Source organism: Streptomyces sp. NPDC107454, assembly GCF_055582885.1.
The window spans coordinates 455813-568741 of the sequence record NZ_JBVJPA010000005.1; the positions used below are offsets into that span (position 1 = coordinate 455813).

Genomic DNA, 112929 nt, shown 5'->3' on the forward strand with positions numbered 1-112929 from the left:
CCACCCAGCCCCGGCTGCTCCTGCTCGACGAGCCGCTCGCCGCGCTGGACGCCCGCACCCGCCTCGATGTGCGCTCCCAACTCCGGCGCCACCTCAGCGACTTCGAGGCCGTCGCCATACTCGTGACGCACGACCCGCTGGACGCGATGGTGCTCGCCGACCGGCTGGTCGTCGTCGAACACGGCCAGGTGGTCCAGGAGGGGACACCGTCGGACATCGCCCGCCACCCGCGCACGGACTACATCGCCCAGCTCGTCGGCCTCAACCTCTACCGGGGCGCGGCCGAGGGCCACACCGTACGGCTCGACACGGGTCCGGCGATCACCACGACCGAGGACCTGGCCGGTCCCGTCTTCGTGGCGTTCCCGCCCAGTGCCGTCACGCTGTACCGCGACCGTCCGACCGGCTCCAGCGCGCGCAACCTGTGGCGGTGCGAGGTCGCGGGCCTGGAGACGCACGGCGACCAGATCCGCGCGGACCTCACCGGAGAGCTCGCGCTCGCCGCGGACCTGACGACGGTCGCCGCGGCCGAGCTCGACCTGCACACCGGGGCGCCGGTCTGGGCGACGGTGAAGGCCACCCAGACGCACGCGTATCCGGCCTGAGGAGGGGGAGGGGTCACTCCTCCTTGGGTGCGGCGTCCGCGCGGACCATCACGCAGTCGAACTCGACGACCCGGCCGGTGCTCTCCTCGCGCGTCACCGGGTACATCCCCGAGATCTCGAACCCGCTGCCCTCGTACGTGGCGATCGACTCGCTCATCCGGGGGCTGCCCTCGTAGAGCCGCAGGGCCGCGACCTCCGACTGCATGCCCACGAAGTCCGCGATCCGCTCACCGGCCCCCGCGAACACCTCCAGGTCGTAGCCCTGGGTGTCCATCTTCAGATACGGCCGGGGGTCGGCGATGCCGTCGAGCGCCTTCTCCAGCATCCCGTCGAGGCGCCGGATCTCGATCTCCTCGGTGTTGGTCTTCGCGAACCGGAGGTAGCGGTCCTTGCCGTAGTCGCTGGGCGGGAGAAGGGAGTTCATGGTGTTCCAGCCCACGTGGATGGACTGGGCGGAGTCCTCCCGGCCGAGCCCGACGTTGTACACCCACCAGTCGTCGTCCTTCTTCGCGGCGCGCTCCAGCTTCTCGAAGGCGTCCTTGGTGGGTTCGAAGGAGACGATCCGGCCGGTGTAGCCGAGCTTGCGCAGCCGCCGCCCGTACTGGCCGGAGTTGGCGCCCACGTCGAAGACACAGTTGACCTGGTACTTCTCCAGCAGGGCCGTAACGTGCTGGGTGCACAGATACTCGGCGGCGGCCAGCTGGAAACGGCGTTCGTCGGCCGCCGAGGCCGTCTCGTCGACGAGCAGCCGCCCACCGGACTCGCCGAAGGAGACACTGCCCCAGACGTCACCCGGCGCCGAGGGCTCCCGGGCGACCACCCACATGTCCGCCTTCGCCTCCGCGCCCACCGGTGTGACCACGTACTGTCCGCTGCCGCGGGTGATCAGATCGGCGGCGCGCCCCAAGGGGACACGGGTACGTTTGCCGCGCCGGTAGACCACCGCCGCACCCGAACCGAGATCAAGAACCCGCACCCCGATCCGGGGCAGCAGACCGAGCATTCTTCTGTAAAGGGTCGGCATCTCCACACCCTTTCAGACTCCTGTGGGACGCGGGAGTGGTCGGAGAACTTTCGAGCGGAAGGACGGAAAGTGAACACGAGCACAACCGATCCGGAGAAACCGGCGACGGCCGCCGCACTGGGCATGCTGAGGCATCCCGAGGGCGGCTGGTTCGTGGAGACGTGGAGGGCGGCGCGGGACTTCCACCCCGACGGCTACCCGGGTCCCCGGGCCGCCGCCACCGCCATCTACTTCCTGCTGTCCCCCGGGGAGACCAGCGCCTGGCACACGGTCCGCTCCGACGAACTGTGGCTGTGGCACCGCGGCGGCCCCCTCGACCTGCTCCTCGGCGGCGACGGCGAAGCCCCGGACGCGGAGCCGGCGGTCCTGCGTCTGGGCCCCGCCCTGGAAAGCGGCGAGCGCCCGCAGATCCTGGTCCCCGGCCACGTCTGGCAGTCCGCCCGCCCGGCCGGCGACCAGGAAGTCCTGGTCAGCTGTGTGGTGGCCCCCGGCTTCGACTACGCGGACTTCCGCCTCCTCGGCAACGGGCCGTGAACCACCGGCGACTCTGCCGTGAACCACCAGCAACTCTGTACATCCTTAGCGGCTTTGTGACCTCCGCCCCTGGTTGCCGATCGCCGGGGGCGGGCATCACCCGAGGGCAGGACCGGCCGCGCACTGTTTCGCGCGGGTCCCGGCCGGCGGGGGTCCGGTCGCCGGGAACCGGTTGTCCTGGGAGGGGAAGTGAGGTTGTCATGCGTGCGCAGCAGCGCGCCGTCCGACTGACCGCCCGCGTGGAGTACACACTGCCGCGCGCGGCCGTTTCGGCAGGCAGGGCCCGCAGGTTGACCTCGGCGTTCCTGACCCGTCCGCGTCCGCGGACGGCGGCGCCGACCGCCGACCAGGTCGACGACGCCACCCTCATCGCTTCGGAGCTCGTCGCCAACGCCGTCCGGCACGGCCGTACGGGCTGCCGGCTGCGGTTGCAGCTGGGACAGGGCGGCGAAGTGACCGTCGAGGTCCATGACGACAGCCCCGGCCGCCCCCGGGTCGGCCTGGTGGACACCGACGCCGAAAGCGGCCGCGGCCTCGCGATGGTCCAGCAGCTCGCCCACCGCTTCGAGGTCGTCAACACGGGCGTCGGCGGAAAGACCGTCCGGGCGATCCTGGCGGTGTAGCCCCGCCCGCCTCACCCGGGAGAGTGACCCGGGGCGAACCGTCCAGCGGAGTCGACCGGTGGAGAGCCCGCCCGCAGGTAGAGACAAGCATGCGCTTCTCTCCTCACGAGCCTCACGTGCCGCAACCGCCGCGCGCGCCGGGCAAGCCGCGCGCGCCACGCGAGCCGCGCAAGAAGTTCCGGGTGGCGGCAGTCGCGACGGCGCTGGCGGGCGCCCTGACCGCCCTCCTGCTGCTCTCCGGCAACAAGGGCGCGGCCCCGCACGCGGTCTCGGTGGACGAGGCCGAGCGCATGGCACTGGCCCGGTTCCGCGCGTACGAGGCGAGTCCTGCGGAGGTGATGGTGCGGCTGCCCGCGGCGGAGCCGGAGGACGGGACGATCACGGTGCGTGCGGTGGTCGACCACCATGTGCACCGGGCCGTGGGCGCGTACGAGATCGTCGACGACACCCGGACCGTGCAGGGCCTGCTCGCCTGGGACCTGGAGGACATCGCCGTGGCCCGGCCGCCGACCGCCGCGCCCGGCGCCGAACCCGGCCGGACGACGGCCGGGCCCCCCGCCCCGGACATCGTGACGAGCGCCGCGCAGGCCGTCCGCAGGGCCGGCACCCTCAAGCGCGAGGAGTGGACCCGCCGCCCCTACTCCACGGCGCCTCTGGACCGAGCCCTGCGTCTGGTGGTGTCCGTGGCCGCGGACCGGCCCGACAACGCGGCGCTCCTCGCCCGTTCGGGTCCGCTGTGGCTGCGCGACGAACGCCTGGACGGCCACGGTTACGGCGTCTTCTCCGGCCCGAGCACCGGCCCGAGCACCTCCGCGAGCCCCGTCGACGACTCGGCTCTCACCTACTGGATCGACACCGCCGGCGATCTCCGCCGCGTCACGGAGCGGATGTCGCCGGGCCACTACGCGACGGTGGACTTCGTGGCGACGAGGGTGCGGACGGGCGTCCCCGGCGCCCCGTGGACGAAGGGCTGAGGAGACCTTCATCGACTGCGCCGCTCCGGCCGGTCCGGAAAAAGGCCCGGGGTTGCTGGGCCGAACGGGGTGTTACGCGGTCTCGGCCCAGCTGGGGACGGTGGAGCGGGCCGGAGTGACGGCCGGACGGCAGACGAAACCCAGACGGGTGAGGGCGCGGGCGACCTCGACCTCGGTGAAGTCGCGGCGGTCCTGCTTGGTGATGACCTCCCCGACCTGCTTGACGGGGTAGGTGTGCGGGCCGATGACCACGGACGCGCTGGTGACGGGTTCGGGCTCGCGGCCCGCCATCGAGTGCTCGACCTCACTCTTGATGAGGTCGAAGGGGAAACGGGCGATCACACAACGCATGGTGTCTCCGCGGGATGAAGTTTCACGGCGCCGGAAGGTGGGCACGGCGGACCGGAAAGTGGGCACAGCGGCCAGAAAATTCGCCGGAAATTCAATCCGGAACGACCGGGAACGGCGGGGGCTGAACCGGGGCCGAACCGGACGGGAGAAAAAAAGCAGGTGGCCGGGGCCCGCACCTCATGGTGCAGGTCCCGGCCACCTGTAAGCGTCGGCCGACTCAGAAGTCAGGCGTCAGCGGGTCCCGGACTAGGCGGGGACGATGTTCTCCGCCTGCGGGCCCTTCTGGCCCTGCGTGACGTCGAAGGTCACCTTCTGGCCTTCCTGGAGCTCACGGAAGCCCTGGGTGGCGATGTTCGAGTAGTGGGCGAAGACGTCGGCGCCGCCGCCGTCCTGCTCGATGAAGCCGAAGCCCTTTTCCGCGTTGAACCACTTCACGGTGCCAGTAGCCATGTCAAATCTCCTTCGGGGCAAAGCTCGAGGACCCACACTGTGCGGGTCCGCGTCGCCGCAATGATTGCCCCATCCGGAAAAACTTCCGGATAATTCAGAAGCGACCGACCGGTACGGACCGGAAAGTACGCTCCAAGACTTTGGGAACCACAACTGCAACTGATATCGACACTAGCACGTGCGGCTCCCGGAGGGCGGCGCACTATCTCACCCCACCCCGGGGAATAAAAAAACCGCCCGGACGGCGGCCCATTTTCTACCACGGTCATGACAGATATGCGCCCGCAGAGCCTCGCCGGGGCGGTCCTGTGGGCGGGGGCGGTGCGGGCAGGGGCGGGGTGATCGGCCGGGCCGCTCACCCGGACGGACCGGTACGGCTGGTGAGCCGCGGGGCACGGTGGTGGCGTGGGAGGGACAGTCGCGCGTCCGCCCCCTGGAGGCCCCCGCCATGAAGGTTCCGAACGGTCCGACCGCTCCGAACGGTCCGTACCGTCTCCTCGCCCGCGCCCTGACCGCGGGCGTCCTGGTGTCGGCGTCCGCGTGTTCGTTGCCCGGCGTCGTGAGCCCCGCGGACGCGCCGCCCATCGTGCCGCCCGCCACCTCCACGGCCCCCTCCCTCACCGACGCCCAGGCCTCGGCCGCGCTGATCACCCAGGGCGAGCTGGGCGGTCGCTGGTCCGCGACGCAGGGCGGGGCGACGTGGCGGGACGGGCTCCTCAAGACCAGGACGGACGCGCCGGACTGTCAGCGACTGCTCGACGGTCTGTACGCCGAGGATCTGCTGGGCGAGCCGACGGGGGCCCGGGCCGTCGTGGGCCTCGACGAGAGCGGGAACGCCGCGCAACTGCGCTACCAGGTCGCCGCGTACGCCGCTCCTTCGGAGGTGGACGCCAAGCTGGCCTGGTTGCGGACGCTGCCCTCGAAGTGCGGGCAGTTCACGTCCACGGACGTGCGGGGTGGGCGGCTCAACGTGACGGTCGTGCCGGCGGTGTTGCCCGGGGTGGGCGATGCGCGGGAGGGGCTGCGGCTGACGATGAGCGGGGCGTCGGCCGCCGACGCGGCTGACGGTTCCGGGGCGGCGCCGATGCTGACGCTGGACTTCGCCGCCGTGCGGGTCGGGGACCGGGCGGTCTCCCTCACCAACGGCGGGCTCGGCGGGGCGGCACAGGACTCCACGCAGCAGGCCGTCCAAGTCGGTACGCAACGACTTCAGGACGTTCTGGCGGGCCGGCCGCCCACCACGGCGCCGGCCACGCCCACCGTCGCGCCGGCCGACCCCACCACCGCGCCGGGCCGCCCCCTCACCGGCAGGCCCACCGAACCCCGCACCGAGAGCCCCGCTGACACCGACAGCACCACGACCGACACGGCCGACACCACCGACACCACCGACAACGCCCAGGAGGGCTGACCCCGGGTCCCGGCACCAGGACGGGGCTCCGCCCCGATCCCCGGCCCACCCGAAGCGCCCTGCCCGCAGGCCCGTGCGGGCTGGGCGCGCAGTTCCCCGCGCCCCTTGAGGCGCGGCCCCGCCCCGAACACCCCGCCCACCCGAAGCGCCCTGCCCGCAGGCCCGTGCGGGCTGGGCGCGCAGTTCCCCGCGCCCCTGATCCCTGGCCGGCGCTGAGGGTTCTGGATCGTTCGGTGTTTGAGGGCGGGCGCGGGGGTGGTCAGGTCAGTTGGTCGACCGCGTCCTTCGCCTCCTTGAGGCCCGCGCCCGTGGCCTCGCGGTACGCCTTGATCGCCTGGATCTTCCTGCCGTCGCGGGCGAGCGCGGCGATCTGTTCGAGCTCCGGGTCGGCCTCCGCCAGGCCCAGGTGGTCGAGGATCCGGTCGAGCTTCTTCTCGACGCGGGCGATTCTGCGGTCGTTGCGGCTCAGTCTGCTTTCCAGGCCCGCGTAGGCCGCGAAGACGATCATGGCGAGGACGAAGAAGCCGAGTGTTCCCATGGAGTCAGATCCTAGGGAAGCGCGTCCCCCGGACTCCCGCTCGGGGCAACAACGGGCACCTACCCGGCCGGTACCGCCATCATGGAAGGCGTTGCGGTCACTGACGGCGTGGGCGTGGCGGCGGTCCGAGCGGGATCGGTCGCGGCGCCGCCGCCGGTGCCGCCCGGCAGGACCGCGCCCTCGGTCGCCGACGGCGGCAGGTCCACCGCCGGGGTCGGGGAGGCCGCGCCCCTTATCTCGATCACCGCGCCCAGCGCCAACTTCTCGTACAGCCACTGCGCGTCCGTGCTGCGCAGGCCGATCCAGCCGGTCGTGACGTCGTAGTTCCCGGGGGCCTTCTCGTCGTTGATGAGGGCTGCGACGAAGTTCTTCGTCCCGTCGGCGGCACGCAGATCGATCACCCAGGCCACTTTCTCCACGTACTTGCCCGAGAACGCACCCAGCGCCCTGGCGCTGTCCTTCGCGACGACCGTCATCCGTCCGGCGGCCGTGGGGTAGCGGACGGAACCGGAGGAGATCGGCAGCTCGCGGCCCGCGACCGTCAGCACGCGCCGCGAGAGGTCGACGGTGGCGACGGGCGCGTCCGGGGAGGGGCTGCTGGGCGGGGCGGTGGGACTCGCGGCCGGGGAGGGGCGATCCTCGCGGCCGCCGCCGGTCAGGTTCAGGGCCAGGACCAGGGCCAGGCTCGCGGCGGCGCAGGCACCGGCGACGGTCACGGCGGTCCATCGAAAACGCCGGCGCCTGCGGCGTACGGCCCGCAGCCGGATCTCGGCGCCGGACACCGACGGGGGAGTCTCGGCGTCCTGGGCCAACTCTCGCAGGCCGGAGGCGAGTTCATCGGACACGGTCGTCCTCCCTCTTCCCCTCGTCCGTCGGATTCAGCGAGCGCGCGGAGCCCGGCGAGTCCGGGGAGCCCACGGAACCCGCGGACGGCTTCCTCCTGTCCGCGCTCTTCTTGCCCCCGTCGACGGTCTCCCACTCGTCCGCCGTCGCCAGCGTCTGCGCCAGCGCCGCCCGGCCCCGGGACAGCCGGGCCTTCACCGTGCCCACGGGGGCACCGGTTTCGGAGGCTACCTGCTCGACACTGAGGTCGCACAGATGGTGCAGGACCAGCGCCCTCCGCTGCGCCTCGGGCAGCGTGCGCAACGCGTCGACCAGCGCGGTGCGCTCGGGGTCGGGGCCCGGCGTGTGCTCGGGCGGCGGGGTGCGGCGGACGAGTTCCAGCCAGCGGCGCGCGCGGCGCCAGCGGCTCACCGCGAGCCGCATCGCCACGGTCCGTATCCACGCCTCCGGCGCCCCTTCGGCGAGGAAATCCCTCCGCCGGTCCCAGGCGCGGACGAACGCCTCCTGGACGACGTCCTGCGCCTCGCCGTGGTCCCCGGTGAACGCGTACAGCTGGCCGGTCAGCCGGGGGAACGCGGCGGCGTAGAACGCGTCGAACTCTTCCTCGGTCATGCCCCCCGTCTCTTCCCCGGTCGTGCCCCCGCCGAAGACTTCGGAATTTCAACTGCCCCGTGCAACCCGGCGGTCCGTGCCGTGCGTACAGGTCTCGTACGCCGCACATCGAAACACACCGCAGGGGGATCAGGATGACCAGGAGAGCCAGGAGCCGTCGTATCGCGGCCGGCTGGACGGCGGCCGCCCTGTGCGCGCTCGCGCTCGCCGGCTGCTCGAAGGGGGCGGTGACGGGGGGCGCGGGCACCGAGGTGGACACGGCGGCCAAGCCGGACACGACGGCCGGTCGGAAGCCGGCCACCCGGCCCGTCGAGACCGCACCCCTCGCGAAGCTGACCGGCGCGCACATCAACATCGCCGACGGGCAGACCGTGGGCGTCGGCATGCCGATATCCGTGACCTTCGACCACGCGATACCGGTCGGTGAACGGGCCGAGGTGGAGCGGCAGTTGAAGGTCGACGCCGACGTCGAGGGCTCCTGGAGCTGGGTGAAGGACCGCGATCTGCCGGAGGGGCAGCGGGTGGACTTCCGGCCGCGCGCGTACTGGAGCCCTGGCACCAAGGTCACGGTAAGGGCGGGCTCGGGCATCACCCGGCGCTTCACCGTGGGCCGTTCGCTCGTCGCCACGGTCGATGTGCGCACGCACCTGATGAGAGTCGTCAAGGACGGGCAGACCCGGAACGTGCCCATCACCGCGGGCGCCCCGGGCATGGACACCTGGAACGGCACGATGGTCGTCTCCGACAAGGCGGCCAAGGTCTTCATGAACTCGCGGACCGTCGGCTACGGCGACGCCTACGCGGGCTATTACTACTACGCCGTCCACCTCACCACCTCCGGGACCTACCTCCACCAGAACCCGAAGGCCAATACGTACGCCGGGCACCAGAACGTCACCCACGGGTGCGTCGGACTCGCGACGGACGGCACCGCCAAGAAGTTCTACGACGAGGTCATCCCCGGCGACGTCATCACCGTCGTCGGCTCCAAGGACACGGTGGCCGTGGGCAACGGCTACGGCGACTGGAACGCGGACTGGGCCCAGTGGCGGGCCGGCAGCGCGCTGAAGTGAGCGTGCGGGCGGGGGAGCCGGGTGTTCAGGTCCCGGCTCCCCCGCCCGCCCGCACCCCCCACGTACCCGACTCCGAGGGACCGCAGGCCGTGCCCCACACCTCCTCCCCCGCCTCCTCCGACGCCGCGCCTGCCGGGAACGGCGAGTTCGCCCCGTACGCCACCGCGGCCTGGCCGCGTCTGGTCCGCACCGCGCACCTGCTCACCGGCGACCTTCACGAAGCCGAGGATCTCGTGCGGACCACACTCGCCCGGGTGCGTGCCCGCTGGCGGCGCATCCCGCGCGACGACGTCGACTTCTACGTACGGCGCCGACTGGTCAGAACCCACCTCGGCCGGACGCGGAGGAGACGCGCCGCCCGTCTGCTGACGCCGCTCCTGCCCGAGCGGGCGCGCCGGGCCCTACCGGATCCCGCGAGGGCCGCCGGCCGGCGGGACGCGTTCGGCCGGGCGCTGGCCGCGCTGCCCGCGCGGCGGCGGGTCGTGGTGGTGCTGCGCCACTGGGAGGGCCTCGGCGAGGCCGAGATCGCGCAGCTGCTCGGCTGCTCGGCCGGCACGGTCAGGGCGCATGCCCGGCGCGCTCTCGCGGCCCTGCGCGCCCGTCCCGCCCTCGCCGCCCGCCTCGCCGCCCCCTCCGCCGCCCCGTCCCCCGCTCGCCGACACCCCGTCTCCGGAGCCCGCTCATGAAACGTCACCGCAAGTTCCCGCGTCCCTCGGCCGAGTCCGGGCGGCTGCGCGAGGTGTTCGCCGAAGCCGCCTACGACGTCACCCCCTCGGCCGTGCCGCTGGCCGCCATCGAGCGCGCGGGCCGACGGCGCGGACGGCGTCGTACGGCCGCGGTGGCGGGGTCCGCGTGCGCGCTGCTCGTGGTCCCGCTGGCCGTGGTCGCCCTGCGCGCGGCCGTGAACCCGGGGTCGGGCGACGAGCGGGGGACGGCCCCCTCCGCCACGCCCATGGCCACGGTGCGGGTGGTGACCGCCGGCGAACGGGTCGAGGTCGCGCACGGCATCAAGATCTGGCTCACCGAGGACGGCGCGCACTGGTCCTCGGCCGCCGGCTCCGGGCCGCTGTTCAGCAGCGTGAAGGACGGCGCCGACAAGCCCGGCGTCACCGTCCAGCAAGAGGGTGCGGGGGACTGGGGGTACTTCCTCTCCGGTGTCTACCGCGGCGGGCGCGAGGCGGCGCGGGTCGAGATCGAGACCACCGCGGGCCGGGTAGCGGGCACGGCCCTCACCCTCGCGGGCGGACCGCACTGGGGAGTCTGGTACGCGATGGTGAGCACGCCGAAGCCGGTCGCGCCCGGCAGGCCCGTCGATGTGACCAGGAGAGTCACGGTGTACGACGCGGCGGGCGGGGTGACAGCGAGCACGGGGGCCGGCCGGTGAACGCCGCGGACGTGGACACGGGCACGGACGGCGTCGGCACCGGCGTCGCCGTGGCGGCCGATGACCAGGGCAGGGGCAGGGGCGGGGGCCCCGGCCGCGGGCCCGGCGGCGGACGCCACGGCGCCGGTGGGCGAGGCCGTCTCGTCGCGGGCCTGCGACGCAGGCTCGTCAAGCGGCGGATCCGTATCCGTCGCACCCGCGGGCGCCGGCTGCGCCGCGCGATCGTCGTGCTGCTCACGCTCCTCGCGAACCTCGTCGGCGCGGCCGTGGTGGCGTACCACCTGACGAAGATCCCCGAGCCGCATCCGGAGACGGCCATGCAGAGCACGGTCTTCGTCGACGACCACGGCGACTACCTGGGCCGGCGCGGCCCCGTGGACCGGCAGGAGATCCCGCTCTCGCAGGTCCCCCGCTATGTGCAGGAGGCGGTGATCGCGGCGGAGAACCGGTCCTTCCGCACGGACACCGGGATCTCCCCGAAGGCGATCGCCCGGGCCGCCTGGTCGACGGTGAGCGGCGGCGGCCGGCAGGGCGGCTCCACGATCACCCAGCAGTACGTGAAGAACGCCCTGCTCAGCCCCCAGCAGTCGCTGTCCCGCAAGGCGCGCGAGGCCTTGATCTCGATCAAGCTGGACCGCACCCGTTCGAAGGACGAGATCCTTCAGGGCTACCTCAACACGGTGTACTTCGGCCGGGGCGCGGCCGGCATCCAGTCCGCCGCCAGGAACTACTTCGGCGTCGACGCCAAGGACCTCACGGTGAGCCAGGGCGCGGCGCTCGCGTCTGTCATCAACATTCCGTCGTACTACGAGAAGGCCGGCTCCGATCCGAAGGTGACGGCCAAACTGGTGGACCGCTGGGAGTGGGTGCTGGACGCGATGGCGCACAGCGGCGCGATCACGTCCGCGCAGCGGGCCGCGTCCCGTTTCCCGGCCTTCCGTTTCTATCCGCCGGGCGACACGGACGGCCAGCGCCAGTACCTCATCGACGCGGCCGCCTCGGAGGCCGCCGACCGGCTCGGCATCACCGAGGACCAGCTCGCCCGCGGTGGCTACACGGTCCGTACGACCTTCGACCTGACGGCGCAGGACGCGACGGCGGAGCTGGCGGCCGACGGCACCGACAAGAAGACCGGAGAGAAGACCGGGGAGAAGACGGCCGAGGAGAAGGCGGCCGAGGCGAAGGCGGGCGGAAAGAAGCAGGCCGAGGTGAAAACGACCGGTGACGTCCGGGTCCACACGGCCGTGGTCGCGCTGGTCCCCGGCGACGGCGCGGTCCGCGTGCTGTACGGCGGCGCGGACTACGCCAGTCAGCCCTTCAACGACGCGCGGGACGGAGCGGTGGAGGCGGGCACCGCGCTCCAGCCGTTCTCCGGCATGAAGCTGCTCGCCCCCCTCACGGACCTCACCCGCACCGCGGCGCCGACCCCGCTCCGGCTCGCCTCCGCGTACGCCACCGCGGCGGCGCACGGCGTATACGCCACGCCGTACACGGTCGCGAAGATCACCCGCGCGGGCCGCACCCTCTACGAGGCCCGCCCCCGCACCCGTACGGCCATGACACGCGCCGACGCGGGAATGGTCACCAAGCTCCTGTACGGCCGCCCGGACGCTTCTTCGGCCACCCAGACCGGTGCCGCGGGTCTGCGCACGCTCTGGCAGACGACCTACGACGAACGCCTCACCCTCACCGTCGCCCTCTTCGCGGAACACCCGGCCAAGGGCAAGAAGGCGGCCCTGCCCGCACCCCTCCCGTACACGGCGGGGAACCGTTCACTGTCCGTCTCCGCGGGCGTCTGGTCCAAGATCGTCGGCACCGCCGAAGGCCACGATCCGGCTGCGGAACCAATTCCGGGGCTTCCAACCGGCCAAACAAAGCCCATACTGGCTACACGATGACGAAACCCTCCGCGCCCCGGCGCCACCTGCCCACCAGCCCCTTCGCCGCCCCGGTCGTCCCCGTGGCCAAGGAATTCAGCCTCGGAGACCGGGTCACCCACGACCAGTTCGGCCTGGGCACGATCATCGGTGTCGAAGAGGGCATCGCCATGCTCGTCGACTTCGGCTCCCGCCAGGCCCGCATCCTCAGCCCCTACACCCGGATGGACCGGCTCTGACGCACGTCACGAGCCCACACCTCGCGACCGCGCACCTCACGAACGGCCCACTCCACTAGCCGCTCGCCGCTCGTCGGCAGAGGCTGGACGTATGACCGTCCCGGCGCGTGATGACCTTCCCTTCGACGATCTCACGGACTTCGAGAACGCCGATCGGGGGTTCATCGCGGCGTTGGACCCGCCCGTGATCACCGATGCCGAGGCACAGATCGTCTACGACGGGAACGCGTACGCGTTCCTGGACGGGGACTGCCCCGACACCGCGCACCCCAGCCTGTGGCGCCAGTCACAGCTGTGCGCACGCCACGGCCTGTACGAGGTCACCGAGGGCGTGTACCAGGTGCGCGGACTCGATCTCTCGAACATGACCCTCGTCGAGGGCAGGCACGGCGTGATCGTGATCGACCCGCTGATCTCGGCGGAGTGCGCCGCTGCCGCGCTGGGGCTCTACCACGAGCACCGGGGTTCACGGCCCGTGACCGGGCTCGTCTACACCCATTCCCATGTCGACCACTTCGGCGGCGCCCGCGGAGTGGTGGCGCACGGCAGCGAGAGCGGGCTGCCCGTCCTCGCGCCCGACGGATTCCTCAAGCACGCGGTCAGCGAGAACGTCTTCGCGGGCAACGCGATGCTGCGCCGGTCGGCGTTCATGTACGGCTCCCGGCTGCCGAGGGCCCCGCGCGGCCAGATCGGTACCGGGCTCGGCACCACCATCTCCACCGGCACCGTCACGCTCATCGCCCCGAACGTGGACATCACCCGGACGGGGCAGGAGGAGACCGTCGACGGAGTGCGGTTCATCTTCCAGCTCACGCCCGGGACCGAGGCGCCCGCCGAGATGAACTTCCTGCTCCCCGAGCAGCGCGCCCTGTGCGTGGCCGAGAACGCCAGCCACACCCTGCACAACGTGCTCACCCTGCGTGGGGCCCCGGTCCGCGACGCGCACGTGTGGGCCCGCTACCTCGACGAGACGATCGACGTGTTCGGTGACACCTACGACGTGGCGTTCGCCTCCCACCACTGGCCGATCTGGGGCCGGGCGAACGTCGTCAGGTTCCTCGGCGAACAACGGGACCTCTACGCCTACCTGCACGATCAGACCCTCCGCATGCTCAACCGGGGCATGACCGGCACCGAGATCGCCGAGGAACTGCTGCTGCCGCCCGCCCTGGAGAGAGCCTGGCACGCCCGCGGCTACTACGGCTCGGTCAGCCACAACGTCAAGGCCGTCTACCAGCGGTACATGGGCTGGTACGACGGCAACCCCGCCCACCTCTGGGAGCATCCGCCGATCGAACTCGGGCGGCGGTACGTGGAGTTGGCGGGCGGACAGGCGGAGACCCTGGTCAAGGCGCGGGCGTACATCGACTCCGGCGACCTGCGGTTCGCCGCCACCCTCCTCAACCACCTGGTGTTCTCCGACCCGTCGAACAACGCGGCCAAGGACACCCTCGCGGGCGTCTACGAACGGCTCGGGTTCGGCGCGGAGAACGGGCCCTGGCGCAACGCCTACCTCACGGCCGCCCTGGAACTGCGCGCGGGCACCGCCGACATCCCCGTCGACACCACGAGCCCCGAACTGACGTCCGCGCTGACCGTGAGCATGCTCCTCGACTCGCTCGCCGTCCGTATCGAGGGCCCCCGTGCCTGGAACGAACACCTCACCCTCGACCTCGTCGTCATCGACGAGCAGCGCCGCCACCGCGTGAACCTCCACAACGGCGCCCTCACCCACCGCGCCATGCCGGTCCATCACACCCCGAAGCCCCACGCGGACCTGACCCTGACCCTCACCCGCCCGGAACTGCTCGGGGTCGTGTCGGGCCGGGGCCTCGCGGGCATCGAGTCGGACGGCGACACCACCGTGCTGACCCGGCTGCTGTCGTACGTCTCCGAGCCGGACAAGGCGTTCCCGATCGTGACGCCGTGAAGCCCCCGGGAGGGCCTGCCGGGGAAAAACCGTTCGACAGGTCCGGCTCCCCCCGATGAGGATCCGCGCTGTGACAGACAACGCTGCAAGAGACAACGCCGAGCGGGCCGCCCGCGTCCTGCCCGCCGGCCCGAAGGCAGTGCGATTCGTCGAGGTGACGAGCGCGGCCATGACCGCCCTGCTGGACTCCGACCTCGAGCGGGCCGGTGCCGAGGTGGAGGCCGAACTCACCGAGTACTTCCTCAGCGACAGCGCGCGCTGGCTCTGGCGCTACCGGCTGAACCAGCTGGCCGCGCGCCCCGAGTGTGCGGGATGGCTGTCCAAGGTCGTGATCGCCGAACCGGAGGGTACGGTCGTCGGCTACGCCGGGTTCCACGGGCCGCCGGACGAGACGGGCATGGTGGAGATCGGCTACTCCGTGGACCCCGCCCACCGCCGCCAGGGCTACGCCCGGGCGATCCTGGCCGCGTTGATGCGCCGGGCCGCCACCGACGCCCGGGTCCGGACCCTGCGCGTGACGATCAGCCCCGAGAACGCCGCGTCCCTGGCCACGATCGCCGGGTTCGGCTTCACGGAGGTCGGCGAACAGTGGGACGAGGAGGACGGCCTCGAAACCATCTTCGAGATCCCCGCCTCCGAGATATCCGCCTCCTAGACACCGCTCAGGGTGCGCGCGCCCCCGCCGCTCGTAGGAGTTCTCCGGCTTCCGCACCCCCGCTGCCCCTACCCGTCCCATCCCAGGGGGCTGCGCCCCCAGCCCCCACCGGCCCGCGGCCGAGGGACCACCGAACTGTGCCGGCGGGTCCGTTACAGCGGGGGCTGGGCCGGGGCCGGGCCCAGGGTGGTGGTGCCGGGGGCCGTGCGGTGGCCGAGGCCCGTGCGGTAGGCGTCGAGGGCCGCTTCCACCCGGCCCGTGCGGCGCAACAGGTCCCCGAGGAGGCGGCACAGGTCCGCGAGATCCCCCGCCGCCCCCGCCCGCTCCAGAAGACTCAGCGCCCGCACGTAGTGCTCCTCGGCGGACTCCGTGTCCCGGGCGTCCTCGGCGATGATGCCGAGCAGGCGGTGCGCGCCGGCCGAGTGCACGGCGCCGCGCTCGGGACTGAGGTCACCGAGCACCTCGTGGAGGAGGATGGCGGCCTCGGCCGACTTCCCCCGCCGGTGCAGTACGTCCGCGAGCTCCACATTGACCTGGCTCGTGTACAGCGCGGCGCGCTTCGCGGAGAGCATCACCTGCGCCTCCCGCAACTCGCCCTCCGCCCGCTCCAGTTCACCGTTCTGGGCGTACAAGTAGCCGCGCATCCAGTGACAGTTGGCGAGCTCGGTACGGATCTGGAGCTGCCGGTAGAGCTCGGAGGCCTTGGCGAGGGAGGCGTCCGCCTCGGCGACCCGGCCCTCGGCGATCATCGTGCGGGCGACGGAGCGGTGCATCCGGGCGACGAGGGCCGGATCGCCCACCTGGGGCGCCAGGGCGAGCGCGAACTCCGCCGCCTGTGCGGCCCGCGCGTGGGCGCCCATGTCCATGTACGGGGCGATGACACCCGTGTAGAGAAGCAGCAGCGCGTCCGGGTCGTGCATTCCCGTGCGGTTGAGCTCGTCGAGGGTGGACTCGAACAGATAGCAGGCGTAGCGGAGTTCACCGGCGAGGTAGTGGGACACGGCCCGGCCGCGCAGGGCGGGCACCCGGTTGGGGAGGGGCGCGTCGCCGAGGCGCTGTTCCGAGGCCTCGAAACGTTCCCGCGCGGTCTCCAGGTTCCCGGTCTCCAGGGCGCATTCGCCGAGCCCGAGCAGCGCCGCGGCCTGCTCGGTGACAAGCCCGTGCGCGTCCGCCTCCGCGAGGAGCGCGTCGTACTGCTCCGCCGCGACCTCCGCCTCGCCGGTGGCGAGCGTGCGCTGGGCGTCGGTGAGCCGCAGCCGCAGATCGGTGGCGAGATGGGCGGGGCGCCCGGTCGCGAGCTCCTCGTACGCCACCCCGAGCCGCTCGGCGATGTGCCGCAGCGCGGGCTCGGAGGCCCGCACCCGCCCGGCCTCCAGAGTGGAGATGTACGCGGGCGTGTAAGCCGGTTCCGCCAACTGTTTCTGCGTCAGCCCGCGTTCCGTACGCAACTGCTGAACCCTGCGCCCGATGACCTCCGGGCCGTCACGCTCCGCCATGGATTAAGCATGCCATTAACCCGACTTACACTCGGCCAAGTTTTGACTATTGTCCAACTCCCCTTGCGCCCCTTGCCCTTTGATGCTTCGAACCCCTACGTTAAGCGGCGGATTAAGCCTGCTTAATACGCCGCTGTTGTTGCGAGGTCGCCATGCTCCGACGTATTTCCGCGCGCTACTTCAGAGGATTCGGTGCGGCCGTCGTCGCCGTCGCCGCCCTGGTCCTGGCAGCGAACGCCGGCCCCGCCCGGGCGGCCGAAGCCACCACCCCGCACCTCCAGCACGTCACGGGCCACGCGCAGGCCCTTCGCTAGACCGGCCGCCGACGGGAACTCCCCCGTCCCGTCGGCGGCCTCTACGCTGGGCCCGTGATCTCGCCTGCCGCACGCATCGCACTGGACCTCACCGCCGACCTCCCGGTTCCCGATCTGGAGGACTTCTACCGCGACCTGCACCGGCACCCGGAGCTGTCGATGCGGGAACACCGGACGGCCGCCGCGCTCGCCGACCGGCTGCGCACGTCCGGGTTCGACACGGTCACCGGCGTCGGCGGCACCGGAGTCGTCGGCGTCCTGCACAACGGGCCCGGGCCGACCGTCCTGCTGCGCGCCGACATGGACGCGCTGCCGGTGCAGGAGGAGACCGGACTGCCGTACGCCTCCCGGGTGCCCGGCGTGATGCACGCCTGCGGGCACGATCTGCACGTCACCTGGCTGGCGGGCGCGGCCCGGGCGCTCGCCGCCGGACGCGACACCTGGTCCGGCACGCTCCTCGTGCTCGGGCAGCCCGCCGAGGAGACCGGCGAGGGCGCGTCGGGGATGGTCACCGACGGGCTGTACGAGAGGTTCCCGCGGCCGGACGTCCTGCTCGCCCAGCACGCGGCTCCCGGTCCCGCCGGGCTCTACGCCCACTCGCCCGGCCTGATCATGTCCGCCTCCACGGACGTGGACATCGTCGTGCACGGGCGGGGCGGGCACGGTTCGCGTCCGGAGTCGACCGTCGATCCGGTCGTCACCGCCGCGTACCTCGTGACCCGGCTGCAGACCGTCGTCAGCCGGGAGATCGCGGCGCGCGAGTCGGCCGTACTGACCGTGGGGCGGATCGAGGCGGGCACCCGGCACAACATCATCCCCGCCGAGGCCCGGATCGCCCTCAACATCCGTACGCAGTCGGACGAGGTCCGTGAGCGGATGATCGCGGCGATCCGGCGGATCGCGGCGGGCGAGTGCCTGGCCGCCGGCTGCCCGCGCGAGCCCGACGTCGTCGTCGGCAACAGCTTCCCGGTCACCGTCAACGACCCGGAGACCGACCGCCGGGTCGCGGCCGTGCACGGCGAGGTCTTCGGCGCCGGGACCATCCTCGACCCGGGCCCGGCGATGGGCAGCGAGGACTTCCCCCGGCTCGCGGAGGGGAAGATCCCGTACTCCTACTGGTTCGTGACCAGCACCCCGGCGAAGGTGTGGGACGCGGCCCCGGGGGACGACCTCATGGAGAAGTTCGCTGCCGTGCCCAGCAATCACAGCCCGCAGTTCGCGCCCGACCTGGCGACGCTGGCTCCGGGAGTGCGGACGCTGGTGTCGGCGGCGCTCGCGTATCTCGTCAGCCCGGAGGAGCCTTCCTGACAAGGGGGTGCGGGGGCGCTGGACGGCGTGCCGGAGCGCGGGGAGCAGGATCGTCCGGGCGTACTTGGGGCGCCCGTGGTCGTCGCGCGGCATGCGGTCGGCGCTCTCGCCGGAGGGTGAGGCCGACGGGAAGACCGCTTCGTATCAACTCCCGTGCTTTGTCGGCCTGTTGGGACGACCCGGCCAGCGCCAGGTCCTGGCCGCCGAACACCGCATCGCTGTCGCTCGCCCTTTCGCTCACCGTCATGGCACCGGAGTTGACGCCGGGGGAGGCTCTCGACAGGGGCGGAACGGCATGCCCACGCATTCCAGGGACCCCTGCGCCTCCTGTTGTCAGTGGCATGACTTAACCTTTGCCCACTCGCCACATACGGCTCACAGGTTCCGCACGGATCGCAGGTCATACACGGCTGGCGGTCCTGCCCGGCCAGGACATCACCCGACCCGTATCCGTGGCGCCCACACTTCGTTCCGGGGGGTTCGAATCAGCGTGCGTATGCGCACTCTTCCCGCCGCCACAGCGCTGGCGGTCCTCTTCAGCTCCGCGGTGCTCGCCGCCGCACCGGTGGCGTCCGCCGACACCACCAGGCCCATCGCGGTCTCGGACGCGGACGACACGGTCGTCGACGGCGTCCATCAGCGGCTCTACTTCAGCGACCGCTACCAGAACCGGATCGTCGTCACCGACAACACCGGCAAGGTCGTCACCACGCTCACCGGCCTGCCCCAGGTCCGGGACCTCGAACTGAGCCCGGACTCCGGCACGCTGTACGCGGCGGTCCAGGGGGCCGACAAGATCGTCGCCTTCGACACGGCGACGCTCACCCAGACCGCCGAGTACCCCACCGGCGAGAAGACCATCCCCTCCCGGCTCGCCTACGCCGACGGCAAGCTGTGGTTCGGCTACGGCGACCAGTGGGAGTCCGGGCTCGGCGAGGTCGACCTGACCACCGGGACGCCCACGGTGACCCTCGACCTGGCGGCCGGCCACGACTTCTCCAGCCCGCCCGAGCTCTACGCCGACCCCGACAACCCGGGCACGCTGCTCGCGCTCGACGCACACATCAGCTCCGCGCCGATCGTCGTCTACGACATCTCCTCCGGCACCCCGGTGATCCGCGTCTCCGCCGAGAAGGGCGGCTTCTACCGCGACGCGGCGCTCACCCCGGACGGCCAGAACGTCGTCGTGGCCGGGCCCGGGACCCGGGCGCTCACCGAGTACCGGCTCTCCGACCTGGAGCAGGTACGTACCTACCCCGTGCGCGACGAACCGGAGACGGTCAGCGTCGCTCCGGACGGCACGGTCGCGGCGACCGTCCTCGACACCGACAACCTCGGCGACACGTACGTCTTCAGCGGCGGCTCCGACAAGCCCGCCAGCGTCCGCAACCTGTCGTCCAGCTGGATGCCGTGGTTCGGGCACTCGATGAACTGGTCGGCCGACGGCGGGAAGCTGTTCGTGCTGACCGGGTCCAACGAGTCCACCGAGTTCCACGCCGTCGACGAGCCCCGCAAGTACGCCGGCACCCTGACGGTCGACGCGCCCGCCACCGCCACCCGGGCCAAGTCCCTCACCGTCAGCGGCAAGCTCACCTCCGGTCTGGCGCTGCCCGCCGGGACCCCGCTGACCGTCACACGCACCGACATGGAGTCGCCGGGCGGCAAGTCGCTCGGCACCAAGACCCTCGGCTCCGGCGGGACGTTCTCCTTCAAGGACACCCCGCCGGCCGGCGGCAAGGTGAAGTACACGGTGAAGTACGCGGGCGACGCCACCCACACCGCGGCGTCCGCCTCGGACACGGTGGAGGTCTCGCGCGCCACCCCGACGCTGACCCTGAACAACGATCGCAAGGTGTACGCGTACGGCACCGACGTGAAGTTCACGGCGCACCTGGGGTCGACGTACAAGAACCGCACGGTCGAGATCTGGTCCGACCCGTTCGGCGCCGACAAGCCCAACAAGCTGGTGAAGTCCGGCAAGGTGAACTCCTCGGGCAACCTCACCGTGACGCTCGACCTCACGCGCGACGCGAAGGTCACCGCGAAGTTCGCGGGCGACTCGCGCTACAGGTCGAAGTCCGTGAGCAGCACGGTCGGCGCCAAGGTGAAGGTGTCCACGGCGATCAGCGGCCAGTACAAGAAGAAGTCGGTGTACGGCCACACGTACTACTACTTCCACAAGTCCAGGAACCCGCAGTTCACCACGACGATGACGGCGTATCCGAACCGTCAGCAGCGGCTGGAGATGGAGCTCTACTACCAGGGCACCTGGTACGACGCGGGCACCAAGTACTTCAAGCTGAGCTCCACCGGCGTGTCCAGGGTGCAGCTCGGCGGCACCCATGAGACGGGCTACCGGATGCGCGTGCGCTCCTCGTACTACAACGGCACGTCGGGCGACAACGTGAACTCGACGACGCACGGCGACTGGAAGTACTTCATCTTCACCAGCTGATCCACCAGTTGATTCATCGGCTGAGCCGAGACCTCGGCGCCGTGCCCCGGAAGGCGGCGCCGAGTGTCACACCCGCGCCTGGAGCCTGCTGAGGTGCCGCTGTACGTGGTCGAGGGCGCCCCGTCGACGTCCTGGCACCCGCAGCCTCAACTCGGCCAGCGCGGAGCCGAGTTCGACGGCGCGTGCGAAGTCGCCGATCTGTCCCCACTGGTGGTGGGCCCGGTCCACCGCCGACTCGACGGCCGGGGCGTCCGCGGGCTGGCCCGCGTCCAGCCGGTGTCCGGCGATCGCCAGCCAGGTGCGGCAGCTGCCGACCGGGTCGCCCGCGAGCATCGCCAGGTCCGCGCGGACCTCCGCCCAGTGCAGGGCCTGTTCGGAGGCGACGCCCCAGGTGCGGGCCGCCTCCTGCTCCCAGCGCGCGGCCAGTGCCGCGGCCTCGTCGTGCCGGCCCGCCTGCGCGGCGGCGGTGATCGCGGCGTGCGGGTCCGGGACCACGGGTATCCGCGCGGGAGCCGCCAGCACGATCCCCGGCGGCCCGCTCTCGGCCTCGATCCGGGCCAGCGACTGCTGGTGCAGCAGCGGGAGTTCGGGCCGCCGGCCGCTGCGCAGGATCGTGGCGAGGGCCTTCATGTACGCCGGTGACGCCACCGTGCGCCGGGGCGGCGGCGGGGCGACGCGCCCGTACAGGCCGACCCCCGTGCCCGCGGTGAGGGGGCTCGTCGCGAGGTACTCCCAGGTCTCCGCGTCGGCGTGCAGGTCGACCAGGAGCTCGGTGGTGCCCGGCGCGCGCAGCCGGAGCTCCTCGGTGATCCAGTGCCAGGGGAAGGCCGTGTAGCGGACGGTCGAGGGGGTGGTGCGGGCCAGCGCGAGGTGCGGCAGGCGCTGGCGGCGGTCCAGTTGGAGCTGTCCCGTCACGAACATCGTCAGCGGGCCGGGAGCCGTGGCGGCCGCGCGCAGCCGGGTCAGCACGGCCTGCGGCTCCAAGGGGTCGGCCAGTTCCACCACGTTCGCGGTGTCCGTGCCGGACAGCACCGCGGGGGACACCGCCGCGAGCACGGGGAGCACGGACGCCGCGTCCACCAGACACCCCTTGCCCACCGGTGAGGCCGCGAGGAGCAGCACGGTTCCGGGCATGGTTCCTTCCCTCCCCATCGATCACGTACGCCAGCACCGTAGCCGCTGCGCCTGCGAAGGGGGGACGGCAGCCGGGCAAACGCCCGCCTATGGCTGGGTTGTGCCCCCGCCCCTGCCCTCCGGGACCACGTTCGGTGACACCACCGGCCTGGGGTCCTCCTGTCGTCGTACCGCGAAGATCGTGGTGTCGTCGGCCAGCCGCCCGCCGCAGTGCCGCAGTGTGCCGTCGCGGACGAGTTCGACGAGGTGCTGCGGCTCGACGGTGCGCGGGTCCTCGGTCAGGGCGATCGTCACCCGGTCGAGGAGCGGGAAGAACGCTCCGTCGGCGTCGCGGGCCTCGGTCACCCCGTCCGTGACGAGGAGCAGGGTCTCGCCGGGGACCAGTACGGCGGTCAGGACGAGCGGCTGGTCGGAGGTCAGCTCGGCGAGACCCAGCGGGAGTCCGTGGCCCGGCGGCAGGGTGCGTACGCCGTCGGGCGCGACCACGAGGGGCGGCTCGTGGCCGAAGTTGACGAACTCGACGGTGTCCCGGGTGTCGTCGGGGAATCCCACCAGGACGGCGGTGGCGAAGCGGTCACCGTCGTCGCGGCCGACCGCCGTGCGGTAGCCGACGTGCCGCACCATCCGCACCTCCAGACGGTCGGCGATCGTCCGCAGGAGGGGTTCGTGGTACGCCGCCTCGCGGAACGTGCCGAGCAGCGCGGACGCCGACTCCACCGCGCCCAGCCCCTTGCCCTGCACGTCGCCGAGGAGCAGCCGGGTGCCGCAGGGGCCCGGCTGGATGTCGTAGAAGTCCCCGCCGACCCTGGCCTCGCTGTCGGCGGTGAGGTACACGGCCGCGTGGTCGAGGCCGCCCCAGCCCGGCGGCAACGGGCGCAGCACCGCCCGCCGGGTGGTCTCGGCGACGTCCATCATGTGCAGCATGCGCCGCTCGCCGCGCACCCGGACCGCACAGGCCAGGACCGCGAGGACGCCGCCCACGCAGACGAGGATGAAGTCGGGCAGGCCGTTCTGGTACTGGTGCTCCCAGGACGCGTCCACCTCGACGTAGGTGACGACCGCCAGGCAGGCGAAGACCGCCGTGGTCCACACCCCGCAGATCGCCGCCGCGATGCCGGGGACGAGGACGATCCAGGAGATGATCCGGAACTCGCCGGAGGTGTTCCAGTCGGCCAGTCCGATGGCGATGAGCAGGAGCAGCGGCGGCACCCAGGCGACGTTGTGGCGGCGCAGCCGCAGCATCTTCTGCCGCTGGACGGAGTCGTATCGCTGCTCCGGGGGCACCGGGCCGAGCAGCGGCGACAGGTCTCGGATGCGTCGCAGGGCGCCCACGTCGCCGTACCATCCGTTCCTCGTCAGTACGCCACCGACATCCGGGCGCGCGGGTGGGCGGGCGTCTCCAGCTCGTCGACGAGGGCGATGGCGTAGTCCTCGGCGCTGATCCTGCTGTTGCCGTGATCGTCGGTGAGCAGCCGGTCACCGCCCAGGCGGAAGGCGCCGGTGCGGGCGCCGGGGGCGATGTCGGCGGCGGGCGAGATGTACGTCCAGTCGAGGTCGTCGACCGTGCGGTAGAAGTCGAGGGCGTCGCGGTGGGCGAGCGCCTCCGGCAGCACGGCCTCCGGGAAGCCGGGCTGGTCCGCGACCTGCTGTCCGGGCGCGACCTCCAGACTGCCCGCTCCGCCCACGATCACCAGCCGCCGCACCCCGGCCGCCCGGACGGCCTCCACCAGCGCCGTGTTCAATGCCAGAAACGGCCCCCGGGGATCCGTCCCGTCTCTCGGCGGCACGCAGGCCGAGACCACCACGTCCGCGCCCGCCACCAGCTCGGTCACCTTCGCCGTGTCCGATGCGTCCGCGGCGGTCGCCGTGACCCCGGGGACCGGTGACTGCCCGGAGCGGCTCACCGCCAGGACCTGGTGCCCGCGCGCCGATGCCTCCGTTGCGATACGGCTGCCGATCATTCCCGTGGCGCCGAAAAGTACGACCTTCATGGAGTTCAGCGAAACACGCGGCCAAAAGCCCCGCATCCCGACTTGCCAGCCACCCGGCCGGGGTGTGACCTGGAAGGCGGGGCGAGGAGAGAGGAGTGCTCCCATGACTCACGTGGCACCGGTCTCGAAGGCGTCAGGGGCACGACACGGAGCGGTGACAGGGCGTACGGCGGGAACGGCGGGCATCGCGGGTTCGACCTGGGCGGCGCGGACGCACCGCGCACCCGATGTCTTCGACGCGCGCACCCACGCCGTCGCGAAGTGGGCGGTGCCCGTCGCCGGCGGGCTGCTCTACGGGTACTGGGCGGCGGCCAACGTGCGTGACGCCGGATCGATCACGGGCTGGAACGTCCTGTTCGGGTTCGTGTGCGCGATCGCGTTCGCGGCCGCCTACATCGGCGTGCGCATGCTGGCGCCGGTGCTGAGGCGTGAACTGCACGCGCTGGTGTGGACCGCGTTCGCGGGCATCGCGTTCGGGTTCCTCTTCAGCACGACCGGTGAGTCCGTGCTGCGCTCCACGTTCATGGGGCTGGGGGCCTCGGTCATCGTGTTCGCGGCGAGCTTCTACCACTACTACACGCACGAGGACGCGGCGGGCCATCCGGTGAACTGACGCGGCGGCACGCCGAAGCGACGCCGCGGATGGCATGGTGCACGAGGCCCCGGCAGGCTGCCGGGGCCTCGTGCACCTCCCTCACTCACCTACCCCCTGGGACCAAGTCCCAGGAGTCTGGGGAAGAGCCGCTACAACCAGGTAACACCCGTTCGGGTGAGCTCTCCACCGGAGCGGCTTGTCGTTTGCACCCATATGGAGTCACACCGCTCGCGCTCTCCGCCCACGCGGCCTTGCCTGGTGAGGTGTCCCCTCGTGTGCGCAGCACCCTGTCGGCGGTCCTGATCGCCCTCGCCTGCCTGTTCACGCCGCTCGGCGCGCTGTCGACCTGGGCGGCGTACGGGATCGGCGACGACGAGCGCTACGCGGCCGCGATGGAGCCGCTCGCCGCCGACACGGACGTACGGGAGGCGATCGCCGCGGCCGTCACGACCGGGATCCTGCGCGAAGTCCATGTGCGGGCACCGCTCCAGGGGCCGGTGAACCACTTCGTACGGGACGCGGTGCGCTCGTTCACGCTGACACCGGCGTTCCACACGGCGTGGCAGGCGGCGAACCGGGCCGCGCACGAGGCGGTGATGCGGGCGCTGCGCAGTGACCGGGAGGAGGCCGTGACGATCGATCTCGCCCCGGTCGCCGAACAGGTCAGGAGCCAACTCGCCGACGCGCACGTGCCGTTGTCGAACCGTATCCACGTCGAGCACACCGAGATCACGGTGTTGCCCTCGGAGGATCTGGCCGAGCTCCGGAAGGGGTTCCACGTGCTTGAAGTCGCCGGATTCTGGCTGCCCGTCTCGGCGGCCGTCCTCGCCGTGACGGGCATCCTCGTCGCGGTGTGCCGCAGACAGGCGGTGCTGGCCACCGGGCTCGGCACGGCGCTGGGCGCCGCGCTGCTCGGCGTCGCGGTCGCCGTCGGCCGCCGGCTCACCCTCGCCGACCTGCCGCCCGATGTGTCCCCCACGGCGGTGGGCGCGGTCTACGACGCCCTCACCGACACCCTGCGCCTGGTCTCCTGGGCGCTGCTCGTCCTCGGCCTCACGGTGGCGCTGACCGCCCTGCTCACGGCCGCGTACGCGCGACGTCGGCGAGCGTCCCAAGAGCCCGGGCCAGCTCCGGCGGAGCCACCGACGCAAGTCCGAGCCTGACGGCGTCCGAAGCGCCCGCCGCGGCGGCCGGGGCGGCGGCGAAGGCCGAGCCCGGGGTCACCGCGATCCCGCGCGCCGCTGCCGCCGCCGTGAACGTGTCCGCCCGCCACGGCGCGGGCAGCTCCCACCAGACCTGGTACGCCCGCGGATCGGCCCGCACACGGAACCCGGCGAGGTGCTCGGCGACCAGCCCCTGCCGCAGCTCCGCGTCCGCCCGCTTGGCGGTGACCAGCCGGTCGACCGTGCCGTCCACCAGCCAGCGCACCGCGGCCTCCAGCGCGAACCGTCCCGCGCCCCAGGCACCGGAGCGCAGCGCCGCCGCCACGTCCTCGACCCGGTCCTCGGGCGCGACGAGGAAGCCGACGGTGAGGCCGGGCGCGACCCGCTTGGAGAGGCCGTCGACGAGGTAGGTGCGCTCGGGGGCGTGGGCGGCGAGCGGGTCCCGGCCGATGTGGAGGAAGGACCAGATGCGGTCCTCGACGAGCGGGAGGTCCAGGTCGCGTGCGGTGTCGGCCAGTTGCCGGCGGCGCGCGTCCCCCATCGTCACGCCGGTCGGATTGTGCAGGGTGGGCTGCACGTACACGGCGGACAGGGGCGCCGAGCGGTGGGCCGCGGTGACCGCCTCGGGCCGCAGCCCTTCGTCGTCCATGGCCAGCGGGACCAGGGTGACGCCGAGCCGCGTCGCGATCTCCTTGACCAGGGGGTACGTCAGCGCCTCGACGCCGACCCGGCCGCCCGGCCGGACGAGGGAGGCGAACGCGGCGGCGATGGCCTGACGGGCGTTGCCCGCGAAGGCCAGCCGGGACGGGGCCGGTCGCCAGCCCGGGGTGGCGAGGAGGGCGGCGACGGCCTCGCGGGCGGCGGGCGTACCGGTGGCGGGAGCGGTGCGCAGGGACTCGGTGAGGACGTCGGGGCGCAGCAGCGGGGCGAGGGCGGGCGTGAGCAGCTCCGACTGGCCCGGCACGGACGGGTAGTTGAGCTCCAGATTGACGAGTGGGGCCCGGGATTCGGGGGACGGCTCGGCGAGGGCGCGTCCCGAGGGGACCGGGGCGGCCCGGACGAAGGTGCCGCGCCCGACCTCGCCGACCACCAGTCCGCGCCGCACCAGTTCGGCGTAGACGCGTCCGGCCGTCGATCCGGCGATCCCGCACCGCCTGGCGAACGCCCGCTGCGGGGGCAGTCGTTCGCCGGGGCCGAGCCGTCCGGCGGCGATGTCGTCGGCGAGCCGGTCGGCGATGCGCCGATAGTCGTCCACCACGGGAGGTCCCCCTGTTCGCGTTCCGGATCGCGGCACCGGGTCGCACCGCCTGGATTGCACTGCCTCGACTGCACTGCCTCGACTGCACTGCCCGGAGCGCATCACCTGGATTGCACCGAGGGCAAAGATCCTATTGCACCGAGCAGTTGGCCGGACCTAGGGTCGTGACCATGGCACCCTTCCTCGCATACGAGGACAAAGGGGGCGCAGCCGATGCCACGGCGCTCCCTCTCGTCCTGATCCACGGCCACCCCTTCGACCACACGATGTGGACCCCCCAGATCGCCGCGTTCTCGTCGCGACGGCGAGTGATCGCCCCGGACCTGCGCGGCTACGGCGCGTCTCCCGTGGTCCCCGGCGTCACGCCCCTCGCCACCTTCGCCGAGGACATCGCGGCGCTGCTCGACCACCTCGGGGTGGACCGGTTCATCCTCGCCGGACTCTCCATGGGCGGCCAGATCGCGATGGAGTGCTACCGGCTGTTCCCGGAACGGATCCGGGGGCTGGTGCTGGCCGACACGTTCCCGTCGGCCGAGACCCCGGACGGCAGGAAGGCCCGCGCCGCGATGGCGGACCGCCTGCTGCACGAGGGCATGGCCGGCTACGCCGACGAGGTGCTGTACAAGATGGTCGCGCCGTACGCGGACGCCGAGGTCGCCGCGCACGTGCACCGCATGATGACCGCCACGCCGCCCGAGGGCGCGGCGGCGGCCCTGCGGGGACGGGCCGAGCGCCCCGACTACCGCGACCTGCTGACCCGCGTCGCCGTCCCGGCCCTCGTCGTCGTGGGCGCCGACGACGAGTACACCCCGGTCCCGGACGCGGAGGCGATGCACGCGGCGCTGCCGCACTCGACGCTCAGCGTGATCGCCTCGGCGGCCCATCTGCCGAACCTGGAGCGACCGGAGGAGTTCAACGGGGCGCTGGCGGACTTCCTGGACGGACTCGACGCCTGAGCAGACGCCCCGCCCGTCGGTGAGGGAGGATTCGGGCACCCCACGCGAACGAGCGGAAGGCAGGCCCGGATTTGGAGACTGCGGTGACTGCCCGGGCGGGTTCCGAGGACCGGGCGACGCGCTCCGGGGGCCGACCGGCGGCCTGGGCGGCCGGGCTGCTGCTGGCCGGGGTGAGCGTGGTGGTCGGATGCCGGGCCGCCGACAGCGACGGCATCACCCCCGTGCCCCAACTGCTCGCCTTCCTGCCCTGGCTCCTCGCGCCCACCGGCCTCGGACTCCTGCTCTCCCTGTTCGCCCGCCGGCGGACCGGCATGGTGTGGGGTGTGCTGGTGCTGGGCGCGCTCGCCTGGTACATCGAGCCCTACGGCAGGACCAGCGAGCCGACCGGGAGTCCGGTCGCCGAACTGCGGGTGATGACATCGAACGTGCAGTTCGGAAAGGGTGCCCACGCGCTCGTCGCCGCCGTCCGACGGCACCGGCCCGACATCGTGTTCGTGGAGGAGTGCGAGTACACGTGCTCCGCCACGCTCAAGAAGGCCTTCCAGGGCCAGGGGGGCGCCTATCCGTACCGCGTGTCCGTCGAGGGCGCCGGATCCGACGGCTCCGTGATCATCAGCCGGTTCCCGCTCGCGACGGCGGACGGCGTACGCGGGACGATGGGGATGCCGGGGGCCGTGGCCGACGTACAGGGGCACGCCGTACGGCTCCAGCTCGCGCACCCCATGCCGCCGCTGCCGGGGCAGGTCGGCCTGTGGCGGCACGAGCTCGGCGAGCTGCGCGACTACGCCGCCGGGGGCAAGGACAGCCCCACCATCCTCGCCGGGGACTTCAACGCCTCCCAGGACCACGCCGCGTTCCGCCGCATCCTCGACACCGGACTGCGCGACAGCGCCCGCCTGGCCGGCTCCCCGCGCACCCCCAGCTGGCCCGAGCGCACCGCCCCCACCCTCGGCGCCCAGATCGACCACGTCCTCGTCTCCCCGGACTTCTCCGCGAACGCGGCCACCTTCCTCGACATCGCCGGCAGCGACCATCGCGCGCTCGTCGTCGATATCACCCTTCACCAGCACAAATGAGCCCCGGGACCGGTGGGGCGATGCGGTCATAATGGGTCCATGCCCCGCCAGTTGCCCCGTGTTCTCACCCCTCCCGACTGGCTGGTCAGGAACCTCCGACCGCAGCAGGCCCCCATGCCCTGGGCCGCCGCCGCGCGCGCCGCGATCGCACTGGCCCTGCCGCTGGCGATCGGCCTCGCGGCGGGCGAACCCGCGTACGGCGCCCTCGCCTCCATGGGCGCCCTGTCCGGCGTCATCGGCGACACCGCGGACGCCTACCGCATGCGCATCTTCAACATCGCGGTCCCCCAGCTCTTCGGCGCGATCGGCGTCACCATCGGCTCGCTCGTCTTCGGGCACGGCTGGATCGCCGTCGGCGCGGTCACCGGCGTCGCGCTCGTCTCCGGGATGATCTCGACGATCGGCGCCGTGGCCTCCGTGTCCAGCCTGCTGCTCCTGCTCAACTGCTCCATCGGCGCCGGACTTCCGCTGCCGGGATCCTGGTGGCTCGCACCCGTGCTGATGTCCGGCGGCGGCCTCCTCGTACTGGCCCTGGCCCTGCTCGCCTGGCCGCTGCGCTCGGGCATCCCCGAACGGGCCGCCGTCGCCCACACCTACCGGACCGTCGCCGACCTGCTCGCCGCGACCGGCACCGAGCGGTACGCCGACATCCGCTTCGCCGTCACCCAGTCCCTCAACCAGTCCTACGACCTCGCCCTCGCCCGGCGCGCCTTCCACCACGGCCGCAACCCCGAACTCGCCCGGCTGCTCGCCCAGCTCAACGCCATCACGCCCGTCATCGAAGCCGCCCCGGCCGCCCACCAGTTCAACGAACCGCTGGCCCCCGAGCTCCCGGACGCCCTGCGTCACCTCGCCGACGCCGTCGAGACCGGCTACACCGGACCCATAGCGCTCGGCCTCCCGGTCCCCACCAACGAGACCGCGCGCGCCATCGACCACGCCCTGCGGCACACCGCCGACGTCGTCAGCGACCGGCCCGCCGGCAAGACGTCCCTCCGCAACGTCGACGACCGCCTCGGCAGTCCCTCCCCCAAGCTCTCGGCCCCGCTCGATCAGGGGGGACCACCGCCCCTGCGCGTCCGCGCGGCCCGCGCCTCCCGCAACGTCCTGCTGTCCGCCGCCTCCTGGCGCTACGGCCTGCGCCTCGCCCTGTGCATCGGCCTCGCCCAGGCCCTGGTCTCCCTCGTCACGGTGCCACGCTCGTACTGGGTCGCCCTCACCATCACCTTCGTCATGAAGCCCGACTTCGGATCGGTCTTCTCCCGGGCACTGCTGCGTGCGCTCGGCACGGTGGCCGGACTCGTCGTCGCGGCCGTCGTCCTCGCCCTGGTGCCGCTCGGCTGGTGGGACGTGCCGGTCATGTTCGTCCTCGGCCCGCTCATCCCGGCCCTCGGCCGACGCGGCTACGGCTACCAGACCGCCGCCGTCACCCCGGTGATCCTCCTCCTCTCCGACGTCCTCAACCATCTGGGCACCGCCCTGCTCGTACCACGCCTGGCCGACTCCCTCATCGGCTGCGCGATCGCCCTCGTCGCCGGCTATCTGCTGTGGCCGGAGAGCTGGCACACCCGGGTCGGCGACCGCCTCGCGGACGCGGTCGCGGACACCGCCCGCTATGTGGAGTACGCCTTCGGGGCGGACGTCGACCCCGCCGCCCGCGCCCGGATGCGCCGCCGCCTCTACCGCGACCTGTCCGCCATCCGCACGGAGTTCCAGCGCGCCCTGACCGAACCGCCGCCCAACGGCCGGCGCGCCGCCGCCTGGCTGCCGCTCGTCGTCGCGGTCGAGCGGATCGTGGACGCGACCACGGCCGCCGGGGTACGGATCCGGCACGGCGCCCAGCGCCCCTCCCCGGCCGAGATCTCCCACGTCGCCCTGCAACTGCGGGAGTTGTCGGACGGCCTTCGCGAGACCGACACCCTCGTCGCGGTCCGTACGAATCTCACGGGGCCGGCCGGCAGTGTGCTGGAGCCGCTGCGCCAGGAGGTCGCGGCGGCCCGCGCCATCGCCTCACCGCACTGACCGGTCCCCGCACAGGGGGTGCGGGCCGCCCGTGCAGGGGACGGCCCGCACCTGTGGGGGGTGGGGACTGGCTGTTACGGGTTCGGCCGGCTAGCGGGCGTTGGTCTTGCCCAGGGCCTTGTCCAGCGCCTGCGCGAGACCGTTGGCCCAGAGCTGGTTGACGCGCGAGCGCTCGGTCGCGTTGGGGATCGCGTTGGTGCAGGACGGGCCGGGGCCGCCGCCCGACATCAGCTCGCTGCACGGACCGGAGTAGTGGTCGGGCAGACCGAGCACATGGCCGGTCTCGTGCGCCGTGATGCGGATCGGGTCGTACTGCTCGCTCTGCGCGTAGTCGAGGAAGACGTACCCGCTGCCGTGGCCGTCCGTGGAGGCATAGGAGCCACGCGAGTCGTTGCCCTCGCGGTAGGTGAAGTCGGCGCTCGACGCCGAACCCGACTGAAGCTTGACGTTCGAGACCGCGCTGTTCCATATCTGGGTGCTGCGGGCTATCTCCGCGCTGAAGGACGGCGCGCGGGAGGCGTTGTAGACCACCGTGACGGCCGCGGCGCTGCTCGGGTTCGCGGCGCGCTTCTCGGCGACGGATCTGATGACCGCCTGGAAGAACGCCTGGTTCGCCGTGGCCTCCGCGGCCGATCCGGAGTAACCGGCATACGGGGCCGACGCGGAGACGGGAGCGGGGGCCGGGGCCGCCGTCGCCGGGACCACGCCGAACGTGGCGGCCGTGAGGCCCAACCCGACCGCGGCCGAGAGCATGGGCAGGGAGAGTCGCATGATGACTCCTTGTGTGGGGGGTGAAGTCGTCATCGGTGAGTGTCGATGCCTGTGCGTCCGCTGTGATGATGGCAATCGGCGATAGGGCAGCCCTATCGGGGCGAGCTGCCCGCACCGTCCCGGTGCGTCCAACTAGCCTGCCTTGCAAGGGGTTTGTGCGTCTGGTGCAACCCACGCCCGCGACTTAGGCTCCGACGGCATGGAGCTTGAGGTCCGGCATCTCCGCGCGCTGTGCGCCATCGCCGACACCGGCAGCCTGCACCGCGCCGCGCGCCTGCTCGGCGTTGCCCAGCCCTCGCTGAGCACCCAGCTGCGGCGGATCGAACAGGAGCTGGGCGGGGAGCTGTTCACCCGTGAACGTACCGGCTGCCGTCCCACCCCGCTCGGCCGGGTCGTGCTCGGGCGGGCACGCCCGCTGGTGGCCGAAATGCGGTCCCTGGTCGCGGAGGCCCGCGCCGCCGCCGCGGACGACCCCCAACTGCGCATCGGCTCCACCGCGAGCCGTGCCCTCGCGGGCTGGCTGCGCCGACTGCGCGAACGCCGCCATGAACCGGTCCTCCAGATGGACGTGTCCGCGAACGCCCTGCTCAACCTGGTCACCGAGGGCCGGCTCGACGTGGCGTTCGTGCACGAGGTCGAGGGCTGCCCGCTGCGCATCCCCAGCGGGCTGCGGCTGCGTGTCCTGGTCGAGCGCGAGCCCCAGTTCGTGTCCCTGCCGAACGACCACCCGGCCGCCGCACACTCCGTCGTACGCCTCTCCGACCTGGCCGAGGACCGCTGGATGATCGACCCGACGGTCGACGGCGAGTGGGACGCGGTGCACCGGATGCTGCGCTCGGCCGGGCTCAACCCCCGCGTCCTGCACGGCGATTACCACACGACGGCGTCCCTGGTGGCGACCGGTGAGGTCATCACGGTCTGCCAGCCGACCCGCCAGTCCGGCCCCGAGACGGTCGTCCGCAGACTGTACGGCGACCCCCTCGGCGTACGCCTGCTGCTCGCGGCCCGCACCGAGGCCGAGCTGGACGGCGTCTATCCGGACCTGGCGGAGGCGTACCGGGAGACGGCACAGCAGTCCCCGGCATACCGGGAGTGGCTGGAACGCAGCGGTGTGGACAACCCCGTCCCAGCCCTCCCCTAAGGCCCGTCAAGACCCGTACGCGGCTTTCGCGACGACTCCCGCGACGACCTCCCGCGGCCTCAGACCCCGATGTCGCAGCCGTCCGTGCGCCACACCGAGACGACCGCCGGGCGCACGATCTTCCCGGGTCCGTCGGGCCAGTTGCTCGCCGGCTTCTCCACCGACGCGCCGTCGATCTCGCCCGGGTGCTGGACCGCGACGAGCACCCGCCGGTCCTGGATGATCGGCCCGCAGGTCTCCGCGCCGGTCGGCACGGTCAGGAACTGCTTCAGCTCACCGCGCCGCTCGCCCTTCGTCGCCACGCCCAGCAGGCCGTCGTGCGAGCCGAGCTGGTTGCCGTCCGTGGAGATCCACAGGTTGCCGTGCGGGTCGAAGGCCACGTTGTCCGGGCAGGAGATCGGGCTGACCTTGTCCTTCGGGAAGCCCGCGAAGTAGGTGGCGGGGTCGGCCGGGTCGCCGGCGACGAGGAACAGCGACCAGCCGAAGGTGGTCGCCTCCGCGCGGCCCCGGCGCTCGGTGAGCTCCAGGATGTGCCCGTGCTTGTTGGCGTTGCGCGGATTGGCCTCGTCGGCGCCCGCGGACCCGGCCTTTCCACGGTTGGTGTTGTTGGTCAGAACGACATAGACCTTGCCGGTGTGCGGGGAGGGCTGGATGTCCTCGGGCCGGTCCATCTTGGTGGCGCCGACCTTGTCACCGGCGAGCCGCGTGAAGACGAGGACCTCCTCGGCCGTCATCCCGTCCACGTGCGAGACGGCTCCGCGGGCGGTCGCGGTGGCCAGCGGAATCCACTCACCGCTGCCGTCGAACTCCCCGTCCGCCGGAAGCTTCCCGCTCCCGTCGATGTCGGCGGCGGGGGAGTCGCCGGTCAGCCGGGCCACGTAGAGCGTCCCCTCGTCGAGGAGGGAGAGGTTGTGCTCCCGGACGGAGCGCGAGGAACCGTGCCGCATCCGCTTGCTGCCGACGAACTTGTAGAAGTAGTCGAAACGCTCGTCGTCGCCGGTGTAGACGACGGGCCGCCCGTCGTCCGTCAGCCGCACGGTCGCGGCCTCGTGCTTGAAGCGGCCCAGCGCGGTGTGCTTGCGGGGCGTGGAGGAAGGGTCGTACGGGTCGAACTCGACGACGTATCCGAAGCGGTGCGACTCGTTGGGCTCCTGCGCCACGTCGAACCGCTTGTCGAACCGCTCCCACTTGCGCTCGGTCGCGCCCGTGCCGAGCCCGTACCGCTTGTCGGTGTCACGGCTCGCGCCCGCAAAGTACTGGTTGAAGTTCTCCTCGCCGTGCAGCGTGGTGCCCCAGGGGGTGGTGCCGCCGGAGCAGTTGTTGAGCGTGCCGAGCACCTTGCGGCCGGTCGGGTCCGCGGAGGTCTTGAGCAGGTCGGACCCGGCGGCGGGGCCGGTGAGCCGGAACTCGGTGGTGGCGGTGACCCGACGGTTGAGCGCGTGCCGGGTGACGGCGGTGAGCCTGCCGGTCCTGCGGTCCTCCTCGACCACGACGGCGGACAGACCGTGGGCGGCCCACGCCACCTCGACCTGCTCACGGGTGGGGTTCGCGGGGTCGTACCCGCGGAACATCAGCACCTCGTCGGTGTACTCGTGGTTCGCCACGAGCAGCTGCCGTCCGCGCTCACCGGGCAGCGGGAGGAGAGCGAGGAAGTCGTTGTTGTAACCGAACTGGCCGGCCTGGGCCTTGGCGGTCTGGTGCTCCGGGTCGAAGGCGGGAGCGCCGCGCAGGATGGGCTCACCCCAACGGATGACGACATTCTGGCCATACCCACCGGGGACGGTGACGGCGTCGGCGGTGTTCGGCGGGACGGGGCTGAACCGGAGCCCGCGCGCGGCCTTGTCGGCCGTGTGTCCGGTACGGGCCGCGGCACTCCCTTCCACTCCCTGCGCGGCCTGCGCGGCCTGCGCGTCCTGGGCACCGGTGCCGACGACCGCCGCACCCGTCGCCGTGGCGACCGTGACGACGGCCGCGGCCCGCATCATCGAACGGCGGCCGATCGCACCGGCGATGACATCACCGACGTACGCGTTGTCGCTGGTGTTGGGCACCTCGTGGAAGCAGGCGTCCCCACAGCGGAACCGACAGGTCAGGGCGGATCGCCCACCGGGATGCGAACCGGGCGTTCCGATCAACGGCAGCAGTCTGCGCACTTTACTCTCCCCTTGCGAACCCTTGGTGTGAGCGTGACGCTAGGGGGGTGCGGGTGCAAGCACCCTGCGGCCGGGTGAACAGAGCGTGAACCTCCCGCTCTCGCAGGGGTCTTGATAACGCTCTTGACACCGCTACCTGTCGGTACCCGACCCTGCCCAAGATCGCCGGAGACGGCCGCTAACCTTACGTGTCCGTCCTGGCCAGGGATTGACGGCTTCAACTCATGCGAAGGGTTGCGCACATGGGCATTCTCACTCTCCTGCGGAACGCGTTCGGCCGCTCACGCAAGGGGCGTGACGCCGACGCGGAGACCTCGCCGACGGAGGCTACGGCCCCCACGGTCCCGGCCCCGGCCACCGAGCCGGAGCCCACGCCGGCTCCCGCTCAGGAGGCCGAGCCGAAGATCCCCGCACCTTCGTCGGAGCCGTCCGTGGTGGACGAGCTGGTGTCGGCGGCCTTCGACAACGTCACGGTCCCCAAGCCGGCGGCGCCGGTACTGGAGGAGAAGACGACGGAGGAGACGGAGGAGGAGAAGGAGCCGACTGCGACTGCTGCTTCCACTTCTACTTCTACTTCGGCTTCCGCTTCCGCTTCCGCTTCGATTCCGGCTCCGGCTCCGGATCCCGAGCCGGTGATCGCCGCCGAGCCCGAGCCCGAGGCCGAGGTCGCGGCGGAGCCCGAGGCCGAGCCGGTGGCCGAGGTCGAGGCCGAGGCCGAGGTTCCGGCCGAGCCTGAGGTTCCGGCCGAGCCTGAGGTCGCGGCCGAGCCTGAGGTCGCGGCCGAGGCCGAGGTTCTGGTCGAGCCTGAGGTCGCGGCGGAGCCCGAGGCCGAGCCTGAGGCCGAGGTCGAGGTTCCGGCCGAGCCTGAGGCCGAGGCGGAGCCCGAGGTCGAGGCCGAGGTTCTGGTCGAGCCTGAGGTCGAGGTCGAGGTTCTGGTCGAGCCTGAGGTCGAGGTCGAGGTTCTGGTCGAGCCTGAGGTCGAGGTCGAGGCGCCCGCGTCCGAGCCGGAGCCCGTGGTCGAATCGGAGCCGGTCGCCGAAACCCCCGAGGTGTCCGCCCCGGAGCCCGAGCCCGTGGCCGAGGAGCTCTCCGAGTCCGAGCCGGAACCCGTCGCCGAAGAAGCCCCCGCGCCCGCCGCCGAGGAGACCCCGGAACCGGTCGCCGCCGAGGCCTCCGAGCCCGTGGCCGAAGAGGCTCCCGCGCCCGCCGCGGAGGAGACCTCGGAGCCGGTCGCCGAGGAAACCCCCGCCCCGGTCACCGCTGAGATCACCCCCGCCGAACCGGTCGCGGTACCGACCACGGAAGCGGTCACCGAACCGACTGCGGAACCGGTCGCGGAACCGGTCTCCGAACCGGTCGCGGCCTCGGTGGACGAGCCGACGTCCGACTCCGTGGACGTGCCGACGGCCGACCCCGTGGACGAGCCGGCGCACGACTCGGCGAACGAGCCGGTCGCCGCCGACGGCGATCAGCCCCCGGCGGGGCCACCCGCAGTCGACGACGAGAGTGTCACGGGTGGTGCGGGCGGGGAAGACGACGTGGCCGAAGGCGAAGCCGAGGCCGGGACGACCGGCACCCCGGCCACCCCCCTCACCCACGTGAAGACCCACGCCCCCGACCTCGCCACCGCCTACCAGGAAGCAGGAACGGCCCTCGCGAAGAGGGACCTCACCGGCACCCGGGCCAAGGTCTACCTCGTCCTCGACCGCTCCGCGTCCATGCGCCCGTACTACAAGGACGGCTCCGCCCAGGCCCTCGGCGAGCAGGCCCTCGCCCTCGCCGCCCACCTCGACCCCGAGGCCAAGGTCCAGGTCGTCTTCTTCTCCACCGAACTGGACGGCACCGGCGAGCTCACCCTCTCCGAGCACGAGAACAAGATCGACGACCTCCACGCCGGCCTCGGCCGCATGGGCCGTACGAGCTACCACATCGCGGTGGAAGAAGTCGTCACGCACCACCAGAAGTCCGGCACCACCGACCCGGCCCTGGTGATCTTCCAGACGGACGGCGCCCCGGACGCCAAGACCCCCGCCACCCAGTCCCTCACGGACGCGGCGAAGGACCACCCCACCGTGTTCTTCTCGTTCGTCGCGTTCGGTGAGCACGACAACAAGGCCTTCGACTACCTCCGCAAGCTGAAGACCGACAACACGGCCTTCTTCCACGCGGGCCCGACCCCGCGCGAGCTGACCGACGCGGAGGTCTATGAGGGCGTGCTGGAGAACTGGCGCCCGTAGCACCCATAGGCCCAGCAAGAACAACCGGAGGCCGCCCGTTTCCCACCCCTTGAAAAGGGAAACGGGCGGCCCACCCATGTCGGCTACGATTTCAAGGTTCGCAAGACGACCGACGGTACGACCAGCACCGGCGATCGTCACCCCACGTAACGACACGTAACGACTTGGGAGCAGCCGCGATGGCTCGACACCTCATCACCAGCGCCCTTCCGTACATCAACGGGATCAAGCACCTGGGCAACATGGTGGGGTCCATGCTCCCGGCGGACGTGTACTCCCGGTACCTCCGCCAGCGCGGCCACGACGTCCTCTACATCTGCGCGACGGACGAGCACGGCACCCCGGCCGAGCTGGCGGCCAAGGAGCAGGGTCTGCCGGTCGACGAGTTCTGCGCACAGGCGCACGACGCGCAGAAGGCGGTGTACGACGGCTTCGAGCTGGCCTTCGACTACTTCGGCCGCAGCTCCAGCCCGCGGAACCGCGAGATCACCCAGCACTTCGCGCGCCGCCTGAACGAGAACGGCTTCATCGAGGAGCGCGCGATCCGCCAGGTGTACTCCCCGACGGACGGCCGCTTCCTCCCGGACCGCTATGTGGAGGGCACCTGCCCCCACTGCGGCTACGACAAGGCCCGCGGCGACCAGTGCGAGAACTGCACGCGCGTCCTCGACCCCACGGACCTGATCAACCCGCGTTCGGCGATCTCCGGCTCGACGGACCTGGAGGTCCGCGAGACCAAGCACCTCTTCCTCCTCCAGTCGAAGCTCCAGAGCGAGGTCTCGGAGTGGGTGGCGCGTCACGAGCACGAGTGGCCGCAGCTCGCCTCCTCCATCGCCCGCAAGTGGCTGACGGAGGGCCTGCACGACCGGGCGATCACCCGTGACCTGGACTGGGGCGTCCCGGTCCCGGCCGACACCTGGCCGGAGCTGGCGGCGGAGGGCAAGGTCTTCTACGTCTGGTTCGACGCGCCGATCGAGTACATCGGGGCGACGAAGGAGTGGGCGGACCAGGATCCGGAGAACCGCGACTGGAAGTCCTGGTGGTACGAGGCGGACTCCGGCGAGAACCCGGTCCGCTACACGGAGTTCATGGCGAAGGACAACGTCCCCTTCCACACCGTCATGTTCCCGGCCACCGAGCTGGGCGTGCGCGAACCGTGGAAGAAGGTCGACTACGTCAAGGCCTTCAACTGGCTGACGTACTACGGCGGGAAGTTCTCCACGTCCCAGAAGCGTGGCGTCTTCACCGACCACGCGCTGGACATCCTGCCCGCGGACTACTGGCGTTACTTCCTGATCGCCAACGCCCCCGAGTCGGACGACTCGTCCTTCACCTGGGAGCACTTCACCGCCACGGTGAACAAGGACCTGGCCGACACCCTCGGCAACTTCGTCAACCGCGTCCTGTCCTTCTCCAAGAAGCGCTTCGGCGAGGAGGTCCCGGCGGGCACCGAGGCGGGCGAGGCGGAGGCGAAGCTCGGCGAGGAGATCGCGGGCCTGCTGGCCGAGTACGAGACCCAGATGGAGGCCCTCCAGTTCCGCAAGGCCGCGGCGGCGCTGCGCGCCCTGTGGTCGGCGGGCAACTCCTACCTGGAGGAGAAGGCCCCCTGGCTGGAGATCAAGACCGACCCCGACGGCGCGGCCCTGACCCTGCGCACGGCGATGAACCTGATCCACCTCTACTCGGTGGTCTCGGAGCCCTTCATCCCCGCGTCCTCCCGCGCGATGCGCTCGGCGTTCGCGCTGACGGACGACACGGCGGCGTGGGTTTCGGCGGACGAGGCGAGGTCCCTGTCCTCCGTCCCCGCGGGCACCCCCTTCACGGTTCCCCCGGTCCTGTTCGCCAAGATCACGGACGAGGACCTGGAGTCGTACAAGGAGCGCTTCGGCGGCGCACCGGAGTAGTGACGGCGTAGAGCGGGGCCCGGCACCGAAAAGGTGCCGGGCCCCGCTCTTTCCCCGCCCGCCGCACCCCTGTCCCCTCCCCCTTCGTATCCCCCTTCGTATCCCCCTCCGTCTCACTCCTCGGCCGGAAACCGACCCCGCTGGTGACATGCTCTTGACCACCCGTATGGTTTCGCCATGGCAGTCCCTCCGGTCGTCCCGATCGCCTACGAGCCGAAGTCCCGCACCGAGAGCATCGGTCGCTACGCGGACGGCCAGTTCCTGGCGTCGATCACCTATGCCTTCCCCGAGGGCTACCGTCCCGACGATGGCTGGGAACAGCACAAACGCCTCTACACGGTGTTGCACACCTTCGACGCCGAGGGCCGCTACCGCGACTCGGAGATCTGGTGCGCGGGCACCTGGGCCGAACAGCAACTGGCGCCGGACGGACCGGACTCGGTGCTCTCCCGGGCCAGGGCCCATCTGGCGAAACTCCTGCGGAGCCTGCCTCGCCGCTCCTACACGGACATCGCGGTCCGTCCCTTCCAACGCACCGTCGACGGCGTCCTGTTCGGCCTGGTGATCAGGGAGGACGAGGAGGAGGCCTGGGCCGAGCTCTACCCGGACCGTCTCGCGTTCGCCGAGCCGTGGGACGGCCAGTACGACACCTGAGCCGCGCGGCAGCGTCCGAGGACCGGGCGCCCGGAGCCTTCCGGCCCCGGGCGCCCTTGCCGTCCCCTACGAGGTCAGGACCGCACCGGTGGTGGTGGCCAGCTCGGTCGGCAGGTTCTTCGCGGAGGACTGGATCCCGGCGTTCAGGGTCGGCGTCCAGTTCACCGTCGTCTTCAGCTTCTTCGAGTTCGCGGCGTTGTAGGCGGCGACGAGGTCGGTCGAGGTGCCGTTGACGAGGTTGCCGCCGCCCGCGATCGAGCCGGTGCCGTCGCCACTGAGCAGCTTGGAGATCTTCCCGCCCGTCGGGACCTTCCAGTAGTTGTCCTCGGCGACGACCTGGGCCTTGGCGCGGGAGTTGATGCTGTAGAGGGGCGCGTACCCGTTGACGGTCGTGGTGTCGAAGTAGTTGTTGTAGATGTGCACCTGCCCGATCCGGGTCAGAGGAGCCCGCTGGACGATCCCCTTCCACACGTTGTGGTGGATGGAGACGCGCAGCTTGCCGACGCTGTCGGTGTCGCTGCTGCCGATCAGCATGGTCTTGTCGTGGTTGGTGAACTGGTTGCGCTCGACGGTCACCAGGTCCGAGCCCTTGGTGATGTCGAGGTCACCGTCGTGGATCTGGTACTCGCGGCCGTAGTACTTCGGGTTGGCGCTGTCGAAGTGCGACGCGTCGGTGAAAGTGTTGTGGTCGGCCCACACGTGCGTCGCCCCGCGCAGGGTGACGGCGTCGTACTGGGAGTTCCAGTTACCGCTGTCGCCGTCGGTCGGGTCCCACTGCGGGAAGCAGTCCTCGGTGGCGGAGAAGGTCAGATTGCGGATGATGACGTTGTCGACGCTCTGCACCTGCAGACTGCCACCGGTGATCCCGGCCTTGGTGCCCGGCACACCCACGACGGTGGTGTTGGCGGGCACCTTGAAGACGATGTTCTTCGCCTGCTTCTGCTGCGCGGCGTCGCGGGCCTTCTCCTGCGTGCCGGAGGGCAGCTTGGAGCGGCCGTAGGTGGCGGGGTCGTAGGCCTTCAGATAGGCGGCCAGTGAATATCCCGTACCGGCGGAGTAGTCGGCGCAGGTCAGCTTCTTGCCCGAGTCGTCGGTGTTGGCGTCGATGACACCCTTGACCTGAATGATCTTCGGGGTGGAATGGGAGCTGCTGCCCAGTGCCTTCACGAGCTGGGCGCGGGTGCTGACGGTGTAGACGTGCGAGGAGTCGGCCTGCGAGCCGCCGGTCGTCCCGGTTCCGGATGCCGCCCAGCCGTCCTTGGCGGGCAGCACCTGGTGCGCGAGGTCGACCGTACCCGCGTTCGCATTCATCACGAACGCGACGGCGCCGAGGCCCGCGGCCGTGACGGCGGCGGCGGAGACGATGACGGCGCGACGCTTGCGGAGGGACCTGCGGTGCGAGGGGGATGCCACGGATGAGTCCTTACGTGGTGGTGGAGCACGTGTCGTAGTGCGCGAAGCCCCGCTGAACGACGCTTCTGACTCATCAGTGGCCGCGGAAATCGGAAAGGTTGCCGGTCTTTTCTCAACTCGCCGGGCAATGCGAACCGACCGCGGCGGCGTAAACGTTTCGTCGACCCCCGAAAGAGTGATCCTGTCCTGTCGGCCGAACGCTCGACCCAAGCCCCCCGAGGGGGAGCACTATCTGCTCGCCATCGAGGCCCAGACCAAACGGGACCCGGACAAGGCGACGAACTGGGCGTACTACGTCGCCTATCTGCGCGCGACGTACGACCTGCCGGTACTGCTCGTGGCCGTGTGCCGGGACCGCCCCACCGCGGACTGGGCGGCCGGACCCTTCGAGTGCGGCGTGGGCCCATGGACGACACAGGCCACGCGCCCGTTCGTACTCGGTCCCCAGACCGTTCCGGAGATCACGGACCCGTCGGCCGCGGCCCGGCGGCCGGGGCTCGCGGTGCTCTCGGCCATCGTTCACAGCGACAGCAGGAGAAGCGCCGCCATACTGAACGCGGTGGCCGACGGATGGCGGTCGTTCGACAACGACACTCTGGCGTACTGGTTCGAGACAATGGAGATCGCCCTGGCGAACACCCCGGCCAGGGCAAAGTGGAGGGAGCTGCACATGCCGGTCGGCAGTTACTACCCGGGCCAGGGAACCCTCATCGAGGAGAAGTACCTGGAGGGCGAGGCCAAAGGCGAGGCCAAGGGCGAGGCCAAGGACCGAGCCACGCTGATTCTGCGCGTGCTGGACAAGCATGGTGTCGACGTCCCCGAGGACATCCGGGAACGCGTCACCTCGTGCACCGACCTCGACACCCTCATGCTCTGGTTCGACCGGTCCCTGACCGCCACCACGGCCGAGGACCTGTTCGTCGAGAACGAAGACGGTCAGGCTGAAGGCAACCAGAACGAGACCTCCGCCTGACCTTCAGAAGCGTCCGCCGAAGTCCCCCAGGCCTCCCAGCCCGCCAGGCCCGCTCGTCGGGCCGCCCCCGTGCGGGCGGCGGAGGCCGTCGAGGAGGGCGTCGGCCAGGATCACCCCGCCGGCTCCGGCCGCGCCGGCGACCAGGGCCGTCTTCCACCAGGGGGCGCTGTACCAACCGCCCGGCATCTGCCGGCCGCTCACGACCCCGCCAGGGTAGTAGTACGGCGTCGCGTCACCGGGGCGGGGCGAGGCCGCGTAGGTCCGGCCGTCGATCGTGACGCGGCCGTCCCGGGCGGTGATCGCGCCCGTGCCCAGGTCGGGCAGGGCGGGGCCGGGGTCGAGGCCCAGCGAGGTGCGGGCGGCGCGGATGTAGTGCAGGCCCTCCAGGGCCGTCTGCGAGGCCATCGCGTACTGCGCGCCGGAGCGAGCCGTGACCAGCTGCCCCTGCGCGGCCCGGTGGCGCTCGGCGGCGTCGGTCAGCGCCTGCGCCGCCGTCACGTTGCCCCGCGCGTCGAGCGTGGACAGGCTCCCGCCGAGCCGCTCCACCCACCGGTGGGCCTCCGCCTCCGCGTCCAGGTCGGACACCGCGCCGAACGGCTGCGACAGCCGCCGCTGGTAGGCGACCGCGGCCACCGCTCCGACGATCAGCAGCACTGCGACCAGCACGACTCCCATGGCTTCCTCCGGCGCTTGCGGTGTTCCGGTACGGCGCGAGGTGACCTCACCCGCCTCCGCCCATCACACGCCCAGCCACTGTGCACCCGCGCCGAACCGCCTGTGCGTCGACGGTGAACCTCCCCGGACGCGGTCCCGGCCCCATCGGCGCGCACCGCGTTCCCTAGCCTGAGCCCGTGATGACCACCTCGTCGATCCTCGGACAGTTCGACCTCTGCGCGGGCAAGGCGGCGTTCCCCGATCTCGACAACGGCTACTACTACCCGGTCGACGCGCGGATCCATCTGTTCGGCGACACCACCCGCTGGGCCATGGTCGCCGAACTGCTGGGCTACAACCCGCGCGGCGGCAACCTCATCGACGTCATGCACCGCTTTGGCAACTGCCTGACGCGCAGCGAGCCCGGGCTCGGCGAGTTCCTGGACCGAGTGGACAACATGGAGGAGATCGATCCCAACGGCGCGGAGGTCTACGTCGGAGGGGTTCCCGTGGTCGTCCGCGGAACGGCACTCACCGTCGACGCCGCCGCGGGCACCCCGCTGGTGGACGTGTTCCGCCTGCTCGCCGAGAGGAACAAGGCGCTTCTCCTGGCCGACGAGACGGAACTGCGGGCCGACCTCCCCGCCGACCTGCCCGTACTGCTGCGGCTCGACACATGGCACCAGCCGGAAGACCTCTGGAACGCCGTGCCCAGTACGCACGAGACCTTCCGGCTGATCGCAGAGGTGCTGAGCTCCTCGGATCCGGCCCGATACCGCCCAACCCTCCCACCCAACACCCACTGGACCCACTGGCCCGACGCCGGAACGCTCTAGGGCTCGCAAGCCCGCGCAGCGGAAGCCGTACGACCCGAAAGGGCCCGGAACCAGTGGAGTTCCGGGCCCGGGTCGAGCGAGCCGGTGGGTCAGCTCGCCGAGGGCGACGCCGACGTGCTCGGCTGCGTGTCCGTGCTGTCGTGCGTCTCGTCCGGGGCCACGCCCATCGTCAGGTGCGCGCGGACTCCCTTCGCGATGTTCTTCTTGTCGTACTTGAGGTACAGAAGGCCGCCCGTGTGGCCGTTCTGGGGGTAGATCGTGTCCTCGGTGAGCGTGGTGCGCGTGGTGGTGTTGGTGGAGTACGGGGAGACCTTCGCCGACGCCAGCACCGACTTCTCGTCGAAGAAGAACTGGCCCGTGTGGCAGGTGTGCCCGCCCTCGTAGCCCGCGTCGGTCCAGGTGCCGTCCACGTGCACTTTCGTGTGGATGTGGACGGCGCGGCCCTGGTACCAGCCCGGGAAGATCGTCTTGAAGGTCACATAACCGCGCTTGTCCGTCTTCCAGGTGCCCCGGAGATAGCGCTCGTCGTCGGTCGGCTCCGAGTGGCCGCCACCCGTACCGCCGGAGGGCCCGCCGGACGGGGGCTCACCCGTGGGCGTGCCCGAGGGGGCGTCGGTCGGGGCGCCGGAGGGCGGGGTGCCGCCGCCACCGCCACCGCCGCTGCCCATCGCCTCGTAGCCGGAGTAGACACCCAGAGCGGTGCAGTGCCAGATGTCGACCGCCGCGTTCTTCACGGGCTTACAGGTGTCAGCGTCGATCACTTTGAGTTCGAGGGTCATCGGAATGCCCTCCTTGCCCTCGGTGATGTTCTGACGGATCTTGTCCGCGTCGATGTAGTAAGGGCCCTCAGTGGTCTCCGAGGTGAGGGTGTAGCACGTCTCCGACGCCGTGGCGGAGGCAGAGGCAGAGGCAGAGGCGTCCGTCGTCTCGCCCGCGAACGCGTTCACGGCGAGTCCGCCGCCCACGCCCACGGCCGCGACAGCCGCGCCACCTGCGACGACGACTTTACGTCGCGTCATGTCCCGCTTGTGCGCCGGTGCTTGTTTCTCAGTCATGTGCAGGGACGCTAGGGACCCCGCCTGTCAGCAACATGGGTGCGGACTGTGGTTTTGCGTGGACACGCAAAAGTGGCCCGGAACCGGCGGCGGTTCCGGGCCACTGAGGCAGGGAGGGGTACCTGGAAATGCCCCTGCGAGGACTACTTCGGCTGGGGCTTGCGCACCGAGAGGTGCAGCTCCCGCAGACGGGTCTCGTCCAGCTCCGTCGGCGCGCCCATCATCAGGTCCTGCGCGTTGCCGTTGAGCGGGAACGCGATCGTCTCGCGGATGTTCGGCTCGTCCGCGAGGAGCATGACGATGCGGTCGACGCCCGGGGCGATCCCGCCGTGCGGCGGGGCGCCGAAGCGGAAGGCGCGCAGCATGCCGGCGAACTGCTCCTCGACGGTGTCACGGTCGTAGCCCGCGATCTCGAAGGCCTTGAGCATGATCTCGGGCTCGTGGTTGCGGATCGCGCCGGAGGACAGCTCGACGCCGTTGCAGACGATGTCGTACTGCCAGCCCAGGATGTCCAGCGGGTCCTGGGACTCCAGGGCCTCCAGGCCGCCCTGGGGCATCGAGAACGGGTTGTGCGAGAAGTCGATCTTCCCGGTGTCCTCGTCCTTCTCGTACATCGGGAAGTCGACGATCCAGCAGAACCGGAAGACGTTCTCCTCGAAGTTGCCCGAGCGCTTCGCGGCCTCGACCCGCACCGCGCCCATGATCTTCGAGACCTCGTCGAACTCGCCCGCGCCGAAGAACACCGCGTGACCGGGGGCCAGGGAGAGGCGCTTGGTCAGCTCGGCGACGTTGTCCTCGGTGAGGAACTTGGCGATCGGGCCCGTCAGCGAGCCGTCCTCACCCACGCGGACCCAGGCCAGGCCCTTCGCGCCCTGCTCGACCGCGTAGTCGCCGAGGCCGTCGAAGAACTTCCGGGTCTGACCGGCGACGTCCGGCACCGGCAGGGCGCGTACGTGCTTGCCGGCGAAGGCCTTGAACTCCGAGCCCTCGAAGATGTCGGTGATGTCGACCAGTTCCAGCTGGGCGCGCAGGTCCGGCTTGTCGGAGCCGTACTTCAGCATCGCCTCGCGGAACGGGATGCGCGGGAAGGGGGAGGTGACATGACGGCCACCGCCGAAATCCTCGAACAGCTCCGTCATCAGCTTCTCGATGGGCTGGAAGACGTCCTCCTGCTCGACGAAGGACATCTCCACGTCGAGCTGGTAGAACTCGCCCGGCGAGCGGTCCGCGCGCGCGTCCTCGTCGCGGAAGCAGGGCGCGATCTGGAAGTAGCGGTCGAAGCCGGAAATCATCAGCAGCTGCTTGAACTGCTGCGGCGCCTGCGGCAGGGCGTAGAACTTGCCCGGGTTCAGACGGGAGGGGACCACGAAGTCGCGCGCGCCCTCGGGGGAGGTGGCGCTGAGGATCGGGGTCGCCATCTCGTTGAAGCCCAGCGCCGTCATCTTGTGACGGATCGCGGAGATCACTGCCGTACGCAGCAGGATGTTGCGGTGCATGCGCTCGCGGCGCAGGTCGAGGAAGCGGTACTCCAGGCGCCGCTCCTCGTTGACGCCGTCCTCGGCGTTGATCGTGAACGGCAGCGGGGCGGCGGCGCCGAGCAGCTCGACCTCGCTCACCTCGACCTCGATCTCGCCGGTGGGCAGGTCCGGGTTGACGTTCTCGGCGCCACGCGAGACGACCTTGCCGTCGACGCGGACCGTCGACTCCTTGGAGACCTTGTCGAGGGCCTCGTAGGCGGGCGTACCGGGGCGGGCGACGAGCTGCGTGATGCCGTAGTGATCGCGCAGATCGATGAAGAGGATGCCGCCCAGGTCTCGGCGATTGTGCAGCCAGCCGCTCAGCCGGACGTCGCTGCCGACGTCAGAGGCGCGGAGCTCGCCGCAGGTGTGGGACCTGTACCGATGCATCGTCGTTCATCCAGTCTTCGCGGATCGGAGTCTGTTTCACATGAGCTTGGGTCTGTTTCACGTGAAACTTCCGGGCCGACGCCCGGATCCCCCAAGGGTACCGGCCGCCCAAAGATCACCGCCCCGAATACTCTCGGTGGCACCTTCCGATCACCTCTTCATAGAGTGGGTCAATGCGCACTGGTGAGCCCCTGCCCGCCGTGGGGGACGTACTGGCCGCCCTTGCGACCGGCGTGTGGCGCTGGGACAACGCACACGGGCAGGTCACCATCGACGCCGAGGCCGCCCGGCTCCTAGGGTTGCCCGCGGCAAGGACGACGGTCACCGAGGTGGCCGTGCGCTCCCGGTTCCACCCGGCCGACTGGAACGAGGTCGTCAGCGTCGTACAGCTCGCCGTCGCCGAGGACACGCTCGCCGAGGTCCGGCTGCGGATCATGGACGAGCACGGGCGGGTGATCCGTACCGTGCGCAGCCGCTCCAGGCCGAGCGTCGACCCCGAGACCGGGGAGTTCGTGCTGTTCGGCACCCTCCAGGAGGTCACCGAGACCTCGGGGGCCATCGCCGCGCGCACCCCGCTCACCGGTGACTGGCGCCGCTCTCGCGAGGCGTTCCTGCTGGACGCGGGGCGGGCGCTGGCCGAGGCGCGGTCCACGGCCGAGGTACTGCGGGTCGCGGCGGGCCTGTCGATGCCAGGGTTCACACCGGACGGGCTGGCCGTCTTCGGCGTGGACGGGGACCGGCTCACCGTCGTCGGCCACCACGGGCAGAAGCCGGGAGACGAGGGCCCCTTCACCCATATGTCCCTGGCCACCGACTACCCGGCCGCCGAGGTGGTCCGCACGGGTCGCGCCGTCTATCTCTCCTCCCCCAAGGACTACAAGGAGCGCTATCCGGTCTCCTGGCCGCTCGCCGAACACTTCGGGCGGGAGTCCTGGGCCTTTCTGCCGCTGACCGTCGCCGGGCGCACGATGGGCGCGTGGATGGCGGCCTTCACCTATCCCGTCAGCTTCACGCCCGACGAGCGTTCCGTGCTGACGACCGTGGCCCGGATGCTCGCGCAGGCCCTCTCCCGGGCCGTGGCCGCCGAGACGGAGCGGGAGCTCACCGACGGCCTGCAGCGCTCGATGATGCCCACCCTCGGCCCGCAGATGCCGGGCATGGGAGTGGCCGCACGCTATGTCCCCACCGGCGGCGGCCTCCAGGTCGGCGGCGACTGGTACGACGTGATCCCGCTGCCGAGCGGCCGCTTCGCCCTGGTCATCGGGGACGTCCAGGGCCACGACGTGCGCGCCGCCGGGCTGATGGGCCAGCTCCGTATCGCCCTGCGCGCGTACGCCTCCGAGGGCCACCGGCCCGACGCGGTCCTCTCCCGGGCCTCACGGTTTCTGTGCGGGATCACGGACTCGGTGACGTACGGCTCCACCGGCGAGAGCGGCGGCAACACCTCGGACCCGCGCTTCGCGACCTGCCTGTACGTCGAGGTGGACCCGGCGACCGGCATCCTGGACTTCGCCCGTGCGGGGCACCCGGACCCCGCGATACGCATGGCGGACGGGACGGTGCTGATACGGCCCACGGCGGGCGGACTGCCGCTCGGCATCGACCCGGACGCCGACTACCCCACGACCCGGCTCGCCCTCGAACCCGGCGAGACCATGCTGCTGTGCACCGACGGGCTGATCGAGACCGGCGGCCACGACCTCGACACCGGGTGGCGGCGTATCCGCCACATCCTGGAGTCCCACGACGGCGGCATGGAGGAGCTCGCCGACGCGCTGGTCCAGGGTGTGCACGGGCCCTCCTCGCACCACACCCCGGGGCCGCTGGCCGACCGGCGCGAGGACGACATAGCCGTGCTGCTGCTGAGCCGGCAGGGCAACGGGGACGGCGACACGGTCGAGGCCCCGCTCTCACCCTCGGTGCGACGCACGGCGCTGACCGTGGCGCAGGCCGAGCCCGAGCGGATCTCGGGGGCCCGCCAGCAGCTGCGCGAGATGCTGCACGACTGGGCCTCCGACGACCAGCGCGACTCGGCGGTCCTCCTCGTCTCCGAGATGCTCACCAACGTCCTCGTCCACACCGACACCGACGCGCTGCTCGTCGCCGAGGTGACCGGTGGTGCGGACGACCGCCGGATGCGGGTCGAGGTCACCGACGCCAGCGACGACCTGCCGCACCGCCGGCACCCTGGCGAACTGGCGTCCTCCGGACGCGGGCTGATGCTCGTGGAATTCCTCGCCGACGCCTGGGGCGTCGACCCCCGGGGCGAGGGCAAGAGCATCTGGTTCGAGTTCTACGAGGTGTCTGGTGGAGACGGGGAGGCTGGTGGAGACGGGGAGGCCGGTGGGGGCGGAGGGGCCGGTGGGGGCGGGGAGGCCGACTCGTAGTGGGTCCGTAGCTCCGCGAGGACCCCGAACCCGGCGGCCGTCAGCGGTACGGCGAGCAGCATGCCCAGGATGCCTGCGACGGACGCGCCCGCCGTGATCGTCAGCATGACCACCGCCGGGTGCATCTGCACGGTCCGGCTCTGGATCATCGGCTGCAGCACATGCCCTTCGAGGACCTGCACGGCGAGCACGACCCCGAGCGCCCACAGCGCGATCACGAACCCCCGGTCGGCGAGCGCGACCAGCACGGCCACCGCGCCGGAGAGGAACGCGCCGAGGTAGGGGATGAACGCCCCCACGAAGACCAGCGCACCGAGCCCGGCCGCGCCCGGGACGCGCAGGATCAGCAGGCCGATCGTGATGCACAGGGCGTCGATCAGGGCGATCACCGTGGTCCCGCGCATGAAGCCTTGGACGGCGCCGAAGGCGCGGCGGGCCATGGCCTCCACCGTGTCCGCGGTGCCGCGCGGCGCCAGCGAGCGCAGCAGCCCGGCGGTGCGGTGGGAGTCGCGGAGGAAGAAGAAGACGAGCAGCAGGGCCAGTACGGCCATGGCGATGGACTCGCCCACCACGCTCACGCCGCTGATGACGTTGGACGCGGCCGTTCCGCCGAACTTGGTCAGCAGTTCCTTGGCGTTGGCGGCGAGGTCGTCGAGCGAGGTGCCCGCCGCACCGAAGTGCTGGGCGACGGACCGCGCGGCCAGCCTGAGGGAGGCGATGATCTGGTCCCCGGTGTCGATGAGCGCGGCGACCACGATGTAGACGGCGCCGCCGACGACCACGACCACCGCGACACAGGTGAGCCCCGCGGCGAGCGACCGGTTGACCCCGACGTGCACCAGCCGCCGGTACATCGGCCCGAGCAGCGCGGTGCCGAGGAGCGCGAGCAGCACGGGCACGATCGCCGTACGGAACTCCCCGCACAGCCGGATCCCGACCCACGCCACACCGGCGACGAGCAGGATCACGGCGCACCAGGCGGCCAGCCGCCGGGCGCCCTCGGGGAGTAGCTGCACGCTTCCACCCGACCACGCGAGAGCCGGGCCGTCCCGCCGGGACGGCCCGGCCGGGTGACACGGCGTCAGCGCGAGAGGCCCGCCCGACGGGCGAAAGGCCCCGTCCGGGGTGGGGACGGGGCCTTTCGTGGTCGGGCGGAGGAAGGCCGGAAGGGGCCCGGGAAGGGATTACATCCCGCCCTCGGACATTCCGTGCACCGCCGGAACGGTGCCCAGACGGCCCTTCTGGAAGTCCTCGAAGGCCTGCTGCAGCTCCTCGCGGGTGTTCATCACGAAGGGGCCGTAGTGGGCCATGGGCTCGCGGATCGGCTGTCCGCCGAGCAGGACGACCTCGAGGTCCGGCGTGTTCGCGTCCTGCTTCTCGTCCGCGCGGACGGTCAGCGAGCCGCCCGCGCCGAAGACGGCGGTCTGGCCGGTGTGGACCGGCCGACGGCCCGTACCGACGCTGCCGCGTCCGGCGAGGACGTACGCGAGACCGTTGAAGTCCTCGCGCCACGGGAGGGTCATCTCGGCGCCGGGCGCCAGGGTCGCGTGGACCATGGTGATCGGCGTGTGCGTGACGCCCGGACCCTGGTGGCCGTCGAGCTCACCGGCGATGACGCGCAGCAGCGCGCCGCCGTCGGGGGTGCTCAGCAGCTGGACCGAGCCGCCGCGGATGTCCTGGTACCGCGGGGCCATCATCTTGTCCTTGGCCGGGAGGTTCACCCACAGCTGGAGGCCGTGGAAGAGGCCGCCGGACATGACGAGCGACTCCGGCGGGGCCTCGATGTGCAGGAGGCCGGCGCCCGCCGTCATCCACTGGGTGTCGCCGTTGGTGATGGTGCCGCCACCACCGTTGGAGTCCTGGTGGTCGAAGATGCCGTCGATGATGTACGTCACGGTCTCGAAGCCGCGGTGGGGGTGCCAGGGGGTGCCCTTGGGCTCGCCCGGCGCGTACTCCACCTCGCCCATCTGGTCCATCATGATGAACGGGTCGAGGTGGCGGTAGTTGATCCCGGCGAACGCACGGCGAACGGGGAAACCCTCGCCCTCGAAGCCGCTGGGCGCGGTCGTCACGGTGAGCACGGGACGGTCCACGGCGTCGGCCGGCGCGACCACACGGGGCAGGGTCAGCGGGTTCTCGACGGTCACTGCAGGCATGTCGGTACCTCCTTGTGCTTCGAGTTTAGTTGATTGTTGAACTTTCTGCCACCCACAACGACGGACGCCCGGAGGGCATTCCCTCCGGGCGTCCGGACTGTCGTAGAGGAGCGGGCGCTACCCGTACATACGGCGCATGGCGAAGTCCACCATCTGCTCCACGGCCTTCGCGTCGAAGACCATACGGTGCTCCCCCTCCATGTCGAGGACGAAGCCGTAGCCGGTGGGGAGCAGGTCGATCACCTCGGCGCCGGTGATCACGAAGTACTTGGACTCCTTGCCGGCGTACCGGCGCAGCTCCTTGAGCGAGGTGAACATCGGGATGACCGGCTGCTGGGTGTTGTGCAGCGCCAGGAATCCGGGGTTGTCGCCACGCGGGCAGTAGACCTTCGACGTCGCGAAGACCTGCTGGAAGTCCTCCGCGGACATCGATCCCGTGGTGAACGCCCGCACCGCGTCCGCCAGAGAGGGCGGGGACGGCTCGGGATAGAGCGGCGGCTGCTGGCCGTAACCGCCGGGCATCTGCTGCTGCGGCGGGGCGTACTGCTGCTGGGCGGCACCACCAGTCGCGTCATGGCCGTATCCGTACATGGGTCAAAGAGTAGTCGGCCACATATGGGCCATCGGGGGTTGATTCTTATTACCGACGGGTAGCATCATCGTAGCTACTTGCCAGTACGTGTAACGAGGCTGCGAGTACCTCCACCTCCCCGATCCCTTACGGAGCCGTCGCCATGGGGCACTACAAGTCGAATCTCCGCGACATCGAGTTCAACCTCTTCGAGGTGCTCGGGCGCGACAAGCTGTACGGCACCGGACCGTTCGCGGAGATGGACGTCGACACCGCCAAGAGCGTCCTCGACGAGCTGGCCCGTCTCTCGGAGAACGAGCTGGCGGACTCCTTCGCGGACGCCGACCGCAACCCGCCGGTCTTCGACCCGGAGACCAACACGGCTCCCGTACCGGCATCCTTCAAGAAGTCGTACAAGGCCTTCATGGACTCCGAGTACTGGCGCCTGGGCCTGCCCGAGGAGCTCGGCGGCACCACCTCGCCCCGCTCCCTGATCTGGGCGTACGCGGAGCTGATCCTCGGCGCCAACCCGGCGGTCTGGATGTACTCCTCCGGCCCCGCCTTCGCGGGCATCCTCTTCGAGGAGGGCACCGAGGTCCAGAAGCACATCGCGAAGATCGCCGTCGACAAGCAGTGGGGCTCCACCATGGTGCTCACCGAGCCGGACGCCGGCTCGGACGTGGGCGCGGGCCGCACCAAGGCGGTCCAGCAGGAGGACGGCTCCTGGCACATCGAGGGCGTGAAGCGCTTCATCACGTCCGGTGAGCACGACATGTCGGAGAACATCCTCCACTACGTGCTCGCCCGTCCCGAGGGCGCCGGCCCCGGCACCAAGGGCCTGTCCCTCTTCCTCGTCCCGAAGTACGAGTTCGACTTCGAGACCGGCGAGCTGGGCGAGCGCAACGGCGCGTACGCGACGAACGTCGAGCACAAGATGGGCCTCAAGGCGTCCAACACCTGCGAGATGACCTTCGGCGACCGCCACCCCGCCAAGGGCTGGCTGATCGGCGACAAGCACGACGGCATCCGCCAGATGTTCCGGATCATCGAGTTCGCCCGCATGATGGTCGGCACGAAGGCGATCTCGACCCTGTCGACGGGTTACCTGAACGCCCTTGAGTACGCCAAGGAGCGCGTCCAGGGTCCCGACCTCGCGAACTTCATGGACAAGACCGCGCCCAAGGTCACCATCACGCACCACCCCGACGTGCGCCGCTCGCTGATGACGCAGAAGGCGTACGCCGAGGGCATGCGCGCCCTGGTGCTGCACACCGCCGCGATCCAGGACGAGATCCAGGTCAAGGAGGCCGCCGGCGAGGACGCCGCCGCCCTGGAGGCCCTCAACGACCTGCTCCTGCCGATCGTGAAGGGCTACGGCTCCGAGAAGGGCTACGAGCAGCTCGCCCAGTCGCTGCAGACCTTCGGCGGCTCCGGCTTCCTGCAGGAGTACCCGATCGAGCAGTACATCCGCGACGCCAAGATCGACACCCTGTACGAGGGCACCACCGCGATCCAGGGCCAGGACTTCTTCTTCCGGAAGATCGTCCGCAACCAGGGCGCGGCGCTGAACTCCCTCGCCGAGGACATCAAGAAGTTCCTGGCGCTCGGCACGGGCGGCGAGGACCTGTCCGCGGCCCGCGAGCAGCTCGCCAAGGCGGCCGTCGAGCTGGAGGCCATCGTCGGCCTCATGCTCACGGACCTGGCGGCCACCGAGCAGGACGTCAAGAACATCTACAAGGTGGGCCTCAACACCACCCGCCTGCTGCTGGCCTCCGGCGACGTGGTCGTCGGCTACCTGCTGCTGCGCGGTGCCGCCGTGGCCACCGAGAAGCTGGAGACGGCCTCGGCGAAGGACAGGCCCTTCTACACCGGCAAGATCGCCGCGGCGAAGTTCTTCGCCGCCAACGTCCTGCCCGGCGTCACCGGCGCCCGCAAGCTCGCCGAGGGCGTGGACCTGGACCTGATGGAGCTGGACGAGGCGGCGTTCTGATCCTCGTGGCCTGAGGGCATCGCCGTCGGCGGCCCGTTCCCGGAGCGAATCTCCGGGGGCGGGCCGCCGCCGTATGCGGCCACAGAGGCACGCGGCAGCCCACTCCTCGTATGCCGGAATCCGCCCCTCCAACCAGATGTCCGTCCTTCACATCCCCCTTACGAGGGGCCGTCCTCATCGCCGGGAGCGGGCCCGCGGGCGTCGTTAAGGTGAACCCATGAGCACAAGCGCCCGCTTCGATCGCGGCCACACCGACGACCTCATGACCTTTCTGGCGGCAAGCCCGACGCCGTACCACGCCGTGGCGAACGCCGCCGAGCGGCTGGAGAAGGCCGGATTCCGTCAGGTCGCCGAGACCGATGCCTGGGAGGGGACGAGCGGCGGCAAGTACGTGCTGCGCGGCGGCGCGATCGTCGCCTGGTACGTGCCCGAGGGTGCCGAGCCGCACACCCCGTTCCGGATCGTGGGCGCGCACACCGACTCCCCCAATCTGCGGGTGAAGCCGCAGCCGGACAGCGGGGCGCACGGCTGGCGCCAGGTCGCGGTGGAGATCTACGGCGGCCCGCTGCTGAACTCCTGGCTGGACCGGGACCTGGGCCTTGCGGGACGGCTGACGCTGAAGGACGGCTCCTCGCGTCTGGTGAACATCGACCGGCCCCTGCTGCGCGTGCCCCAGCTCGCCGTGCACCTCGACCGTTCCGTCTCCACCGACGGCCTCAAGCTCGACAAGCAGCGTCATCTGCAGCCCGTCTGGGGTCTGGGCGACCCCGGCGAGGGCGATCTGATCGCCTTCCTGGAGGAGGAGTCGGGGCTGCCGGCGGGTGAGGTCGCCGGCTGGGACCTGATGACCCACTCCGTCGAGCGGCCCGCGTACCTGGGCCGCGACAAGGAGCTGGTGGCCGGACCGCGCATGGACAACCTGCTGTCCCTGCACGCCGGTACGGCGGCGCTGATCGCGGCGGCGACGGGCGAGGGCTCATCTTCCGGCTCCGGTTCCGGTTCCCCCTCCGGTTCGGATTCCGGTTCCGGCTCGGGTTCCGGTTCGGGGCTCTCGTACATCCCCGTCCTCGCGGCCTTCGATCACGAGGAGAACGGCTCGCAGAGCGACACCGGCGCCGACGGTCCGCTGCTCGGCGGCGTGCTGGAACGCTCGGTGTTCGCACGCGGCGGCTCGTACGAGGACCGGGCGCGCGCCTTCGCGGGCACCATCTGCCTCTCCTCCGACACCGGCCACGCCGTCCACCCCAACTACGCGGAGCGGCACGACCCGACGCACCACCCGCGCGCGGGCGGCGGCCCCATCCTCAAGGTGAACGTCAACAACCGCTACGCCACGGACGGTTCGGGCCGTGCCATCTTCGCCGCCGCCTGCGCGAAGGCCGGCGTGCCCTTCCAGTCCTTCGTCTCCAACAACTCGATGCCCTGCGGCACCACCATCGGCCCGATCACCGCGGCCCGCCACGGCATCAGGACCGTCGACATCGGCGTGGCCATCCTCTCGATGCACAGCGCCCGCGAACTCTGCGGCGCTGACGACCCGTTCCTGCTGGCCAACGCGCTGGTGGCGTTCCTGGAAGGTTAGTTCCGCATGCCCGGCGCGCCGCCGGGTACCCGGACCGGGCCTGAGAGAAGCCGAGTTGGTGACAAGGAGGCGACACCCATGAGCCTGGGCGGATGCATCATCCTGATCGCAGCGGGGGCGGTCCTCACCTTCGCGACCGACTGGCACATGAAGGGGGTCAACCTCGACCTGGTCGGTCTCATCTTCATGATCGTCGGGCTGATCGGCGTGGTGACGTTCAGCAGCATCGCCAGGAGGCGCCGGGTGGTCGTGCCGCCCAGCACCCCGGTGATCGAGGAGGAGCGGCACCACCGGGGCGGCTACGGCGTGTAGCCAACGCTGCGGAAGCAGGGGACGGGCAGGGCGGTCAGTCGGCCATGCCCGCCAGCACCAGCGGCAGCCGGTCCGCGCCGCCGTCGGTGAGGCGGACCGGCACGCCCCAGTCCTGCTGGTGGACATGGCAGGCCGGGTACTCGTTCGCGGGGTCGTCGTCGCAGGACGCCGCCATCGCGGAGACGTGCAGAACGCCCTCCGTGACCGCCGGGTTCAGCTCCAGGGCGCGGAAGAGGTCGGTTCCCGCGCCCTCGCCCGTGAGCAGCAGCTCGGGCGGGGTCGAGGACACGAGCAGCCGGGTGGACGGCCCGTAGCGCATGTCCAGCTTCTGGCCCGTCGGGGCCTGGAAGACGACGTCCAGCCGGAGCCCTCCCGGAGCGACTTCGGTCGCCGCGCGCTGAGTGCGGTGGGCCACCGACTCCACCCGCACGGCCTCCTCGGGGAGCCGCAGCCGGGTCAGCCGGTGCCGCGCCGACTCCACGACCACGATGTCGTCCCCGACGAGAACCGCGTCGCTGGGCTCCCTCAAGTCGGTCACCAGCGTGGTCACCTCGCCCGTCGCGGGGTCGTAGCGGCGCAGTGCGTGGTTGTACGTGTCGCTGACCGCGACCGAGCCGTCGGGGAGGGCCGTGACACCCAACGGGTGCTGGAGCAGGGCCTGTTCGGCGGCTCCGTCCCGGTGCCCGAAGTCGAACAGCCCGGTGCCGACGGCGGTGTGCACGGTCCCGTCGAGGTCCACCCAGCGCAGGGCGCTCGTCTCGGAGTCGGCGAGCCAGAGCCGGTCGGCGGTGGCGGCGAGCCCGGAGGGCTGCGCGAACCAGGCCTCGGCCCCCGGCCCGTCCACGAGCCCCTCGTTCGTCGTGCCGGCGGCGACCCCGACGGTGGCGCCCTCGGGGTCGTACGCCCACAGCTGGTGCACCCCGGCCATGGCGATCCAGACCTTCCCGCCGAACAGCGCCACGTCCCACGGCGAGGACAGGTCCACCTCGCGCGCCGGGCCGGACGTCGGCGAGCCCTGCCACCACTGGCGTCCCGTCCCCGCGAGAGTGCTGACCTCGCCGGTCACGAGGTCGAGGCGGCGCAGCGCGTGGTTCACGGTGTCCGCGACGACGACCGAACCGTCGTCGAGCAGCGCCAGCCCCTGCGGCTCGCTGAACCCGGCCTCCCCGGCCGACCCGTCCACGAATCCCCGCACCCCGGAGCCGATCCGCCGTACGACGCTCTCCCCGTCGTCCGCCAGCTCGACGAGCTGGTGCCGGGTCGTGTCGCTGACCAGGAGGTTCCCGCTCGGCAGGGCGAGGGCCTTGCCGGGGAAGCGGAGCGCCGTGGGCTCGGGCTCGGGCGCCACGTACGGCCCGTCGCCGCGGCGCAGCGTCCCCTTGGCCGCGTGCTCGGCCTCCAGCTCCTCCACCAGGCGGGCGATCGCGTGCGCGTGCCCCTCACCGGCGTGCTGCGCGACCACGTACCCCTCGGGGTCGATCACGACGAGCGTCGGCCAGGCACGCACGGCGTACTGCTTCCAGGTCGCGAGCTCGGGATCGTCGAGCACCGGGTGCTCGACCCCGTACCGCTCCACCGCGTCCACGACCGCCTGGTGCTCGGCCTCGTGCACGAACTTCGGCGAGTGCACCCCGATGATCACCACCGTGTCCCGATGCTTCTCCTCCAGCTCCCGCAGCTCGTCCAGGACATGCAGACAGTTGATGCAGCAGAAGGTCCAAAAATCGAGGATGACAATGCGTCCTCGCAGGTCGGCGAGGGTGTACTGCTTGTCTCCCGTGTTCAGCCAGCCGCCCTTGCCGATCAGCTCGGGGGCACGGACTCGGACGCGACGGGGGGTGCGTGCCGAGGAAGCGGTCGGGGCGGAGTCGTTCATGGAAACAAGGGTGCCACCCGCCACCGACAGTCAGTCCAGCGCGTGTCCCGTGGTGGCGTCCACGTGGTCCGGGATCTCGTCGTGGCGGTCGCCGACGGTCATGGTTCCGGTGGGCTCGAAGAGCAGGATCGCGGCGCCGGCCGGGGCGGTCGGCTTGTGTTCGGTGCCGCGGGGGACGGTGAAGACGGAGCCCTGGGGGAGGACGACGGTCCGCTCGCCCGCCGTCTCCCGGAGCGCGATGGTCAGCTCGCCCTCCAGGACCAGGAAGAACTCGTCCGTGTGGTCGTGCACGTGCCACACGTGCTCGCCCTCGACCTTGGCGATGCGCACGTCGTAGTCGTTGACGGCGGTGACGATACGGGGGCTCCAGAGGTCGGAGAAGGAGGCGAGGGCGGTGGCGAGGGAGATGGGTTCGCTGCTCATACCGGTCATCCTCCGCAGTGGCCCGGCAGCCGCACGAGTGCTAGAAATCGCATATGGCGCAAGGATCCTCTCAGCCTGAGCGAGCCAGGACGCACCGGGTGGTCGTGATCGTCGACGAGTCCACCAATCCGTTCGAGGTGGGCGTGGCCACCGAACTGTTCGGGCTGCCCCGGCCCGAACTGGGCCTGCCCGACCCGTTGTACGAGCTGACGCTGTGCACCCCGGTCCCGGGCGTCCGGATGAACCACGGCTTCTTCGTGATGACCGGCACGCCCGGGCTCGACGCCGTGGAGGGCGCGGACACGCTGATCGTGCCCGGCCGCCCCGACAACGTCGTACCCCGCACCCCCGCCGTCCTCGACGCCGTCCGGCACGCCCATGCGCGCGGCACCCGGATCGTCAGCTTCTGCACCGGCAGCTTCGCTCTCGCGGAGGCTGGGCTGCTCGACGGCCGCCGGGCCACCACCCACTGGCGCTGGGCCGACCAGTTCCGCAGCCTGCACCCCAAGGTCCTGCTGGAGCCGGACGTCCTCTTCGTGGACGACGGCGACATCCTCACGGCAGCGGGGAGCGCGGCGGCGCTCGACCTCGGGCTGCATCTGATCCGTCGCGACCACGGCGCCGAGATCGCCAACGCGGTCAGCCGACGGCTCGTGTTCGCGGCGCACCGGGACGGAGGTCAGCGGCAGTTCGTGGAGCGGCCGGTGCCCGACGTGCCGGACGAGTCGCTCGGTCCGCTGCTCGCGTGGGCGCAGGAACGGCTGGGCGAGCCGCTGACGGTGGCCGGCCTCGCGGCCCACGCGGCCGTCTCCCCCGCCACGCTCCACCGGCGTTTCCGAACCCAGTTGGGCACCACGCCACTGGCCTGGCTCACCGGGGAACGCGTCGCCGTCGCCTGCCGGTTGATCGAGCGGGGAGAGGAGCGGCTGGACGTCGTGGCCGAGCGGAGCGGCCTGGGCACGGCGGCCAATCTACGGGCACGGCTGCGGCGGGAGACCGGGCTGAGCCCGTCGGCGTACCGGCGGCGGTTCGGGCCGACCCCTGGAGAAGCGGTGGCAGCCGGCCCCTTCGTGAGGAAGGAGCCGGGCGCGGGTCTTCCGGCCGCAGGAGGGCGGAGCGGGACCGGGCTGTGAAGTGGCCTGGGATCCGGCCTGTTTCCCCCAGGCCTCGGACACCGCCTTCGGAGGGGGTGAAGGCGTGATGATCTTGCGGATCCCGGGAAGCGGTAACGGTATGAGATTCCTCGTACGCGACCGGCTCCTCGGCTTCGGTGACGACTACTGGATCGAGGACGACCACGGCAGCAAGGTGTTCCTCGTCGACGGCAAGGCGATGCGACTGCGGGACACCTTCGAGCTGAAGGACACCCGCGGGCGTGTCCTCATCGACATCCACCAGAAGATGTTCGCCCTGCGGGACACGATGGTGATCGGGCGGGACGGGGAACCGCTGGCGACGATCAGACGCAAGCGGCTGTCCCTGCTCCGCAACCACTACCGGGTGTCCCTGGTGGACGGGACGGAACTCGACGTCAGCGGCAAGATCCTCGACCGCGAGTTCGCCGTCGAGTACGAGGGTGAGCTGCTGGCGGTGATCTCGCGCCGTTGGCTGCACGTACGGGAGACGTACGGCGTCGACGTCGTCCGCGAGGACGCGGACCCCGCGCTGCTGATCGCGGTGGCGGTGTGTGTGATCCACCTGGCGGAGAAGGAGCGGGGCGAGGACTGACTCGACGGAGCGAGGTGAGGAGGGGCCGGAAGACCGGGAACGAGTACTGACTCAGCGGCGCGGTGCCGTCAGTCCCAGCATCCGGTCCTTCAGCGCCGGGAACTGCTCCCGCGTGGTCGCGACCTTCCCCGGGTCGAAGTCCACCGTGAGCGCCTGCTCCCCGGCCCCGGCCTCCGCCAGGACCTCCCCCCACGGATCGACCACGATCGAGTGACCGGCCTGGGGAACGCCCGCGTGCGTGCCGGCCGTTCCACAGGCAAGAACGAACGCCTGGTTCTCGACCGCGCGGGCCTGGGCGAGCAGCGTCCAGTGGGAGCGCCGCCGCTCGGGCCAGCCGGCCGAGAGGACGAGGGTCTCGGCGCCTGCGTCGACGAGCCCGCGGAAGAGTTCGGGGAAGCGGAGGTCGTAGCAGGTGGCGATGCCGAGGGTGGTCTCCGGCAGACGGACCGTCACCAGTTCGGCGCCCGCGCCCATCATTACGGCCTCGCCCTTGTCGAAGCCGAAGCGGTGGATCTTGCGGTAGGCGGCGGCCAGGTCGCCGGAGGGGGTGAAGACGAGGGAGGTGTTGTAGAGCGTGCCGTCGGCGTCCCGCTCGGGGATCGACCCGGCGTGCAGCCAGGTGCCCGCGTCGCTCGCCGCCTTCGCCATGACCTCGAACGTCGGCCCTTCGAGGGACTCCGCCTCCGTGCCGAACGCCTCGTAGGCGAACGCGCCGGTGGTCCACAGCTCCGGCAGCACGATCAGATCGACTCCGGCTTGTTCTCGTACCAGAGCCGCCACACGCCGCCGACGCGAATCGACCGATTCGCCGTCGTTTACGTCGATCTGGAGGAGAGAGGCGCGCACACTACCACCGTCCTGGCATTCGAGCCGTCCATACAGGCCTACGATCGTCACACGAAAGCACTGCCGGGGTGCCTCACAGCAGCGTAACTTAGCGTCCCAAGACACCCGCTGCCTGTGCACTGCCCGCGTCCAACCGCCCGAGGGGTCCCGTTCCGTGAGTCTGCATCCCAACCTTCAGTCCTACGCCGACGCCTGGACCCACTCCGTCGATGCGATATCCGAGTTGGTGTCGCCGCTGGTGGAAGGTGAGTGGAACCGGCGCACGCCCTGCCCCGGCTGGTCGGTGCGGGATCTCGTCTCGCATGTCATCGGGCTGGACTGCGAGATGCTGGGCGATCCGCGGCCGATCCACACGCTCCCCCGCGACCTGTACCACGTGACGAACGAGCACCAGCGGTACATGGAGATGCAGGTCGACGTGCGCCGCCACCACACGGCGCCGGAGATGACCTCCGAGCTGGAGTACACGATCATCCGCCGCAACCGTCAGCTGCGGAACGAGTCGCGACAGCCGGACGCCAAGGTGCGCGGGCCGCTCGGAACCGAGATCACCCTCGAAGAGGCGATGCGCAGGCGTGCGTTCGACGTGTGGGTGCACGAACAGGACCTGCGGGTGGCCCTCAGGGCGCCCGGCAACCTCGACTCTCCCGGCGCGCACATCGTCCGCGACGAGCTCCTCGGGGCCCTGCCGAAGGTCGTCGCCAAGGACGCGGGGGCGCCCGCGAACTCGGCGGTCGTCTTCGACATCCACGGGCCGCTGGAGTTCCTGCGGACGGTGCGGGTCGATGCGGACGGGCGCGGCTCGATAGACGGCGCCCCCTCTCTCGGCCCTGCCGCCACCCTCACCCTCGACTGGGAGACGTACTTCCGTCTCGCCTGCGGCCGCGTCACGGCCGACGCCGTCTCCGACCGCATCAAGACGGAGGGCGACCCGGAACTGACCGCGGCCATCCTGAGGAACTTCACGGTCACGCCGTAGCGCGGGGTTCTCGGACCGCGGGTGGGCGGGGGCTGCTGGTCAGGCAGTTCCCCGCGCTCCTGAAGGGGCGCTACGCGGGGACGTGCACCGTCTCCACGCGGCTGGCCACGAGCCGCTCACGCTCCCTGCGCGCCGCCTGCTTCCGCAACCGGAAGATCTGGCTCAGCCCCAGCGCCTGGAGAGCGAACACGGCGGAGAAGGCGACGCGGTAGTTGTCCCCGGTCGCGTCCAGCAGCACGCCGATCGCGAACAACGTCGTCATGGAGGCGACGAAACCGCCCATGTTGGTGATCCCGGACGCGGTGCCCTGGCGCTCCGGTGGATTCGCGGGCCGCGCGAAGTCGAAGCCGATCATGGAAGCCGGTCCGCACGCCCCGAGCACCGCGCACAGCACGACCAGCAGCCACATGGGATCCCGGTCACTGGGATACGCCAGCGCACTCGCCCAGACCACCGCCGTCGCCGTCACCGTCCCGAGCGCCAGCGGAAGCCGCGCCGCGTGATGCCGGGCGACGATCTGCCCGTAGACAAGACCCACGAACATGTTGGACAGCACCACGAGGGTGAGCAGTTCACCGGCCGTCGCCCGCGACAGCCCCTGCGCCTGGACCAGGAACGGCATGCCCCACAGGAGCAGGAAGACCATCGCCGGGAACTGTGTCGTGAAGTGCACCCACATCCCGAGGCGCGTACCGGGCTCCCGCCACGACGCCGCGATCTGCCGCCGCACATACGCGGCCCCCTGGTGCGGGAACGGTTCCGGCTCGTGTCCCTCGGGGTGGTCCTTCAGGAAGAGAAGGAGAAGTACGAGGACGACGACTCCGGCGAACGCGCTGCCCGCGAACGCCGTCGTCCACCCCACCCCGTGCAGCAGCCGCGCGATGACAAGGGTGGAGACCAGGTTGCCCGCCATGCCCACCAGGCCGGCGAGCTGCGCGACCAACGGCCCCCGCCGCGCCGGGAACCACCGCGTGCCCAGCCGCAGCACGCTGATGAACGTCATCGCGTCCCCGCAGCCCAGCAGCGCGCGCGAGGCCAGCGCCATCCCGTACGTGGAGGAGAACGCGAAGCCCAACTGGCCCGCGGTGAAGAGCAGGACGCCGATGGTCAGCACCTTCTTGGTGCCGAGTCCGTCGACCAGCAGTCCGACGGGTATCTGCATGCCCGCGTAGACGAGGAGTTGCAGGATCGAGAAGGTGGAGAGGGCGGAGGCGTTCACATGGAAGCGGTCCGCGGCGTCGAGCCCGGCCACTCCCAGCGAGGTACGGAAGATGACGGCGACGAAGTAGACGGAGACGCCGATGCCCCAGACGCCGATCGCGCGGCGGCCGCCGGGCGGGTCTCCGGGGAGCGAGACGGTCGAGTGGGAGCTCATCGGACCTCTCCCCGCGCCAGGTTCGAGAACCAGCTGACGTGACCGTGGACGATGTCGACCGCCGCCTCCGCGTCACCGGACCGCAGTGCTTCGAGGATCGCCTCGTGCTCGGTGAGCGTCTTGGTGATCCGGTCGGGGTGCGCGTGCATGACGGCGACGCCCATCCGCAACTGCCGGTCGCGCAACTGGTCGTAGAGCCGGGAGAGGATCTCGTTGCCGCCGCTGCGGACGATCTCGGCGTGGAAGCAGCGGTCGGTGACGGCGGCGCCGGCCAGGTCTCCAGCGGCGGCCTGCTCCTTCTGCTGCGCGAGGAGTTCCTCCAGGCGCGCGATGAGATGCGGCGACGCGGGCACGGCCTTGCGGACCGAGTGTTCCTCCACGAGTTGCCGTGTCTCGACCACGTCCGCGATCTCCTGCGCGGAGACGGGCAGGACGAGCGCGCCCTTCTTCGGGTAGAGCTTGATCAGGCCCTCGACCTCGAGCCGGAGCAACGCCTCGCGCACCGGCGTGCGCGAGACCCCCACGGCCTCGGCGAGCTCGCCCTCGGTGAGCAGCGTCCCACCCTCGTAACGGCGTTCCAGGACGCCCCGCTTGACGTGGGCGTAGACGCGGTCGGGGGCGGGGGGTTGCTTGGTGGCGGGCGGAGCGGACACGGACGGCGCGGCAGGCATGCGCACATCATAGATACAACACGTACGCATGGCCGTGTGTCGTCCAGGATGCGGACCGATAGCCTTCACGCGGTCAACGCCCGCCCCTCGGCGTAACCCACGTCACACAATTCCAGCCCATCTTCCGTGCATCCCTTTGGGTCCCTCACGAGTCCGTACGTAAGACGGCACTGCCATGTGCCGTTCTCCCAGGGGCATTTCGCGCATTCGGAGCGTTCATTTTGATTACCGGCATTAAGGGCACGCGTTTCCGCCGAGCCGCCGCTGTCACCGTTACCACCGGCGCCGTACTGGCGGCCGGAGCCTTCGGGGCCGCCCCCGCAGGGGCCGTCACGACGCCCTCCATCGCCGCCGCCGGCGGCTACGTGATGAACAACGGCACGGCCAAGACCTTGTACACCAAGGCTGCGGACACCAAGCGTTCCACCGGTTCCACCACCAAGATCATGACCGCCAAGGTCGTGCTCTCGCAGCCGAACCTCAACCTCGACGCCAAGGTCACGATCCAGAAGGCGTACAGCGACTACATCGTCGCCAACACCGCGTCCTCCGCCCACCTGATCGTCGGCGACAAGGTCACCGTCCGTCAGCTGCTCTACGGTCTGATGCTGCCGTCCGGCTGTGACGCCGCCTACGCACTCGCCGACAAGTTCGGCTCGGGCTCGACCCGTGCCCTTCGCGTGAAGTCGTTCATCGGCAAGATGAACACCACCGCGAGGAGCCTCGGCATGACGAACACGAAGTTCGACTCGTTCGACGGCATCGGCAACGGCAACAACTACTCGACGCCGCGCGACCTGACGAAGCTCGCCAGCAGTGCGATGAAGAGCACCACGTTCCGCACGGTCGTGAAGACCAAGTCGTACACGGCGAAGACCGTCACGAAGACCGGCAGCACCCGCACCATGGCGGCGTGGACCAACACGAACACGCTGCTCAGCAGCTACAGCGGCACCATCGGCGTGAAGACCGGCTCCGGCCCCGAGGCCAAGTACTGCCTCGTCTTCGCGGCCACCCGCAACGGCAAGACGATCATCGGCACGGTCCTCGCGTCGACCTCGATCACCCAGCGCGCCACGGACGCCACCAAGCTCCTGAACTACGGCTTCGCCAAGTAGTTCCGGACAGAGCAGTTCCCGGGCACCACAGCCGAAGGGGGCCCGTCGCCGAACGCGACGGGCCCCCTTCGTCATGCTGCGCGCCGACTACGCGCCGGCGCTCACGCCCAGGTGATCAGCCGCTTCGGCTGTTCCAGGATCGCCGCCACGTCGGCCAGGACCTTGGAGCCCAGTTCGCCGTCGACCAGGCGGTGGTCGAAGCTCAGCGCGAGCGTCGTCACCTGGCGGGGCTTGACCTTGCCCTTGTGGACCCAGGGCTGGAGCTTGATCGCGCCGATCGCGAGGATCGCCGACTCGCCGGGGTTGAGGATCGGCGTGCCGGTGTCGACGCCGAAGACGCCGACGTTCGTGATCGTGACCGTGCCGCCCTGCATCGCGGCGGGTGAGGTCTTGCCCTCACGGGCCGTGGCCACCAGCTCGCCCAGGGACCCGGCGAGTTGGGGGAGCGTCTTGGTGTGGGCGTCCTTGATGTTCGGGACGATCAGACCACGCGGGGTGGCGGCGGCGATGCCCAGGTTCACGTAGTGCTTGAGCACGATCTCCTGGGCCGCCTCGTCCCAGGACGCGTTGACGTCCGGGTTGCGCTTGATGGCGACCAGCAGGGCCTTGGCGATGAGCAGGAGCGGGTTGACCCGCAGGCCCTGCATCTCCTTGTCCTGCTTGAGCTCCTCGACGAGCTTCATCGTGCGCGTCACATCGACCGTCACGAACTCGGTGACGTGCGGCGCGGTGAACGCCGAACCGATCATCGCGGCGGCCGTGGCCTTGCGGACCCCCTTGATCGGGATACGCGTCTCACGCACCGTGTCGTACGCGACGACCGGAGCGGGAGCCTGGGCCTGGGCGGGAACCGGCGGCGCCGGCACCGCCGGCTGCTCCGGGGCCGGAGCCGGTGCGACCGCCGCGTGCACGTCCTCGCGCGTGATGATGCCGTCCGGGCCCGACGGCGTGATCATGGCCAGGTCGACGCCGAGGTCCTTGGCGAGCTTGCGGACCGGGGGCTTGGCGAGCGGGCGCTGCCCGACCGGCGCGGACCCGCGGCCGTGGCCGTTGAGCTCGCCCTGGATCGCGGTGGCCGCCAGGAACGTCTCGGGCTGCTGGGCCGGGACCTCGGCACCCTTGCGGGGGCGGCGCTTCGTGGAGGCCTCGGACACCCCGTACCCGACAAGGACCGGCGTGCGGCCCTCGGGCTTGGGTTCCTCGGCGACCGGCACCTGGGCAGGGGGAGCGGCGGGCGTCTCGGCCACGGGGGCTTCCACGGCGGCGGGGGCCTGCCCGGTGGGCGCCGACCCGCCGGCCACGTCCACCGCGATGATCACCTGGCCCACGTCCACCGTCGTCCCCTCGGGGAAGTGGAGTTCGCGCACCACGCCGTCGTAGGGGATGGGCAGTTCCACGGCGGCCTTGGCGGTCTCGACCTCGCAGACGACCTGGCCGTCGGTGACCGTGTCACCGGGCTGGACGTACCACTTGAGGATCTCCGCCTCGGTGAGCCCCTCGCCCACGTCGGGCATCTTGAACTCGCGGAGCCCCGACGCGTTCTCAGTCATCGTCGTCACGACCCTCTCCTCAGTACGCCAGTGAGCGGTCGACGGCGTCGAGCACCCGGTCCAGGCCCGGAAGGTACTCCTCCTCCAGGCGCGCCGGCGGATAGGGGGCGTGATAGCCGCCCACCCGCAGGACGGGTGCCTCCAGGTGGTAGAAACACCGCTCCGTGATGCGGGCGGCGATCTCCGCGCCCGTACCGAGGAAGACCGGGGCCTCGTGCACCACGACCAGACGGCGGGTCTTCTCCACCGAGGCCTGGACGGAGTCGAAGTCGATCGGGGACATCGAGCGCAGGTCCAGGACCTCGATCGACTTGCCCTCCTCCTGGGCCGCCGCGGCCGCCTCCAGGCAGACCTTCACCATCGGGCCGTAGGCGGCGAGCGTCAGATCGCTGCCCTGGCGCGCCACGACCGCCTTGTGCAGCGGTCCGGGAATCGCGTCGGTGGTGACCTCGCCCTTGTCCCAGTAACGCCGCTTCGGCTCGAAGAAGATCACCGGGTCGTCGCTCTGGATGGCCTGCTGCATCATCCAGTAGGCGTCCGACGCGTTCGACGGAGAGACCACCTTCAGGCCCGCCACGTGCGCGAACAGCGCCTCGGGGGACTCGGAGTGGTGCTCGACCGCGCCGATGCCACCGCCGTACGGAATCCGGATCACGACGGGAAGCTTGATCTTGCCCAGCGCCCGCGCGTGCATCTTCGCGAGCTGCGTGACGATCTGGTCGTACGCCGGGAAGACGAAACCGTCGAACTGGATCTCCACCACCGGCCGGTAGCCGCGCAGCGCGAGACCGATCGCCGTGCCGACGATGCCCGACTCCGCGAGCGGGGTGTCGATGACCCGGTCCTCGCCGAAGTCCTTCTGGAGCCCGTCGGTGACCCGGAAGACACCGCCGAGCTTGCCGACGTCCTCACCCATGATCAGGACCTTGGGGTCGGCGTCGAGGGCCGTACGCAGCGACTCGTTGATCGCCTTGGCCAACGCCATCTTTTCCGCAGCCATCGCTACTTGCCCTCCCCTTCATCCGCGAACGACGCCTGGTAGGCGGCGAACTGGGCCCGCTCCTCGTCGACGAGCGCGTGCCCGTCGGCGTACACGTTCTCGAAGATGGCGAAGTGGTCCGGGTCCGGCATGGCGCGGACGACTTCGCGTACTCGTTTGCCCAACGCCTCGCTCTCGGCCTCAAGTTCCGCGAAGAATCCCTCGTCCGCGTGGTTTGAAGCCTCCAGGTACGCGCGCAGGCGCAGGATCGGGTCCTTCGCCTCCCACGACTCGCGCTCCTCGTCGGCCCGGTACTTGGTCGGGTCGTCGGAGGTGGTGTGCGCGCCCATGCGGTAGGTGTACGCCTCCACGAGAGTGGGGCCCTCGCCGCGGCGGGCCCGCTCCAGCGCCCACTTGGTGACCGCCAGACAGGCCAGGACGTCGTTGCCGTCGACCCGGACGCCCGGGAAGCCGTAGCCCTGCGCGCGCTGGTAGAGCGGGACGCGGGTCTGCTTCTCGGTCGGCTCGGAGATCGCCCACTGGTTGTTCTGGCAGAAGAACACGACCGGGGCGTTGTAGACCGCGGAGAAGGTGAACGATTCAGCGACGTCGCCCTGGCTGGAGGCGCCGTCCCCGAAGTACGCGATCACGGCCGAGTCCGCGCCGTCCTTGGCGACGCCCATGGCGTAGCCGGTGGCGTGCAGCGTCTGCGAGCCGATGACGATCGTGTACAGGTGGAAGTTGTTGCTGTTCGGGTCCCAGCCGCCGTTGTTCACACCCCGGAACATGCCGAGCAGGTTGGTCGGGTCGACCCCGCGGCACCATGCGACGCCGTGCTCACGGTAGGTCGGGAAGACGTAGTCGTCCTCGCGGGTGGCCCGCCCGGAGCCGATCTGGGCGGCCTCCTGGCCGAGCAGCGAGGCCCACAGGCCCAGCTCGCCCTGGCGTTGCAGGGAGGTGGCCTCGGCGTCGAAGCGACGGGTCAGCACCATGTCCCGGTACAGACCACGCAGCTCTTCGGGGGTGATGTCGGCGACGTACGGGTCGTACGTGGCGTCCTTGACCCGCTCGCCCTCCGGCGTCAGCAGCTGGACGAGCTCGGGACCGGGGCCCGATGCGCCAGGTGCGCCGGGTACGCCCGGTGACTTCTTGCCGGCCGCGCTGGTGCGCTTGGGCGCGGCGCTCTTCGTACCGGTCGTACTGGCGCCGCTTTTCGCAGCGGTCGTACCGGCGCTGCGTCGCGGCTTGCGCGCGGCAGTGCTCTCCACGGTCACGTGTGCTCCTCCGTCGGTCCGGCCCCCGGGGTTGCCGGGTGGCCAGTGCGGCTCGCCTGTTCCAAGTACCCGTGCACGGGGTGGGTGCACTCGGCCGGGAACAGGCGTGACAGGTGCCCCGGCGAGCGCCCTGCAACGGCCACGTTACCCAGTGCTCCACAATTCTGTGAAACCCCTCCTGACCTGCGTTTTTGCTTGGACTTCCCACTATTTATTAGTCGGATTTCCAAGTAATGCACGCAGCTCGGGAACAGTCGCTGGTCACAGCACTGGTCACAGCCTCGCAGGGGGCCGGAACACGGGCACGTTATCCCGGTCACCCCAGGCACGGGAAGAGTTCACCCCGGGCAGGGCCAAGGGTGGTGTGTGACACTGCCTTTGTGCCCGAAAGTGGAAAAATTACCGTATTTCTCCTCGACGATCACGAAGTGGTACGCCGCGGTGTCCATGAGTTGCTTTCGGGCGAGGACGACATCGAGGTCGTCGGCGAGGCCGGCACGGCGGCCGACGCGCTGGCGCGGATCCCGGCCACGGCCCCGGACGTCGCGGTCCTGGACGTACGGCTCCCGGACGGCAGCGGAGTGGAGGTCTGCCGCGAGATCCGGTCGCTGAACGCGGACATCAAGTGCCTGATGCTGACCTCCTTCGCCGACGACGAGGCGCTTTTCGACGCGATCATGGCGGGCGCGTCGGGCTATGTGCTGAAAGCGATCCGCGGCGCCGAACTGCTCTCGGCCGTACGCGATGTCGCGGCCGGCAGGTCGCTGCTCGACCCCGTGGCCACCGCCCAGGTCCTGGAGCGGCTGCGGCGCGGCGGCGGCAGTGCCAGGGACAGCGACAAGCTCGGACACCTCACCGAGCAGGAGCGCAAGGTCCTCGACCTGATCGGCGAGGGCCTCACCAACCGCGTGATAGGCGAGCGGCTGCATCTCGCCGAAAAGACGATCAAGAATTACGTGTCGAGCCTGCTGTCCAAACTGGGCATGGAACGGCGCTCACAGGCCGCCGCCTATGTGGCGCGCATCCAGGCAGAGAAGCAGCACCACTGAGCGCGGCACCGAAGAACACGGCTCACCGAGCGCGGAGCCGCCGATACCGCCCTCCTTGTATTTCGGGACCTTCGGCCCCCTCTTCAAGGGGCGGGTGCCTCTTTTCCGAGGCCTTCAGGGTGTCGGAAATTGAGGGCATGCCCATCGACGACGAGCTCGCCGTGGAACTCCTCGGCCGTACCGACCACGGCCGGCTGGCCGCCAGCCTGCGCGCCATGCCCTTCCTCACCCTCGCCCGCCATGTCGTGGTGGACGGCCGCGTCCTGTTGCGCCTGCACCGGGGCTGCGGCTACCACCGGGCCTGCCTCGGGAGCGTCGTCGCCTACGGCACCGACAACCTGGCCACGGCAAAGCCCGGCGAGAGCGTGTGGTCCGTACAGATCGTGGGCCGCTGTGAGGCCGTGGAGCCCACCGCGTCCCACCGCGAGCTGTTCGGGCCCGCGCCGCGGTTCATGGACGGCGAGCCCTTCGACCCGGTCCATCTGAGCATCGAGCCCCAGTTCTGCACCGTCCATTCCACGGACGATGCCATGGAACGCCAGTTCCGGCGCGCCCTGTGACTGTCCCGTGATCGAAGACGACTGTCTGTGACAAACCCGAGGTCAGAGGACCGGCTCGTGCCCTAGCATCTGGCGCGTGCCGCGCCTATCCGCACCACCCCCGGTGTCTCACGCGCCCCCTCTGGGCGCCCTCCTCCGCCAGTACGCCGCCGGGTCCGCGCTGACCTGCGACCCCGTCGAACAGGGGCTGCTCAACCGCGGCTACCGACTGCGCACCACCCGCGGCCGCTACTTCCTCAAGCACCATTTCGACCCCGCGACCGCCGACCCGGCCGCGATCGCCCGCCAGCACCGAGCGACCCAGCGTCTCGCCGACCTCGGCGTCCCCGTCGCCCCGCCGCTGACCGGCACCGACGGGCGTACCGTCGCCGTCATCGGGGGCCACGCGTACGCGCTGCACCCCTGGATCGACGGCCGGCACCGGCACGGCGGCCAGCTCACCACCCGGCAGTGCGCACGGCTGGGGGCGCTCCTGGGCGTCGTCCACGCGAGCCTGGAGCGGGTGATGCCGACGCAGGGTCGCACTCCGGCGAGAGCGACCGACGTCACCGGGGCGACGGACGGATCGGCGGGTGCGGGAGGCTCGGCAGGTGAGGGAGGCTCGGCAGGGGCGGGGGGCTCGGCGAGGGCCGGCGCGGGAGGCTCAGCGGCGGCGGAAGGGGTCGATCCGGCCCGGGGAGCCGACCCCGCGGACACCTTCGCACTCATCGACCGCCTGCTCGCCCAGGTACGCCGCCACCGCCCGTACGACGCCTTCGACGAGCTGGCCCGGCACCGGCTCCTGGAGCGGCGCGCCCTCCTGGAGCGGCATGCCGACCGACGGCCCCCGCAGGGCGGCTCGGTGGGCTGGGTGCACGGCGACTTCCACCCCTTCAACCTGCTCTACCGCGACGGCGAACCGGCCGCGATCGTCGACTGGGACCGGCTGGGCGTCCATCCCCGTGCCGAGGAGGCCGTACGCGCCGCGGTGATCTTCTTCGTACGTCCCGTCGGCGCGCTGGACCTGGCGAAGGTGCGGGCCTACGCGCGCGCGTACCGGCGTACCGCGGGCGCCGGACCCGCCGAGCTGGCGGCCGCCGTGCACCGGGTGTGGTGGGAACGCCTCAACGACTTCTGGATGCTGCGCTGGCACTACGAGCGCGGCGACACCCGCGCCGATCCGCAGTTCCCGGCGGCCTCGGCGCTGGCCGTGTGGTGGACGAGACAGTACGACACGGTGTGCGAGGCGTTCGCGGGCTGATCACCGACACCGGTCGGGGAAAACACCACGCGCGCGTGGCGCCCGTTTCGGGTTCGGGCTTCACGCGCGCGTGGCCGACGTTTCCGTCGGTGTCCCTCAAGGGCCCGTCGAGCTGCCCTGGCTGTCGCCGCCGGCGGCGCCGCCGTCCGTCGGATCGACCGGCGTCGGCGGATCCTGGCTCTGGGTCGCCGGGTCCGTCGGCGTCGTGTCCGTCGGCGTCGTGTCCGTGGCCGTGTTCGACGGCTGGTTCGAGGGCTGGCTGCTGTAGCTCGGGGACGGCGTGTAGGACGGCGTGTAGTCCGAACCGCCGCCCGAGCTGGTGTTGTCGTCCGTGGAATCGTCCGTCGCGGTGTCCGTGGGGCTGTCGCTGGGACTCGCGCTGGGCTGGTCCTCCGTGGCGGACGGCGTGGTGCTCGGCGACTGGGTCGTACCGCTCCCGCCGCTCCCGCCGCCACCGGTGTTGTGGAGCGCGAGCGCGACGCCCGCCGCGATCGCGATCACCGCGAGGACCGCGAGGATCCACAGCTTGCCGCGGCCGCTGCCGCGGTTGCCGTGCCCCTCGAAGCCGCCGTCGTCCCCGCCGTTGCCGTACGGCGGGATGATCGGCGCCGGGATCTGCGTGGTACCGGACTCACCGGGGTGCGGCAGCGCGGTCGTCCCCGCGAAGCCGGACGCCGGGGTGTGGAATCCCTCGTGCATGGCGACCGGGCCGGTGTTCCAGGTGCCGGTGTGCCCGCCCTGGTCGTACAGCATCTGCAGCCCGTACTGGACAAGGCCGCGCATCTCCTCGGCGGTCTGGAACCGGTCGTCCGGCTCCTTCGCGAGGGAGCGCATGACGAGCCCGTCGAGCTCCGGCGGCGCGCCGTGCGCGACCTCGGAGGGGGGCACCGGGATGTCCTGGACGTGCTGGTAGACCACCGACAGCGGCGTCTCGCCGGTGAACGGGGGCCGCAGCGCGAGCAGTTCGTACAGCAGACAGCCGGTCGCGTACAGGTCGGAGCGGTGGTCGACGGCCTTGCCGAGGGCCTGCTCCGGGGAGAGGTACTGCGGTGTGCCCATGACCATGCCGGTCTGGGTCATCGTCGACTGCGCGCCGTGCAGGGCGCGCGCGATGCCGAAGTCCATCACCTTCACCGCACCGGTGTTCGTGATGATCACGTTCGCCGGCTTGATGTCGCGGTGCACGATGCCGTGCTGGTGCGAGTAGGCGAGCGCCTCCAGGACACCGGACACGATGATCAGCGCCTGCTCGGGCCCGGGGGCCTCGGCGTTGATCAGCAGGTCGCGGATCGTGCGGCCCTCGACGAGCTCCATCACGATGTACGGCACGGTCGCGTGGCCGACGACGTCCTCGCCCGAGTCGTACACGGCGACGACGGCGTGGTGGTTGAGTCCGGCCACCGACTGCGCCTCACGCGTGAAGCGGGCCTTGGACACCGGGTCCTCGGCCAGGTCGGAGCGGAGCAGCTTGACCGCGACGGTGCGCCCGAGGCGCACGTCCTCGGCCGCAAACACCTCGGCCATGCCGCCCCGGCCTAGTCTGTGGGTCAGCCGGTATCGGCCGTCCCCCACAAGTCCGCCATTACCCCACATCTCCGGCGCATCTGACATACCGCCGCCAGTCGCCTCGGGGTCGGACGGGCCCTGAGCGCGCTGCTGCTGTGCCATCAGTCCTCGCCGTCGTTTCTGCCCGCGGTCTGCGCGGTGGTTGTTACGGTCTCCGTCGGGCCACGCTACAGGCTCCGCGCAAGGCTCCGGCCCGAGATGGACGTGAGATGGACCGGCCATGAAACCTGTCCAGGGCGTCGACATGCAAATTCTGTGTACCGCTCGTACGCCACCTGTAACGCTTCCGCGACGCTTCTTTCGCAGACAGTCACGGAACGGGCACCGCGCTTGACGTGTCAGTGCCCTACGGCAGACTTGGCCGGGAATCAGCCAATCGATCACTGAGACACAGATCGATCACAGCACGGACCCGGACGGACTCGGTACGGATCACAGCGCAGTTCACCGCGCGGATCACCGCACGACCGCGCGGAGCGCGTGCAGGACAGCTCGCAGCACAGGCAGAACAATCCGCGCCAATGGGGGACGCAGAACATGAGCCAGGACGGCGCACAGGGCCGGTACGCGGGACGCGCGGTCGCCGGCGGCCGCTACCAGCTGCGTGATCTGCTCGGCGAAGGCGGCATGGCCTCGGTGCACCTCGCCTACGACTCGGTGCTCGACCGCCAGGTCGCGATCAAGACACTGCACACCGAGCTCGGCCGCGAGCAGGCCTTTCGCGAGCGCTTCCGCCGTGAGGCCCAGGCGGTGGCGAAACTCACGCACACGAACATCGTCTCGGTCTTCGACACCGGCGAGGACGAACTGGGCGGCATGACGACGCCGTACATCGTCATGGAGTACGTCGAGGGCCGCCCGCTCGGCTCCGTGCTCGACCAGGACATCGCGCAGCACGGCGCCATGCCGGCCGACAAGGCCCTGAAGATCACCGCGGACGTGCTGGCGGCCCTGGAGATCAGTCACGAGATGGGCCTGGTTCACCGGGACATCAAGCCGGGCAACGTGATGATGACGAAGCGGGGCGTCGTCAAGGTGATGGACTTCGGCATCGCCCGCGCCATGCAGTCCGGCGTCACCTCGATGACGCAGACCGGCATGGTCGTCGGCACCCCGCAGTACCTCTCTCCGGAGCAGGCGCTCGGCCGGGGCGTGGACGCCCGGTCCGACCTCTACTCGGTCGGCATCATGCTGTTCCAACTGGTCACCGGGCGGCTGCCGTTCGAGGCCGACTCGCCGCTGGCCATCGCCTACGCGCATGTCCAGGAGGAGCCGGTCACGCCCTCCTCGATCAACCGCTCACTGCCCCCGGCGGTGGACGCGCTGATCGCCCGCGCGCTGAAGAAGAACCCGAACGAGCGTTTCCCGAGCGCCGAGACCATGCGCGACGAGTGCCTGCGGGTGTCCCAGTCGCTGCAGGCCGCCGCGCCGAGCATCGTGCCGGGGGCCAGGACGTCGAGCGGAGCGGGCGTCGGCTCGGCCGTCTTCCCGCCCGTCGACCAGGCGATGCCGGCCCCGGGCCCCGTGCAGACGCCGTACCAGCCCAATCCCTACGGGGCACCGACCCCGCCGCCCGCGCCGTCCCAGGCGTACGGGTATCCGCAGCAGGGGGGCTACCCGACGCCGGGGGCCCCGGTGTACGCCCCCCAGCAGGGCATGTCGACCCCGCCGCCGTACCACCTCGCGCCCCAGCCCCAGACCGCCGTTCCGGGCGGCCCGGGCGGTTCCGGTGGCCGCAAGGGCAACAAGGCGGTCGTCGTCGGCTCGATCGTGGTCGCGCTCGTCGCGATCGGCGGTCTGATCACCGCCCTCGCGCTGAACAACGGCGGCGACGACCAGGGAGGCGGCGGCAACAGCCCCTCGCCGTCCGTGGTGGCGGGACACAAGGGTCCGGACACGTCGAAGACGATCGACAAGGAGAAGTGCACGTCTCCGCAGGAGTCGTACAACGACCCGAACAAGATCAAGATTCCGGACTTCCAGTACAAGAACCTGACGTCCGTGAAGTCCTGCTTCCAGGCCGCGGGCTGGCACATGAAGATCAAGCGCGTCGACGAGAACACCTACGGCCAGGACACGATCATGGATCAGTTCCCGTCCGCGGACGAGGACGTCGATCCCAAGAACATGCCGGACATCGAGCTGAGCGTCTCTTCGGGCAACCCGGCCTGAACCGCCACACACAATCCCTCAATATCCCGTAACACTCACGAGCACCCATAGCGCGCATAAGCGTCCATAAGACAGGCCCGGCACTTCACGTGCCGGGCCCGTTTCGTGAGAACTCGAGAGAATTCGAGAGAAGGGGTCGCCCGGGGCTACAGGTACGGACCGCCGGAGCGGCCGCCCGCGCGCGGGTCCTCGTCGCCGTCCAGGCCGCCGACGCCCGGCGGGAGCGCGCGGCGCATCTGCTCCAGCTGGGCCCTGGCCGCCATCTGCTGGGCGAACAGGGTCGTCTGGATCCCGTGGAAGAGGCCCTCGAGCCAGCCCACCAGCTGCGCCTGCGCGATGCGCAGCTCGGCGTCACTGGGGGTCGCGTCGTGCGTGAAGGGCAGCGAGAGCCGCTCCAGCTCTTCGACCAGCTCGGGCGCCAGGCCGTCCTCCAGCTCCTTCACGGAGCTGGCGTGGATCTCCTTGAGCCGGACCCGGCTCGCCTCGTCCAGAGGTGCGGCGCGCACCTCTTCGAGAAGTTGCTTGATCATGCTCCCGATACGCATGACCTTGGCGGGCTGTTCGACCATCTCTGTCACCGGGACCTCGCGGGAGTCCTCGTCACCGGTGCCGCCGAGAGCCATCCCGTCCTGGCCCACGACCAGGATCTGGGGGTTCTCCGGCGACCTTTCGTTCCTCGGCATCTCCATGCCGCCATTCTCTCGCACACCTCCACCCCATCACGGTGGTGCCCCCCATACAGCGTGATCCACCGTTCAGGTGACCGTCGAGATGCCGGGAACAAGGGGTCATGTGAGGCTTGCCCCATTGATCATGGGACTCCTCACCTGGGAGGGGGCCACCCACGTGACTCCACGGCTCAGCGCGCTCCATGTGACCGGACTGCTGCTCGTCCTGACGACCGGCGCGATATCCCCTTCGTACGCCGTCTCGCCCGCCGTCCCGTACACGGTGTCGTACGCCGCCGATCCCGCCCCGAGCGCCCGCGCCTCCCTCGCGGGGAGCGACGCGGGCGTGGGCCGTACGCATCCGGGGCGCGAGGAGCCCACGGCGCGGGACGAGGACGGAAGCGGGAACCACGAGGACACCGCGCCGACGTACACGGACCGCGACCCCGCCGGGGAGGACGCCGCGTCGGACGGCCCGGAGCCGTCACCGCCCGCGTCCGTGCCCGTCCAGCACGACGAGGTCGGCCCGGCGACCGCCCCGGAACCGGTCCTCAAGATCCTGCCCCTCGGCGGTGGGCTGATCCTCATCGGCCTCGGCCTGGGCCTCGCCTTCCTCGCCCTGCGCCAGCGCCGCGGCTGAGCGGATGGCCCGAGGACCTGGTCCCGTCCCGGTCCTTTCCTGGTCTTCTGGCCTTCTGGCCTTCTGGCCTTCTGGCCTTCTGGCCTTCTGGTCCTTTCCTAGTCCTTGCCGGGGACCACGAGAAGGACCTTGCCGATGTGACCGCTCTCCTCCAGGACCTGGTGGGCCGTCGCCGCCTCGCTCATCGGCAGCTCGCGGTCGACGACCGGCCGCACATGGCCGGAGGCGATCAGCGGCCACACGTGCTCGCGCACGGCCGAGACGATCGCCGCCTTCTCGCCGAGCGGGCGGGCACGCAGCGAGGTGGCGCTGATCGCGGCACGCTTCGTGAGGAGCGCGCCGATGTTCAGCTCCCCCTTGGCACCGCCCTGCAGACCGATGATCGCGAGCCGTCCGTTGACCGCGAGGGCCCGCACGTTCCGGTCGAGGTACTTCGCGCCCATGTTGTCGAGGATGACGTCGGCGCCCGAGCCGCCCGTGGCCCGCTCGATCTCCTCGACGAAGTCCTGCTCGCGGTAGTTGATGAGGATGTCCGCGCCGAGCTCGGCGCAGAAGTCGAGCTTCTCCTTGGTACCGGCTGTGACGGCGACCTTCGCACCGACGGCCTTCGCCAGCTGGATCGCCATGGTGCCGATGCCGCTGGAGCCGCCGTGCACGAGCAGGGTCTCGCCCGGACGCAGGTGGGAGACCATGAAGACGTTGGACCAGACGGTGCAGGTCACCTCGGGCAGCGCGGCCGCCCGCGTGAGGTCCAGGCCCTCGGGAACGGGCAGCAGCTGGCCGGCCGGGACGGCGACCTTCTCGCCGTATCCGCCGCCCGCGAGCAGCGCGCAGACCTCGTCGCCGACGGCCCATCCGGAGACTCCGGGGCCGATCTCGACGATCCGGCCCGAGCATTCGAGTCCGGGGTACGGGGAGGCGCCGGGCGGCGGGTTGTAGAAGCCCTGCCGTTGCATCAGATCGGCGCGGTTGACGGCGCTGGCCACTACTTCGACGAGGACTTCCCCGTCACCGGGAACGGGATCCGGCACATCCGTCCAGGTGAGCACTTCGGGGCCGCCGGGCTGGGTGATCGTCACTGCCTTCATGAAGCTGACGCTACCCCCGGCTCATGGTGAGAAGCCCGCGGGCACCGTCCGCGGCGTGCTGCCGGCGCTCGGCCCGGCGGACGACGACGAGGGTGGTCGCGTGGTCCCCGCACGCTGGGTGGATGTCTGCGGGAGTCCGGGGATTCAGCCCTGCGGGTTCAGCCCCGAAGGATCAGTCCCGAGGATTCAGTCCTGGGGCAGCGGTCGGCTGTGCGGTGCCACTCGGGTGCCTGGCGTGACCCGCACGATCGTGATGAGCCGGTCGGTCAACTGGAGCTTCCCGATGGCCGGATCGTCGTAGCCGAGCACGCGATGCCCCCGTACGACGCTGACCACCAGGTCGTCCGTCTCGCGTACGCCCTTGCCCACCTCGGCCTTCACGACCGGCCGTTCCAGGATGTCGAGCCCGCTGCCCTGCTGGATGAGGTCTTCCATGACCATGCCGGCGCTGGGGCTGAGCACGGACAGCCCGAGGAGCCGTCCGGCCGCGCTGGCACTGGTGATGACGGCGTCGGCACCCGACTGCTTGAGCAGCGGCGCGTTCTCCTCCTCACGCACCGCGGCGACGATCTTCGCCTGCCGGTTGAGCTGACGTGCGGTCAGCGTGACCAGCACGGCCGTGTCGTCGCGCTGGGTCGCGATGATGATCTGCCGCGCCTTGTGGACCTCGGCCCGCATCAGCACATCGCTGCGCGTCGCGTCTCCTATGACCCCGGCGTACCCCTCGGCCGTCGCCGCCTCGACCGCCTTGGCGCTGGGGTCGACGACCACGACCTGCTCCTTCTTCAGCCCGGTCGCACAGACGGTCTGCACTGCCGACCGCCCCTTGGTCCCGAACCCGACAACGACGGTGTGGTCGCGCAAAGCCGCCCTCCAGCGGTTCAATCGCCACTCCTCGCGGGTGCGTTCCGTGAGGACCTCGAGCGTGGTGCCGACCAGGATGATCAGGAACAGCACGCGCAGCGGCGTGATGACGAAGATGTTGGTGAGCCGGGCGGCGTCACTGACCGGGGTGATGTCGCCGTATCCGGTGGTCGAGAGGGTGACGGTGGCGTAGTAGAGGGAGTCGAGGAAGTCGACGCCGTCACCCGCGTTGTCGTGGTAGCCGTCGCGGTCGGCCCAGACGATGAAGGCGGTCGCGGCGAGCAAGAACAAGGCCATCGCCAGGCGTTTGCCGACCTGGCGGATGGGGCGTTCCACCACTTTTCTCGGGAGTTTCACCTGGTGGGTCACGAGATGCTCGTCCGCCTGGCGGGCGATCGCGTCATGGCCCGGCAGTTTCACGTGAAACACTCCCCGATCCGGCTCACCGTCCGGTCCATGCCCTCACTCATCTCAGGCATTCCCCATACCGGCCAACGCCCAGGGCAGATCGAGGAGTTCCAGCTCCTGGCCCGGACGGGCGCCGCCGGGTGGTACGACCGCGAGGGCGTCGGACGCCGCGACACCCCGCAGCATGGCCGGACCGTTGTAGTGCAGCGGCACGGCCCGGTCGGCACGCACCACGACGGGGATGAGCCGGGTGTCGTACGGGTGCCCGTGGACCGCGTCGCGGAGGGGCAGCGTGTACGGCTCCGGGGCCGACCGACCTGCCAGGACGCGCAGGAGGGGCTCGGCGAGCGTCAGCAGGCCGGAGACGGCCGCCAGGGGGTTGCCGGGCAGGCCGACGAGGTGCTGGTTCTCCTTGGTGCGGGCCAGGACCATGGGGTGACCCGGGCGGACCTTGACGCCGTCCACGAGGAGTTGGGCGCCGATGCGGCTCAGGGTGGGGTGGACGTGGTCGACGGGGCCCGAGGCGGTGCCCCCGGTCGTGACGATCAGGTCGGCGTCGGACCGGGTGATCGCCTTGTGCAGAGCCTTGGCGTCGTCACCCAGCCTGCGTACCGCGAGGACCTCGACACCGAGCCAGCGCAGCCAGGGCGGCAGCATCGGCCCGAGCGCGTCCCGGATCAGGCCCTCCTGGGGGAGCCCCTCGGTGAGCAGTTCGTCACCGAGGACGAGGACTTCGGCGCGGGGGCGGGGAATCACGGTGAGGGTGTCGTATCCGGCGGCCGCGGCGAGGCCCAGCACGGCGGGGGTGACCAGAGCACCGTCCGGCAGGAGCTGGTCGCCGCTGCGGCACTCCTGGCCACGGGGCCGGATGTCCTGTCCGTGCACGGCCTCCCGGGTGGCGTGCAGCCGCCCCTTGTCGTCGAGGCGCCCGTGCTCGCTGCGCAGCACGGCGGTGGCGTCCTGCGGGATGCGCGCGCCGGTGGCGATCCGCACCGCCTCGCCGTCGATGAGCGGCTCCGGCTTCGCGTGGCCCGCGAGTACCCGCTCCTCGCGGAGGTCCCAGGGGCCGGGTCCGGCTACCGCATAACCGTCCATCGCGGAGGTGTCGAAGGAGGGGAGGTCGGTGAGCGCGGCGAGCGGGGCGGCGAGGACCAGACCGAGGGCCGCGTCCAGGGACACGGAGACGGGGGCGCGCCGCGGGACGGACCGGGCGGCCCGCTCGGCGGTCGTACGGGCCTGGGGCCAGGGGGTGGCCCTGTGTCCGTCGCCCTTGCCCTTGGCGCTGTCGGGGGCGTGGGGGCGGCTCTCGCCCTCCGATGTGGGCGCGGGGACCGCGGGGGTGCCGTGGCCGTGCCGGGGGTCGGACGCTCCTCGGGGGTCCTTGACCAAGGCCAGGGCCTCCTCCACGTCGAGGTCGTCGGCGTCCTGACCGAGGGGCCGGGCGCGGGGCGCGTTCATCCGGCGTCGGGGGTCGGCTTGGCGTCGGGCGTGTCCTCGGCCGCCCAGCGGAGCGCGAGCGCCGCGGCCTTGCGGGATGCCTCCGCGACGGCCTCGGGGCCTCCCCCGGCCTGTGCGGCGGCGTATCCCACGAGGAACGTGGTCAGCGGCGCCGCGGGCCGGGCCACACCGTGCGCGGCGTCGCGGGCCACGTCGAGCAGAGCGCCGGTGTCGACGTCCAGGTCGATGCCCAGCTCGTCCTTGACTGCGGAAATCCATTCATCCAACACGTTCCCATGCTCCCTGATGCGGGCCCGGGCGGCGGCAATGTCGTCCCAGGTGTCGCAGTCGAAGGACGCGACGGGGTCGGAGATGCGGGTGAGGCCGAGCGCGGCGGTGAGCCGCCGCAGCGGCAGCCCGGTGACTCCGCCGTGGGCGACGGCGAGCGCGGCCAGCTCCCGGCGCAGGGCGTCCGCGCGGTAGGCGGCCACGAGCGGCTGGTCGCGGCCGTCGGGGTCGGTGAGCAGCACGCCGTCGGGTCGCGCCGGACCCTGGGGGGCGTCGCCCGTCCGCAGAGCGTCCAGCAGGCGCCGTACCGTCGCCTGCTCCAGGAACGGCAGGTCGGCGGAGAGCACCACGACGTGTTCCGCGGAGGTGTGCCGCAGGCCGGCGTCGAGCGCTGCGAGCGGCCCCCCGCCGGGCGGCTCCTCGCGCGCCCACTCCACGGGGCGCGCGGTCTCTCGGGGCTCGGCGACGACCACCGTGGTGGTGGCGGTGGCGCAGGCGGCGAGCACCCGGTCGAGCAACGGGCGCCCGCCCACGCGCAGACCGGGCTTGTCCGCTCCGCCGAGCCGGCGGGCGGCGCCGCCCGCGAGGACGACGGCGTCGTACGGGGCGGCGGGGCCGGGGGTGCCCGGTGGCTCGTACGCGGTCATCCCCCGAGTATGCGTGCCGCCGCGATCACAGGGAACGCAGGAGCACCGCCGGCTGTTCGACGCAGTCCGCCACATGGCGCAGGAAGCCGCCCGCCGTGCCGCCGTCGCACACCCGGTGGTCGAAGGTGAGCGAGAGCTGGACGACCTGGCGCACGGCCAGCTCGCCCTCATGCACCCAGGGCTTGGGGACGATCCGGCCGACGCCGAGCATGGCGGCCTCGGGGTGGTTGATGATCGGTGTGGAGCCGTCGACGCCGAACACTCCGTAGTTGTTCAACGTGAAGGTGCCGCCCGTGAGTTGCGCGGGTGTCAGCGTGCCGGTGCGTGCGGCCTCGGTCAGCCGGGCGAACTCCGCGCTCAGCGATTCCGCGTCGCGCGTGTGGGCGTCCCGGACGACGGGGACGACGAGACCGCGCTCGGTCTGTGCCGCGAAGCCCAGGTGGATGTGGTCGAGGCGGACGATCTCGCGGGCTTCCGTGTCGACCGTGGAGTTGAGCTCCGGGTAGCGGGCCAGTGCGGCGGTGCAGATGCGGGCGAGGAGCGCCAGCAGGGAGATCTTGGGACCGCCGGTGGCGTTCATCGCCTTGCGCGCGTACAGGAGTTCCGTCGCGTCGGCGTCCACCCAGCAGGTCGCGTCGGGGATCTCGCGACGGCTGCGGGAGAGTTTGTCGGCGACCGTGCCGCGGATGCCGCGGAGGGGGATACGGGTGCCGGCCGTGGCAGGTGCGGGGGCCACGGGGGTGTGCGGGGCGAGCGGGGTTTCCGGCTGGCGGACCGGAGTGCCGGCCGAGCGCAACGCGTGCTCCACGTCCGAGCGCAGGATCAGCCCGTCGGGGCCGGAGCCCACCAGGGTTCGCAGGTCCAGGCCGTTCTCCCGGGCAAGCCTGCGGACGAGTGGGGAGATCACCGGTACGGGGCCGTCGGCGCGTACCGCCGGCGCGATGTGGTCATGGGCCGGCCTGGGTCCGCGCGCCGGGGAGCCCGCGTGGTTGTCGGCGCCCGGGTGGTTGTCGGCGGCGGGGTGGTGCGCGGGCCGGGTCTGCGGGTGCGCCACGGGCGGTGTGTTCGCCCCGGCGGTCGGCCGTACCCTTCTGCGGCGCGCCGGCGGTGCCCCGGTGCCGTACCCCACCAGCACGTTGCCGGAGCCCTCGGTCTCTTCGCCGGAGGACGGCGCGCCGACCGCGACGGTCAACAGGGGTGAACCCACGGGCAGTTCCGTGCCCTCCTCGCCGAAGCGTGCGGTGACCACGCCTCCGTAGGGGCAGGGGACCTCGACCATCGCCTTGGCCGTCTCGACCTCGACGACGGGCTGGTCGACGGCGACGACGTCGCCGACCTCCACCAGCCAGCGGACGATCTCCGCCTCGGTGAGGCCCTCACCGAGGTCGGGGAGCTTGAACTCCAGCACCTGGGCCATCAGCTGTCCGCCTCCCATTGCAGGCGCCCCACGGCGTCCAGGATCCGGTCGACGCCGGGCAGGTGGTGCCGCTCCAGCATCGGCGGCGGGTACGGGATGTCGAATCCGGCGACGCGCAGCACCGGCGCCTCCAGGTGGTGGAAGCAGCGCTCGGTGACGCGGGCCGCGATCTCGCCGCCCGGGCCGCCGTAACCACCGGCCTCGTGCACGACGACGGCGCGTCCGGTCCGCCGCACCGATGCCGCCACGGTCTCGTCGTCGAAGGGCACGAGCGAGCGCAGGTCGACGACTTCGAGGTCCCAGCCCTCGGCCCGCGCCGCCTCGGCCGCCTCCAGGCAGACCGGCACGGACGGCCCGTACGTGATGAGCGTGGCGCTGCGGCCCGGGCGCCGCACCACCGCGCGGCCGATCGGGTCGACGGCCGTCGGCTCGTCGGGGTTCCAGGAGTCCTTCGACCAGTACAGGCGCTTGGGCTCCAGGAAGACGACCGGGTCGTCGGAGGCGATGGCGGCGCGCAGCAGCCCGTAGGCGTCGGCGACGGTCGCGGGCGTGACGACATGGAGTCCCGGAGTCGCCATGTAGTACGCCTCGGAGGAGTCGCTGTGGTGCTCGACGCCACCGATGCCGCCGCCGTACGGGACCCGGATGGTGATCGGGAGCGGCATGGCACCGCGGGTGCGGTTGCGCATCCGTGCCACGTGCGAGATCAGCTGCTCGAACGCCGGGTAGGCGAACGCGTCGAACTGCATCTCCACGACCGGCCTGAGCCCGTACATGGCCATGCCGACGGCCGTCCCCAGGATGCCCGCCTCGGCGAGCGGGGTGTCCGTGCAGCGGTCCTCGCCGAACTCCTTGGCGAGCCCGTCGGTGACGCGGAAGACGCCGCCCAGGGTGCCGACGTCCTCGCCCATGACATGGACGGTCGGGTCGGCGGCCATGGCGTCGCGGAGCGCGCGGGTCAGTGCCTGCGCCATGGTGGCGGGTTTGAGCGCGACGGTGGTCATCGGGCCGTACCCTCCGACTCGGCCTCGGCCGCGAGCTCGGCGCGCAACAGCGCCTCCTGCTCGCGCAGTTGCGGTGTGGGCTCGGCGTACACGTGGGCGAAGAGGTCCATGGGGTCGAGCACCGGGTCCTGGTTCATGCGGGCGCGCAGGTCGGCGGCCATGATCTCGGCGGCCTCGCGGGCCTCCCGTATGCCGTCGTCGTCGAGCAGGCCGCGCTCGGTCAACTCGCGCTCCAGGAGGGCGATCGGGTCGTGCGCCCGCCAGGTCTCGACCTCGGAGTCGCCGCGGTAACGGGTGGCGTCGTCGGCGTTCGTGTGGGCTTCCATGCGGTACGTCACGGCCTCGACCAGCGTCGGGCCGCCTCCCGCGCGTGCGTGGCGCACGGCGTCGCTCAGGACCTCGTGCACGGCCGCCGCGTCGTTGCCGTCGACCAGTCGGCCGGGCATTCCGTAGCCCACGGCCTTGTGGGCCAGGGAGGGGGCGGCGGTCTGCTTGGCGAGCGGGACGGAGATGGCGAAGCCGTTGTTCTGGACGAGGAAGACGACCGGGGCCTGCCAGACCGCCGCGAAGTTCAGCGCCTCGTGGAAGTCGCCCTCGCTGGTGCCGCCGTCGCCGACCAGGGCGAGCGCGACCACGTCGTCGCCCTTGAGGCGGGCGGCGTGCGCGAGGCCCACGGCGTGCGGGAGCTGGGTGGCCAGGGGGGTGCACAGGGGTGCGATGCGGTGCTCGTGGGGGTCGTAGCCGGTGTGCCAGTCGCCGCGCAGGAGGGTGAGGGCCTGGACGGGGTCGAGGCCGCGGGCGACGGCGGCGAGGGTGTCGCGGTAGCTCGGGAAGAGCCAGTCGCGCTCCTCGAGGACGAGTGCGGCGGCGACCTCGCAGGCCTCCTGGCCGGTGCTGGACGGGTAGACGGCGAGGCGGCCCTGCTTGGTGAGGGCGGTGGCCTGCGCGTTGTAGCGACGACCGCGCACCAGCTCCGCGTACAGACGGCGCAGCAGGCCCGGGTCGACCTGCGCGGCGGCTTCGGTGCCGAGGACGCGGTGGGGCAGCGCGTCGGGCAGCAGCGGCGCGGGGTCGGTGCGGGGCTGCCAGGCGGGCGGCGGTGTGGGCCGGTAAGCGCCTCGCTGCTCCATGACCGTCATGACGGCACCTCCTCGTGGGAGCGGCTTGGGCGCTGCACGGGTGTGAGGCGCCTCACCTACCGATTGTTCGGTCGTCGGCACATTTTGGCTACAGGCACCGCCAGGCTGTGGACAAACGGTTCTGCACAGCCTGAGATGGACGCAGTACGTCCATGGTAGGGAGGCGGGGGGACATGGCACCTGAACAAATGGCCGAGCCGTCGGAGGCCGGCCCCGTCCCGCCGCCCGCCCGTCCGCTCGACGCCATCGATCAGGACATCCTGCAGATGCTCCAGGCGGACGGCCGCGCGTCGATACGCTCCGTGGCCGAACGGGTGCATGTGTCCCGCGCCAACGCCTACGCGCGGATCAACCGGCTCATCGAGGACGGTGTGATCCGCGGCTTCGGGGCGCGCGTCGACCACGAACGCGCCGGGCAGGGCACGTCCGCGTACATCACCCTCAAGATCGTGCAGAACTCCTGGCGCACGGTCCGTGAGCAGCTCAGGGTGCTGCCCGGCGCCTCCCACATCGCCCTGGTGGGCGGCGACTTCGATGTCCTGCTCCTGGTGCACACCCCCGACAACAGGGCCCTGCGCGAACTGGTCCTCACCCGCCTCCAGGCCATCCCCGAGGTCCTCAGCACCCGCACACTCCTGGTCTTCGAGGAGGAGGACCTCGAGCCTGAGGGGTGAGGGGGCGGCGGGAGACGTGGGACCGGCGCCGGGGCGGTCTTGGACCTGCGGCGTGAGACCGGAGCCTCGGCCCGGCGGCCGGACCCCCGCCCGGAAACCCGGCGACGGAAACCGGCCAGGCCCCTCGCCACCGGGCCCGGCCCCGGGACGCGGTCCCCTTGAGCCCGCCTCGGGGCCGGCTCTCCCGTCCCGAGAGGCCGAAGGCTCGACCAAGGCCTGGGGCGGAAGAGCCAGGACCAGGAGCCCAGGGGTTGGAGAGCCAGGACCGGGAGCCCAGGGGCGGGGCCGATGGCCCAGAGTCCGGGGGCCCGGGGGCGGAGGACTGGGGCCTGAGATCCCACGCGTCGGAGGGCTAGGACCGGTGGGCCAGAGTTCGAGGGCCCGGGGGCGGAGGACCGGGGCCTGCGAGCCCACAGGTCGCAGGGTCCACGGGGCGGTGGTGGGCTAGGACCGGTGGGCCAGAGTTCGAGGGCCCGGGGGCGGAGGACTGGGGCCTGAGATCCCACGCGTCGGAGGGCCGGGACCGATGGCCCAGAGTTCGAGGGCCCGGGGGCGGAGGGCCGGGGCCTGAGATCCCACGCGTCGGAGGGCCGGGACCGATGGCCCAGAGTTCAAGGGCCCGGGGGCGGAAGGCCGGGGCCTGAGGACCCACGGGTCGCAGGGTCCACGGGTCGGTGGACTGGGACCGGTGGGCCGGAGTTCCAGGGCCCGGGGGCGGAGGACCGGGGCCTGCGAGCCCACAGGTCGCAGGGTCCACGGGGCGGTGGGCCGGGACCGGTGGGCCGGAGTTCGAGGGTCCGGGGGCGGAGGACCGGGGCTGAGAGCGCACGGGTCGCAGGGGTTCACGGGGCGGTGGGCCGGGGTCTCAGGGGGGTGGGGTGGGGCGGGGCTGAAAGGGTGAGGGGGCGTGGGTGGGAGTGGGGGGCGGAGGGTCAGCGTTCGTCTCTGAGGCCGCTGAAGACCAGTTGCGCCACCGCGTCGGCGACCTCGCGTTCGCCCATGCCTCGGCTGTCGGGGCGGTACCACTCGACGAGTGAGTTGATCATTCCGAAGACCAGGCGGGTCGCGAGGCGGACCTCGATGTCGCCGCGTACGTCCCCGTCGGCGGCTGCGGCCTTCAGGAGCTCGGCCACCTGGTGGTCGAACTCGCGGCGCCGCTCCAGCGCCCAGCGCTCGGTGTCCGTGTTGCCACGCACGCGCAGCAACAGGGTCACGTACGGGAGTTCCGCGGTGAGTACCTCGACCATGCGCCGCACGACGTACTCCAGGCGCTCCACCGCGCGCCCCACGCGCGCGTGCTCCTCGTCGAGGATGCCGAAGAGCCCGTCCAGGGCCCGGCTGACGGCGCGGCGCAGCAGCTCCTCCTTGCCCGTGACGTGGTGGTATATCGAAGACTTCGAGATACCGGCCGCCTTGGAGAGGTGCTCCATGGAGGTGCCGTCGTAGCCGCGCTCGTTGAAGACCTGGACGGCGACGGAGAGCAGGCTCTCGGGGGTGTACGTGTCGCGCTTGGCGGTGGTCATGAGGTTCCCTCGCGCTTCTCGGTGGCGTACGCGTGGCGGTAGAGCGCGAGAGAGGGCGCGTAGCGCCCGGAGGGATCGCGCTGGTGCAGGTCGTCCAGGAGAGAACAGGCCCAGCTCCGGCCGAGCCTGCGGCTCCATTCGAAGGGGCCCAGCGGGTAGTTGACCCCCAGCCGCATCGCGGTGTCGATGTCCTCCTCGGTGGCGACGCCCTTGGCGACGGCGTCGTGCGCCAGGTCGACGATCCTCGCCACGGTCCGGGCGACGATCATGCCGGGTACGTCCCCGATGACGCTGACGGTCTTGCCCAGCGCCTGGAACAGGCCGACGGCCTCGGAGAGGGTCTGCGGGGCGGTGTCCTGGGAGGCGGAGAGGGCGATCCTGGTCGCCCGGCGGTAGTCGAGCGCCAGGTCGAAGTAGACGACGTCGCGGAACTCGACCGACGTCTGACCGTCGGCGAGGACCAGCTGGCCGCCGCTGGGCAGCACCAGGCGGGTCCCGTGGTCCTCCTCGTCCTCGCGGACCTGGATGCCCGCCTCGCGGATCAGCGTGAGCAGTTCGGAGGCCGGACCCAGATCACCCTCGGCGACGACGTACACGGGTGCCTGCGCCTTCTCCGCGGTGTGCGGCTCCGGACGCTCGGCGTCGGCCCCGTGGTCGTACCAGCCGTGCCCCGTCTTGCGGCCGAGCCGGCCGGACTCGACGAGCCGCCGCTGGGCGAGCGAGGGCGTGAAGCGCACGTCCTGGAAGAAGGACTGCCACACGGAGTGCGTCACGGACTCGTTGACGTCCTGGCCGATCAGGTCGGTCAGCTCGAAGGCCCCCATCCGGAAGCCGCCGGACTCGCGCAGGACGGCGTCGATCGTCGCGGGGTCGGCGGCCTGCGCCTCGTACACCGCGAAGGCCTCCGCGTAGAAGGGCCTGGCGATGCGGTTGACGATGAAGCCGGGGGTGTCGGCGCAGGCGACCGGAGTCTTGCCCCAGGCGCGTGCCGTCTCGTACGCGCGCGTGGCCGACGAGAAGTCGCTCGCGTACCCGGAGACGACCTCCACCAGCGGCAGCAGCGGCGCCGGGTTGAAGAAGTGCAGTCCGACCAGCCGGCCGGGGTTGCGCAGGGCGCCGCCGATGGCCGTGACGGACAGCGACGAGGTGTTGGTGGCGAGCAGACAGTCGTGCTCGACGACGTCCTCGAGCTCGCGGAACAGCTGCTGTTTCGCCTCGAGTTGTTCGAGCACCGCCTCGACGACGAGCGCACAGTCCGCCAGCTCGTCGAGGCTGTGCGCGGGGTGCAGCCGGGCGCGTGCCGCGTCCCGGTCGGCGGCGGCGAGCCGGTCCTTCTCGACGAGCCGGTCGAGGCGCGCGCCGATCGCTTCGGCCGCCGCGTCGGCACGCCCGGGAACCGTGTCGTAGAGCCGCACGGGGTGGCCCGCGACGAGCGCGACCTGGGCGATGCCCTGGCCCATGGTGCCGGTGCCGACGACGGCCACGGGGCTGCTGAGGTCGAGTGCTGTCATGTGCGCGATCCTCCCGCACGGGGTTTTCCACAGATGCGGCGGACCCCCTTGTCCCGACCGATCGTTCGGTTACTCTAACTCTGTCCGGCTATTTCTGCCCAGGTCATGAGCTCAGCGAAGAGTTCTTGAGACGAGGAGATGGTCCCGCATGGCCGCCGAACTGACCGCGCACGAGCTGACCGCCCAGCACCGGCCCGCTCTCGACCAGGCGCTGGAAGCGATCCGCACGCGCGCGTACTGGTCCCCCCACCCCGAGCACCCGAAGGCCTACGGGGAGAACGGCAGCCTGAGCATGGCCGAGGGCAAGGCCGCCTTCGACGCCCTCCTCGGCAGCCGCCTCGACCTCGGCCAGCCCGGCACCGACGACTGGGTGGGCGGTGAGATCTCCCCGTACGGCGTCGAGCTGGGGGTCACCTACCCGCACGTGGACGTCGACGTGCTGCTGCCCGCCATGCGGGCCGGACAGCGTGCCTGGCGCGACGCGGGCGCGGAGATGCGCGCGATGGTCTGTCTGGAGATCCTCAAGCGGATCGCCGACCGCACGCACGAGTTCGCGCACGCGGTCATGCACACCAGCGGCCAGGCCTTCATGATGGCGTTCCAGGCGGGCGGCCCGCACGCGCAGGACCGCGGCCTGGAAGCGGTGGCGTACGCGTATGTGGAACAGGTCCGCACCCCCGACACCGCGGAGTGGACCAAGCCCCAGGGCAAGCGCGACCCGCTCGCGATGACCAAGCAGTTCACGCCGGTGCCGCGCGGCATCGCGCTGATGATCGGCTGCAACACCTTCCCGACGTGGAACGGCTATCCGGGCCTGTTCGCCTCCCTGGCCACCGGTAACGCCGTGCTCGTCAAGCCGCACCCGCGCGCGGTGCTGCCGCTCGCGCTCACCGTGCAGGTCGCGCGCGAGGTGCTCGCCGAGGCGGGCTTCGACCCGAACCTGGTGGCGCTGGCCGCCGAGCGGCCCGGGGAGGGCATCGCCAAGACCCTGGCCGTGCGCCCCGAGATCCGAATCATCGACTACACCGGGTCGACGGCGTTCGGCGACTGGCTGGAGACCCACGCACGCCAGGCGCAGGTCTACACGGAGAAGGCCGGCGTCAACACGGTGATCGTGGAGTCGACCGACGACTACAAGGGGATGCTGTCCAACCTGGCCTTCTCCTTGTCCCTGTACAGCGGTCAGATGTGCACGACCCCGCAGAACCTCCTCATCCCCCGCGACGGCATCCGCACGGAGGACGGCCCCAAGTCGTACGACGAGGTGGTCGCCGACCTCGCCCGGTCGGTCGACGGACTCCTCGGGGACGACGCGCGTGCCAACGGGCTGCTGGGCGCGATCGTGAACCCGGACGTCAAGGCACGTCTGGAGGCCGCGGCAGGGCTCGGCGAGGTCGCCCTCGCGTCGCGTGAGGTCGGCAACCCGGAGTTCCCGGACGCGGTCGTCCGCACCCCGGTGATCGTCAAGCTCGACGGTGCCCGGAAGTACTGGGAGAGTGCCGACGACGAGGCCGCCTACATGAACGAGTGCTTCGGACCGGTGTCCTTCGCGGTCGCGGTCGACTCGGCAGGGGACGCGGTGGAGCTGCTGCGGCGGACCGTCCGGGAGAAGGGCGCGATGACCGTCGGGGCGTACACCACCGACGAGGTCGTCGAGGAGGCCGTACGGGAGGCCTGTCTGGAGGAGTGCGCCCAGCTGTCCCTGAATCTGACGGGCGGTGTGTACGTCAACCAGACGGCCGCCTTCTCGGACTTCCACGGGTCGGGCGGCAACCCGGCGGCGAACGCCGCGCTGTGCGACGGGGGCTTCGTGGCCAACCGGTTCCGGGTGGTGGAGGTCCGACGCTAGGACCTGATCCGCCGGACGCCTGACAGGGTCTGGCCCCCTTGCGGGGCGCTCCAGTGGAACAGGGTCATGGCCACGCTCGTCGCCAGGTTGTAGCTGGAGACCTGGGGGCGCATCGGAAGCGACACCAGATGGTCGGCACGCGCGCGCAGGTCTGCGGAAAGGCCGCTGCGCTCGGAGCCGAAGGCGAGCACGGCGTCGTCCGGGAGCTTCAGTCCCCGGATGTCCTCGCCGTCCGGGTCGAGGGCGAACACCGGCCCGGACGGCAGCTCGGCCACCGTCAGCCGCTCCACGGCGGTCGCGAAGTGCAGGCCCGCCCCGCCCCGCACCACCGTGGGGTGCCAGGGGTCGAGGGTGCCCGTGGTGACGACGCCGGTCGCGCCGAAGCCGGCCGCGAGGCGGATCACGGCGCCGGCGTTGCCGAGGTTGCGCGGATGGTCGAGGACGACCACGGGGGCGGTGCGGGGTGTGCGGGCCAGCGCCCGCAGATTGGCCTCGCGGGAGGGACGTACCGCCAACGCGGCCACCGCGGTCGGGTGCGGACGCGGGACGAGGGAGCGGTACGTGGCCTCCGGGACCTCCACCAGGAGGGCGTCCAGGGCCTCGCGTACGTCCGGGGCCAGCTCGTCGGTGAGGGCGAGCGCCGCCTGCCGGTCGCTGGTGACCGCCACCAGGACCTCGGCCCGGAAGCGCACGGCGTGCTTGAGGGCGTGGAAGCCGTCGAGCAGGACGGAGGTGTCGGCGAGGCGGTGCCAGGCGCTCACGGGGTCCTGGTCCTGCCGGCGGTCGCCCACCGGGTCCTGCACACGGTCCGTGGCGTCGCTTGCGGGGTCCTTCATGCGGTGAAGCCTACGTGCGAGTCCTCGGTCGGCTCCGGGGTGCGCGGCCCCTGAGCGCGCTGGCCCGGCAGCTTGCGGGCGCCGGGCGGAAACAGTCGTCCACGCGCGCGTGCCGCCCATCCGCCGAGGCGCCGCAGGAACGACGTCGGCAGAAACACCGCGTCGGCGGCGATCATCGCGAGCGAGAAGAACGGCAGCCCGAGGACCACCGCGATCACGGCGTGCTCGGTCATCATGGCGGCCAGCAGGACGTTCTTGACGCGCCGGTTGATCAGGGTGAAGGGGAAGGCGACCTGCACGGCGACCGTCCCGTAGGTCACCAGCATCACGATCGTGCCGTGTGAGGCCAGCAGGTCGGACAGGGCGGGCCAGGGAGAGAAGTAGTCCAGGTGGAGCGGGTAGTAGACGGCCGTGCCGTCCTGCCAGCGCGAGCCCTGGATCTTGTACCAGCCGGCGGTCGCGTAGATCAGACACGCTTCGGCCATGATCACGAGCAGGGCCGCGTTGTGCACGGCGTTGGCGATGACGTCGAGCAGGATCCGAGGCTCCGCGGCGCGCGCCAGGCGGCCGACGGCCCACCACAGCGCCTGGACCGCCCACAGCCCCCAGAAGATCGCCAGCCAGCCGGGGGTCAGCCGCCCCGCGCCCGTCGCCGCGGCCAGCAGCAGGCCGAGCACCGCCCACAGGACGAGACCGGCCCGGTCCTTGGCCCCGGCCCGTGGAAGGTCCCCACGCGCGCGTGCCTCCCGCGCGAGCCGGGCCCGCCGGGCGTCCAGCGACCACACCTGTCCACAGCGTGTGAACACCAGATAGATCGCCATCAGGTGGATGACGTTGTCGCCGCCGTCCCCCATGAAGATGCTGCGGTTCTGCAGCGAGAGCACGCCGACCATGAAGAGCACGGACATCGTGCGGGTCCGCCAGCCCACCAGCAGCAGGAGAGCCGAGAGGACGGCCAGGGCGTAGACGGTCTCGAACCACACCTGGCTGTCGGACCACATCAGGATCGTGAAGGCGTGGTTGTCCGCGACGAGCCGCTGGGCGAGGTCCCACTTCCACGGTCCGTCGGGGCCGTACATCTCCTGGCGGTGCGGGAACTCGCGCAGCAGGAACAGCAGCCAGGTGGCCGCGAAGCCGATGCGGATCACGGCCGTCTGGTACGGGCCGAGGGCGGCGTCGGTGACCCGGGCGATACCGCGCGAGATCGACACTGCGATGCGGTTCATCGGGCGCTCGCCTCCGTCCTTGCGTCCGTGACGTCCTCCTCGGGAACGGTCCACCAGGGCAGCTCGCGCAGGACGGGCGTGTCGGACACCTTCTCCTCGCTCCATTTCGGGGGCGGCACGTTGGTGGTACGGGAACGGACCTGGACGCTTTCGACGACGGCGCCCTTGCCGCCGGCCCCCTCACGGTCGAGACGCAGTACGACGATCCGGCGCAGATAGCGCTGGGAGAGGTCGCCGCGCAGGCCCACCGGGCGGTTGTCGTTGTCGTGCGTGCCGATGTAGAAGTCCCAGGCCCGGCGCAGTTCGTTCTGCTGGGTGTGGCTCGGCAGCAGATTGCCGTCGATCGCCGCGCCGTCCAGCGCGGACAGGTCGTACCAGCCGGTCTCGGTGATGCCACCGTCCGCGCCGCGGACCTGCGCGCGGACCTGGACGTCGATGTTCTGCTGCAGCGGGTTGGGGGCGAAGAGCTTCCAGTTCTGCTCGAACTCCGGGTAGATCCAGTCGTCGATCGCCCGGCCGTGCTGCTTGGTGACCGTGTTCGCGGGCGCGACGTGCAGAAACACCATGCCGAGGTGCACACAGGCGATCACCGCGACGACCGCGAGGGCGAGCGCGGCGACGACCTGGGAACGGAGAGGGAGGGAGGCTATGCCGGTGGGGGTGGGGACAGGAACGGGGACAGGGGGATCGGTGGCGGGCGCCTGGTCGGTGGATTCCTGGCCGACGGATTCCTGGTCGGTCGAGGGGGTGCTGTCGGGGGTGGAACCGGCGGAGGCGGGGCCTTCGGGCAGGGAGCCGTCAGGGCCGTCCGGCAGATGCCGGGCCTTCGTGCCCTCGTCGTACGCGTCCATTCCGCCCCGATTCCCGATCCCGGTCCGATTTCCGCCGCCGGACCGCGCGGCGCCGTGGCGCCCGCGCGCACCACACCGCGGCGTGCGCACCGGAACGGTACTCAGGCCAGGCCACCCGGCACAGCCCCATTCGGCACAGCGGGCACAACAGCGACACAAAAGCGACCCTGAGGTTATCCACAGCGGTGGACACCCTACGGCCGCCCGCCCCGCCGTGCGGCGATAGCAACCGAACGTTCGGTTTGTCGAGGCGACGGGCCTTCCGTGGCCGGGCCGTTCCCTTCTTGTAGAACCTGTTCTATCTTGACGCTCCGTCAGATCCGGTGTCCGCCGGGTCGGTGGATCGGTGCGTGGGAGGACAGGGACGTGGACTTCACCTTCACCGAGGAGCAGCAGGCGGCGGTCGAGGCGGCGAAGGCGGTGTTCGGCGGGGTCGCGCCCGACAAAGTGCCCAGCCCCGCGATCACCGCGGGCGCCGTCGCCGACGAGTTCGACCGGGCGCTGTGGACGAAGCTCGCCGATGCGGATCTGTTGAGTCTGTTGCTCGCCGCGGAGTACGGCGGGGCGGGCCTGGACGCGATCGCGCTGTGCCTGGTGCTGCGCGAGGCGGCGAAGGTGCTGGCGCGGGTTCCGTTGCTGGAGAGCAGTGCGGCGGCGGTGGCGGTACAGGCGTACGGCGGCGAGGAGTTGAAGGCGGAGCTGCTCGCGCGGGCGGGCCGGGGCGAGGTCGTACTGACCGTCGCGGCGAACGGACGGACCGGGCACGACCCTGCCGAACTCGCCGTGACCGCACGGCGGGACGGTGACGTGTGGGTGCTGGACGGGGTGCAGACGGCGGTCCCGTGGGCGCAGAACGCCGACTTCACCGTCGTACCCGCGCACACGGGCGGCGGCCGGACCGTCCTCGCGCTGGTACCCCGGGTCCATGAGGGAGTCGTCCTCGGCGAGCAGATCTCCACGACCGGGGAACGGCTCGGCGAGCTGCGTCTGGAGTCCGCGCGGATCACCGCCCGGGATGTCATCGACGCCGACGGGGCGTGGGAGTGGCTGCGGGAGCTGCTGGCCACCGGGACGTGCGCGCTGGCGCTCGGGCTCGGTGAGCGGGTGCTCGCGATGACGAGCGCGTACACGGGCAAGCGGGAGCAGTTCGGGTTCCCGGTCGCCACGTTCCAGGCCGTCGCCGTGCAGGCCGCCGACCGCTATATCGACCTGCGGGCGATGGAGGCGACGCTGTGGCAGGCCGCGTGGCGGATCAGCACGGGGGCGGGGGGTGCGCTTCCGGCGTCCGGGGACGTGGCCGTCGCCAAGATCTGGGCGTCGGAAGGGGTACGCCGGGTCGTGCAGACCGCGCAGCATCTGCACGGGGGGTTCGGCGCCGACGTCGACTACCCGCTGCACCGGTACCACGCCTGGGCCAAGCAGCTTGAGCTGTCGCTCGGACCGGCGGCGGCGCACGAGGAGGCACTGGGGGATCTGCTCGCGGCCCACCCCCTGGGCTGAACGCCCGCGCCCACGGCTCGCGTCCTCGCCCCTCCAGGCGTGTCCTCACCTCTCCGGGCGTGGGCAGGCCCCGGGCAGCGGTGGTGAACGCCACTCGGCGGACGCGAGCGCGGGCGCGAACCCCTGCCGATGGCTCCAGCGTGCGTGAACCCTCGCCGCCGGCCGGCACGAAGCCGGGGCGCCCTGCCGGTGGCTACAGCACGAAGCCGGGGGTGCCCTTGTCGTCCACGACCGGGCGGCCGGCGGCGGCCCAGACCTGCATGCCACCGTCGACGTTCACGGCGTCGATGCCCTGCTGGACCAGGTACATCGTGACCTGCGCCGAACGGCCCCCGGAACGGCAGATCACATGGACCCTGCCGTCCTGCGGCGCCGCCTCGGTCAGCTCGCCGTAGCGTGCGACGAACTCACTGATGGGGATGTGCAGCGCCCCCGCGGCATGGCCCGCCTGCCACTCGTCGTCCTCCCGGACGTCCAGCAGGAAGTCTCCGTCCGCGAGATCCCCGACCTCGACCGTGGGCACACCAGATCCAAAACTCATACCCCCGACGCTACCCGACCGGGCGGGCGACCCGAAGCCCCCGCCGGACAGGCCCTAGTCGGCCAGCCGGGCCAGCTCCTTCTCGCGCTCGTCGACCTGGGCCAGCAGCTGCTCGGCGATCTCGTCCAGGAGCCGGTCCGGGTCCTCCGGGGCCATTTTGAGCATGGCACCGATGGCGCTCTCCTCCAGCTCGCGGGCGACGAGGGTCAGCAGTTCCTTGCGCTGGGCGAGCCACTCGAGGCGGGCGTAGAGCTCCTCGCTGCGGCTCGGCTTCCACTCCTCGGGCACCGGGCCCGCCGCCCACTCCTCGGACAGCTCCCGCAGCAGGGCCTCGTCGCCACGGCTGTACGCGGCGTTGACCCGGGCGATGAACTCGTCGCGCCGCCTGCGCTCGTCGTCGTCCTGTGCGAGGTCGGGGTGGGCCTTGCGGACCAGTTCACGGTAGAGCTGACGGGCCTCGTCGCTGGGGCGTACGCGCTGCGGGGGGCGTACGGACTGGTCCGTCAGCATCGCCACCGCCTCGGGGAACAGTCCCTCGGAGTCCATCCAGCCGTGGAAGAGCTCCTCGACCCCGGGCATCGGCATGACCCGCGCCCGCGCCTCGTCCGCCTTGCGTATGTCCTCCACGTCCCCGGTGCGCGCGGCGACCGCCTCGGCGATCTGCGCGTCCAGCTCGTCGAGCCGCGAGTACATCGGGCCGAGCTTCTGGTGGTGCAGGCGCGAGAAGTTCTCGACCTCGACGCGGAAGGTCTCCACGGCGATCTCGAACTCGATCAACGCCTGCTCGGCCGCCCGCACGGCCCGCTCCAGCCGCTCCTCGGGCCGCGCCTGCGCCTCGGGCGCCGCCTCCGGGGCGGACCCGTCGTGGGCATCCGCATCCCCGGCGCCCTGGGGCCGGGCATCCTCGGCCTGGGTACGGTCGGACTCGCTGTGCTCGGCTTCCGGGGTCGTCACCCGACCAGACTAGGCCACGGCCCCGTACGACTCGCGGCCTTCCCCCGGCCGGGGCGGTGCGCCACGCCCCGGCCCCGCGGCCCTCGGGCCGCCCCCGGCCCTCTCAGCCCGCCCCCGCTCCTCTCGAATCGTGTGGCTCACACCCCGAGCTCCGCCGCCAACCGCCCCGCCCTGACCGCCGCGACCAGCTCCGCGTGGTCCGCCTCCGTACGGTCGGCGTAGGCCACGGCGAACGAGGCGATGGACTCGTCCAGCTCCTCGCTCTTCCCGCAGTACCCGGCGATGAGGCGGGGGTCGGCGGTGTGGGTGTGGGCGCGCGCGAGAAGGGCGCCGGTCATACGGGCGTAGTCGTCGACCTGGTCGGCGGCGAGGGCGGCGGGGTCGACGCTGCCCTTGCGGTTGCGGAACTGGCGTACCTGGAAGGGGCGGCCCTCGACGGTGGTCCAGCCGAGCAGGTTGTCGCTGACGACCTGCATGCGCTTCTGGCCGAGGACGACCCGGCGGCCCTCGTGCGGCACCTCCGGTATGGCGTGGCCTGCCGTCGCCAGGTGCGGGAGCAGCGCCGAGGCACGGGCCTCCTTCACCTGGAGGACCAGGGGTTCGCCGCGGTGGTCGAGGAGCAGCACGACGTAGGAGCGGGTGCCGACGCTGCCGGTGCCGACGACGCGGAAGGCGACGTCGTGCACCGCGTACCGGGCGAGGAGGGGGAGGCGGTCCTCGGAGACGGTGGTCAGGTAGTGCTCCAGCGAGGCAGCGACCGCCGCGGCCTCCGCGTCGGGTACCCGGCGCAGCACCGGAGGCGCGTCCACGAAGCGGTGGCTGCCGTCCTCCGTCGGCCGGGTCGACTTGGCCGCGAACCGTCCGCTGGTGTTGGCCCGCGCCTTCTCCATGACCCGCTCCAGGGTGCCGAGCAGGTCGTGGGCGTCGGCGTGGGAGACGAGTTCCTCGTCCGCGATGGCGTTCCACGCGTCCAGCACCGGGAGCTTCGCGAGCAGCCGCTGTGTGCGTCGGTAGGCACCAACCGCGTCGTGGGCGGCCTTGCGACAGGTGTCCTCGTCCGCGCCCGCTTCCCTGCCCGCGAGCACGAGCGAGGTGGCGAGGCGCTTGAGGTCCCACTCCCAGGGGCCGTGTGCCGTCTCGTCGAAGTCGTTCAGATCGATGACCAGGCCGCCGCGCGCGTCTCCGTACAGGCCGAAGTTGGCCGCGTGGGCGTCGCCGCAGATCTGGGCTGCGATGCCGGTCGCGGGGGTGCGCGCGAGGTCGTAGGCCATGAGGCCGGCCGAACCGCGCAGGAAGGCGAAGGGGGTGGCGGCCATCCTGCCGACCCGTATCGGAGTGAGCTCCGGGATCCGGCCGAGGTTGGACTCCTCGACGGCGGTCACCGCGTCCGGACGGCCGGCGTCGAAGCTCAGCTCCGCGTGCACGCCGCGCGGCACCCGTCGGCGCAGCGCCTTGCCCTCTTCCTTGGGCGCGGCCTGCACGGGCCGGCCCGCGAATCCCCGCACGCCGAAAACCCCGGAGACCCTGGACGCCTGCCGGCCCTGCTCGCCCCGCCGGCCCTGCTCGTCCAGTCCGCCCCGATGATCCTGATGATCCTGATGGTCCTGCCCGCCCGGTCGGCTCCGCTGGTCCTGCTGCGCCCGATCCACTGCACCAAGATCCGTCATACCGACTGCCTCCCCCGTCACGCACGAACATCAACTCGTCATGACCGTACCGCCGGTGGCTGAAACGCGTCAGACCCTGTGGACAACTCCCAGCCTGTGGAAAACCCGGCCCCGCGCGATCAACTCACCACCAGCTCACCATCAGCTCACCATCAGCTCGCGATCAGCTCGCGATCAGCCCCGGTTCAGGGGCACTTACGGAGTTCACCCGGGCATGGCGGGCTCTCCGGCAGGTGCTGCTCCGCCCAGGTTCCGAGTTCCAGGAGCGCGGGCTGCAGTGCGGCGCCCGCCTCCGTCAGGCCGTACACGACCCGCAGCGGAGGGCCCTCGTCGACCTCGCGGACGACCAGCCCCGCCGCGCCGAGTTCCGTGAGGCGGTCGGAGAGCATCCGTTCACTGATGCCGGGGATCGCTCTGCGCAGGTCGGCGAAGTGGGCGGGGTGCGGCAGCAACACGGCCACGACCAGGCCGGTCCAGCGCTTCCCGAGCAGCTGGAAGACGCGGGTCATGCCGTCGTCGACCCTCTGGCACGGCCCTGCGTCGTGAATCCCCGGCTCTGGCATGGGTCCAGGGTACTGGTGAAAAAAAGTAAGTAGCTGTGTTATCTCTAGTCCAGTACGAAAAGTTCGCTCCCTTCTCCTGGAGATCCTCATGGCCACCCTCCTGCACATCGACTCGTCCGTTTTCCCGGGCGCAGCCTCCGCCTCCCGCACGGTCACGGACGCGTTCCGCAAGGCCTGGGAGGAGCAGCACCCGCAGGGCACCGTGATCTACCGCGACCTCGCCGTGAACCCGGTGCCGCACATCACGGCCGATGCCCACACCGCCGGTTTCGCCCCCGCGGACGCGCACACCCCCGAGCAGGCCGCGGCCTTCGCCGAGCGCCTGACGTTCATAGAGGAGCTGGAGCAGGCGGACGCGATCCTGATCGGCGCGCCCATGTACAACTTCACGATCCCCTCGACCCTCAAGGCGTGGCTTGACCAGGTGATCCTCGTCGGCCGTACCGTCATGAGCGAGGACTCGAAGATCAAGGGCACCCCGGTCACGGTCGTCGCCAGCCGCGGCGGCTCCTACGCGCCGGGCACCCCGCGCGAGGGTTACGAGTACGTCCAGAACTACCTGGAGGCGGTCCTGCGCGACAGCCTCGCCCTGGACGTCCACGTCATCGTCCCGGAGCTCACGATGGCGCCGCACAACCCGGCGATGGCCGACCTGATCCCGATGTACGAGGCCTCCCGCGCCAAGGCCGCCGACGAGGCGGTCACGAAGGCCAAGGAACTCGCCGAGCGCTTCGCCGCGTAGCCCCTCCGGGGGACGGCCGAATGACCCCTTGTCTCACCCCTCCCCACGACGCGACAGCCCCGCAGGTTCGTGACCTGCGGGGCTGTCCGTATGGGCCGCCGAACGCCCACTGCCGCGGGGGATGGATCACAGCGGGCATCCGGCGGCGGTACCGGGGGACGATCGGGCCGAGTGGGCCGAGCCGGCTACTTGTACGCCGGAAGGCTGCGGCTCACCCAGCCGGAGAAGGGGGTGGCCGGGCGGCCCAGGACCTTCTGCACATCGGGGCTGACGCGCTGTTCGGCGGGGAGCGGGGAACCGAGGATGTCCAGGGTGCCGGGGATGACGTCCTCCGGCATGAACTGGGCCAGGTGGCTGTGGGCGGCCTCGCGGGTCAGTTCCACGAAGGTCACTTCCTCACCGATGGCCTCGGCGATCACCTCGGCCTGCGCACGCGGGCTGACCGCTTCGGGGCCGGTCACCTCGTACGTACGACCGGCATGACCGTCCTCGCGCAGGACGACCGCGGCGACCGCGGCGATGTCCGCGGGGTCGACGACCGGCAGGGCCACGTCACCGAACGGGGCGAAGACCGTGCGGTCGGCGCGGACCGACTCGGCCCAGGCGAAGGCGTTGGAGGCGAATCCGCCCGCGCGCAGGATCGTGAAGTCGAGGCCCGATCCGCGTACGGCCTCCTCGAACTCGCGCAGCCTGCCGTGCGAGGCGGAGTCGGGGCGGGTGGCGTTGATCTGCGAGGAGAGCAGGACGACCCGCTTGACGCCGGCGTCCCTGGCGGCGGCCAGCAGCTCGGTCGCGGCCTCGCCGTAACCGAGGAGTTCGCCGGCGAGCAGGATGAAGAAGGCGTCGGCGCCTTCGAGGACCGGCCGCATGCTCTCGGCGCTGCCGAGGTCGGCCTGGGCGTGGCGGACACCGTCCGCCGGGGAGGGCAGCGGGCGGCGCGAGACCGCCACGACCTGCTCCCCCGCCTCGGCGAGCGCCTCGATCAGCGGACGTCCGACATTTCCGGTGGCTCCAGTGACGACAATCATCAGAAAAAACTCCCTAGTGCGTTAATCCGAACCAGTAATCAGCAGTCATCGGTTGCATCGGTGTGGGGATCGGTGGGGGATCGGTGTGGGGAAAACCGCCGGTCATCCGTGGTGGGCGGCCATGACAGGGACGCTAACATCCTCCGTATAGTAGGTACCTAGAGGAAAGTGGCTATCCAAGCGGGTCTCATCCTCGCGCCCGCCGTACACCGCGGTGAGCGAACGGCCCAGCCGTACGAGCGACTCCCGCGCCTCCGGAGGATCGAGCACCTCGACGCGGCTGCCGAGACCGGCCAGTTGCGCGGCGAGCACCTCCACCGAAGGCCCGTCGGCCGTGAACTCGACCCGGCCGTCGATCTGGGTCTCGCCCGTCCGCAGCCGACCGCCCAGCAGTTGCCGCAGCACCGGCAGGGCGTCGCGGTCGGCCCGCGCCCGTACGGTCGCCGCGGTCAGCCGCTGTTCCACCTCGGCGGCCAACTCCCGCCAGGCGGCGGCGAGGTCGAAACCCTCCGGGCGCCGCACCGGCTCACCGGTCCTGGTCGCGGAGGTGACCCGGCTGAGCCGGAAGGTGCGCAGTCCCTCCTCGGTACCGGCGACGAGGTACCAGCGGCCGGCCTTCGAGACCAGGCCGAGCGGGTGCACCGTGCGCTCGCCGGGAGCCCTGTCGGGATGGGCGTAGCCGAGCCGGACCTGTTCGCCGTCGAGCACCGCCCGCTCCAGAGTGTGCTGGTGGGGGCCGCTGCCACCCGCCGTGCGCGACCAGTCGACACCGTCGATGAGGATGGCCTTGGCGGCCGCCTCGGCGTGCGGCCGCATGGGCGCGGGCACCGCCCGCATCAACTTCCGTAACGCGGCACGCAGTTCGGGCGAGGCCGACAAGGGGCCCGCGGCCAGGAACAACGCCCCGATCTCCCGCGAGGTGAAACCGGTCAGATCGGTGCGGGCGCCGCCGACCAGGCTCCAGCCGCCGCCCCGGCCGCGCTGCGAGTAGACGGGGACACCGGCGGTGGTGAGGGCCTCCAGGTCGCGGCGCGCGGTGCGCTCCGACACCTCCAGCTCCTGGGCCACCTCGCGCACGGTCACCCGCCCGCGCGCCTGGAGCAGCAGCAGGGTCGCCACCAGACGGTCAGCCTTCACAACGACCGTCCCTCTCCTGGATTTCGGGATGCTTTGAGCCAGTACATCTATTTTCAGCAAGATCTGATGAGGCTTCAGAAAGAGGCCACAAGATGACCTGTTTGACCTCGACGATGAAGACATGACTCAAGACATGGCTGACAGCACCAATTCCCCCGCCAACCCGCCCACCGACCCCCGTGGCGGCTTGTTCAAGGCCGTCGAGCTCACCGGACGTACGCTCGCCGCGCTGCGCCCCGAGCAGTACGACACCGTCACCCCGTGTCCCGACTACTCGGTCCGTGACATGGCCAACCACGTGGTGTCCGTGCTGCGCCGGGTCGCCGTCATGGGCGCGGGCGGCTCCTTCATGAGCGTTCCGCACTTCGCGCAGGACGTCCCCGACGGCGACTGGGCCAAGGCCTGGGCGGAGGCGACGAAAGACTTCGACGCGGTGTGGTCGGACCCGGCCGTACTGGGCCGCCAGATCGGCCTGCCCTGGGGCCCGGTTCCCGGGGTGGTCGCCTCGGTGATCTACACCAACGAGTTCGTGCTGCACGCCTGGGACCTGGCGAAGGCGACCGGTCAGAGCCCCGAGTGGGACCCGGAGATGCTCGCCGCGCCGCTGGCCAACATGCACCGGGCCGTGCCCGCGGAACCCCGCGGCGGCCAGGTGCCGTTCGGTCCGGTGGTGGAGGTGCACGAGAACGCTCCCGACATCGACAAGCTGGTGGGCTGGTACGGACGTCGTCCCTGACGGGGCGACGGGGCTGACGATCGAGCGGGCGGGCCGCCGGAGATCGATCCGGCGGCCCTTCCCCATGTCCAGGTTCAAGAAATGTCCGGGTTCAAGAAATGTCCGGGTTCATGAGATGTCCTGGGTCACGAAGCGTCAGGCCCCGATGCCCTGGGCGAACTTGAAGTAGCGGTACGGGTCGTACTTCGCCTTCACGACCTTCAGCCGCGCGTAGTTCTCGGCGTAGTACGACTGCCGCCAGTTCGGCAGCTCCGCGTCCATCCAGTTCTGGTACGTCTCGCCGTTGGACAGCGGGTCGATGGTGTCGAACCCGTGGTCGGCCCAGCTCGTGGCGACGGCCTTGGTCTCGGCGGTGACCTGGGCCGGGTCGTTGATCAGGACCCGGTAGTTGACGGAGAAGAGCGAGTCACGGTGCACGTACGCCGTGTCGGTGCGGGCCGGGTCGTTGGCCGCGCCCCCGAAGAAGTGGAAGTCGAGGTACCGGGCCTGCCCGGCCTTGCGGTCGGCGTCGAAGGCCGTCACCACGTTCGCCCAGTCGCTCTGCGCGTAGGGCGCGCTGCCCAGCCGGGTCCGCTCCAGACCGAAGGCCGGCCGGGTGAGCACCCCGCTCGGCGACTTCCCGGCGCGCTGGCACTGGTCCTGGGTGAGGGTGCTGCAACCGAAGATCATCATCATGACCTGCTGGTACGTCATGACCGCGTCCTGGCGGGCCGTCACCGCGCCGGTCAGCGACAGCAGCCGCGCCGCCTCCGAGGCCAGTTCGGCCGGGGTGCCACGGGAGGCGAGGAAGACGTTGAGCGCCGGTACGGTGCCGGGCGCCGCGTCGGCCTGGACGAGATAGGCGCCGCCGCCGATGGTGCGGGGGGCGTCCACCAGCCACTGGCCCACGCCGTGCAGCACGTCGGCCGCGCGGTCGTACGGGAAGATCAGGTTGCTGATGGCCATCTGGTCGCCCTCGTGCGGGGTGACCGTGAAGCGGGTGACGACACCGAAGTTGCCGCCACCGCCACCGCGGATCGCCCAGAAGAGGTCGGGGTGGCTGGTCGGCGAGGCGGTGACCACGCAGCCGTCGGCGAGGACCACCTCGGCCGAGGTGATCGCGTCGCAGGCCATGCCGGTCGGACGGGTCAGGAAGCCGAATCCGCCGCCCTGGAGGAAGCCGCCGGCCGACACGGTGGGGCAGCCGCCCTCGCTGACCACCAGGGCGTGCGGGGCGAGCGCGTTGAGTATCTCGACGTTCTTGGCGCCGGGGCCGACGTCGACGGTCCCGTTGCCGACGGTGATCGCGTTGAGCCGCGACACGTCGATGATCAGGCCGGGCGTGGTCGAGTAGCCGGCGAAGCTGTGGCCGCCGCTGCGGACCGCGGACGGGAGGCCGTTGTCCTGGGCGAAGCGCAGCGCGACGGAGACGTCGGAGGAGCTGACGCAGTACGCGACGGCCTGCGGGTTGACCGAGTCGAACTGGCCGAGTTCCAGCTGCTTGGCCACGCCGTAGCCGGAGTCGGTGGGCAGCACCAGCTGTCCCTGGAGCTTGCCGGCGAGGGTGCTCCAGGGGGCGGAGGAGCCTGCGGAGACGGGGCTGTTGGGCAGGACGGCCAGGCCGACGGCGGCGGTTCCCGCACCGATCAGTGCTCTACGAGTGATCACGGATGTCCCAAGGTTCTAGGAAGCGGTGGATGTAGGTGGAATTCGGTGGGGGGAGACGTGAAGGAAGCAGCAGCAAGGGGGCCGGCGCCGGGCCCACGGGGGGAAGGTGGGCCCGGCGCCGGATCCGGGGGGGGAAGTGGCTCTGTGAAGGCGGACCCGGCAGGCGGGGCTTCGAGTCAGGGCCTTCGAAAGGGGGCCGGGGTCAGGACACCTTGCGGCCCTTCACGCCCTGCTTGACGACGCCGGCCAGCATCGAGCGGCCGAGGTCGCGCATCTCCTTGGGTCCGGAGGTGCTGGCCCACCACATGAACTTCATCATCGTGGGGGTGGTGGCCCGGAAGAACCGGAGGTCCTCGGGGCCCTTCCAGCCGAAGGGCGTGTTGACGGACTCGCAGTCGCGGATCGCCTCGAAGACGATGTCCGCGGCCTTGTCACCGTCGATCTCGCCCGCCTCGTACCGCTCGCAGGTCTCGGCGGTGGTGTCGAAGAGGACCTTGAAGGCGTGGCTGTCCGGCCACCACAGACCCGTGTAGGGCGCCTTCTCCATCTCCTTGAAGTGCCGGTCGTCACCGTCGAGCTGGAAGTTCTGGCGCGCCATGATCTGGCGCATGGTGGCCGGCGTGGTGAAGCACGCCCACACCCGGAACACCGCGTTCCACAGCCGGAAGTGGCTGAAGGCGATGTAGGAGCTGTTGACGATCTTGTCGTTGTACTCCAGGAGCCCCTGCTCCAGGCGCTCCACGTACTCGAAGCGCTCCTCGGTGAAGTCGTTCTCGCGCAGGGCGTCCAGGATCCGGTAGGCGAGGGCGTCGACGACCTCGAAGGTGTTGGACAGACCGCGCGAGTACAGCGGGTCGATGAAACCGGCCGCGTGCGACATCAGGCACCAGCGGGCGCCGATGGTGCGCTTGGAGGAGTACTGGAGGCGGTCGGTGGAGACCCACTCACGGATCCGCTTGGCACCCTCGAACTGCCGCTTCACCGCCGGGTACATGTCGAGGTAGTGGTTGAACTCCTGGTCCGGCGTCATGTCCTTCGGCTTGGGGTACAGCCGCTCGTCGAAGGTCAGGCCGACACTGCAGGCCGGGTTCTTGGAGTCCTTGTAGTTGTCGAACGGGATGATCCAGAACCATCCCCGCTCGATGAGGTGGTGCAGGGTGCCGCCGTGGAAGGGCGACTCGGCGGGCGGGCGCAGCGCCTCCGGGTAGTTGCACACGTCGTCGTACGGCTTGATGCCGACGTAGTGCGTGAACAGTGAGCGCGCGTGGTGCTTGTGCCGGGGCGGGTTCTCGCGCAGGTCGAACTTCTGCGCGAGGGGGGAGCGGAAACCGCTCGCGTCGATCAGGTACTTGGCCCGGAAGACCTCGCCGTTCCTGCCGGTGATGGTGACACCGTCGTCGTCGACGTCGAGGTCGGTGGCGAACCAGTTCTGGCGGAGCGTGCAGCCGTACTTGGCGGCGACGTTCAGGTAGTGCGAGTCCGTGTCCTGCCGGAAGAGGTGCACCGCCTCGGTGAGCATCTTCGGGATGACGAACATCGTCGCCTCGGCCGGGTTCGGCTCGGTGTTCGGCCGGTGCGTGACGAAGCCGAAGCTCTGCTTGCGGCCGTGCGTCGGACCGATGTGCTCGGTGACCGCCTTCACGTCCAGCATGTGCTTGATCTCGGGCACGTCGTAGCGCACGGCCAGAATGTGCAGCCACTCGACGAGCTGCGGGTTCTGGGACTCGCCGACGGCGAACCTGGGGTGCTGACCTGCGTCGATGAGCACCACGTTCGCACCCTGACGGGCCAGGATCGCTCCCATGATCGAGCCCGCGAGGCCCGACCCCAGGATGGCTACGTCGCATTCGGTCCACTCGGCGGCCTTGTCGGCCTTCTTCGCTTCCTCAGCCTTGGTGGGCAAGACCGCACTCCTCTTTCTCGTTTCACGGACGGGTCGGATGGGTGGCGCGCGTCCTACTGGAGGGATTCGGATCAACAGGTCGGATCAACAGGTCGGGGCGACCGGGGATTCAGGCGGCGGTGCGGGGCTCGCCGAACCACTGGGCGAGCGCGTCGGTCAGGCCGTCCGTGGAACCGTCGGCGCCGACCCAGGCGATGTAGCCGTCGGGGCGTACGAGGAGGTCGGCGGCCGGGGCGGTGGCGTCGGGCCGGGTGGCGGTGACGACGTCGACGCGGTCGGACCAGGCGGCCGCGGCCTCGCGCAGCGCCGCGTTGTCGTGCAGGTCGAGGAGGACCGGGCGGCCCTGGTGCAGCAGCTCGTACGTGGTGGTCTTCTCGTCGCCGACCAGCAGTTCCTGGTCGGGCAGCCGGCGGCCGAGCAGCGGGTGACCGCCCTCGACGGCGCCGTAGGTGATGTCCAGGCCGGTGACCAGGCCGACGAGGTGACGCCGTACGTCCTCGATCTGGACGAGTTCGGCGAACAGGTCGCGCAGCGGCTGGGCCTCGGGACCGCCGAGGTAGAGGGTGCGCTGGACCAGGGTGTTGTAGACGATGCGGGCGCCGACCGGGTGGCGCTCGGAGTGGTAGGTGTCGAGCAGGCCCTCCGGGGCGTGCCCCTTGACCGCGGCGGCGAGCTTCCAGCCGAGGTTGACCACGTCGCCGACGCCCGCGCTGATGCCCTGGGCGCCGATCGGCAGGTGGATGTGGGCGGCGTCGCCCGCGAGGAAGACCCGGCCCTTGCGGTACTCGGCGGCGTGCCGGCTGGCGTCGGTGAAGTAGCTGGTCCACAGCTGCTTGGCACCGCTGATGTCCTCGCCGGTCACCCGCTGGAAGGCGGCGGCCACCTCCTCGAAGGTGGGCGGCTCCTGAGTGGGGCGGACACCGGCGCCGCGCTCGAAGACCACCACGCGGGTGGCGCCCGGGCCGAGCGGCAGGACCACGACCATGCCGGCCTCGCCGACCTCGCCGGTGGGGCGCAGCCGCAGCTGGACTCCGGCGACGTCCGCCATCTTCATCTCGATGGTGGCGCTGACGCCGGGGAAGTCGATCCCGGCCAGGTGGCGGACGGTGGAGCGGGCGCCGTCACAGCCGACGACGTACGCGGCGCGCAGTGTCTCGACGCCCTCCGGGCCCGCGACCTCGACCTGGACCCCGTTCTCGTCCTGCGTCAGGCCGATGACCTCGTGGCCCCGGCGGACGTCGGCGCCCAGACCCACGGCCCACTTGTTGATGATGGCCTCGGTGCGCGACTGCGGAACACCGCGGACACCGAAATTGCCGCCCTCGACAATGCGGTAGTCGATGGGGAGTCCACCGAAATGGCCGCCGGGTATGGTCTCCAGCGCACCGAAATCCTCGAGAAGGCCGCGCTGGCCGAATTCCTCGATCGTACGGGCGGAGAATCCCAGCGCACGGGACTGCTGCATCGGCTGTTCCAGCCGGTCGAGCACGATGACCGAGAGACCCGAGAGGCGCAGTTCTCCCGCGAGCATGAGACCCGAGGGTCCCGCTCCGGCAACGATCACATCGGCATTGAAGGCGTCCATATTCCCTCTCCCGCTGGCGTTTTCTCCAGTATTCCGAGGGCTCCCGGGAAGCTGAATGGGCGCCGATACAGGACTCTGACAAGTTCGTCAGAGGCCTTGCAGCTACTGGGTGGTACGGGGTGGCGAGTACGGGGCAGGTACAGGCGGAGCATGCGAGAGGGTGCCGGAAGTGTCTTCCGGCACCCTCTCGCCCCGTATGTGCTCCGGGAGTTCGGTACGGGCCGTTCAGTACAGGCCCATCACGCGGTCGACCGCGATCTCGATGACCGCGAGGCCCGGGGGCTGCGGCGGCTGGGACCAGTACCGCTTGGCGTAGCGACGCATCCCCTCCACCACCCGGGGCGGGTCGGTGGAGACGGTGGCCGGGCCCTCCAGGGTGATCCAGCGGGGGCCGACCAGCTGGCACACGGCGGCCCGGCCACCGGCCCTGGCTAACAGGTTGCGTGACTTGCGGCGGTGCACCGTGGTCATCACCCGGGCCAGGCCCGCCTCACCGTCCCAGGTGAACCGTACGGGCGCGACGTGCGGCGTGCCGTCCGGGCGAAGGGTGGTGAGGGTGCACAGGGCGTTCTCGGCGAGGAACTCCTCCGCCGCGGCGGACAGGGGCAGGGGTTGGGACATGGCCGGGTCCGTTCTTCGTCGTCCGACTTCGGTCTCTGGTCTGCCGTCAGGCGTGCGCGGGGACGGCCGCGGACTGCTCGGAGGACTTGGTGAACGGGAGCAGCACCAGGGTCACCACGAAGGCGGCCGCGGCGAAGCAGGCGCCCACGAGGAACGCGTCGTGGAAGACGGTCGTACGGGCCTCCTGGACCAGGGCGGGAACACCGTGGGCCTTGGCCGTCAGCTCGTCGACCCGGCGGAAGGCGTAGGTCGCCGCGACCGCGAGGCCGAGCGCGCCGCCGACTTCCTGGGCGGTGTTGATCAGACCGGCGGCCAGACCCGACTCGCGCTCCTCGATCCCCGCGAACGCGGAGACCTGCAGCGGGACGAAGGACATTCCGAGGCCGAGGCCCATCAGGACGAAGGCGGGCAGGATGTCCGTCAGGTAGGAGGCGTCGGACGGGGCACGCCACAGCAGCATCATGCCGGTCGCGGCGAGCGCGAGGCCGACCAGCAGGACGGGCTTGGCGGCGACCTTGGTGACGACCTGGGAGGCGACGCCGGCGCCGACGGCGGTGAGCACCGCGAGCGGCACGTACGCGAAGCCGGTCTTGACGGCGGAGTAGTCCAGGACCTGCTGCATGAAGAGGCTGGCGAAGAAGAACAGGGTGACGCAGGTGCCGAGCAGCAGGATGGCGATGCCGTTGGCGGCGCGCAGCGAGGGGCGGCGGAAGATGCCGAGCGGCATCAGCGGCTCCTTGGCGCGGCGCTCGATGACGATGAAGGAGACGAGCAGGATCGCGGAGAGGATGAACCCGCCGACGACCCGGCCGGTCGGGACGTTGGAGTCGGAGACGGTCTGACCGAGGGTGAAGATCAGCAGGACCAGGCCGGCGGTGAGGGTGACCGCACCGGCGACGTCGAAGGACTTGCTGCGCTGGGCGGAGCGGCTCTCGCCGACGACCATCGGGGCGACCAGGGCGCCGATGACGCCGATCGGGACGTTGATGAAGAAGATCCAGCGCCAGCCGGGCCCATCGGTGAGCAGACCGCCGAGGGTGACGCCGGCGACGGCGGCGAGACCGCTGAGCGCGCCCCAGGCACCGAGCGCCTTGTTGCGGGCCGGGCCCTCTTCGAAGTTGTTGGTCAGCAGGCTCAGCGCGGCGGTGGCGATGAACGCCGCCCCCAGGCCCTGGGCACCGCGGGCGCCGATCAGCATCGCGGCGTTCTGCGAGACCCCGGCGAGCAGCGAGGAACCGGCGAACAGGAGCAGACCGGTCTGCAGCATCCGGCGGCGGCCGAGGGTGTCGGCGAGCCGGCCGGTCAGCAGCAGGAAGCCGCCGAGGAGCATGCCGTAGGTGGTGACGACGTACTGGAGAGCGGTGGTGGAGATGTTGAGCTCGTCCTCGATGGTCGGCAGGGCGACGTTCACGATCGACACGTCGAGGAAGGTCATGAAGCCGGCCAGGCAGAGGAAGGCCAGGATGAGGCCGGGGCGGCGGACCGGCCCGGACTCGCCCGCCGCCTGGGCGGGGCTGTGGGTGGACTCTTGGATGGACATGTCACTCCCTAGGAGCATGAGGATTCTCGGACGGGGACGTACAGGGAGGTACTGGCTTTGCTGGCTTCTTGGAAGCTAGCATCCTGGGTATAGTAGGTACCTAGAGGAAAGTGACTTCCCGAAAGGTGATGGTCGGAATGAAGAGCACAGCCACGCAGGGCCGTACAGCCGCGAGCGGCGCCGGCGACGCGACCGGCATGCCGGTCATGACCAGCCCCGAAGCCGCGCACGCGGCCGCCGCCGGCACCCCGCAGAGGTGCCCGATCGCCCCGGTCCTCGACATCGTGTTCAGCCGCTGGACCACGCCGATCCTCTGGACGCTGAACGCCTTCGGCACCCAGCGCTTCGTGGAACTGCACCGCAACATCGGCACCATCACGCCGAAGGTGCTGACGCAGCGGCTGCGTCAGCTGGAGCGGGACGGGCTGGTGATCCGCACGTACTACCCGGAGGTGCCGCCCCGGGTGGAGTACGAGATCAGCGATCTGGGACGGACCCTGGCCCCCCTGTTCGCCTCGCTCTTCGACTGGTCGGCCGGCCACCTGCCGCTGGTGGAGCAGGCGCGGCAGGCGTTCGACGAGGCGGAGGAGCAGGCCGCGGCCCGCCACTGAACCGGGTAGGTCCCTCAGCTCCATGCCGGTGTCCGCATGGAGCCCTGGAAGAAGATCAGCGGGTCCTCCTGTTCGGCTTCGGAGGGCGCGCGCAGACCGACGACCTCGCCCAGCAGGATGGTGTGGTCGCCGCCGTCGTACTCGGTGACCAGCCGGCACTCCAGATGCGCGAGCGCCTCGCTGAGCACCGGCAGGTCGAGGACGGACCTGTGGTGCGGCACCTCCTCGATCCGGGCGGTCCGCCGGCCGGCGAACGCCCAGGCCACGGGCTCCTGTCGCTGCGTCAGGAAGTTCACGACGAAGCCGCCGGACTCCTGGACCACGGGCAGCAGCCGGGAGTCGTCGTGCAGGCAGATGAGCACCAGCGCCGGGTCCAGGGAGACCGAGGTGAAGGAGTTCACCGTGGCGCCCGTGGCGTTGTCGCCGCTGCCCGAGGTGATGACCGTGACACCGGTGGCGAAGTGTCCGCACACGGTGCGCAGCGCGCGGCCGTCGACCGGACCGAGCTGCTCGGGGATGGCTTGCGAAACGGGGATCACGACAGCCCTCTCGTTCTCGGATACGGGGTTACGGAGTTACGCGGTTACGGGGGTTACCGGGTTCGGGGGTTACGGAGTTCGGAGTCCGGGGTTCGGAGTCCGGCCGCGCGGAGTTACGGGGGTTCCGGGGGCTTTTCTGATCAGGCCGCGCGTGAAGCCGGGGCCTCGGACGGCTCGGACGGCTCGGGCACGACAGTCGGCACCGGACGACGCCTGGACAGCAGCGGACCCGCCATCGCCGTCGTGACGAGCGCCATGATCACGAGCATCGTGAACATGCGGGTGTCGAGCACACCCAGGCTGACGGCCGCGTTGAGGATGATGAGTTCGGTCAGACCCCGGGTGTTCATCAGCAGCCCCAGGTCCTTCGACTCACGCCAGGAGAACCCGGCCAGCCGCGCCGGAAGGATGGCGCCGACCAGCTTGCCCGTGCAGGCCACGACGATGATCGCGACGAGCGCGACGACGTCACCGGCGGTGAGCGCACCGAGGTCCACGCCGAGCCCGGTGACGATGAAGAAGACCGGAAGCAGCACGACGCTGACGTGGTCCATGGGCTTGCGCAGATGCTCCGCGAGGACCATGGCGGGCTCACGAGGCATCACGAACCCGAACAGGAACGCCCCGAAGATGGCGTGGATGCCGATCCAGGTGGTCAGCCATGCCGAGGTCAGGGCGCCCGCGCACAGCACCGCGAGCAGCGCCGACCAGCGCTCGGTGGCCGCCCAGCGCCACACCAGCCGGGCCACCAGCGGGCGTACGACCAGCAGCATCCCGGCCACGTAGAGCACGCTGTAGAGACCGATGCGGGCGAGGTCGGAGTAGTTCCCGTTCGCCGTGACCAGGGCCGAGACATAGGCCAGCAGGCACCAGGCGAGCAGGTCGTCGATGGCGGCGCTGGCCAGCGAGAGCGAACCGGCCCGGGTGTCCAGGAGCTTGTTCTCGGTGAGGATCCGCGCGAGCACGGGGAAGGCCGTCACCGACATCGCGGTGCCGATGAAGGTGGCGAACGCGACGAAGGAGATGTGGTGTCCGGCCACCGTGGAGTGCTCGTCGTACAGGAACGGGGCCAGCGCCACACCCAGGCCGAAGGCCATCGCGATCGACGAGATGGAGACGCCCGCGGCGAGCCGGGCGTGCGGCCTGATCAGGCGCTTCTCGAACTCCCAGCCGACCACGAACATGAACAGGATCAGACCGACCTGGGAGACCGCGGACAGCAACGGCCTCACATCGGCGGGGAAGAGGTGCTCGGTGAGGTTCCCCGGCAGCAGGCCGAGGACGCTGGGGCCGAGCAGGATGCCCGCGACGATCTCGCCGACCACCATGGGCTGACGCAGCTTCCGCGCGAGCCGCCCGAGTGCGGCGCCGGCCACAAGCACCACGCCGATGTCGGCGAGCATGATCCCGAGTTTCATGTCCTGGGGGCTGGTCGCCGCCAGAGTCGTCATTGGGGCTCCCGGGGTCGGGGCGGGGTACCGCGGGTCCACAGCACGCGGAAGGTCAGGGAGGAGAGCCGCCAGCCCGCCGCGGCGCGGCGGGCTTCGCCGGTCGCGAGCGTGCCGACCTGGAACAGGGGCTCGTCCGCCGCGTCGGGGTGGTGCACATGCGTCGAGACGAGGTTGGCGCGCAGCACGGCCCGCTCACCGGCGTCGTCGAGGTCGACGACCGCGGGCGAACCGAGGTGCTGGGTGGCGGCGAAGGCCGCCAGCGCGTCACGGTGGTAGCCGGCGAGTCCGTCGAGGCCCTCGTGCCGGCTCATGGGGAACTCGACCAGGGCGTCCTTCGTGAAGAGCTTCCGCGCCCACGCGTCGTCGAGTTCGTCGTCGTCGAGACCGATGAGGTACCGGTCAAGGAGAGTGGATATCTCTGATACTTCCGGGCCTGACTGCATTACCCGAGCATGGCGCCCACGCCAATCGGCAACCAAGGGCGCTTTTCACAGCCCTGACGAAGTTGAGAAAGATCTGACACCGCCCTCGAACAATTGACAAAAGCGCCGCCAATCCTGAAGTGCCGACCCTTTCACATGGGCAGATCTTCTTGCCATGCTGCATTCGTAGCTCCACCAGCACCTTCATTCGCACCTCCATTCGCACTCCCATTTCCTCGAACGGAAGAGACGAGAGAATGCCGAAGATCGCAGCCGATGGTCAGCACCTGACCGTTCTCAACCTGTTCTCGACCGACGCCGCCGAGAAGCAGGTCAAGCTGCTCGCCGCGATGCGCGAGATCGTCGACACGGCGGCCTACGAGGGCTGGATATCCAGCACGGTCCACGCCGGACAGGACAAGCCGGGAACGGCCAACTTCATCCAGTGGCGCAGCACCGAGGACCTGGAGAGCCGTTACGCCGGTGAGGAGTTCAAGCACCGCACCCTCCCGCTCTTCGGTGAGATCACCACCTCGATCCGTCTGCTCCAGAACGAGATCGCCTTCACGCAGCAGAAGCCGGAACTGGGCGGCGTCACCGAGATCTCCCCGTCCCGCGACGACTACACCGCCATCGAGCTGTTCGGCGTGCTGCCGGACAACCAGGAGGACCTGATCGA

The 112929-nt window shown here is 71.0% G+C and carries 101 protein-coding genes and 1 pseudogene (2 of these 102 only partly in view); 46 read left to right on the plus strand and 56 right to left on the minus strand.

Going from position 1 to position 112929, the window contains the following annotated elements; genetic code table 11:
- Window positions 1-605, plus strand: the 3' portion of a protein-coding gene (locus ACZ69M_RS15025; RefSeq protein ID WP_470049973.1) for an ABC transporter ATP-binding protein. 481 nt of this gene lie to the left of the window's left edge; 605 of the gene's 1086 nt are visible here — the last part of the coding sequence; its start codon lies beyond the left edge, outside the window; the stop codon is at window positions 603-605.
- A 13-nt stretch (window positions 606-618) separates the two neighbouring features.
- Here ACZ69M_RS15025 and ACZ69M_RS15030 read toward each other — a convergent pair whose 3' ends face one another.
- Window positions 619-1629, minus strand: a complete 1011-nt coding sequence (locus tag ACZ69M_RS15030) for an FkbM family methyltransferase (protein WP_470049974.1) — start codon at window positions 1627-1629, stop codon at window positions 619-621.
- A gap of 69 nt (window positions 1630-1698) precedes the next feature.
- On the opposite strand from ACZ69M_RS15030, the gene ACZ69M_RS15035 reads away from it, so the two are divergent.
- From ACZ69M_RS15035 to ACZ69M_RS15045, 3 genes are all read left to right on the plus strand, one after another.
- Window positions 1699-2163, plus strand: a complete 465-nt coding sequence (locus tag ACZ69M_RS15035; protein WP_470049976.1) for a cupin domain-containing protein — start codon at window positions 1699-1701, stop codon at window positions 2161-2163.
- A gap of 200 nt (window positions 2164-2363) precedes the next feature.
- Window positions 2364-2786 carry an ATP-binding protein gene (locus ACZ69M_RS15040; RefSeq protein ID WP_229889357.1) on the plus strand — a complete coding sequence of 141 codons (423 nt, stop codon included), beginning with the start codon at window positions 2364-2366 and terminating at the stop codon, window positions 2784-2786.
- A 116-nt stretch (window positions 2787-2902) separates the two neighbouring features.
- Window positions 2903-3760 (plus strand): hypothetical protein, encoded by an 858-nt coding sequence (locus tag ACZ69M_RS15045; protein WP_470049978.1) that lies wholly within the window; start codon window positions 2903-2905, stop codon window positions 3758-3760.
- 72 nt (window positions 3761-3832) lie between these two features.
- Here the strand turns inward: ACZ69M_RS15045 and ACZ69M_RS15050 are convergent, their stop codons facing one another.
- Together ACZ69M_RS15050 and ACZ69M_RS15055 are read right to left on the minus strand one after the other, a co-directional pair.
- The gene (locus tag ACZ69M_RS15050; protein WP_470049980.1) at window positions 3833-4111 is read right to left on the minus strand and encodes an SCO5918 family protein; all 279 of its coding nucleotides are present in this window, start codon (window positions 4109-4111) and stop codon (window positions 3833-3835) included.
- A gap of 246 nt (window positions 4112-4357) precedes the next feature.
- Window positions 4358-4561, minus strand: a complete 204-nt coding sequence (locus ACZ69M_RS15055; RefSeq protein ID WP_010986199.1) for a cold-shock protein — start codon at window positions 4559-4561, stop codon at window positions 4358-4360.
- Window positions 4562-5009: 448 nt separating this feature from the next.
- Here ACZ69M_RS15055 and ACZ69M_RS15060 point away from each other — a divergent pair, with 448 nt between their 5' ends.
- Entirely contained in the window at window positions 5010-5972 is a 963-nt protein-coding gene (locus ACZ69M_RS15060; RefSeq protein WP_470049982.1) for a hypothetical protein, read from the plus strand.
- A 259-nt stretch (window positions 5973-6231) separates the two neighbouring features.
- On the opposite strand, the gene ACZ69M_RS15065 is transcribed toward ACZ69M_RS15060, so the two are convergent.
- The 3 genes and pseudogenes from ACZ69M_RS15065 to ACZ69M_RS15075 all read right to left on the minus strand — a co-directional run.
- On the minus strand, window positions 6232-6510 hold the full coding sequence (locus tag ACZ69M_RS15065) for a ribosomal protein L7/L12 (protein WP_470049983.1): 279 nt from the start codon (window positions 6508-6510) through the stop codon (window positions 6232-6234).
- 59 nt (window positions 6511-6569) lie between these two features.
- The gene (locus ACZ69M_RS15070) at window positions 6570-7355 is read right to left on the minus strand and encodes a L,D-transpeptidase (RefSeq protein ID WP_470049985.1); all 786 of its coding nucleotides are present in this window, start codon (window positions 7353-7355) and stop codon (window positions 6570-6572) included.
- A 109-nt stretch (window positions 7356-7464) separates the two neighbouring features.
- Window positions 7465-7965, minus strand: a pseudogene (locus ACZ69M_RS15075) (SigE family RNA polymerase sigma factor); the annotation flags it as partial.
- Window positions 7966-8099: 134 nt separating this feature from the next.
- Between ACZ69M_RS15075 and ACZ69M_RS15080 the strand changes: the two are divergent.
- The 7 genes from ACZ69M_RS15080 (at window position 8100) to ACZ69M_RS15110 (ending at window position 15123) form a co-directional block, all read left to right on the plus strand.
- Window positions 8100-9038 (plus strand): L,D-transpeptidase, encoded by a 939-nt coding sequence (locus ACZ69M_RS15080; RefSeq protein ID WP_470049987.1) that lies wholly within the window; start codon window positions 8100-8102, stop codon window positions 9036-9038.
- 89 nt (window positions 9039-9127) lie between these two features.
- Window positions 9128-9724, plus strand: coding sequence for a SigE family RNA polymerase sigma factor (locus ACZ69M_RS15085; RefSeq protein ID WP_470049989.1), 597 nt, complete (start codon window positions 9128-9130; stop codon window positions 9722-9724).
- Window positions 9721-10422, plus strand: a complete 702-nt coding sequence (locus ACZ69M_RS15090; protein ID WP_470049991.1) for a hypothetical protein — start codon at window positions 9721-9723, stop codon at window positions 10420-10422. The genes ACZ69M_RS15085 and ACZ69M_RS15090 overlap by 4 nt, the downstream gene beginning before the upstream one ends.
- Window positions 10419-12320: a transglycosylase domain-containing protein gene (locus ACZ69M_RS15095; protein WP_470049993.1), complete on the plus strand. Its 1902-nt coding sequence runs from the start codon at window positions 10419-10421 to the stop codon at window positions 12318-12320. The genes ACZ69M_RS15090 and ACZ69M_RS15095 overlap by 4 nt, the downstream gene beginning before the upstream one ends.
- Complete coding sequence (locus ACZ69M_RS15100; protein WP_054234148.1) at window positions 12317-12538, plus strand: hypothetical protein; 222 nt, start codon at window positions 12317-12319, stop codon at window positions 12536-12538. Before ACZ69M_RS15095 ends, ACZ69M_RS15100 begins: the two co-directional genes overlap by 4 nt.
- A gap of 91 nt (window positions 12539-12629) precedes the next feature.
- Complete coding sequence (locus ACZ69M_RS15105) at window positions 12630-14468, plus strand: alkyl/aryl-sulfatase (protein WP_470049995.1); 1839 nt, start codon at window positions 12630-12632, stop codon at window positions 14466-14468.
- A 70-nt stretch (window positions 14469-14538) separates the two neighbouring features.
- Window positions 14539-15123 carry a GNAT family N-acetyltransferase gene (locus ACZ69M_RS15110; RefSeq protein WP_470049996.1) on the plus strand — a complete coding sequence of 195 codons (585 nt, stop codon included), beginning with the start codon at window positions 14539-14541 and terminating at the stop codon, window positions 15121-15123.
- 152 nt (window positions 15124-15275) lie between these two features.
- Here ACZ69M_RS15110 and ACZ69M_RS15115 read toward each other — a convergent pair whose 3' ends face one another.
- Window positions 15276-16619, minus strand: coding sequence for a helix-turn-helix domain-containing protein (locus ACZ69M_RS15115; protein ID WP_470049998.1), 1344 nt, complete (start codon window positions 16617-16619; stop codon window positions 15276-15278).
- Window positions 16620-16771: 152 nt separating this feature from the next.
- Between ACZ69M_RS15115 and ACZ69M_RS15120 the strand changes: the two genes are divergently transcribed.
- The 3 genes from ACZ69M_RS15120 to ACZ69M_RS15130 all read left to right on the plus strand — a co-directional run bounded on the left by ACZ69M_RS15120 (window position 16772) and on the right by ACZ69M_RS15130 (window position 20696).
- The gene (locus ACZ69M_RS15120; protein WP_470050000.1) at window positions 16772-16933 is read left to right on the plus strand and encodes a hypothetical protein; all 162 of its coding nucleotides are present in this window, start codon (window positions 16772-16774) and stop codon (window positions 16931-16933) included.
- Window positions 16934-16987: 54 nt separating this feature from the next.
- Complete coding sequence (locus ACZ69M_RS15125; protein WP_470050002.1) at window positions 16988-18241, plus strand: amidohydrolase; 1254 nt, start codon at window positions 16988-16990, stop codon at window positions 18239-18241.
- Between the two features lie 496 nt (window positions 18242-18737).
- Window positions 18738-20696 carry a YncE family protein gene (locus tag ACZ69M_RS15130; RefSeq protein WP_470050003.1) on the plus strand — a complete coding sequence of 653 codons (1959 nt, stop codon included), beginning with the start codon at window positions 18738-18740 and terminating at the stop codon, window positions 20694-20696.
- Between the two features lie 66 nt (window positions 20697-20762).
- On the opposite strand, the gene ACZ69M_RS15135 is transcribed toward ACZ69M_RS15130, so the two are convergent.
- The 3 genes from ACZ69M_RS15135 to ACZ69M_RS15145 all read right to left on the minus strand — a co-directional run bounded on the left by ACZ69M_RS15135 (window position 20763) and on the right by ACZ69M_RS15145 (window position 23821).
- Window positions 20763-21830 carry a hypothetical protein gene (locus ACZ69M_RS15135; RefSeq protein ID WP_470050005.1) on the minus strand — a complete coding sequence of 356 codons (1068 nt, stop codon included), beginning with the start codon at window positions 21828-21830 and terminating at the stop codon, window positions 20763-20765.
- 87 nt (window positions 21831-21917) lie between these two features.
- Window positions 21918-23072 (minus strand): PP2C family protein-serine/threonine phosphatase, encoded by a 1155-nt coding sequence (locus tag ACZ69M_RS15140; RefSeq protein ID WP_470050174.1) that lies wholly within the window; start codon window positions 23070-23072, stop codon window positions 21918-21920.
- 113 nt (window positions 23073-23185) lie between these two features.
- Window positions 23186-23821 carry an NAD(P)-dependent oxidoreductase gene (locus ACZ69M_RS15145; protein WP_470050007.1) on the minus strand — a complete coding sequence of 212 codons (636 nt, stop codon included), beginning with the start codon at window positions 23819-23821 and terminating at the stop codon, window positions 23186-23188.
- A 103-nt stretch (window positions 23822-23924) separates the two neighbouring features.
- Here ACZ69M_RS15145 and ACZ69M_RS15150 point away from each other — a divergent pair, with 103 nt between their 5' ends.
- Together ACZ69M_RS15150 and ACZ69M_RS15155 are read left to right on the plus strand one after the other, a co-directional pair.
- Window positions 23925-24434 (plus strand): hypothetical protein, encoded by a 510-nt coding sequence (locus ACZ69M_RS15150; protein WP_470050008.1) that lies wholly within the window; start codon window positions 23925-23927, stop codon window positions 24432-24434.
- A gap of 245 nt (window positions 24435-24679) precedes the next feature.
- Window positions 24680-25579, plus strand: a complete 900-nt coding sequence (locus ACZ69M_RS15155) for a hypothetical protein (RefSeq protein WP_470050009.1) — start codon at window positions 24680-24682, stop codon at window positions 25577-25579.
- Here ACZ69M_RS15155 and ACZ69M_RS15160 read toward each other — a convergent pair.
- Entirely contained in the window at window positions 25494-26834 is a 1341-nt protein-coding gene (locus ACZ69M_RS15160; protein WP_470050176.1) for an aminotransferase-like domain-containing protein, read from the minus strand. The genes ACZ69M_RS15155 and ACZ69M_RS15160 overlap by 86 nt on opposite strands.
- Window positions 26835-27007: 173 nt before the next feature.
- On the opposite strand from ACZ69M_RS15160, the gene ACZ69M_RS15165 reads away from it, so the two are divergent.
- The 3 genes from ACZ69M_RS15165 to ACZ69M_RS15175 all read left to right on the plus strand — a co-directional run bounded on the left by ACZ69M_RS15165 (window position 27008) and on the right by ACZ69M_RS15175 (window position 30891).
- Window positions 27008-27793, plus strand: coding sequence for an alpha/beta fold hydrolase (locus ACZ69M_RS15165; RefSeq protein ID WP_470050011.1), 786 nt, complete (start codon window positions 27008-27010; stop codon window positions 27791-27793).
- A gap of 83 nt (window positions 27794-27876) precedes the next feature.
- Window positions 27877-28869 carry an endonuclease/exonuclease/phosphatase family protein gene (locus ACZ69M_RS15170; RefSeq protein ID WP_470050013.1) on the plus strand — a complete coding sequence of 331 codons (993 nt, stop codon included), beginning with the start codon at window positions 27877-27879 and terminating at the stop codon, window positions 28867-28869.
- A gap of 39 nt (window positions 28870-28908) precedes the next feature.
- Complete coding sequence (locus tag ACZ69M_RS15175) at window positions 28909-30891, plus strand: FUSC family protein (protein WP_470050015.1); 1983 nt, start codon at window positions 28909-28911, stop codon at window positions 30889-30891.
- Window positions 30892-30981: 90 nt separating this feature from the next.
- Here the strand turns inward: ACZ69M_RS15175 and snpA are convergent, their stop codons facing one another.
- Entirely contained in the window at window positions 30982-31662 is a 681-nt protein-coding gene (gene snpA / locus ACZ69M_RS15180) for a snapalysin (RefSeq protein WP_470050016.1), read from the minus strand.
- 199 nt (window positions 31663-31861) lie between these two features.
- Here snpA and ACZ69M_RS15185 point away from each other — a divergent pair, with 199 nt between their 5' ends.
- A complete protein-coding gene (locus ACZ69M_RS15185; protein WP_470050018.1) occupies window positions 31862-32803 on the plus strand; it encodes a LysR family transcriptional regulator in 942 nt (313 codons plus the stop codon).
- A 59-nt stretch (window positions 32804-32862) separates the two neighbouring features.
- Here the strand turns inward: ACZ69M_RS15185 and ACZ69M_RS15190 are convergent, their stop codons facing one another.
- Window positions 32863-34956: a PhoX family protein gene (locus tag ACZ69M_RS15190; RefSeq protein ID WP_470050020.1), complete on the minus strand. Its 2094-nt coding sequence runs from the start codon at window positions 34954-34956 to the stop codon at window positions 32863-32865.
- Between the two features lie 242 nt (window positions 34957-35198).
- Here ACZ69M_RS15190 and ACZ69M_RS15195 point away from each other — a divergent pair, with 242 nt between their 5' ends.
- The 3 genes from ACZ69M_RS15195 to ACZ69M_RS15205 all read left to right on the plus strand — a co-directional run bounded on the left by ACZ69M_RS15195 (window position 35199) and on the right by ACZ69M_RS15205 (window position 39751).
- A complete protein-coding gene (locus tag ACZ69M_RS15195; protein ID WP_470050022.1) occupies window positions 35199-37193 on the plus strand; it encodes a VWA domain-containing protein in 1995 nt (664 codons plus the stop codon).
- Between the two features lie 179 nt (window positions 37194-37372).
- Window positions 37373-39097, plus strand: coding sequence for a methionine--tRNA ligase (gene metG, locus ACZ69M_RS15200; protein ID WP_470050024.1), 1725 nt, complete (start codon window positions 37373-37375; stop codon window positions 39095-39097).
- A 177-nt stretch (window positions 39098-39274) separates the two neighbouring features.
- Window positions 39275-39751, plus strand: a complete 477-nt coding sequence (locus ACZ69M_RS15205; RefSeq protein WP_470050025.1) for a hypothetical protein — start codon at window positions 39275-39277, stop codon at window positions 39749-39751.
- A 66-nt stretch (window positions 39752-39817) separates the two neighbouring features.
- Here the strand turns inward: ACZ69M_RS15205 and ACZ69M_RS15210 are convergent, their stop codons facing one another.
- Complete coding sequence (locus tag ACZ69M_RS15210; RefSeq protein ID WP_470050027.1) at window positions 39818-41164, minus strand: pectate lyase family protein; 1347 nt, start codon at window positions 41162-41164, stop codon at window positions 39818-39820.
- A gap of 175 nt (window positions 41165-41339) precedes the next feature.
- Between ACZ69M_RS15210 and ACZ69M_RS15215 the strand changes: the two genes are divergently transcribed.
- Window positions 41340-42137 (plus strand): hypothetical protein, encoded by a 798-nt coding sequence (locus ACZ69M_RS15215; RefSeq protein ID WP_470050029.1) that lies wholly within the window; start codon window positions 41340-41342, stop codon window positions 42135-42137.
- 3 nt (window positions 42138-42140) lie between these two features.
- On the opposite strand, the gene ACZ69M_RS15220 is transcribed toward ACZ69M_RS15215, so the two are convergent.
- Window positions 42141-42812, minus strand: a complete 672-nt coding sequence (locus tag ACZ69M_RS15220; RefSeq protein WP_470050031.1) for a hypothetical protein — start codon at window positions 42810-42812, stop codon at window positions 42141-42143.
- Between the two features lie 179 nt (window positions 42813-42991).
- Between ACZ69M_RS15220 and ACZ69M_RS15225 the strand changes: the two genes are divergently transcribed.
- Window positions 42992-43627: a DUF7003 family protein gene (locus ACZ69M_RS15225; protein ID WP_470050177.1), complete on the plus strand. Its 636-nt coding sequence runs from the start codon at window positions 42992-42994 to the stop codon at window positions 43625-43627.
- 89 nt (window positions 43628-43716) lie between these two features.
- On the opposite strand, the gene ACZ69M_RS15230 is transcribed toward ACZ69M_RS15225, so the two are convergent.
- Window positions 43717-44682, minus strand: a complete 966-nt coding sequence (locus ACZ69M_RS15230; protein WP_470050033.1) for an intradiol ring-cleavage dioxygenase — start codon at window positions 44680-44682, stop codon at window positions 43717-43719.
- Between the two features lie 143 nt (window positions 44683-44825).
- On the minus strand, window positions 44826-46589 hold the full coding sequence (aspS, locus tag ACZ69M_RS15235) for an aspartate--tRNA ligase (RefSeq protein ID WP_470050034.1): 1764 nt from the start codon (window positions 46587-46589) through the stop codon (window positions 44826-44828).
- Window positions 46590-46762: 173 nt separating this feature from the next.
- On the opposite strand from aspS, the gene ACZ69M_RS15240 reads away from it, so the two are divergent.
- On the plus strand, window positions 46763-48976 hold the full coding sequence (locus ACZ69M_RS15240; protein WP_470050036.1) for a SpoIIE family protein phosphatase: 2214 nt from the start codon (window positions 46763-46765) through the stop codon (window positions 48974-48976).
- Here the strand turns inward: ACZ69M_RS15240 and ACZ69M_RS15245 are convergent.
- From ACZ69M_RS15245 to ACZ69M_RS15255, 3 genes are all read right to left on the minus strand, one after another.
- Complete coding sequence (locus ACZ69M_RS15245; protein WP_470050038.1) at window positions 48883-49992, minus strand: AI-2E family transporter; 1110 nt, start codon at window positions 49990-49992, stop codon at window positions 48883-48885. The genes ACZ69M_RS15240 and ACZ69M_RS15245 overlap by 94 nt on opposite strands.
- Before the next feature lie 168 nt (window positions 49993-50160).
- Window positions 50161-51132 (minus strand): pirin family protein, encoded by a 972-nt coding sequence (locus tag ACZ69M_RS15250; protein ID WP_470050040.1) that lies wholly within the window; start codon window positions 51130-51132, stop codon window positions 50161-50163.
- A 117-nt stretch (window positions 51133-51249) separates the two neighbouring features.
- The gene (locus ACZ69M_RS15255) at window positions 51250-51723 is read right to left on the minus strand and encodes an SseB family protein (RefSeq protein ID WP_355313815.1); all 474 of its coding nucleotides are present in this window, start codon (window positions 51721-51723) and stop codon (window positions 51250-51252) included.
- Window positions 51724-51866: 143 nt separating this feature from the next.
- Here ACZ69M_RS15255 and ACZ69M_RS15260 point away from each other — a divergent pair, with 143 nt between their 5' ends.
- From ACZ69M_RS15260 to ACZ69M_RS15270, 3 genes are all read left to right on the plus strand, one after another.
- Entirely contained in the window at window positions 51867-53693 is a 1827-nt protein-coding gene (locus ACZ69M_RS15260; protein ID WP_470050042.1) for an acyl-CoA dehydrogenase, read from the plus strand.
- A gap of 217 nt (window positions 53694-53910) precedes the next feature.
- A complete protein-coding gene (locus ACZ69M_RS15265) occupies window positions 53911-55275 on the plus strand; it encodes a M18 family aminopeptidase (protein WP_470050044.1) in 1365 nt (454 codons plus the stop codon).
- A 78-nt stretch (window positions 55276-55353) separates the two neighbouring features.
- Window positions 55354-55587, plus strand: coding sequence for a hypothetical protein (locus tag ACZ69M_RS15270; protein ID WP_470050046.1), 234 nt, complete (start codon window positions 55354-55356; stop codon window positions 55585-55587).
- A gap of 34 nt (window positions 55588-55621) precedes the next feature.
- Here ACZ69M_RS15270 and ACZ69M_RS15275 read toward each other — a convergent pair whose 3' ends face one another.
- The gene (locus ACZ69M_RS15275; protein ID WP_470050047.1) at window positions 55622-57463 is read right to left on the minus strand and encodes a thioredoxin-like domain-containing protein; all 1842 of its coding nucleotides are present in this window, start codon (window positions 57461-57463) and stop codon (window positions 55622-55624) included.
- Window positions 57464-57493: 30 nt separating this feature from the next.
- Window positions 57494-57886 carry a cupin domain-containing protein gene (locus tag ACZ69M_RS15280; RefSeq protein ID WP_470050049.1) on the minus strand — a complete coding sequence of 131 codons (393 nt, stop codon included), beginning with the start codon at window positions 57884-57886 and terminating at the stop codon, window positions 57494-57496.
- 53 nt (window positions 57887-57939) lie between these two features.
- Here ACZ69M_RS15280 and ACZ69M_RS15285 point away from each other — a divergent pair, with 53 nt between their 5' ends.
- Entirely contained in the window at window positions 57940-59019 is a 1080-nt protein-coding gene (locus ACZ69M_RS15285; protein WP_470050051.1) for a GlxA family transcriptional regulator, read from the plus strand.
- Between the two features lie 100 nt (window positions 59020-59119).
- Window positions 59120-59614: an LURP-one-related/scramblase family protein gene (locus ACZ69M_RS15290; RefSeq protein WP_470050053.1), complete on the plus strand. Its 495-nt coding sequence runs from the start codon at window positions 59120-59122 to the stop codon at window positions 59612-59614.
- Between the two features lie 51 nt (window positions 59615-59665).
- On the opposite strand, the gene ACZ69M_RS15295 is transcribed toward ACZ69M_RS15290, so the two are convergent.
- Window positions 59666-60460 carry a carbon-nitrogen family hydrolase gene (locus tag ACZ69M_RS15295; protein WP_470050055.1) on the minus strand — a complete coding sequence of 265 codons (795 nt, stop codon included), beginning with the start codon at window positions 60458-60460 and terminating at the stop codon, window positions 59666-59668.
- Window positions 60461-60614: 154 nt separating this feature from the next.
- Between ACZ69M_RS15295 and ACZ69M_RS15300 the strand changes: the two genes are divergently transcribed.
- The gene (locus ACZ69M_RS15300) at window positions 60615-61439 is read left to right on the plus strand and encodes a maleylpyruvate isomerase family mycothiol-dependent enzyme (RefSeq protein ID WP_470050056.1); all 825 of its coding nucleotides are present in this window, start codon (window positions 60615-60617) and stop codon (window positions 61437-61439) included.
- A 70-nt stretch (window positions 61440-61509) separates the two neighbouring features.
- On the opposite strand, the gene ACZ69M_RS15305 is transcribed toward ACZ69M_RS15300, so the two are convergent.
- The gene (locus tag ACZ69M_RS15305) at window positions 61510-62814 is read right to left on the minus strand and encodes an MFS transporter (RefSeq protein ID WP_470050058.1); all 1305 of its coding nucleotides are present in this window, start codon (window positions 62812-62814) and stop codon (window positions 61510-61512) included.
- Entirely contained in the window at window positions 62811-63485 is a 675-nt protein-coding gene (locus ACZ69M_RS15310) for a GntR family transcriptional regulator (protein WP_470050060.1), read from the minus strand. Before ACZ69M_RS15310 ends, ACZ69M_RS15305 begins: the two co-directional genes overlap by 4 nt.
- A 221-nt stretch (window positions 63486-63706) precedes the next feature.
- Between ACZ69M_RS15310 and ACZ69M_RS15315 the strand changes: the two genes are divergently transcribed.
- Window positions 63707-64603 (plus strand): D-alanyl-D-alanine carboxypeptidase family protein, encoded by an 897-nt coding sequence (locus ACZ69M_RS15315; protein WP_470050062.1) that lies wholly within the window; start codon window positions 63707-63709, stop codon window positions 64601-64603.
- Window positions 64604-64704: 101 nt separating this feature from the next.
- On the opposite strand, the gene ACZ69M_RS15320 is transcribed toward ACZ69M_RS15315, so the two are convergent.
- The 3 genes from ACZ69M_RS15320 to pdhA (ACZ69M_RS15330) are packed head-to-tail and all read right to left on the minus strand — an operon-like array spanning window position 64705 to window position 68406.
- Complete coding sequence (locus tag ACZ69M_RS15320; protein WP_470050064.1) at window positions 64705-66162, minus strand: dihydrolipoamide acetyltransferase family protein; 1458 nt, start codon at window positions 66160-66162, stop codon at window positions 64705-64707.
- 10 nt (window positions 66163-66172) lie between these two features.
- Entirely contained in the window at window positions 66173-67153 is a 981-nt protein-coding gene (locus tag ACZ69M_RS15325) for an alpha-ketoacid dehydrogenase subunit beta (RefSeq protein ID WP_470050066.1), read from the minus strand.
- A 2-nt stretch (window positions 67154-67155) separates the two neighbouring features.
- The gene (gene pdhA, locus ACZ69M_RS15330; protein ID WP_470050068.1) at window positions 67156-68406 is read right to left on the minus strand and encodes a pyruvate dehydrogenase (acetyl-transferring) E1 component subunit alpha; all 1251 of its coding nucleotides are present in this window, start codon (window positions 68404-68406) and stop codon (window positions 67156-67158) included.
- Window positions 68407-68786: 380 nt separating this feature from the next.
- Between pdhA (ACZ69M_RS15330) and ACZ69M_RS15335 the strand changes: the two genes are divergently transcribed.
- The 3 genes from ACZ69M_RS15335 (at window position 68787) to ACZ69M_RS15345 (ending at window position 71255) form a co-directional block, all read left to right on the plus strand.
- On the plus strand, window positions 68787-69455 hold the full coding sequence (locus ACZ69M_RS15335; protein WP_470050070.1) for a response regulator: 669 nt from the start codon (window positions 68787-68789) through the stop codon (window positions 69453-69455).
- A gap of 137 nt (window positions 69456-69592) precedes the next feature.
- Window positions 69593-70015: a pyridoxamine 5'-phosphate oxidase family protein gene (locus tag ACZ69M_RS15340; protein ID WP_470050072.1), complete on the plus strand. Its 423-nt coding sequence runs from the start codon at window positions 69593-69595 to the stop codon at window positions 70013-70015.
- Between the two features lie 103 nt (window positions 70016-70118).
- Entirely contained in the window at window positions 70119-71255 is a 1137-nt protein-coding gene (locus tag ACZ69M_RS15345; RefSeq protein ID WP_470050179.1) for a phosphotransferase, read from the plus strand.
- A 96-nt stretch (window positions 71256-71351) separates the two neighbouring features.
- Here the strand turns inward: ACZ69M_RS15345 and ACZ69M_RS15350 are convergent, their stop codons facing one another.
- Window positions 71352-72923, minus strand: a complete 1572-nt coding sequence (locus ACZ69M_RS15350; RefSeq protein ID WP_470050074.1) for a protein kinase domain-containing protein — start codon at window positions 72921-72923, stop codon at window positions 71352-71354.
- Window positions 72924-73358: 435 nt separating this feature from the next.
- Between ACZ69M_RS15350 and ACZ69M_RS15355 the strand changes: the two genes are divergently transcribed.
- Window positions 73359-74993, plus strand: coding sequence for a protein kinase domain-containing protein (locus ACZ69M_RS15355; RefSeq protein ID WP_470050076.1), 1635 nt, complete (start codon window positions 73359-73361; stop codon window positions 74991-74993).
- A gap of 146 nt (window positions 74994-75139) precedes the next feature.
- Here the strand turns inward: ACZ69M_RS15355 and ACZ69M_RS15360 are convergent, their stop codons facing one another.
- Window positions 75140-75682, minus strand: a complete 543-nt coding sequence (locus ACZ69M_RS15360; RefSeq protein WP_054234194.1) for a bacterial proteasome activator family protein — start codon at window positions 75680-75682, stop codon at window positions 75140-75142.
- A 124-nt stretch (window positions 75683-75806) separates the two neighbouring features.
- On the opposite strand from ACZ69M_RS15360, the gene ACZ69M_RS15365 reads away from it, so the two are divergent.
- Window positions 75807-76301: a hypothetical protein gene (locus ACZ69M_RS15365; protein ID WP_470050078.1), complete on the plus strand. Its 495-nt coding sequence runs from the start codon at window positions 75807-75809 to the stop codon at window positions 76299-76301.
- 98 nt (window positions 76302-76399) lie between these two features.
- On the opposite strand, the gene ACZ69M_RS15370 is transcribed toward ACZ69M_RS15365, so the two are convergent.
- The 7 genes from ACZ69M_RS15370 to pdhA (ACZ69M_RS15400) all read right to left on the minus strand — a co-directional run bounded on the left by ACZ69M_RS15370 (window position 76400) and on the right by pdhA (ACZ69M_RS15400) (window position 84593).
- A complete protein-coding gene (locus ACZ69M_RS15370) occupies window positions 76400-77389 on the minus strand; it encodes an NAD(P)H-quinone oxidoreductase (protein WP_470050080.1) in 990 nt (329 codons plus the stop codon).
- 186 nt (window positions 77390-77575) lie between these two features.
- Window positions 77576-78673, minus strand: coding sequence for a potassium channel family protein (locus tag ACZ69M_RS15375; protein WP_470050082.1), 1098 nt, complete (start codon window positions 78671-78673; stop codon window positions 77576-77578).
- 51 nt (window positions 78674-78724) lie between these two features.
- Window positions 78725-80119 carry a molybdopterin molybdotransferase MoeA gene (locus ACZ69M_RS15380; RefSeq protein ID WP_470050084.1) on the minus strand — a complete coding sequence of 465 codons (1395 nt, stop codon included), beginning with the start codon at window positions 80117-80119 and terminating at the stop codon, window positions 78725-78727.
- Window positions 80116-81033, minus strand: a complete 918-nt coding sequence (locus ACZ69M_RS15385) for an NTP transferase domain-containing protein (RefSeq protein WP_470050086.1) — start codon at window positions 81031-81033, stop codon at window positions 80116-80118. Before ACZ69M_RS15385 ends, ACZ69M_RS15380 begins: the two co-directional genes overlap by 4 nt.
- 25 nt (window positions 81034-81058) lie before the next feature.
- Window positions 81059-82450: a dihydrolipoamide acetyltransferase family protein gene (locus tag ACZ69M_RS15390; RefSeq protein WP_470050181.1), complete on the minus strand. Its 1392-nt coding sequence runs from the start codon at window positions 82448-82450 to the stop codon at window positions 81059-81061.
- Window positions 82450-83454 carry an alpha-ketoacid dehydrogenase subunit beta gene (locus tag ACZ69M_RS15395; RefSeq protein ID WP_054234200.1) on the minus strand — a complete coding sequence of 335 codons (1005 nt, stop codon included), beginning with the start codon at window positions 83452-83454 and terminating at the stop codon, window positions 82450-82452. The genes ACZ69M_RS15390 and ACZ69M_RS15395 overlap by 1 nt, the downstream gene beginning before the upstream one ends.
- A complete protein-coding gene (pdhA, locus tag ACZ69M_RS15400; protein ID WP_470050088.1) occupies window positions 83451-84593 on the minus strand; it encodes a pyruvate dehydrogenase (acetyl-transferring) E1 component subunit alpha in 1143 nt (380 codons plus the stop codon). Before pdhA (ACZ69M_RS15400) ends, ACZ69M_RS15395 begins: the two co-directional genes overlap by 4 nt.
- Window positions 84594-84766: 173 nt before the next feature.
- On the opposite strand from pdhA (ACZ69M_RS15400), the gene ACZ69M_RS15405 reads away from it, so the two are divergent.
- Window positions 84767-85267, plus strand: a complete 501-nt coding sequence (locus tag ACZ69M_RS15405) for an Lrp/AsnC family transcriptional regulator (protein ID WP_373306538.1) — start codon at window positions 84767-84769, stop codon at window positions 85265-85267.
- Window positions 85268-86199: 932 nt separating this feature from the next.
- Here ACZ69M_RS15405 and ACZ69M_RS15410 read toward each other — a convergent pair.
- Window positions 86200-86790 carry a TetR/AcrR family transcriptional regulator gene (locus tag ACZ69M_RS15410; RefSeq protein ID WP_470050090.1) on the minus strand — a complete coding sequence of 197 codons (591 nt, stop codon included), beginning with the start codon at window positions 86788-86790 and terminating at the stop codon, window positions 86200-86202.
- Window positions 86787-88301, minus strand: a complete 1515-nt coding sequence (locus ACZ69M_RS15415; RefSeq protein ID WP_470050092.1) for a 3-hydroxyacyl-CoA dehydrogenase — start codon at window positions 88299-88301, stop codon at window positions 86787-86789. Before ACZ69M_RS15415 ends, ACZ69M_RS15410 begins: the two co-directional genes overlap by 4 nt.
- Window positions 88302-88449: 148 nt before the next feature.
- Here ACZ69M_RS15415 and paaN point away from each other — a divergent pair, with 148 nt between their 5' ends.
- Entirely contained in the window at window positions 88450-90150 is a 1701-nt protein-coding gene (paaN, locus tag ACZ69M_RS15420) for a phenylacetic acid degradation protein PaaN (protein ID WP_470050094.1), read from the plus strand.
- Here paaN and ACZ69M_RS15425 read toward each other — a convergent pair.
- From ACZ69M_RS15425 to ACZ69M_RS15435, 3 genes are read right to left on the minus strand one after another with little or no spacing between them, the layout of a single operon-like run.
- Entirely contained in the window at window positions 90147-90986 is an 840-nt protein-coding gene (locus ACZ69M_RS15425; protein ID WP_470050096.1) for a TrmH family RNA methyltransferase, read from the minus strand. The two genes, paaN and ACZ69M_RS15425, sit on opposite strands and share 4 nt — an antisense overlap.
- Complete coding sequence (locus tag ACZ69M_RS15430) at window positions 90983-92212, minus strand: HTTM domain-containing protein (protein WP_470050098.1); 1230 nt, start codon at window positions 92210-92212, stop codon at window positions 90983-90985. Before ACZ69M_RS15430 ends, ACZ69M_RS15425 begins: the two co-directional genes overlap by 4 nt.
- Window positions 92209-93063: a DUF5819 family protein gene (locus tag ACZ69M_RS15435; RefSeq protein WP_470050100.1), complete on the minus strand. Its 855-nt coding sequence runs from the start codon at window positions 93061-93063 to the stop codon at window positions 92209-92211. The genes ACZ69M_RS15430 and ACZ69M_RS15435 overlap by 4 nt, the downstream gene beginning before the upstream one ends.
- A gap of 366 nt (window positions 93064-93429) precedes the next feature.
- Here ACZ69M_RS15435 and ACZ69M_RS15440 point away from each other — a divergent pair, with 366 nt between their 5' ends.
- Window positions 93430-94563 carry an acyl-CoA dehydrogenase family protein gene (locus tag ACZ69M_RS15440; RefSeq protein WP_470050102.1) on the plus strand — a complete coding sequence of 378 codons (1134 nt, stop codon included), beginning with the start codon at window positions 93430-93432 and terminating at the stop codon, window positions 94561-94563.
- Between the two features lie 193 nt (window positions 94564-94756).
- On the opposite strand, the gene ACZ69M_RS15445 is transcribed toward ACZ69M_RS15440, so the two are convergent.
- The 4 genes from ACZ69M_RS15445 to ACZ69M_RS15460 all read right to left on the minus strand — a co-directional run bounded on the left by ACZ69M_RS15445 (window position 94757) and on the right by ACZ69M_RS15460 (window position 98288).
- Window positions 94757-95086, minus strand: a complete 330-nt coding sequence (locus ACZ69M_RS15445; protein WP_054237233.1) for a rhodanese-like domain-containing protein — start codon at window positions 95084-95086, stop codon at window positions 94757-94759.
- Window positions 95087-95158: 72 nt separating this feature from the next.
- Window positions 95159-96058, minus strand: coding sequence for a hypothetical protein (locus ACZ69M_RS15450; RefSeq protein ID WP_470050104.1), 900 nt, complete (start codon window positions 96056-96058; stop codon window positions 95159-95161).
- Between the two features lie 137 nt (window positions 96059-96195).
- On the minus strand, window positions 96196-97725 hold the full coding sequence (locus tag ACZ69M_RS15455; protein WP_470050105.1) for a DUF2252 domain-containing protein: 1530 nt from the start codon (window positions 97723-97725) through the stop codon (window positions 96196-96198).
- Window positions 97726-97910: 185 nt separating this feature from the next.
- Window positions 97911-98288 carry a winged helix-turn-helix transcriptional regulator gene (locus ACZ69M_RS15460; RefSeq protein WP_470050107.1) on the minus strand — a complete coding sequence of 126 codons (378 nt, stop codon included), beginning with the start codon at window positions 98286-98288 and terminating at the stop codon, window positions 97911-97913.
- A gap of 88 nt (window positions 98289-98376) precedes the next feature.
- Here ACZ69M_RS15460 and ACZ69M_RS15465 point away from each other — a divergent pair, with 88 nt between their 5' ends.
- Entirely contained in the window at window positions 98377-99030 is a 654-nt protein-coding gene (locus tag ACZ69M_RS15465; protein WP_470050109.1) for an FMN-dependent NADH-azoreductase, read from the plus strand.
- Window positions 99031-99215: 185 nt separating this feature from the next.
- Here ACZ69M_RS15465 and ACZ69M_RS15470 read toward each other — a convergent pair whose 3' ends face one another.
- Window positions 99216-100058: an NAD(P)H-binding protein gene (locus ACZ69M_RS15470; RefSeq protein ID WP_470050111.1), complete on the minus strand. Its 843-nt coding sequence runs from the start codon at window positions 100056-100058 to the stop codon at window positions 99216-99218.
- Window positions 100059-100160: 102 nt separating this feature from the next.
- A complete protein-coding gene (locus ACZ69M_RS15475) occupies window positions 100161-101195 on the minus strand; it encodes a helix-turn-helix transcriptional regulator (protein WP_470050113.1) in 1035 nt (344 codons plus the stop codon).
- A 133-nt stretch (window positions 101196-101328) separates the two neighbouring features.
- On the opposite strand from ACZ69M_RS15475, the gene ACZ69M_RS15480 reads away from it, so the two are divergent.
- Window positions 101329-101931, plus strand: coding sequence for a TIGR03086 family metal-binding protein (locus ACZ69M_RS15480; RefSeq protein WP_470050114.1), 603 nt, complete (start codon window positions 101329-101331; stop codon window positions 101929-101931).
- 135 nt (window positions 101932-102066) lie between these two features.
- On the opposite strand, the gene ACZ69M_RS15485 is transcribed toward ACZ69M_RS15480, so the two are convergent.
- The 5 genes from ACZ69M_RS15485 to ACZ69M_RS15505 all read right to left on the minus strand — a co-directional run bounded on the left by ACZ69M_RS15485 (window position 102067) and on the right by ACZ69M_RS15505 (window position 109227).
- Window positions 102067-103578, minus strand: coding sequence for an FAD-binding oxidoreductase (locus ACZ69M_RS15485; protein WP_470050116.1), 1512 nt, complete (start codon window positions 103576-103578; stop codon window positions 102067-102069).
- 202 nt (window positions 103579-103780) lie between these two features.
- Window positions 103781-105481 (minus strand): NAD(P)/FAD-dependent oxidoreductase, encoded by a 1701-nt coding sequence (locus ACZ69M_RS15490; protein ID WP_470050118.1) that lies wholly within the window; start codon window positions 105479-105481, stop codon window positions 103781-103783.
- 109 nt (window positions 105482-105590) lie between these two features.
- A complete protein-coding gene (locus tag ACZ69M_RS15495; RefSeq protein ID WP_470050120.1) occupies window positions 105591-107066 on the minus strand; it encodes an FAD-dependent monooxygenase in 1476 nt (491 codons plus the stop codon).
- A 225-nt stretch (window positions 107067-107291) separates the two neighbouring features.
- Complete coding sequence (locus tag ACZ69M_RS15500; protein WP_095853649.1) at window positions 107292-107687, minus strand: pyridoxamine 5'-phosphate oxidase family protein; 396 nt, start codon at window positions 107685-107687, stop codon at window positions 107292-107294.
- 46 nt (window positions 107688-107733) lie between these two features.
- Complete coding sequence (locus ACZ69M_RS15505; RefSeq protein WP_470050122.1) at window positions 107734-109227, minus strand: MFS transporter; 1494 nt, start codon at window positions 109225-109227, stop codon at window positions 107734-107736.
- Between the two features lie 206 nt (window positions 109228-109433).
- Between ACZ69M_RS15505 and ACZ69M_RS15510 the strand changes: the two genes are divergently transcribed.
- Window positions 109434-109838, plus strand: a complete 405-nt coding sequence (locus ACZ69M_RS15510; protein WP_470050183.1) for a winged helix-turn-helix transcriptional regulator — start codon at window positions 109434-109436, stop codon at window positions 109836-109838.
- A 14-nt stretch (window positions 109839-109852) separates the two neighbouring features.
- Here the strand turns inward: ACZ69M_RS15510 and ACZ69M_RS15515 are convergent, their stop codons facing one another.
- The 3 genes from ACZ69M_RS15515 to ACZ69M_RS15525 all read right to left on the minus strand — a co-directional run bounded on the left by ACZ69M_RS15515 (window position 109853) and on the right by ACZ69M_RS15525 (window position 112271).
- Window positions 109853-110377: a flavin reductase family protein gene (locus ACZ69M_RS15515; RefSeq protein WP_235613982.1), complete on the minus strand. Its 525-nt coding sequence runs from the start codon at window positions 110375-110377 to the stop codon at window positions 109853-109855.
- A gap of 140 nt (window positions 110378-110517) precedes the next feature.
- A complete protein-coding gene (locus ACZ69M_RS15520; protein ID WP_470050125.1) occupies window positions 110518-111828 on the minus strand; it encodes a cation:proton antiporter in 1311 nt (436 codons plus the stop codon).
- Complete coding sequence (locus ACZ69M_RS15525) at window positions 111825-112271, minus strand: nuclear transport factor 2 family protein (RefSeq protein WP_470050127.1); 447 nt, start codon at window positions 112269-112271, stop codon at window positions 111825-111827. The genes ACZ69M_RS15520 and ACZ69M_RS15525 overlap by 4 nt, the downstream gene beginning before the upstream one ends.
- Before the next feature lie 236 nt (window positions 112272-112507).
- On the opposite strand from ACZ69M_RS15525, the gene ACZ69M_RS15530 reads away from it, so the two are divergent.
- Window positions 112508-112929 carry the 5' portion of an antibiotic biosynthesis monooxygenase family protein gene (locus tag ACZ69M_RS15530; protein ID WP_470050129.1) on the plus strand. Its footprint extends 274 nt past the window's final position, so 422 of the gene's 696 nt are visible here — the first part of the coding sequence; its start codon is at window positions 112508-112510; the stop codon falls past the right edge of the window.

Bases quoted from the DNA above. Each gene is read 5' to 3' on its own strand.
- ACZ69M_RS15030 (WP_470049974.1), bottom strand. From the start codon at position 1,629: ATGCCGACCCTTTACAGAAGAATGCTCGGTCTGCTGCCCCGGATCGGG.
- ACZ69M_RS15040 (WP_229889357.1), top strand. From the start codon at position 2,364: ATGCGTGCGCAGCAGCGCGCCGTCCGACTGACCGCCCGCGTGGAGTAC.
- ACZ69M_RS15050 (WP_470049980.1), bottom strand. From the start codon at position 4,111: ATGCGTTGTGTGATCGCCCGTTTCCCCTTCGACCTCATCAAGAGTGAG.
- ACZ69M_RS15055 (WP_010986199.1), bottom strand. From the start codon at position 4,561: ATGGCTACTGGCACCGTGAAGTGGTTCAACGCGGAAAAGGGCTTCGGC.
- ACZ69M_RS15060 (WP_470049982.1), top strand. From the start codon at position 5,010: ATGAAGGTTCCGAACGGTCCGACCGCTCCGAACGGTCCGTACCGTCTC.
- ACZ69M_RS15065 (WP_470049983.1), bottom strand. From the start codon at position 6,510: ATGGGAACACTCGGCTTCTTCGTCCTCGCCATGATCGTCTTCGCGGCC.
- ACZ69M_RS15080 (WP_470049987.1), top strand. From the start codon at position 8,100: ATGACCAGGAGAGCCAGGAGCCGTCGTATCGCGGCCGGCTGGACGGCG.
- ACZ69M_RS15090 (WP_470049991.1), top strand. From the start codon at position 9,721: ATGAAACGTCACCGCAAGTTCCCGCGTCCCTCGGCCGAGTCCGGGCGG.
- ACZ69M_RS15100 (WP_054234148.1), top strand. From the start codon at position 12,317: ATGACGAAACCCTCCGCGCCCCGGCGCCACCTGCCCACCAGCCCCTTC.
- ACZ69M_RS15105 (WP_470049995.1), top strand. From the start codon at position 12,630: ATGACCGTCCCGGCGCGTGATGACCTTCCCTTCGACGATCTCACGGAC.
- ACZ69M_RS15115 (WP_470049998.1), bottom strand. From the start codon at position 16,619: ATGGCGGAGCGTGACGGCCCGGAGGTCATCGGGCGCAGGGTTCAGCAG.
- ACZ69M_RS15120 (WP_470050000.1), top strand. From the start codon at position 16,772: ATGCTCCGACGTATTTCCGCGCGCTACTTCAGAGGATTCGGTGCGGCC.
- ACZ69M_RS15130 (WP_470050003.1), top strand. From the start codon at position 18,738: ATGCGCACTCTTCCCGCCGCCACAGCGCTGGCGGTCCTCTTCAGCTCC.
- ACZ69M_RS15135 (WP_470050005.1), bottom strand. From the start codon at position 21,830: ATGCCCGGAACCGTGCTGCTCCTCGCGGCCTCACCGGTGGGCAAGGGG.
- ACZ69M_RS15140 (WP_470050174.1), bottom strand. From the start codon at position 23,072: ATGCTGCGGCTGCGCCGCCACAACGTCGCCTGGGTGCCGCCGCTGCTC.
- ACZ69M_RS15145 (WP_470050007.1), bottom strand. From the start codon at position 23,821: ATGAAGGTCGTACTTTTCGGCGCCACGGGAATGATCGGCAGCCGTATC.
- ACZ69M_RS15150 (WP_470050008.1), top strand. From the start codon at position 23,925: ATGACTCACGTGGCACCGGTCTCGAAGGCGTCAGGGGCACGACACGGA.
- ACZ69M_RS15165 (WP_470050011.1), top strand. From the start codon at position 27,008: ATGGCACCCTTCCTCGCATACGAGGACAAAGGGGGCGCAGCCGATGCC.
- ACZ69M_RS15175 (WP_470050015.1), top strand. From the start codon at position 28,909: ATGCCCCGCCAGTTGCCCCGTGTTCTCACCCCTCCCGACTGGCTGGTC.
- snpA (WP_470050016.1), bottom strand. From the start codon at position 31,662: ATGCGACTCTCCCTGCCCATGCTCTCGGCCGCGGTCGGGTTGGGCCTC.
- ACZ69M_RS15185 (WP_470050018.1), top strand. From the start codon at position 31,862: ATGGAGCTTGAGGTCCGGCATCTCCGCGCGCTGTGCGCCATCGCCGAC.
- ACZ69M_RS15195 (WP_470050022.1), top strand. From the start codon at position 35,199: ATGGGCATTCTCACTCTCCTGCGGAACGCGTTCGGCCGCTCACGCAAG.
- metG (WP_470050024.1), top strand. From the start codon at position 37,373: ATGGCTCGACACCTCATCACCAGCGCCCTTCCGTACATCAACGGGATC.
- ACZ69M_RS15205 (WP_470050025.1), top strand. From the start codon at position 39,275: ATGGCAGTCCCTCCGGTCGTCCCGATCGCCTACGAGCCGAAGTCCCGC.
- ACZ69M_RS15220 (WP_470050031.1), bottom strand. From the start codon at position 42,812: ATGGGAGTCGTGCTGGTCGCAGTGCTGCTGATCGTCGGAGCGGTGGCC.
- ACZ69M_RS15225 (WP_470050177.1), top strand. From the start codon at position 42,992: ATGACCACCTCGTCGATCCTCGGACAGTTCGACCTCTGCGCGGGCAAG.
- ACZ69M_RS15230 (WP_470050033.1), bottom strand. From the start codon at position 44,682: ATGACTGAGAAACAAGCACCGGCGCACAAGCGGGACATGACGCGACGT.
- aspS (WP_470050034.1), bottom strand. From the start codon at position 46,589: ATGCATCGGTACAGGTCCCACACCTGCGGCGAGCTCCGCGCCTCTGAC.
- ACZ69M_RS15240 (WP_470050036.1), top strand. From the start codon at position 46,763: ATGCGCACTGGTGAGCCCCTGCCCGCCGTGGGGGACGTACTGGCCGCC.
- ACZ69M_RS15250 (WP_470050040.1), bottom strand. From the start codon at position 51,132: ATGCCTGCAGTGACCGTCGAGAACCCGCTGACCCTGCCCCGTGTGGTC.
- ACZ69M_RS15255 (WP_355313815.1), bottom strand. From the start codon at position 51,723: ATGTACGGATACGGCCATGACGCGACTGGTGGTGCCGCCCAGCAGCAG.
- ACZ69M_RS15260 (WP_470050042.1), top strand. From the start codon at position 51,867: ATGGGGCACTACAAGTCGAATCTCCGCGACATCGAGTTCAACCTCTTC.
- ACZ69M_RS15265 (WP_470050044.1), top strand. From the start codon at position 53,911: ATGAGCACAAGCGCCCGCTTCGATCGCGGCCACACCGACGACCTCATG.
- ACZ69M_RS15270 (WP_470050046.1), top strand. From the start codon at position 55,354: ATGAGCCTGGGCGGATGCATCATCCTGATCGCAGCGGGGGCGGTCCTC.
- ACZ69M_RS15275 (WP_470050047.1), bottom strand. From the start codon at position 57,463: ATGAACGACTCCGCCCCGACCGCTTCCTCGGCACGCACCCCCCGTCGC.
- ACZ69M_RS15280 (WP_470050049.1), bottom strand. From the start codon at position 57,886: ATGAGCAGCGAACCCATCTCCCTCGCCACCGCCCTCGCCTCCTTCTCC.
- ACZ69M_RS15285 (WP_470050051.1), top strand. From the start codon at position 57,940: ATGGCGCAAGGATCCTCTCAGCCTGAGCGAGCCAGGACGCACCGGGTG.
- ACZ69M_RS15290 (WP_470050053.1), top strand. From the start codon at position 59,120: ATGAGATTCCTCGTACGCGACCGGCTCCTCGGCTTCGGTGACGACTAC.
- ACZ69M_RS15305 (WP_470050058.1), bottom strand. From the start codon at position 62,814: ATGAGCTCCCACTCGACCGTCTCGCTCCCCGGAGACCCGCCCGGCGGC.
- ACZ69M_RS15310 (WP_470050060.1), bottom strand. From the start codon at position 63,485: ATGCCTGCCGCGCCGTCCGTGTCCGCTCCGCCCGCCACCAAGCAACCC.
- ACZ69M_RS15325 (WP_470050066.1), bottom strand. From the start codon at position 67,153: ATGGCTGCGGAAAAGATGGCGTTGGCCAAGGCGATCAACGAGTCGCTG.
- ACZ69M_RS15340 (WP_470050072.1), top strand. From the start codon at position 69,593: ATGCCCATCGACGACGAGCTCGCCGTGGAACTCCTCGGCCGTACCGAC.
- ACZ69M_RS15350 (WP_470050074.1), bottom strand. From the start codon at position 72,923: ATGGCACAGCAGCAGCGCGCTCAGGGCCCGTCCGACCCCGAGGCGACT.
- ACZ69M_RS15355 (WP_470050076.1), top strand. From the start codon at position 73,359: ATGAGCCAGGACGGCGCACAGGGCCGGTACGCGGGACGCGCGGTCGCC.
- ACZ69M_RS15360 (WP_054234194.1), bottom strand. From the start codon at position 75,682: ATGGAGATGCCGAGGAACGAAAGGTCGCCGGAGAACCCCCAGATCCTG.
- ACZ69M_RS15365 (WP_470050078.1), top strand. From the start codon at position 75,807: ATGGGACTCCTCACCTGGGAGGGGGCCACCCACGTGACTCCACGGCTC.
- ACZ69M_RS15370 (WP_470050080.1), bottom strand. From the start codon at position 77,389: ATGAAGGCAGTGACGATCACCCAGCCCGGCGGCCCCGAAGTGCTCACC.
- ACZ69M_RS15380 (WP_470050084.1), bottom strand. From the start codon at position 80,119: ATGAACGCGCCCCGCGCCCGGCCCCTCGGTCAGGACGCCGACGACCTC.
- ACZ69M_RS15385 (WP_470050086.1), bottom strand. From the start codon at position 81,033: ATGACCGCGTACGAGCCACCGGGCACCCCCGGCCCCGCCGCCCCGTAC.
- ACZ69M_RS15390 (WP_470050181.1), bottom strand. From the start codon at position 82,450: ATGGCCCAGGTGCTGGAGTTCAAGCTCCCCGACCTCGGTGAGGGCCTC.
- ACZ69M_RS15395 (WP_054234200.1), bottom strand. From the start codon at position 83,454: ATGACCACCGTCGCGCTCAAACCCGCCACCATGGCGCAGGCACTGACC.
- pdhA (WP_470050088.1), bottom strand. From the start codon at position 84,593: ATGACGGTCATGGAGCAGCGAGGCGCTTACCGGCCCACACCGCCGCCC.
- ACZ69M_RS15405 (WP_373306538.1), top strand. From the start codon at position 84,767: ATGGCACCTGAACAAATGGCCGAGCCGTCGGAGGCCGGCCCCGTCCCG.
- ACZ69M_RS15410 (WP_470050090.1), bottom strand. From the start codon at position 86,790: ATGACCACCGCCAAGCGCGACACGTACACCCCCGAGAGCCTGCTCTCC.
- ACZ69M_RS15415 (WP_470050092.1), bottom strand. From the start codon at position 88,301: ATGACAGCACTCGACCTCAGCAGCCCCGTGGCCGTCGTCGGCACCGGC.
- paaN (WP_470050094.1), top strand. From the start codon at position 88,450: ATGGCCGCCGAACTGACCGCGCACGAGCTGACCGCCCAGCACCGGCCC.
- ACZ69M_RS15425 (WP_470050096.1), bottom strand. From the start codon at position 90,986: ATGAAGGACCCCGCAAGCGACGCCACGGACCGTGTGCAGGACCCGGTG.
- ACZ69M_RS15430 (WP_470050098.1), bottom strand. From the start codon at position 92,212: ATGAACCGCATCGCAGTGTCGATCTCGCGCGGTATCGCCCGGGTCACC.
- ACZ69M_RS15435 (WP_470050100.1), bottom strand. From the start codon at position 93,063: ATGGACGCGTACGACGAGGGCACGAAGGCCCGGCATCTGCCGGACGGC.
- ACZ69M_RS15455 (WP_470050105.1), bottom strand. From the start codon at position 97,725: ATGACGGATCTTGGTGCAGTGGATCGGGCGCAGCAGGACCAGCGGAGC.
- ACZ69M_RS15460 (WP_470050107.1), bottom strand. From the start codon at position 98,288: ATGCCAGAGCCGGGGATTCACGACGCAGGGCCGTGCCAGAGGGTCGAC.
- ACZ69M_RS15465 (WP_470050109.1), top strand. From the start codon at position 98,377: ATGGCCACCCTCCTGCACATCGACTCGTCCGTTTTCCCGGGCGCAGCC.
- ACZ69M_RS15470 (WP_470050111.1), bottom strand. From the start codon at position 100,058: ATGATTGTCGTCACTGGAGCCACCGGAAATGTCGGACGTCCGCTGATC.
- ACZ69M_RS15480 (WP_470050114.1), top strand. From the start codon at position 101,329: ATGGCTGACAGCACCAATTCCCCCGCCAACCCGCCCACCGACCCCCGT.
- ACZ69M_RS15495 (WP_470050120.1), bottom strand. From the start codon at position 107,066: ATGGACGCCTTCAATGCCGATGTGATCGTTGCCGGAGCGGGACCCTCG.
- ACZ69M_RS15500 (WP_095853649.1), bottom strand. From the start codon at position 107,687: ATGTCCCAACCCCTGCCCCTGTCCGCCGCGGCGGAGGAGTTCCTCGCC.
- ACZ69M_RS15505 (WP_470050122.1), bottom strand. From the start codon at position 109,227: ATGTCCATCCAAGAGTCCACCCACAGCCCCGCCCAGGCGGCGGGCGAG.
- ACZ69M_RS15510 (WP_470050183.1), top strand. From the start codon at position 109,434: ATGACCAGCCCCGAAGCCGCGCACGCGGCCGCCGCCGGCACCCCGCAG.
- ACZ69M_RS15520 (WP_470050125.1), bottom strand. From the start codon at position 111,828: ATGACGACTCTGGCGGCGACCAGCCCCCAGGACATGAAACTCGGGATC.
- ACZ69M_RS15525 (WP_470050127.1), bottom strand. From the start codon at position 112,271: ATGCAGTCAGGCCCGGAAGTATCAGAGATATCCACTCTCCTTGACCGG.